Raw genomic sequence first — 110,334 nt, 5'->3', positions numbered from 1 at the left:
GTGATGAAGACCGACGTCGTCATTGTCGGCGCCGGTCCGGCCGGGTTGATGCTGGGGCACCTGCTGATGCAGGCCGGCATCGACGTGGTCCTCCTGGAGCGCAAATCGGCCGATTACGTGCTGTCGCGCATCAGGGCAGGGGTGCTGGAGCAGACGACCGTCGACGTGATGGACCAGCTTGGCCTCGGCGAGCGCATGCATGGCGAAGGCCTTGCCCATGACGGCTTCTACCTCGCCGACGGCGACCGGTTGATCCATATCGACCTGCAGGGCCTGACCGGGCATGGCGTCATGGTCTACGGCCAGACCGAGGTCACTCGCGACCTGATGGACGCAGCGGGAAGCCGCGGGCTGGAGATCGTCTACGAGGCGGAGGATGTGGCGCTTCACGATCTCGACAGCGAGCATCCCGCGGTCACCTATCGAGCCGGCGGCGAGACGCACCGGCTGGACGCCCGCTTCATCGCGGGCTGCGACGGCTTCCACGGCGTGTCTCGCCAGTCAGTGCCCGACGCGGCCGGCAAGACGTTCGAGCGCGTCTATCCGTTCGGCTGGCTGGGCATCCTGGCCGATGTGCCGCCCTGCAATGACGAGCTGATCTACGCCAATCACGAAAACGGGTTTGCGCTGGCGTCCATGCGCTCGCGCACCCGCAGCCGCTACTATATCCAGGTCGCTCTCGACGACCGGCCGGAGAACTGGCCCGAAGAGCGGCTGTGGGACGAGCTGGACCTGCGCCTCGGGCCGGAGGCCGCAGCACGCATCACGCGCGGCCCGGCGCTGGAGAAATCGATCGCGCCGCTGCGCTCCTTCGTCTTCGAACCCATGCGCTATGGAAGCCTGTTCCTGGCCGGCGACGCCGCGCACATCGTACCCCCGACCGGCGCGAAAGGACTCAACCTGGCCTCGTCCGATGTGGCCTATCTGTCGCGAGCGCTCATCGCCTGGTTCAAGCAGAATGACGCGGCCGGGGTGGAGGCCTATTCGAGCACCGCGCTGGCCCGGGTCTGGAAATCGGAACGCTTTTCCTGGACCCTGACCAATCTGATGCACCGCTTTCCCGACAGCGGGCCATTCGGGCGCAAGATGCAGCTGGCCGAACTGGACTACATCGCCTCGTCCAGAGCGGCCCAGACCACCATCGCCGAAAACTATATCGGCCTGCCCCTGTGATCAGTGGCGCACAAGCCGGCATCCCAACCTGAGCCTGCATCGCCGGAAGGCCTGCACACGCGCAGACTTCGCGGGCAAGCCATCGAGGCGCGCCAAAACGCGCCGCACTGAATAGCTTACTTCGGATAATGCGGCTTCAAGGTCCATCACAGCCTTCACGCTTCATCGCACCAGCCCGGCTGCGTTCGATCAATGCGTGAGAAGGGCGGGTGTTGATTCGATGGATTCTGCCGGGGATGAGGCCGGCGTGAGGGTTTGCCGTCCATAAACGCGCCGATCATTATCCGTCGATAACGAGGCCAGCTTTTTGTCGGGGTGCCAGCTAATCTAGCTGGAGCCTTCCGTGGGACGACGACCCATCCCGCTCCACGCCCCTGGATTACTTTCGTCTCTCACGCGCGTGCCTTAACGTACTGATTGGCGGAATTTCGACAGCGTTACGCGCACGCGCGCTAGAATGGCGGCGACCGAGGCCCCGCGAAGCCCTCCTTGACCATAAAGGGTTCGCCGCACCGAGCGTACTTGTGCGCGGGGAAGAGGGCTAGGCCAAACGCGGCGCGGAGCCTCCTACTCTTGCGGACAAACTATTTCGAAAATCGCGATTTCGAGGCGCACTATCATCTAGTGGATTCGGCCCGCTTCACAGCAACAGTCTTTAGCGCCGCTGCGAAGTGCTCAGCGTGTTCGCCGAAATGCGCGCGGCGATGACAATTAGGACAGAGCGCGACGGTATTATCAACCATGTCCGGTCCATCATCGGCTAGGCGGTGGATGTGATGAATTTCGAGGTAGGGCGAGCCATTGGGGCGGGTGAAAGGCGCCAAAGAAGCGCAACCTTCGCACCTGCCGTTCGCCTGGTGCAGCACCCAAGCCGCGACGCGCGCATCTCGAACAAAGGTCTCCGCTTGTCTAGTGGAGCGGATTGGCGCTTTCCGACCAAGTGGCGGCGGGCCGCTGGGCTGATCCAGAAGCGCGGCTTGAGCATGCGCCACGCGCACCGAGAACGTCTCGTCATCGTCGTGTAAGCCCAGCGCTTCGGCGAATGCCTGGGCAAGCGTAACGCGTGTGCCTGCTCCGACTTTTCCTAGAGGCTGATAGCCTGGGAGTTTCGGTAAGCCAAAGTCCTCTGTGACAATCGCCGCGATGTTCTGCATGCACCGTTCAAATGAACTTTGCGAACGCGCGGCTAGCGCTCCGGCTAGGGCCTCGCGCCGGTAAGCGGCCTTATTGACAGAATCCCCGCGCCGCCATGCCTCCCACCTGTTTGCGTAAATCTCAGCCGCAGCGACAAGCTCGGCTTCGCTCCAGCCGCCTTCGGCGTTTGCCTTGTAAGGCTCCTCGAATTTCAAAAGCTCGAACCCGAGTGCTGCGAGGGTTCGGCGAGCTGGCCGAGTATTAATATCTTTATTGGATTGGCCCGTAGCCAAGGCGAATATCGCTTTAGCCGGATACGGTTCGCCGCTCACCGGGTGTAATACTGTCCAATTAACTGACGTCCCGAAGCGCTCTGGGCGAACTCCACCGTCAAATTGCTCGAACGCGCGTAAAATATCAGCTCTGCGCAATTCGCTTTGCAATTCAAACCCCGTCGCTTGCCAACGCCTAGCCGCCATTAGTATAGCTGCAAGGAAATGCTGTAGTCGAGCACCCGGGTTGAAAACTCGATCGAACCGCTTCTAAGGAATCTTTTCGATGGGGCAGACCGAAATCCGCTCACATCACCTAATTGAATCATTGCGATTTTTTGGAAGAAAATGGCGGAGAGGATGGGATTCGAACCCACGATACCCTTTTGAGGTATACTCCCTTAGCAGGGGAGCGCCTTCGACCACTCGGCCACCTCTCCATCGCCGGGTTTAGCCGCCTTTGACGCGGACGATCAAGTATCGGCTGCGGTTTTTGTCGGTTCAGATACAGACATGCGCGCGCGGCTGGAACCGATGGGTCCGCGCCGGGTTCTCTCCAGCAGGTATTCCCGCTGAGAAAGAGCCGACCGATGAGCGATGACAACTATTCCGAACTCGACAAGGGCGGTGCGCCACGTCAGACCGTGAAAGATGGCTACGAGACGATGACGACCCAGCAGGGGACTCCCGTCTCCGACGACCAGAACCATTTGCGGGCCGGCGCGCGCGGGCCGATGCTGATGGAGGACTTCCACTTTCGCGAGAAGATCTTCCACTTCGACCACGAGCGCATCCCCGAGCGCGTCGTGCATGCGCGCGGCTACGGCGCGCACGGCTATTTCGAATGCACCGATACGCTGGAGGATATCACCAGCGCCGACCTGTTCCAGCGCAAGGGCGAGAAGACGCCGGTCTTCACCCGCTTCTCCACCGTGGCCGGCAACAAGGGCTCGCCCGACCTGGCGCGCGACGTGCGCGGCTTCGCGGTGAAATTCTACACCAAGGAAGGCAATTGGGATCTGGTCGGCAACAACATCCCGGTCTTCTTCATCCAGGACGCTCTCAAATTCCCCGACCTCATCCATTCGGCCAAGGCCGAGCCCGATCGCGGCTTTCCCCAGGCTCAGACCGCACACGATAATTTCTGGGATTTCGTGAGCCTGTCGCCGGAATCCATGCACATGATCATGTGGATCATGTCGGACCGGGCGATTCCGCGTTCCCTGCGTTTCATGGAAGGCTTCGGCGTGCACACCTTCCGCTTCGTGAATGCGGACGGGAAGGCGCACTTCGTGAAATTCCACTGGAAGCCCAAATCTGGCATGCAGTCGGTGGTGTGGAACGAGGCGCTGAAGATCAACGGCGCCGATCCCGATTTTCACCGCCGCGACATGTGGGACGCCATCCAGGCCGGCGATTATCCCGAATGGGAGCTGGGCGTTCAGGTCTTCGACGAGGCCTTCGCGGAGACGTTCGATTTCGACGTGCTCGATGCGACCAAGCTGATCCCCGAAGAGGATGTGCCAGTACGCATTGTCGGGCGCATGGTGCTCGACCGGGTGGTCGACAATTTCTTTGCCGAGACCGAGCAGGTCGCGTTCTGCACGCAGAACATCGTGCCGGGGATCGACTTCAGCGACGATCCGCTGCTGCAGGGGCGCAATTTCTCCTACCTCGACACACAGATCAAACGCCTCGGCGGGCCGAACTTCACCCATATTCCGATCAACGCCCCCAAATGCCCGATGCGCCATTTCCAGCAGGACGGGCACATGGCGATGACCAACCCGAAAGGGCGCGCCAATTACGAGCCCAATAGCTGGGGGACCGAAGAGGGCGGTCCGCGCGAGGATCCCGACAAGGGCTTCAAGAGCTATCCCCAAGAGGTTGCCGGCTCGAAGCTCCGGGCGCGCTCGGAGACGTTCTCCGACCATTACAGCCAGGCGCGCCAGTTCTATGTCAGTCAGACCGAGATCGAGCAGAAGCACATGGCCGATGCGCTGACCTTCGAGCTGAGCAAGTTGAAGACGGTGGCCATCAGGTCGCGCATGCTGGGCCATCTGCGCCATGTCGACGAGGGGCTGGCCGGCACGGTCGCCGACCGTCTCGCGCTGGAACTGCCCGACAAGCCCAAGCCGGCCTCCGAGCCGAAAACGGGGCTGAAGGCATCGGACGCGCTCTCGATCCTGAAAAGCGCGCGCAAGACGTTTGCGGGGCGCAAGCTCGGCATCCTGGCCACGCACGGGGTCTCGGCCGACCTGTTCAAGGCGTTGAAGAGCGAGATCGAGGATGCCGGCGGCATGGTCGAGCTGGTCGCCCCGGAAATCGGCGGGATCACGCTTGACAATGACGAGACCGTCCCGGCCGACCAGAAGATCGATGGCGGTCCCTCGGTGCTCTACGATGCGGTCGCCGTGCTGGCGTCGAAGGACGGCGTGAAGAAGCTCGTGAATGACGCGCCGTCGCGCGATTTCGTCTCCGACGCCTTCGCCCACTGCAAATACATCGCCTATTCGCCCGAAGCGAAGGCCCTGTTCGACAATGTCGGGCTGAGCGACGCGATGGACGAGGCCTGCATCAGGCTGGAGGCCCCCGGCGACGTGAAGGGCCTGGCCGATACGCTTGGCGCGCTGCGCTATTGGGACCGGGAGCGCAAGGTCGACCTTGATGGCTGACCGAAGGGAGGGGCTTCATGTTCTTTGACACCTGGTACGACCTGCTTCGCATCCTTGTGGTCGGGGTGTTGTCCTATGTCGGCCTGATCGCCGTGCTGCGCGCGACCGGCAAGCGGACGCTGTCGAAGATGAATGCGTTCGACTTCGTGATCACGATCGCGTTCGGGTCGGTGCTGGCCTCGGTGATGCTGGATTCTACGGTGAGCCTGAGCGAGGGCGTGCTCGCCTTCGCGCTGCTGTGCGTGCTGCAATTCCTGGTCGCCTACGCCTCGTCGCGCTCTCACACCTTCGAGAATGTCATCAAGGCCCAGCCCTCGATGCTGTTCTTCAGGGGGCGCTACCTGGACGACGCGCTGCACAAGGAGCGCGTCAGCCGGGAAGAGGTGATGGCCGCGGCGCGCGTCGGCGGTCTGGGCGACATGGATCAGGTGGATGCGGTGATCCTGGAAACTGACGGCACGTTCAGCGTGCTCGCCAACGCTCCCGGGTCGAACGAGGGTACGCTGACCGACGTCACCGGCCACCCCGGCGCCAAGGGCTAGGCAGCGATCGCACCGCGCCCGGCTTTCGGGTGGCGGCGGGCTCGTCTACATAACGCTCATGAGCACAGCCCTGACCGATCTTCTCGCCCGTATCGAAGACCCGCAGACCGGCACGCCGCTGGCCAGCAGTGAACGGCTTATGGGACAGGATTTGCGTGGCGGCATCGCCACGATCATCCTGGCCCCCGGCGGGCCGGATGCCGACGACCGCGCCCTGACGCGAACGCTGGAAAGCGCGCTGACCGGGCAAGGCGAAATCGAGCGCGTGCGCGTGATCTTCGAAGCGCCGAGGCAGTCGAAACCGGCGGCAAAGCCGGCCTCCAGCACCGCGCGGAAAGCGGCCGGCGCCAAGCCGCCCGCCCGCCTGATTATCGCGGTCGGGTCGGGCAAGGGCGGCGTCGGCAAGTCGACCGTGGCGGCCAACCTGGCCGCCGCCTGCGCGAAGACGGGGCTGAAGACCGGCTTCATGGATGCCGACATTTACGGGCCGTCGGGGCCGCGCCTGTTCGGCCTGACCGGAGCGCCGGGCCTGAAGAAGACCGATGTGGGCATCGAGCCGCTGGAGGCGCACGGCGTCAAGCTGGTGTCGATGGGGTTCCTGATCGGGGAGCGCGACCCGGTCGTGTGGCGCGGACCGATGGTGACCGGGGCGGTGCGCCAGTTCATGGACGACGTGAACTGGGGCGATCTCGACGTGCTGATCGTGGACCTGCCCCCCGGCACGGGCGACGTGCAGCTGGCGCTGGCGCAGGGCACGCCGCTGACCGGGGCAGTGATCGTGTCCACGCCGCAGGATCTCGCCCTGGACGACGCGAAGAAGGCCATGGCCCTGTTCGACAAGACGCAGATTCCCGTTCTGGGCATGGTGGAGAATATGAGTTTCTTCATCTGCCCGCACTGCGGCGAAGGCTCTGAGATTTTCGGGCGGGGCGGCGTGCGCGCCGAGGCCGAGCATCTGGGCGTGCCTTTCCTGGGCGAGATTCCGCTGCACCCGGCCCTGCGCGAGGCGAGCGATGCCGGCGAGCTGACGGCGCTGGGCGAGGGCCCGGTCGCGCAGGCCTTCGTGCGCGCGGCCCACCGCATGATCGAGGCGGCCGAGGATGCGCATCGGCCCGCCCCCAAAATCATTTTCGAATAAGCGATCTTCAGGAGATGGCGATGAATTCCGACACACTCGACGATCTGAGCCCGGCAGAAGTGGCCCGGGCGCTCGAGGCCAACGAGATACTGCTGGTCGATGTGCGCGAAGCCCACGAATACGGGACCGAGCGCATCCCCGGCGCGCTGCTGATGCCGCTCTCCACCTTCGATCCGCATGCGCTTCCCGTCGATTCGCCGCGCCGGGTCGTCCTCCATTGCGCGGCCGGGAAGCGCTCGGCCATGGCCGCGGAGATGGCCCAGCAGGCCGGTATCGCCGTGAACGCGCACATGGGCGAGGGGATGATGGGCTGGAAGCAGGCCGGCCTCGCCGTCCTGCAGATCCAGCCCTCGACCGGCCAGATGGTGCGGTCGAAATCCTAGGCGGCTACTGCCAGACCTCATCGAGGAAGGCACGCACGTCCGAGGCTGTCGCTTCGGGCCGCTCCTCCATCGCGACGTGGCCCGCATCGGGATAGGTGATCAGGCGTGCGTCGGGCATGGCCTCGACGAAGCGCGGACCGTGTGCGGGCGGCACCATCATATCCTGCTCGCCCCACAGGATGAGCGCCGGCGTCTCGATCTGCGCCAGGACCGGCTCGGGATCGGGCAGGGTGAAGACCTCCAGGCGCTGGACCATGGCTTCGCCATTACCCTCGCGCTTCATCAGATCGGTGATGCGCGATACGTCACGCTCGTCCAGCCGGGCAGGGTCCGCGTAGAGGGCGGCCGTCGCGGCGCGCACGCCGGCCTCCGGTGCGGTGCGCAGATAGAAGGCCACGCCCTGGGGCACCGGCACCGGGTCTGCCGTCACGCCATTGATCGAATAACCGCCGGGCGAGACGAGGACGAGCGCGCCGACGCGTTCGGGGTGACCGGCCGCATAGCGCCAGGCAACCAGGCCGCCGAGCGAATTGCCACCAAGAGCAAACGTCTCCGGCGCGATCTCGTCGAGCAGGGCGGAGACCTGTTCCACCGTGGCCTCGTTGGAATAGGCACCGTCCGCGGGCCGTCCGGTCAGACCGTGACCGGGCAGATCGAAGCGGATGACGCGGTAGGCGTCGTCAAGCTCGGCTGCCCAGGGATCGAAGGCCTCCAGGCTGTGCGAAAAGCCGTGGATGAGAATGAGCGCCGGAGCGTTTTCGGGCCCGCTTTCGCGCACGCGCCAGTCTAAGCCGGCCGCAGTGACATAGCGGTCCTCGCCAGTCAGATAAGTGTCGCGCAGCTCGCCGGTTTCGACCGGTCGCGAGAGCCAGAGCAAGACGGCCGCGGCCGCCACGACAAGCAGGATGAGTCCGCCCAGGATACGCAGGAGCATCAGTCGCATTCCTTCAAGAAAGTCGTGATCGCCTGAGCCGAAGCCGGCTCGGTCAGCATGGGCGCGTGGCCGATACGCTCGACGGTGACGAGACGCAGATCGGGGTGGCGCTGCTCCATCTTGCGGGCCGTATCCTCGGTCAGGAGATCACTCAGCGCACCGCGCACGAGCAGGACCGGAACCGGCTTGAGCGCATCGAAGAGCGGCCAGAGATCGGGCAGGCCGCCATCGCCGGAGTCGAAGGCCTGCGCGATGGCCATGTCGTAATCGTGCACGATGCGTCCGTCCTCACGCTCCTTGCAGGTGCGCCGCGCGAAGGCCAGCCAGAACGCATCGCCGGTCTCGTCGGGGAACGCGTCGCCGTTGACGGCGCGAACGCCGTCGGCAGCCTCCTGCCAGCTGGCGTAGGTGGGGGCGTGACCGACATATTGCTGGATCCGGCCGAGGCCTTCCGGGTCGATCTCAGGGCCGATATCGTTGATGACCGCGCCGCGCAGAAGGTCCGGCTGCATCGCCGCCAGCGTCATGGTCATCAGTCCGCCCATGGAGGTGCCAACCGAGACGACGCGGCGCCATCCAAGGTCTTTAAGAATGCCGGCGACGTCCTCGGCGTAGACCGGAACCTGGTAGTTGTCCGGGTTGGAATCGCGGTCCGAACGGCCGCGTCCGCGCACATCGACCGCCATCACGTCGCGGCCCAGCGCCGCGATCATCGGGGCCACGTCCTCGAAATCCTTCGAATTGCGCGTCAGCCCGTGCAGGCAGATCACCGGCGCCTTGCCGCCGGGCGTGCGCGCCTTGTAGAGGCGGTAATAGGTCTTCACGCCATCGCTGGCGGTGTGAAAATGCTCGGAGAATTGCGTCATGAAAGGCCTTTCTCAGGACGTCTGTTTGCGTTCGCTCTGCAGGCGTTCGAAGCCGGCGGCGATGAATTTGGGCAGGCGCGCGTGCACGCTGTCGATGTCGGTGGATTTGCACAGCCCGCCCGACAGGTTGTCGATGCGCCCGGTCTCGGCGAAGGTCAGCACCATGGCGCCGGACAGGAAGTGATAGCTCCAGTAGACGTCCTCGTCGGTCCAGTCCGGCTGGGTGCGCTTGATCGCCTCGAGGAAGCGCGTCGCGATGGGGTCGAAGTATTTCGTCATGATCTCCCCGCCCCATTCCGGCGAGTTGGTGATCTGCGCGACGAGCGCGAAATAGTTCTTCCAGCCCGGGCCGCCATTGGCCGAGCGCTCCAGCATGGGGTGGCTGAACGCAGCGATGATCTGTTCCACGCTCGGCCCCTCGGGGCCGGCACCGGATTCGCAGGCATCCAGCTCGGCCATGCGAATCTGGTTGAGCACCTCGGCGCGGCGTAGCAGGACCGCGTCGAACAGCTCACGCTTGCCGCCGAAATAATAGGTCACCAGGGCCGGGTCGGCATCTGCCTCCTTGGCGATGGCGCGGACCGTAATGCCGTGGAAGCCCTTGTTGGCAAAGAGCTTCTCGGCCGCATCCAGCAGGCGCTGCCGGGTGCGTTCTCCGCGCCGGTTCATTCGGCCGTCGGCCATGCTCGTCTGCCTCCCCGCAGTTTGCCGGACTTTGTTCTGACCGGTGCGACGTGTGTGTCGCCTCGGCTGCAGTCCTTCCTGATTTACGGTGAAAAGTCTAATTCGGCTTGACTTTTCATTCAACGTTGAAAGTAATCGGGTCAAAAGCCCCTAAGGGCAACATAGCGATTCCATGGGAGGGAATTCAGAATGTCGTTGAAATCCACGATTCTCGGCGCGAGTGCTCTGGTATCGAGCCTGGCGTTCATGTCGGTTGCAGCTCCGGCCGCTCTGGCTCAAGACGCGTCCGCCAATCTGCCGCAGGCCCGCGATACGATCACCGTGACCGCGCGCCGCCGTGAGGAGAGCATCCAGGATGCTCCGATCGCGGTGACTGCCGTCAGCGGCGACACGCTGGCCCAGATCGGCGCCATCGATCTGACCGACGTCCAGAAGCTGACACCGAACGCCACCATCGAAGTCGCCCGCGGCTCCAACTCCACGCTCATCGCCTTCATTCGCGGCGTGGGTCAGCAAGATCCGCTCTGGGGCTTCGAGCCGGGCGTCGGCCTCTATATCGACGATGTTTATGTCGCGCGTCCCCAAGGGGCGGTGCTCGACATCTTCGACATCGACCGTATCGAAGTGCTGCGCGGCCCGCAGGGCACGCTGTACGGCCGAAACACGATCGGCGGCGCGATCAAATACGTCACCGCGCGTCTCAGCGACGAGCCGGAATTCGAAGCTGGGGTGAGCGTGGGTTCGTACAACCAGCTCGACTACATGGCCAGCGGCTCGCTTCCGCTGAGCGACACGTTCGCGATCGGCGGCGCGGTGGCGCGCTATACGCGCGACGGTTTCGGTGAAAACGTCTACACCGGTGCCGATCAGTACAACAAGGACATCATCGCCGGGCGCATTTCTGCCGAATGGACGCCCACCGAGGATCTGTTCTTCCGTCTGTCGTATGACCGCACCGAAGACGATTCCAACGCCAAGCACGGCTATCGCCTGATCCCGGGCGTGACGAATGGCGAGCCGGTGCTCGACGACGTCTACGATACCCGCGGCGGCGCCGGTGACGTGAACAGCGTCGAGACCGAGGGCCTGTCACTGACCGCGGAATGGCAGGCCAATGACTGGCTGACGCTGAAGTCGATCACCGCCGGACGTGAGGATTACACCCAGACGCCGATCGATTTCGACGCGCTTCCGGTGAACGATTTTGACGTGCCGGCCTTCTACGAGAACGAGCAGTTCACGCAGGAATTCCAGGCCTTGTTCGACACCGGCCGCTGGTCGGGCGTCGCCGGCCTCTACTATCTAAACGGGGCCTATGAGGGCGCGTTCGACACGGTGCTCGGCAATCTCGGCGTCAACGCGCCGACCTATGGCGATGTGTCGAAAATCTCTCTCTCGGCCTATGCCGATGTCACCTACGACATCAACGACATGTGGTCGGTCTCCCTTGGCGGGCGTTATACCGAAGACACGACCCGGGCGACGGTGATCCGGCAGACCTATCTGGGCACGGCGACGACGCCCTTCCTCGGCGGCCCGGGCGGCCTGCTGCTGGCCACCGGCTCGAACTTCACCAGCGAGCGCACCGACGACCAGTTCTCGCCGCGCGTGAACGTAACTTACGAGCCCCTCGAAGACCTGTCGCTCTACGCGTCCTACTCGCAAGGCTTCAAGTCGGGCGGCTTCGACCCGCGCGGCAATGCCGGCCCGGCGGGCACGGTCCAATATGACGTGATCACCCGAGGCTTCGATCCGGAAATCGTGGACAGCTATGAAATCGGCGCCAAGGGTTCGCTGCTTGACGGCCGTCTCGTGTACCGCGCAGCAGCCTTCTACGCCGAATACACCGACCAGCAGATCACGGTTCAGACCTCCGAAGTCGACCCGGCCACCGGCCTGGACAGCTTCGTGTCCACCGTGCTGAACGCCGGTGAGTCCGAGTATATGGGCGTCGAACTGGAAGGCAGCGCCTTCCTGACCGACGCGTTGAGCCTCGACTACATGATCGGCTTCATCGATGCCGAGATCGTCGAGCTGGTCACCACACAGCCCGACCCGGTCACGGGCGACCCGGTCGATGTCGACATCTCCGATCAGTACGTGGTCCAGAACACGCCGGAATACACCTGGCGCCTGGCGGCGAACTACGACATGGCCGTTCCGGGCGGCTATGGCGATCTTCGTCTGACGGCCGGCGTGAGCTATCGCGACGACATCAACCTGTTCAACGTCCCCAATACCGGCGAGCCGGTCGCTCTGGCGGGCCTGCCGGGCACGCCGCTTCCGCCTCTGGACGCCGAGACCTCGTATACGCTGGTGGATGCCAGCGTGATCTGGGACTTTACCGAAAACTGGCGTTTCTCGCTGATTGGCCGCAACCTGACGGACGAAGAATACCGTGTCGCCGGGTACAATTTCGCCGGCTCCAATCAGCTGGGCGTCGACGGTGCCTATTCGGCCTTCTACGGCGATCCTCGTACCATCACCGCGAGTGTGCGCTTTACCTACTAGGCGCTCGCGCCGGGCAGACGCCGCTCACCTGCTGCAGGTGAGCGGCGTTTTTCTTTGCGCAGGCCGGTTTTCCCGGTCCATGGTGACGCCGACAAGACTGACAAGAATCTCTCGGGGAGGAAATTGATGGCGATTGAAAATCCGCCGCAAGTCGAAGCGCGCGCGCCGCGCCCGGCTTACCGCATGTATGTCATGGTCCTGCTTTTCCTGGTCTATGCCTTCAACTTTCTAGACCGGCAGATCATTTCCATTCTGGCCATACCGATTCAGGACGAGCTGGGCTTGTCCGACCGGCAGCTTGGCCTCCTGGGCGGAATTGCCTTCGCAGTCCTCTATTCAACGCTGGGCGTGCCGATTGCCTGGCTGGCCGACCGCACCAACCGGGTGTGGATCATTACCGGCGCCCTGACCATCTGGAGCGGCTTCACCGCCTTGTGCGGCTTCGCGCAGAATTTCGGCCAGCTCTTCCTCTCGCGTGTCGGCGTGGGTATCGGGGAGGCCGGCGGGGTGGCCCCGTCCTATTCGCTGATTGCCGACTACTTCCCGCCACAGAGCCGGGCGAGGGCACTCGCCTTCTACTCGCTCGGCATTCCGGTGGGATCGGCCTTCGGGGTGGTTGCCGGCGCCCAGATCGCGGGCGGCGCAGTCTCTGAAAATCTCGACTGGCGCGCGGCCTTCATCATCGTGGGCCTGATCGGCATCGTTCTGGCGCCGCTCTTCCGTCTGACCGTGCGTGAGCCCGCCCGCGGACAGCTCGACACCGTCAAGATGGACCTGGCGGCCAAGAAGCCGAGCTTTTTCCAGGTGCTCGGCAAGCTCTACACCAAGCCGACCTTCTGGCTTCTCACCTTCGGGGCCTCGTGCTCGTCGATGATGGGCTATGGCGTCTTCTTCTGGCTGCCAAGCTTCTTCGCGCGCAGCTTCCAGCTCGGGATCATCGAGACCGGCTGGCTGTTCGGCGGCGTCCTCTTCGTCGGCGGCAGCCTGGGGATCATCCTGGGCGGTGTCTTGGGCGATCTCCTGGGCAAGAAATCGCTGTCCGCCTACGCACGCGTGCCCGCGATCGCCTTCCTGATCACCTGCCCGCTCTACATCACGGGCGTGCTGGCGCCGAACCCGCTGATGTCGGTCATTCTCTTCCTGGTGCCGACCGCTCTGGGGCTGGCCTGGATCGGGCCGACGCTGTCGGCCTTCCAGCACCTGGTTCCGCCTTCGATGCGGACAACCGCCTCGTCGGTCTTCCTGTTGTTCAACAACCTGCTGGGGATCGGCGTCGGGATCTACGTGCTCGGAGAGCTGTCCACGCTGCTGACGCCGCACCTGGGCGACGAAGCGCTGCGTTGGTCGATCATCATCGGCTCGACGCTTTACCTGATCGCCGGGGGACTCTTCCTGATCGCATCCAAGACGATCCAGAAGGACTGGGAGGGCTAACGCCCCTCCCGGCCGCGAACAGAAAAAGGGCGCGCCAGCCGGCGCGCCCTTTCTTCGTTCTGTGATCTCTATCGGCGTTTACGCCGCTTGGGAGACCATGCTCAGCGCATCGGCAAAGGCCGCAGTTGCGCTTTCGGCAGCATCCTCGCCTGAGCCGGCGAAGACTTCGCCGCGCATAGCCAGGGCCGCATCGCCTTCAACGCCTTCCTTCTCGGAGAGCTCGGAGAGCAGCTCGAGTGCCTCACCGGTGACCAGGACCGGTTTGCCGCTTTTCAGGAAGTCATGAACCAGAAGGCGGATGTCCTGGCTGGCGAGCAGCGCCTTGGTGCTGCGCTCGCCGCCGGGAATGACCAGGCCTTCGAATTTCTCGCTGCTCACGTCGCCAGGGGGGGTGTCGACGACGAAGTTCATTTCTTCACGTGTTTCCGAACGGCCCGAAACCAGTGACTTGTTCGGGCTGGCAATCAATGTACGAAAACCGGCGCGCTCGGCCTCGTGGGCGGCGCGATTGAAGTCGGGAACGTCGAACCCGTCTGCCAGCAGAGCCAGCACGAAGCCGGCTTCGCCGACCTGGTTGAGATCGATGCGCTTCTGACGAAAGTTCCGGTTCGGTCCGGCCATATATCCTCCAGTGCGCCGTTTTGACGGGCGCGGTTAATTCAGTAAAATGGGCGATGCTTTCAAGGTAAGTAACGGTCAGACCGGGTCAAGCGTTCCACAGCTTTTTCCTAGAAATTTACCTCTATTGGACGGCTGCAGCCGACTGTGGATAACTTCACTTATACCATGAAAACATGTCAGCAGACGGTGCAACCGGCCATGGCCTGCCGCGTTGGACTTTCAGTTTATTCAACTGACGGACTTGCGAGGGACATAACAAATGTGCGGGATTGCCGGCGAAATCCGCTTCGACGGGGCGACACCCGATCTGGGTCGTCTACAGGCCATGGCCGATACGATGAACCGGCGCGGCCCCGACGGAGCCGGACTTTTTGCCCAACGCCAGACGGCGTTCGCGCACCGCCGCCTGAAAATCATCGATCTCAGCGATGCGGCCGAGCAGCCCATGGTGGACACCGATCTGGGCCTGTCGCTGGTCTTCAACGGCTGCATCTACAATCACCGCGAATTGCGCGCGGAGCTGGCTGGAGCGGGCTATCGCTTCTTCTCAAACGGCGACAGCGAAGTCCTGTTGAAGGCCTATCACCATTGGGGGGAGGATTTCGTCCACCACCTGAACGGCATGTTCGCCTTCGCCATTGCCGAGCGCGAGAGCGGGCGCTTGCTGCTGGGCCGGGACCGTCTGGGTATCAAGCCGCTCTATTTCAGCGAGGGCGAGGGGTTTTTCCGCTTTGCCTCCTCCCTGCAGGCGCTCGCGCGCTATGACGACATCGATAAATCGCTCGATGCGGAAGCGCTCGCCTTCTATTTCAGCTTCCACGCCGTGGTGCCCCCGCCGTGGACGATCCTGAAGGGGGTGCGCAAGCTGCCCCCCGCGACGCTGATGCGCATCGAGCCGGACGGTCAGCGCAGCACGCGCCAGTACTGGGACATTCATTTCGGGGCGAAGAAAGACGAACGCAATTATTCCTACGCCGACTGGAAGGACCTGATCCATGTCGAGCTGCGCCAGGCGGTCAAGCGCCGTCTGGTCGCCGATGTCGATGTCGGGGTCCTGCTCTCCGGCGGCCTGGACTCCTCGCTGATCGTCGGGCTGCTGCACGAGGCCGGTCAGAAAGGGCTGAACACGTTCTCAATCGGTTTCGAGAGCGTTGGCGAAGAAAAGGGCGACGAGTTCGAATACTCCGACATCGTGGCCAGGCACTTCGACACACACCACACCCAGATCCAGATCGACACGAGCCGCACGCTGACCGAGCTCGACAACGCGATCGCCCAGATGTCCGAGCCGATGACGAGCCATGACTGCATCGGCTTCTATCTTCTGTCGGAGGAGGTGTCGAAACGCGTCAAGGTGGTCCAGTCGGGCCAGGGCGCGGACGAGGTGTTTGCCGGCTATCACTGGTATCCGCCCATGCTGGACACCAACGATGCAGTGGGCGCCTACGCAAAGGCCTTCTTCGATCGCGACCGGGCCGAGATGGGCGATCTGCTCAAGGACCGCTGGATGACGCGCAAGGACCTGCCGCGCCAGTTCGTCGAGGCGCATTTCACAAAGGGCGGCGCGGAGCGGCCCATTGACCAGGCGCTGCGCCTGGATACCCAGGTCATGCTGGCGGACGACCCGGTCAAGCGCGTGGACAACATGACCATGGCGTGGGGCCTGGAGGCGCGCGTGCCCTTCCTCGATCACGAGCTGGTCGAGGCTGCTGCGCGCGTCCCGGCCGAGTACAAGACCGCTCAGGACGGCAAGGGCATTTTGAAAGATATCGGGCGCGAGGTGATCCCCAGCGAGGTGATCGACCGGCCCAAGGGCTATTTCCCGGTCCCGGCGCTGAAATACCTGCGCGGGCCGTATCTGGAGAAGGTCCGCGACGCGGTCAACTCAAAGAGCTTTCAGGACAAGGGGGTCGTCAATTCGGCCTATCTTGATAGGCTGCTGGACGATCCGGAAGCGCACATAACGCCTCTTCGCGGCTCGAAACTCTACCAGATCGGGCTGCTGGCGATGTGGCTCGAGACGCACGGCCTGTAGGAAGGGGTATCTCTTGACCGCCAGGAAACCGTCCGACCCGCCGCGCAAGGCGAAGGCCGTGCAGCACCGCCTCCAGCGCATGCGCGATCAGGGGCTGAAGGACCCGTTCACGAAGGGTGAGAAAACCTTCTCCGAACGCGTCAGCTCGGATGCGCTAATCGATTGCGGCTGGGGCAAGCTCATCTTCGGACAGACCTTCACCGATCCCAAGTCAGTGATCGACGCGCTGCGCGACGAATCCTCGGCAAAGCGCAATATCGGCTTCTATATCCGCGATCCGCACGTCGTCCTGTCCGTGGCCCCGCAAGAGGTCTTCCTCGACCCGTCCCACACCTATCGCCTGGACCTGGCCACCTATCGTGCCGGGAAAAGCCGGCCACGCGGGTATTTTATCCGGCGGCTATGCTCGGAAGCCGACGCGATCGCGGTCAACCGCATCTATGAGACGCACCAGATGGTGCCCGTCGATCCCGATTTCTTCTGGCACCAGCGCGACAGCCGGACGCTGAACTATCTTGTCGCGGAGGATGAGGAGACCGGAGAAATCATCGGCACCGTCACCGGCGTCGATCACGAGCGCGCGTTCGGTGATCCCGAACACGGATCGTCGCTATGGTGCCTCGCCGTCGACGCGCGGACCCAGCACCCAGGCGTCGGCGAGGCGCTTGTGCGCCGCCTGTCGGAAGTCTTCCAGGCGCGCGGCTGCGCCTTCATGGATCTGTCCGTCCTGCACGATAATACCGGGGCCATCGCGCTGTATGAGAAGATCGGCTTCAAACGCGTTCCCTTCTTCACGCTGAAGCGCAAGAATCCGATCAACGAGAAGCTGTTCATCGGCACGGCCCCCGAAGACTCGCTGAATATCTATGCGCGCATCATCGTCGACGAGGCGCGGCGCCGGGGAATCGGCGTCGAGATTCTCGATGTCGAAGGCGGGTATTTCCGCCTCAGCTTTGGCGGGCGGGCCGTCGTGTGCCGGGAGTCGCTGTGCGACCTGACTTCGGCGATCGCGATGAGCCGCTGCGACGACAAGGCCGCAACGCGCCGCCTGATGGAGCTCGCTCACGTTCCCGTTCCAGGCCAGATCAGCGCCAATGCGAGCGACGAGGAGCTCTCCGCTTTCCTGGAAGAGCACAATCAGGTGGTCGTCAAGCCCGTGCGCGGCGAGCAGGGCCGAGGCGTGGTGGTCGGCATCGATACGCTGGACGGCATACACGAGGCGATCAAGATGGCCCGGTCGGTCAGTCCGGAAGTCATCATCGAGGAATTCTGCCCCGGCGACGATCTGCGTGTCGTGGTTATCAATGACGAGGTGGTCGCCGCCGCGCTGCGCAAGCCGCCGGAAATCCGCGGCGACGGCAAACGCACGGTCCGCGATCTCATTGCCCGCCTGGCGCGCCGGCGTGAAGCCGCGACGCAAGGGGAGTCCACCATTCCGCTCGACGAGGTGACGGTCCGCATCGTGCGTGATGGCGGATTCGAACTCGACGATGTGCTGGAGGAGGGGCGAACGCTGCGCGTGCGCAAAACGGCGAACCTGCACACAGGCGGCGCGCTGCACGACGTCACCGATGTGCTCCATCCCGATATCGCGCGTAGCGCAGTCCGGGCCGCGCGGGCCATCGGCATTCCTGTGGTCGGGGTGGATTTCATGGTTGTCGCGCCGGACGGGCCGGACCACGTCTTCATCGAAGCCAATGAACGTCCGGGGCTCGCCAACCACGAACCCCAGCCTACCGCGGAGCGGTTTATCGACCTTCTCTTCCCGCTCTCCGCGGTCAAACACAAGCAGCCGGAGGCTGACGCGTGAGCCAGATCGACGACCGCTATCTTTCCGACATGCTCAAGCAGCTGTTGGAGACACCGAGCCCGACCGGGTATACCGACGAGATAACAAGGCTGTGCTGCCGGGAGCTCGAACGGCTCAATATCGGCTACGAGATCACGCGGCGCGGCGCGATCCGCGCCCTGATCCGCGGCGGCGAGCGCCAGCCCGGGCGGGCCATTATCGGTCACATCGACACGCTGGGCGCGCAGGTCAAAGGCCTGAAAAGCAATGGCCGGCTTGAAGTGCGCATGATCGGCCACTGGTCGGCGCGGTTTGCCGAGGGCGCCCGCGTGAAGATCTTCACCATCCATAACGACGCCTATCGCGGTACGATCCTGCCGCTCAAGGCGTCCGGTCACACGTTCGGCGACGAGATCGATACCCAGGAGGTGTCCTGGGAGAATCTCGAGATCCGCGTCGATGTCCGTGCCGAGGACGAGAAGGACCTCAAGGCTATCGGCTTTGATATCGGCGACATGGTCGCGGTCGAGCCGCAGCCGGAATTCTTCGACAACGGGTTCATCGTCAGCCGCCATCTCGACGACAAGGGCGGGGTTGCGGCGATGTTTGCCGCCATGAAGTCGATCCGCGAATCCGATGTGGCCCTGCCGGTCGACGCCTATTTCCTGCTGAGCATCACCGAGGAGATCGGGCAGGGCGCCAGCGGCATCCTGACCAAGGACGTGGCCTCGCTGGTGGCCATCGATAACGGTACGGTCGCGCCGGGACAGAATTCGAGCGAGTACGGGGTGACGATCGCCATGGGCGACCAAGTCGGCCCGTTTGACTACCATCTGACCCAGAAGCTGATCCGGGTTTGCGAAGAGAACGATATCGAGTTCCAGCGCGATCTGTTCCGCTATTACCGCTCGGATTCGGCAAGCGCGATCGAGTCCGGCGAGGACGTGCGCACGGCGCTCGTAACCTTCGGGATCGACAGCTCGCACGGCTATGAGCGCACGCATATCCACTCGCTCCACTCGGTCGCTCGTCTCATTCGCGCCTATGTGTGTTCGGAGATCGAAATCCCGCGTGACAAGGACGATCTCGGCGATCTGTCCGGCTTCACCGAACAGCCCATGAACCCGCATGAAGACGAGAAGTGGGAGGGCCAGGACGACGCGCCGGAACGGCCCGGCGACAAGAGCTGACCCCCAGATTGGACTCCGTGGAAACTGCGGCCTCGCGTATCTGCATCAAGCAGATCTGCACGCAGCTATTGTGTTAGCGCGCTAACACGCTATATCGAGCTCAGGATAAGCGGGGAGACGCGACATGACTCGGTCCGAGGACAAATCCGGCCTGCGCCGCACAGGGTCGAACGCAACCGATCTCGACGATCTGTGCCGCGCCCTGCTGGCGACGGGAACGCTGGAAGACATGCGCCGCTTCCTGCTCGACCTGACGACGCCGGGTGAGCTGTCCGCGCTGGCCGAACGTTGGCAGGTCGCGCTGCAGCTCGATGCCGGGGACAAATCCTATCGCGAAATCAGCGCCGAGACCGGGGTCAGCACGACGACGGTGACCCGCGTCGCCCGGTTTCTCGCGCAGGAACCGCATCAGGGATACCGCCTGGTGCTCGATCGATTGAAGGAGAGCGGCCAATGAGCCCCGACCGTCTGACCCTGGCCGTGCAGAAGAAGGGCCGGCTGTTCGAAGGCAGCGAAGACCTGCTCAAGCGTGCCGGGGTGAAGCTGGCCTATGCGCGTGATGCACTGCTGCGCCGGGCCGAGAACATGCCGCTGGACGTCATGTTCATCCGCGATGACGACATCCCGAACTTCGTGGCGAGCGGCGCGTGCGATTACGGCATTGTCGGGGAGAACGTGCTGTACGAGATGGCGAGCCGCCTGCCGCGCGTGGCCAGGCTGGAAACCGTGACGAAGCTGGGTTTCGCCAAGTGCAAGCTGAAGCTCGCGGCCCCGAATGAGGGGACGATCCAGCGGGTCGAGGACCTTGCCGGAAAGACGATCGCCACGACCTATCCCGGCCTGACGGACAAGTTTCTGAAAGAGCGCGGCATCGAGGCGGAGATCATCGAAATGGGCGGCTCGGTCGAGGTCGCGCCGCGCATGGGTATTGCCGACGCCATCTGCGACCTGGTCTCGACCGGCGCGACGCTGGAGGCCAACGGGCTGGTCGCGTTCGAGACCGTGCTGGAAAGCGAAGCCGTGCTGATCCGGGGTCCGCGGGCGGCTCAGAATGGCGCGGCCCAGACCGCGGAGCTGCTGATCGAGCGCTTCCAGGGCGTCATCGCCTCGCGCCAGACCAAGTATATCCTGCTCAATGCGCCCAAGGACCGGCTGGACGAGATCCGCGCCATCCTGCCCGGCTCGGACGCGCCGACCGTGGCGCAGATCGTCGGGCGCGACGATGTGGTCGCCGTGCATGCGGTGTGCACCGAGGCGGTGTTCTGGTCGACGCTGGAGCAGCTCAAGGGCGCGGGTGCGCGCTCCATTCTCGTGATGCCGATCGAAAAGATGATGGCCTGATCATGCTGGACCGCATTGTCTGGAACACCGCCAGCGAGGCGGAGCGCGCGCGCGCTCTGTCGCGTCCGAGCGACAGCGCCGAGGCGTTCGAAACCGCGCAGACCATCGTGGACGAGGTGCGCCGCGACGGCGAAACGGCGGTGCGTGCCTGGGCGGAGAAGCTCGACCGCTGGGCGCCGGCCTCCTTCCGCGTGCCGGCCAGCGAGCTTGAGGCTGCCGCCCAAGCCCTCTCTGAGGCCGATCGCGAGGCCATCCTGGCGGCGGCCGATGCGGTGCGCCGCTTTCACGCCGAGCAGGGCTACCGCGCCTATGAGGTGGAGACCTGGCCTGGTGGACGCGCGCAGCGCCGTGTAACACCGATCGATGTCGCCGGGCTCTACGTGCCTGCCGGCACTGCGCCGCTGGTCTCGACGCTCATCATGCTCGCCATTCCGGCCCAGCTTGCCGGCGTGCCGCGGATCGCGGTCATCGCACCGCCGCGCAAGGGTGAGGGCGTGGAGCCGACCGTGCTCGCGGCTGCCGCATTGCTGGGCGTGGACGAGGTCTACGCCATTGGCGGCGCGCATGGCGTCGCGGCACTGGGCTTCGGCGTGGCGGGTCTGCCGAAAGCAGACCGGATATTCGGACCCGGCAACGCCTATGTCGCCGCGGCCAAGGCGATCCTGGCCCAGACGGCGGGCGGAGCGGCTGCCGATCTGCCCGCCGGGCCGAGCGAGGTTCTGGTCATTGCCGACGACAACGCCGATCCCGATTTCGTCGCGTCCGACCTCTTAAGCCAGGCCGAGCATGACGTGCTGGCCCAGGTGGTACTGATCGCCTTCTCGGAAGCCTTCGTTGACCGTGTCGAGGCGGCGCTGGATCGCCAGCTGGCAGACCTGCCGCGCGCCGGGACGGCCCGCGCAGCGCTGGCCAACTCGCGCGTGCTTCTGGTTGCCGACGAGCAGGAAGCGGCCGACGCAGCCAATGCCTATGCCGCCGAACACCTGATCATCCAGACTCGCGATCCGCGCGCCCTTTCCGAGCGCGTGCGCCATGCAGGATCGGTCTTTCTCGGCCCCTGGACGCCGGAAGCGGCCGGGGACTATGCCGCCGGACCCAATCATGCCCTGCCGACCGCCGGAGCGGCGCGCGCCTATGGCGGCGTGACGGTGGAGATGTTCCAGAAGACCACGACGGTTCTTGAGCTGTCGCGCGAGGCCGCCTGCTCGATCGCGCCTGTGGTCGAGCGCCTGGCCGGGCTGGAGGGGCTGGATGCCCACCGTATCGCCATGAAGCTGCGCCGCGAGCGCGCGGAGGCCGAACAATGAGCGGATTTCTCGACCTGTCTGCCGGCCGTGCCCAGAAGGCGCGCCACGACGAAGCCAGGCTGCGCGAGCGGCTGGCGGCCATTCTCGACTGCCCGGCCGAACGCCTGGCCCTTACGATCAGCCCGGATGCGGCAAGGCGCGCGCTGGCCGGTGCCGGGCTGGACATTGACGAGGACCGGGCAGGCGAGGGCGCGCTGTCGCTCGATCGCCCTGCCGGGGACGCGACGACGCTGGTCCAGGTCGGGCCGGATGCGGCCCCGGTCACCGCGATTGTGTTTGCGAGCGCGGCTGACGCCGATGGACTTTCGATCAGCCTGCCGGGTCTGCCGCCTCTGCTGGTACAGGCCGGGCTGGATGCGCTGTCACCCGGTGCCCGCATGAAGGCCGTGGCCGATCGGGCCGAACGCGACCGCGTGCTGGCCACGCTGGCTGCGCGCCTGGGCGAGGAGGCCGGCGTCGCCGGCGCGTCCTGCGTGCCCGAAGGGTTGAGCCTCGACATCGCAGATCAGGCCGCGACGCGGTTGGGTCTGGGCCTCGAAGTGCGTGACGGCCGCGCGATTGCCCATGTCGAGGATGCGGCAGCGGCTCGCGCCCTGGCCCAGCATCTCGGCGTGCCGGCCTCCCTGCGGGCGGCCTCGGTGCGCCGGACGACCAAGGAAACCGATATTGCGCTTGCCATCGACCTCGACGGCGAGGGCGCCTCGGTCTCCACCGGGGTCCACTTCTTCGATCACATGCTTGAGCAGATCGCGCGCCATGCCGGTATCGGGCTGCAGGTGTCGTGCGAGGGCGATGTGGAGGTCGATGCCCACCACACGATCGAGGATGTGTGCCTGGCGTTGGGCGACGGATTGCGTCAGGCGCTGGGCGACAAGCGCGGCATTGGACGCTTCGGCTTCGCGCTGCCCATGGACGAGACGCGCGCCAGCGTGTGGATCGACCTGTCCGGGCGGCCCTATTTCCGCTTCGACGGCAGCATACCCGGCGAGCGCGTCGGCGATTTTCCCGTCGAGATGGCGCCGCATGCCTTTCGCTCGATCTCCGAGACGCTCAAGGCTTCGATCCATGTCGAGGTGGATGGCGAGAATGCCCACCACCTCATCGAATCTGCCTTCAAGGCATTCGGACGCGCCCTGCGTCAGGCGATCCGGATCGAGGACGATGCGCTGCCCTCGACCAAGGGGGTGTTGTGAGGATGACCACCGCCATCATCGACACCTCGACGGCCAACATCGCCTCGGTGCGCTTTGCGCTGGAACGGATGGACGCGCCCTACGTGCTCGCGGCGACACCCGAGGAGGCAGCGGGCTGTGCGCGCCTGATCCTGCCCGGCGTCGGCGCGGCGGGGCCCGCCATGGCACGGCTGAACGCGTCGGGCTGGAGCGCAGCTTTGCGCGAGGAGCGCCGGCCCGTGCTGGGCGTGTGCCTGGGCATGCAGCTCCTGTTCGAGCATTCCGACGAAAGCGATGTCGCGCTTCTCGGGCTGATCCCTGGACGGGTCGAACGGCTCGATCCGGGCGCGGACGGTCCCTGGCCTCACATGGGCTGGAACGCGCTCGATGAGCTGGCCGAAGACGAGCCGCTTCTGGCCGGAATTGCGCCCGGCGACCGGGTCTATTTCGTGCACGGATTCTATGTGGCGCCGGGCGAACATGCCCGCGCACAGACCCGTTACGGGTCTCCGGTCACCGCCATCGCGCGCAAGGACAATATCGCGGGATGCCAGTTTCACCCGGAGCGTTCCGCCAAGATTGGCGCCCGGATTCTCTCCAATTTCATAAAGGGATAGAGATGATACTTTATCCAGCAATCGACGTTCTCGACGGCCAGGTGGTGCGTCTGGAAAAAGGCGATTTCAACGCCGTGACCGAATACGGCGACGATCCTGTCGCGGTCGCTGAGGACTATCTGAAAGCCGGGGCGAGCTGGCTGCACATGGTCGACCTCTCCGGAGCGCGCGACGGCACCCGGCGCCAGGGCGATCTGGTCTCCAGGATCACCGCGACCGGCATCAAGGTGCAGACCGGCGGCGGCGTGCGCTCGCGCGCCGACGTCGAGGCCATCCTGGAGGCGGGAGCATCGCGAGCCGTCGTGGGAAGCCTCGCCGTGACCTCGCCGCAGACCGTGATCGGGTGGCTGAACGAGTTCGGGCCGGAGGCGATTACCGCCGCCTTCGACGTGCGCATTGTCAACGCCACGCCCTATCCCACCGCCAAGGGCTGGACCGAAGTGTCCGCGCGCACGCTCGGCGAATTGCTGGAAGACTATCGCCGGGCCGAGCTGAGCCACGCCCTGGTCACCGATGTGGGCCGCGACGGCATGTTGCAGGGCCCCAATACCGAGCTTTACCGCGATCTGGCGCTGGCCCGGCCGGACCTGCGCTGGCAGGCCTCGGGCGGTGTGTCCTCGCTGGACGATCTCACGGCGCTGAAAGAGGCGGGCGCCGATGGCGCGATCATCGGCAAGGCCCTGTTCGAGGGGCGGTTCACGCTGGAAGAAGCCTTGTCATGCTAGCGCGGCGCATCATTCCCTGCCTGGACGTGCGCGACGGGCGCGTGGTCAAGGGCGTGCGCTTTCGCGACCATGTCGACATGGGCGACATCGTGGAGCTGGCCACACGCTATGCCCGCGAGGGAGCGGACGAGCTGGTCTTCTACGACATCACCGCCAGCCCCCAGGAACGCGCAGTGGAGCCTGAATGGGTGAGCCGTGTGGCGCGCGCGATCGACATTCCGTTCGCTGTGGCGGGCGGGATCCGCAGCGTGGACGATGCCCGCGCGCGCCTGTTTGCCGGGGCGGACAAGATCTCGGTGAATACGCCGGCGCTTCGCGATCCCGACCTGATCGACCGGCTGGCGCGCGAGTTCGGCTCGCAATGCGTCGTCTCTGGCATCGACAGCCGCGTGATCGAGGGCGAATGGCGCATACACCAGAATACCGGCGATCCCGACAAGACCGAGATCAGCCATCGCCGCACGCTCGACTGGATCGGGGAGGTCACGGAGCGGGGCGCAGGCGAAGTTGTGCTCAACTGTATGGACCAGGACGGGGTGCGCGAGGGCTATGACGTGGACCAGCTCGCCGCGGCGCGCGCGATCTGCCCGGTTCCCCTGATCGCCTCGGGCGGGGCGGGCGCGATCGAGCATTTCGAAGCGGTCTTCAGGATCGCGAATGTCGACGGTGCGCTGGCCGCCAGCGTGTTTCACAAGCAGATCATCGAGATCGGCGCGCTCAAGGCCGCGCTGAAAGACCAGGGTGTGGAGGTCCGGCTATGAGCAGAATCGAGTTCGATGCCGGACAGGTGGACTTCGCCAAGTCCGGCGGACTGGTGCCCGCCATCGTGCAGAGCGTCCAGACCGGCGAGGTGCTGATGCTCGGCTACATGAACCGTGAGGCGCTGGACCACACGCTGAAGACCGGCAGTGTGACCTTCTTCTCCCGCTCCAAGGAGCGCCTCTGGACCAAGGGCGAGACCAGCGGCCATACGCTGGAGCTTGTCTCGATCGCGCTCGATTGCGACCGCGATACCGTGCTGGTTCAGGCGCGCGCCAACGGGCCGACCTGCCATACCGGAACCCGGTCCTGCTTCGGTGAGACGCCGGGCCCGGAGCTGGCTTTCTTCGGAGAGCTGGAAGCGGTGATCGCGCAGCGCGCCGATGCCAACCCTGACGACAGCTATACCGCGCGCCTTCTGGGCAAGGGCATGCTGAAGGTCGCGCAAAAGGTCGGGGAAGAGGGCGTGGAGACCGCGCTCGCGGCAACGAATGAGGACGATGACGCGTTGCTGGGCGAAGCCTCGGACCTGGTCTTCCACCTGCTCGTGCTGCTGCGCGCACGGGGGCTGACCCTGGCCGATGTGAGCCGCACGCTTCAGGGCCGCCATCGCGGCCAGACGTGAACGCGCATTGAAGCGGGGTCGCGCACCGGCTATCTCCAGCCCCAACGAGATTTAACCCGCAACGTGCGAGACCCGACATGTCCGAGAGCTTTTACGACCGTCTGAAAGAGACCCTGGAAGAGATCGAATCCGACGGGCTGTACAAGCGCGAACGGGTCATCACCTCCCAGCAGTTTTCCGAGATCGACGTCAAGGCGGACGGCGGTACCGACCACGTCATCAATCTGTGCGCCAACAATTATCTGGGCCTGGCAAACCGGCCCGAACTGATCGATGCGGCCAAGATCGCGCTCGACCGGCACGGCTTCGGCATGGCGTCGGTGCGCTTCATCTGCGGCACGCAGGACATTCACCGCGAGCTGGAAGCCCGGCTCGCACAATGGCTCGGCAAGGAGGACACTATCCTCTATGCCGCGGCCTTCGATGCGAATGGCGGGCTGTTCGAGCCCCTGCTGGGTCCCGATGACGCGATCGTCTCCGATGCGCTCAACCATGCCTCGATCATTGACGGCATCCGCCTGTGCAAGGCCAAGCGCTACCGGTACGCCAATTCGGACATGGACGATCTGGAGGCCCAGCTGAAGCAGGCGCGCGAGGACGGCGCGAGGACCATCCTGATCGCGACCGACGGCGTGTTCTCGATGGACGGCTATATCGCCAAGCTCGACCAGATTGCGGCGCTGGCAAAAAAGTATGACGCGCTGACCATGGTCGATGATTGCCACTCGCATGGCTTCATGGGCGAGAAGGGGCGCGGCACGCCGGACCATTGCGGTGTGCTGGACAAGATCGACATCATCACCGGCACGCTGGGCAAGGCTCTGGGCGGCGCGATGGGCGGCTTTACCTGCGCGCGTCAGGAGGTCATCGACATCCTGCGCCAGCGCTCGCGGCCCTATCTCTTCTCCAATTCGCTCGCGCCCTCCATCGTCGGGGCCAGCCTGACGGCGCTCGACCTGGTGGAGAACGGCGATTCCCTGCGCGCGCAGCTCTTCGACAATACCAAGCGCTTCCGCATGGGGATGACCGAGGCCGGCTTCGATCTTCTGCCCGGGGAGCACCCGATCGTGCCGGTCATGCTGGGCGATGCGGCGCTGAGCCAGAAGATGGCAAACGCCCTGATGGAGGAAGGCGTCTACGTGATCGGCTTCTTCTATCCGGTTGTGCCCAAGGGTCAGGCGCGTATCCGCACCCAGATGAGCGCGGCCCACACCTCCGAACAGATCGACCGCGCCGTTGCCGCCTTTACCAAGGTCGGCAAGTCGCTCGGGGTGATCTGATGAGCGCCGGGCGGCTGGCGCTGACCGAGCGGTTTGATTTTAACGGACATGCCGTCGCCTATGGCACGATCGGTCCGGCCGACGCGCTGCCGGTCTTCCTGCTGCACGGCACGCCGTTCAACAGTCAGGTCTGGCGGCGCATTGCTCCCTGGATCGCTCGTGACCGGCGCGTGATCTTTCACGATTTGCTGGGCTACGGAAAAAGCGACAAGCCGGACGCGGACGTGTCGCTCGGCGTTCAGAACGCGGTCTTTGCCCGGCTGCTCGAGCATCTCCAGGTCGAAAGCCCCGATGTGGTCGCCCATGATTTTGGCGGATGCACCGCGCTGCGCGCCCATCTGCTCGACGCGGTGGACTATAACAGCCTGACATTGATCGACCCGGTGGCCGTGCGGCCCTGGGGCTCGCCTTTCGTCCAGCATGTGCGCGAGCACCAGGCCGCCTTTGCCGGCATGCCGGCCTACATGCATGAGGCGGTGCTGCGCGCCTATTTGCAGACGGCGGCCCACCGGCCACTCGGCAAGGAAGCGATGGGCGACTATCTCGCACCCTGGACCGGGGAGGCCGGCCAGCGCGGCTTCTACCGCCAGATCACGCAGATGGACCAGAGATATACCGACGAGATCGAGGGGCGGTATTCCGAGATACGCTGTCCGCTGCAGATCCTGTGGGGTGAAAAGGACGAGTGGATCCCGATCGCGCACGGGCGCCGCTTCGCCAAAATGACGCCGGCAGGATCGCTCCTGCCGATTGCGCGCGCCGGCCACCTCGTACACGACGATGCCCCGGAGGCGATCGTCGCTGCCGTGCTGCCCTTCCTGGAGCGATACGCCCGCGAAGCCTAGCGCTCTCCTGACGCGTCCTTGCAGCGCCACGCCGCGGAACTTGTGACGGGCCTGACGCGTACATCCTGCTGGATATGTCTGAAGGAGACGCTCAATGATCCGCACGATCACGCTTTTGGCCTCGGCAAGCGCGCTTGCGCTCGCGGCCTGCAGTGACGACAGCTACGAGACCGACACCGATACCGACATGGATACGTCCGCCGAGATGAATTCGGCGATGGGTGACGAAGCCGACGGCGAGACCGATGGCGAGCTCGACGAGGGCATGCGCTACGAGAGCGGCGAGGACGCCGCCGATGACGATCTGGGTCAGAGCCCGCCGGTCAATTTCGCCCAGGATACCGCCTCCGTGCCGGCTGGCCTGACCGCCGCCGTCGTGGCAGGTCTGAGCGGCGACGTGGACGCCTATGTGCGCAATGTCGCGCTTGGCAACGAGTATGAGATCCAGGCCGGACGCATCGCCATGGAGCGCGGTAATTCCGAAGAGGTCCGCCAGCTCGGCGAGATGATCGCGACCGACCATGAGCAGCTCCAGACCGAGCTGCGCACAGCGGTCGAGGCGGCCGGTCTCGATTTTGACCTGCCGACCGAACTTGAAGGCCGCCGGCAAGGCATGATCGACAATCTGAACGCCGCGGCGGACATGGATTTCGATGCCGCCTTCCTGTCCCAGCAGGAATCTGCGCATGTCGAAGCGGTCGCGCTGCATGAAGGCTTTGAAGCCTCCGGCGATGTCGACGCGCTGACCGACTATGCTGGCTCTGCCGGGAACGTGGTCCAGGGCCATCTCGACGAGGTCACCGCGCATCTGGGCGCCGCCGTAGACGGCGACTAGGACTAGCGCACCTCTCGATCCAGAAGAGCCGCGGCGTTCTGCGCCGCGGCTTTTTTGTGGCTGTCCGGGTCTAGGAGCCGATCAGGAGGCGCGCGCGTTTGCCAAGGGCCGCGCGAAATCCGGCGCTCACGGCCAGGCAGACCCCGAGCGACGCGGCCAGCAGCCCGCCGAACACCAGCGCCACGCCGTATAACGGCACCGGCGTGCCGACCAGTCCTCGAAGCCCGGCGGCCAGCGTGTAGAGCGCGAACAGGTGCAGGAAGTAGATCGCGAACGCGTGATCGGCCAGCCGGGCCAGAAGCGGTGGGATGGTCTGCCACCGTGAGAGAATCGTGAGAAATACGCCGGCCAGCGCACCCTTCTGTAGATAGAAAAGCGTCTCGCGCACCGAGACCGGGCCGACCCGGTCATAGCCGGTCCAGATCAGGGCCAGAAGGGCGAGGCTGAGCAAGATCGCCGCCAGGGCAAGCCATCGCGCATGACCTTCGATCCAGAGTGACGCCGCGGCGTAATCGCGCCCGAGCGCCATGCCGCACGCATACGCCCCGAGGAAATAGATGACGTTGGCAACAGAGACGTCTGCGCCGGTCCGCGAGACAAGGAGCGGCGCCAGCACCAGCAGCCAGACCATCCAGCGTAGAGATTTGCGTTCCAGCAGAGCATGGACTGCCGGGGTCAGGGCGAACAGGCAGGCCAGCACCGGAATATACCAGAACGGGTCCATCGCCGTCCCCGCCAGAATATGCTGGCCGGCGGTCTGGACGAAGGCGAGGGGGCTGCCGGAGAACACGTCAAAATGCTGGGACCAGTGCCAGTGCAATGCCGTGAAGAGAGTGCTCATCACCACGTAGGGCAGGAGCACGTATTTCAGCTTGTTGGCAAAGAAGCGCTGCCAGCCGCGCGCGCTGAGGACAGCGGAGAACAACAGGCCGGAGATGAACGCGAAATAGAGCGTGGCGCTGTGAAACAAGACCTCGTTCAAGGCCGCAAGCAGGCGCAATCCGCCGCGATCCTGCGTGCCTCCGCCAAAATCGTAGATCGCGAGCGATCCGGCGTGAACGGCCACGATGTTTACGATCGCCACCCCGCGAAAGGCGTGCAGGGGCTCTATGAACCCGCCTTTCGATCCTGTCGGTGACATCGTGACCCTCATGCCGGCCCCCGTGCCGGAAGAGCAGTCAATACGCGCTACCGCCGGGGCGGGCAATCGCCCCCGCCAAGCTGCAGTCTCGGCGCGCGCCCCCTCCCGTGCCGCCCGGAAGCCGTTTATAAGCGCGCAGTCACTCTTAAGCCCTGCAAGGAAGTGCCGCCCATGAAAGCGCTGGTCAAAGCCAAAGCCGAAGAAGGTCTGTGGATGCAGGATGTCGACAAGCCCGAAATCGGGCCGGACGACGTTCTGATCCGCGTGGAAAAGACCGCCATCTGCGGCACCGACGTGCACATCTACAATTACGACGACTGGGCGAAGAAGAACGTACCGGTGCCGATGGTCGTCGGCCATGAGTTCGGCGGCATCGTTGAAACGGTCGGTGAGGACGTGACCCGGATCAAGCCGGGCATGCGCGTGTCCGGCGAGGGGCATGTGGTCGGCGAGAAGAGCCGGGCGGTACGCGCCGGGCGTTTCCATCTCGATCCCGACACCAAGGGCGTGGGCGTGAACATGCCGGGCGCCTTTGCCGAATACCTCAAGATCCCGTCCTTCAACGTGATCCCGCTGCCCGACGAGGTCTCGATGGACCAGGCGGCCTTCCTGGATCCGCTTGGCAATGCGGTGCATACCGCGACCGCCTTCGACCTGGTGGGCGAGGATGTGCTGATTACCGGCGCCGGGCCGATCGGGATCATGGCAACCGCCGTCGCGCGCCATTGCGGGGCGCGCCACATTGCGGTCACCGACATCAACCCGGACCGGCTGAATCTGTGTTCGCGCGTCGTGCCGACCGCGCGCGCCGTGGACACCACGAAGGAAGACCTGCGCGATGTCATGGCCGAATTCCGCATGACCGAAGGCTTCGACGTGGGGCTGGAAATGTCGGGCGCCGAACCGGCCTTCAAGCAGATGGTCGATCACATGGTGATGGGCGGCAAGATCGCGATGCTGGGCTTGCCCGGTCAGCCCTTCACGCTCGACATGGGCAGCCTGATCATGCGCGCCATCACCTTCAAGGGCATCTATGGACGCGAGATGTTCGAGACCTGGCACAAGATGCTGGCCATGCTCCAGTCCGGGCTCGATGTTTCCAAGCTGATCACCCATCGCCTTCCGGCGAAAGAGTTCCAGACCGGCTTCGACGCCATGCGTTCGGGCAAAGCGGGCAAGGTGATCCTCGACTGGCGCGGGGTCTAGGCGTTCCTCGCCGGGGAATTTCGTGAAAGGGATCGCAGATGAGTTTCGAAACGGCGCCGCTGGACTTTCGAACTCTGCCCGAAGCCGAGATGCGGCGGCGCGCCCACGACTTCTATGAGGAGATGCGCACGCGGCGTACCGTTCGGGACTTCTCAGACAAGCCGGTCCCGCGCGAGATCGTCGAACGCGCCATTTTGACCGCTGGCACCGCGCCGTCCGGTGCCAATCATCAGCCCTGGCATTTCACCGTCCTGGGCAGGGGTCCGCTTCGCCGGCGCCTGCGCGAGGCGGCCGAGGCGGAGGAGCGCGCCTTCTACGAGGAGAAGGCGAGCGAGGAATGGCTGGACGCGCTGGCCCCGCTTGGGACCGATGCGAACAAGCCTTTCCTGGAGACCGCGCCGTGGGTGATCGCGGTCTTTGCCCAGCGCCGCGGCGGGATCGAACCGGGCGAGCAGCGCAAGAATTACTATGTGAGCGAAAGCGTCGGCATTGCCTGCGGCCTGTTGCTGGCGAGCCTTCACCATGCCGGGCTCGCGACGCTGACCCATACGCCCAACCCGATGGGCTTCCTGTCGGAGATTTGCGGCCGGCCCGAGCACGAGAAGCCCTACATGCTCGTCGTGGCCGGCTATCCCGGCGACGGCGCGCGAGTGCCGGCTCATGCCTTGCGCAAGAAGCCGCTCGAACAGATCAGCGATTTTCGATAGGCGCGCTTTTGCTGCCGAAGATCACTTTGCGTGTGCATCGCTTTGACAGGTCACGGCAAAACGCGGTCATACTCGGCCGGTCCGTAAAATCGCGATCGGGGGGAGACAATGACCACGCACCAGGAACACACCACTGAAGGCACCGCCGCCGACACCGATGTGAATGCGGCCGAAGCGGAGAGCATCGGCGATTTCTTCAATCCGGGTGCACCTATCCCGAACGAACGCGCAGCGCGCGGACGTATCCGGCTGGCGGCCATTGCCTCACTGATCATTCCGCTGTCGGGCGGCAGCATGCTGGCTTCGGCTGTCCAGACGCTGCTGGGCGACCGGGCCGAGCAGGGCGCGGCCTTGCCCGACATTCTGCTGGCCGCGCTGCTCGCCTATGCCGTGGTGGTGGCCACGACAATGGGCATTGCGATGCTGTTCACGCAGCGCCTCACCGTCGTCCTGCTCTATGCCAGCGGCGCGATGATTTGGGTGGGAGCCCGGCTGACACTGACCTTCGAGGAGCTGTCGAGCGCCAATACGGTGATCAGCGGCCTGCTCTTCTTGGTCTTTGCCTTCGTGATCGCCCTCCTGATCGTCCACGCCGCACGCGGTGCCCTCTATCTCTATGAAAAGCGTGAGGCCGGGCAGCTCTGACCGCAGGGCTTTACGCCGTGCGCACGCGGCGTTCGCTCGCCGTGACCGACCAGATCAGCGCAACGACCCAGCCGATGAAGGTCCAGCCGAGCAACAGGTTCGTGAGAAAGATCGCGAATCCGTTGTGGTGGCCGCGCGCCAGCGCGATCACTGCCGGGAGGAAGTAGGCGAGGGCCATAACCAGAAGAATTTCCATATCGTCCAACCTTTCGTGTCTTGTTCTTGGTATCCGTCGTCTGTTTTCAGACCCTGGCGGTTGCTCCGCCTTATCGAATATCAATAAATCTAGGGCAGGTTTCCACCCGATGCAAGGGCAAGACGTACGAAAACGCCCCGGTCCTTCGAGCCGGGGCGTTGACGTGTCGATCGCCGGATATTGCGATCAGGCCTGTTCGGACTCCTGGGCATCCGGGAATTCGTAATCCTTGTAGATTTCGCGCAGGCGCGTCTTCAGGATCTTCCCGGTCGCGCCGAGCGGCATCTCGTCAATGAATTCTATGCCTTCGGGCAGCCACCATTTGGGGACGTGCTGGACCAGATAGTCGCGAATGGACTCCCGGGTCGGCTCGGTCCCCGGCTTGGGCTGGATGACCAGAAGCGGGCGTTCCTGCCATTTGGGGTGGGGCATGCCCACCGCCGCCGCCATCGCCACCTCGGGATGGCCCATCGCCGCGTTCTCGAGCTCGATCGAGCTGATCCACTCGCCACCGGACTTGATGACGTCCTTGGACCGGTCGGTAATCGTCATGTAGCCGTCCTGGTCGATCGTGCCGACATCGCCGGTCCGGAACCAGCCATCTTCGGTGAAGGCTTCCTGGCCGGCGCCGCGATAATAGCTATCGATGATCCAGGGACCGCGCACCTGCACGTGTCCCGACGCCTTGCCGTCGCGCGGCAGGATATTGCCGCCGTCGTCGACGATGCGCATCTCGACGCCATAGATCAGGCGGCCCTGTTTCAGTTTGATGGCGATCTTCTCGTCTTCGGTCAGGTCGTCATGCTTGGGCAGAAGCTTGCCGACCGTGCCCAGCGGGCTCATTTCGGTCATGCCCCAACCTTGCTGCATGTTGACGTCATACTCGTCCTGATAGGCGCGCAGCAGGGCCTCCGGCATGGCCGACCCGCCCATCAGCACGGTTTCCACGCTGTCGATGCGGGTGCCGCTCTCGCGCAGATACTGCAGGAGGCCGAGCCAAACGGTCGGCACGCCGAGCACGTGGGTGACTTCCTCGTCCGAGATCAGCTCCTGGATGCTCTTGCCGTCCATCTGGGCGCCCGGCATGACCAGCTTGGCGCCGGACATGGCAGCGGCGTAGGGCACGCCCCAGGCATTGACGTGGAACATGGGCACGACCGGCATGATCACGCCGTGAGAGCCGGCCCCGATCGTGTCGGTGGACAGGCTCATCATGGCGTGCAGCACGGTGGAGCGGTGCGAATAGAGCGCGCCCTTGGGTTCGCCCGTGGTGCCGGACGTGTAGCACAGGCCGGCGGCCGTGTTCTCGTCGAAGCTTGGCCATTCAAAGTCGGGCGAGGCGCGTTCGATCAGGGTCTCGTAGACATCGACCTTGGTCTTCATGTCCGGCTTGTGGGCCTCGTCGGTCATCGCGACCCAGTGCTTGACCGTCTTGCACGACTTGGCGATGGCTTCGACGATCGGCGCGAAGGTGACGTCGAAGAAGACGTGCTTTGCCTTGGCGTGGTCGAGCATCCAGGCGATCTGCTCCGGCGCGAGGCGCGGATTGACCGTGTGGACCACCGCGCCCATGCCGGAGACGCCGTAATAGAGTTCCAGATGGCGATGCGAGTTCCACGCAATCGTCGCCACCCGGTCGCCCGGCTTCGTCTTCAGGCTGGTCAGCGCATTGGCCAGGCGCTTGCTGCGCTCGTGGCACTGGCGCCAGCCATAGCGGTGAATCTCGCCGGTATCCGGAAGACGGCTGACAATCTCGCGCTCGCCGTGATTCTGCGCGGCATGAACGAGAATGCTCGAGATCATCAACTGACGATCCATCATCTGCCCGCGAAGCATGGGCATTCCTCCCCTAGCAATGTAAAAGCCGTCCCCCGTCTGACGAGGAGATCGGCCAGGTTGTGTGTGACTGGCGCTATCAAAAGCGTGCCGGACGTTTTTCGCAATGGCTTTGCCTGATAAAGTCTGCGCCGTTGTTGCGGCGCACCACTCAGAAGGACCGGGTGTTCATGAAGGACGGCTTGCCACTGCCCGGTTATGAGGATGTCGTCGCTGCAGCGCAGCGCCTGTCAGGTCAGGCGGTACGCACTCCGCTCGTGCACAGCCCCGCGCTGAGCGAACACCTCGGCGGTGACATATTCCTCAAGCCCGAAATCCTTCAGGTCACCGGCTCCTTCAAGTTTCGCGGTGCCTATAACGCCTTGTCGAAGCTGGACGCGGACCAGAAAGCGCGCGGCGTCGTGGCGTTTTCGTCCGGCAATCATGGCCAGGGCGTGGCCGAGGCCGCCCGGCGTCTCGGAATCCACGCGCGGATCGTGATGCCGGCCGATGCCCCGGCCGTGAAAGCGGAGGGGGTTCGCGCCCGCGGGGCCGAGGTCATCAGCTATGACCGCGAGCGCGAGGATCGCGAGGAGATCGCCGCGCGCCTGGCTTCAGAAAGCGGCGCAGCAATCATTCCTTCCTTCGACCATCCCGACATCATTGCCGGGCAGGGAACTTGCGGACTGGAGATCTTCCAGGACCTTGCGGCGGACGGGATTTCGGCCGATCAGCTGATCTGCTGTGTCGGCGGCGGGGGGCTGATCGGGGGGATCAACCTCGCGGCGGCTCATCACTCGCCGGACACACGCGTCTTCGGAGCGGAGCCGGAAGGGTTTGACGATCATGCCCGCTCGCTTGCGGCCGGGGAAAGGTTGTCGAATACCCGCAAGTCCGGCTCGATCCAGGACGCTCTCCTGTCCGGAGCGCCCGGGCGGCTGACCTTTGCGATCAATCGACGCCTCAGCGGTGTAGGCGTGGTGAGCGATGACGAGGCGCTCGATGCGGTCGCGTTCGGGCTGCGCGTCCTCAAGCTCGTGGTCGAGCCCGGCGGGGCCGCCGCGCTCGCCGCTGCGCTTTCGGGAAAGATCGACTGCCGCGGCAAGACCACGGTGATCGTGCTGACCGGCGGCAATATCGATCCGCAAACGCTTGCCGAGGCCGCGCTGCGGCCCGGCCGGCCCTAGTCGCCTTCGCCCTCGGGACGGTCGGCCCGGGCTTCCGCATCCGCGCGTTCCGCTTCGATCGCGTCCAAAGCCTGGATGAATTCCGGGGGCAGGGAGGGCAGATCGGCAACGCCGCCCGCGCCCACCATGTCCTGCTCGATCATCAGCGGGCTTGAGGAATCTGCACTCAGGCGCGCGCGGTAGACCTGAAGGTTCTCCAGCACGCGCTGAACATAGTTGCGGGTTTCCGAGTAGGGGATGTGTTCCACCCAGTCGACCGGGTCGATGGCCCCGGTGCGCGGGTCGCCGTATTCCTCCACCCAGCGGCGCACGCGGTGGCCCCCGGCATTGTAGGCGGCCAGCGCCAGGACCAGCGAGCCGTTATAGTCCTCGGTCACCTCGTTGAGGTGGGCCATGCCCAGCGTCAGATTATAATCCGGGTCGTCGGTCAGCCACTGGAAGTTATAGGGCTGCCCGATCTGGCGTGCCGTCTGGCGTGCGGTCGCCGGCATCATCTGCATCATGCCTCGGGCACCGGCCGAACTGACGGCGCGCGCGTCGAACTCGGTCTCCTGACGGATGACAGAATAGGTCAGCGCCGCTTCGGGCATGATCGGCGCCCCGTCGGGAATCTCGACCATCGGATAGGCGCGCCCGATGACGGTCATGCCCTGCTGCATGCGCCCGGACTTGGCCGCGCGCACCGCTTCGCGCAGACGGAAGAATTCCAGCGCGATGTCGGCCAGCATCGTGGTTTCCTCGGCTGTCTCCATCTCGTCGTCGAGATGGTAGATGAAGACGCGGAACAGATAATCCTCGTTCATTTCCGCCAGCAGACGCAGGGCCTGGATAAGCTCGCGGTCATTAAAGGCCTGGCGATCGCCGGCGCTGATTTCAGGGTCTGGCGGCAGGTTCAGCTCGGCCGCGTCGGGCCCCAGCGCCAGCAGGGCGAGCTGGCCGTAATAGGTCGTGGCGTGCTCGGTCGCCGCCACGAAACGCTCCTGCGCCAGTTCCAGCTGGCCTGCCGCTTCGGCTGCGCGGCCCTGCCAGTACTTGGCGCGGCCCAGAGAGACGGGGGTGGTGACGCCGGATTCAAGCCGGTTGAAATGCTCCAGCGCGTCTTCAGGCCGGTTGAGCTGGGTCAGCGCCAGCCAGCCGGCCAGGAATTCGGCGTCGGCAAAATCCACGCCCGAGCTCATCCCGTTCGCGGCTGCGAGCTGGTAGGCGGTCAGATGGTCGTTATCGCGCATCAGCTCCAGAATCTGGAGCTTGCGCTCGGTCCACATGGATTCCAGCGCGCCGGTGTTGTGGTAGCTGTCGGGAAGCTCCAGCAGCAGGGGCAGGTCGGTGTCGAGCCCGGCCTGCCGGCGCCAGCGGGCGCGCTCGTAGACCAGGCCGGGTGCGCTGGCGAGGCTGTCAGGAACGGCGTTTACAGCCGAGTCCACTCCGGCCGAGCGTGTCGCCAGACGGATGCGCGCCGTGGCAAGGCGGCGTTCTCCCTCGCTCAGGCGCGGCAGCAGGCGGCTCGCCGCCGTGCGCTGGCCGGCCCAGAGCAACATGTCGACCCGTTCGGCGTGATCGGCGGCGGAAAACAGGCCGGCATGCGCGTCCAGAACGTCATCCTGAGCCGAGAGGCGCATGGTCTTGGTACGCCAGGCGTCGACGATCTGCGCATGGCCCGCTTCGCGCTGGCCGGTTTCGAGTAGCGCTTCGCCATAGGCAACCTGGCCTTCGCCGGTCACCGGGGTGCGGTCCTCGAACCAGCGCACGATCAGGGCCGGGCTCATCCCGGACTCCTCGATCTTCCACTCCGCTTCGCGCTGGATCTGCCAGCGTCGCGGCCAGTTCTGCAGCTCGTCGAGCGCGAGATCGAGGTCGGAGAAGGGCGCGCGCGCATCGGAAACGGCGATGCGCCAGAGCAGCATCTTGCGCGCGACCGGGTTCTCGATCGTGCCGCGTACATCGCGCACGCCAGCCCATTCGTCATCGTCCGCGGCGGCCATTCCCGCGCGGAAACGGTCGAAATCGGCATCGTTGAGGATGACCGAGTAGTTCTCGACCGCAGGTTTGGGACGCGGTACCGGAGCCTGGGACCAGGCCGGAGCGGTCAGGGCGGTGGCGGCAAGCAGGCCGGCCAGGAGGGTAAGACGCGCGATCATATGAAAAAACCCAGTATTTGCGGGGCTAAGTGAGACAGCAGAGTCTCTTATACCCGGCACACTGTCTAGCGTGCGTGCACATGGTTGGCGTATGCGGGGCGGGTCATTATGTTCCGCGCCCAGTTCAAGAGTGAACCTTCAAGGGAAACTAGGGTGATGTTCCGCGGCTCATTTACTGCGTTGGTGACGCCTTTCCGCGATGGAGCCGTGGACTGGGCGGCCTATGAAGCGCTCATCGAGCGTCAGATCGAGGCAGGAACGCACGGCCTGGTGCCCGGCGGGACGACTGCCGAAACGCCGACTCTGAGCGAGGCGGAGCGCCGCGACGTGATCGAACGCACGGTGAAGATCGCAGGCGGGCGCATTCCGGTTATCGCCGGAACCGGCACGAATGCGACGGCATCCACCATCGAGTGGCAGCGCTTTGCCAAGAGCGTGGGCGTCGATGCGGGCCTCGTGGTCGCGCCCTATTACAACAAGCCGTCCCAGGCCGGTCTTCTGGCGCATTTCAACGCGGTTGCAGATGCCGTCGCGCTGCCGATCGTGATCTACAATATTCCCGGACGCTCGGTGGTCGACATCCTTCCAGAAACGATGGCCCGCATGGCAGAGCATCCCAACATCATCGGGGTGAAGGACGCCAGCGGCGACGTGGCGCGCGTCACCCGGCACCGCAATCTGATCGGTCCCGACTTCATCCAGCTGTCGGGCGAAGACGATACTGCGCTCGGCTATAATGCTCATGGTGGGCACGGCATCATCTCCGTGACGGCGAATGTGGCGCCCCGCCAGTGCGCCGAGTTCCAGACCGCCTGCCTTGAGGGTGACTGGGACCGCGCCCGCACGCTGAACGACAAGCTTCAAGCCTTGCATGAGGTGCTGTTCGCCGCGCCGAGCCCGGCACCGTCGAAATACGCGCTGTCATTGATGGGACTGTGCGCGCCTGAGGTGCGCCTGCCGCTGGTCGAATGCCCCGAACCGGTCAGACAGGGCGTTCGTCAGACGCTGGAAGAGCTGGAATTGCTATGAGCAAGCCCGCCGACAACAAGGACGGGCTGGTCGCGGTCAATCGCCGCGCGAGGTTCGACTACGAGATCGAGGACACATTCGAGGCCGGGCTGCAACTGACCGGCACCGAGGTCAAATCCTTGCGCCAGGGCAAGGCCAATATCGCCGAAGCCTATGTCAGCCCGGAAAAAGGCGGGGTCTACCTGATCAACGCCGACTTCCCGCCCTATGAAGGCGGCAACCGCTTCAATCACGAGCCGCGCCGGCCGCGGAAACTCCTTCTGCACAAGAAGGAGATCAACAAGCTGTCCGGTTCGGTCCAGCGCGAAGGACGCACCGTGGTCCCGCTCAAGCTCTATTTCAACGAGCGCGGCATCGCCAAGCTCCTGATCGGTCTCGCCAAGGGCAAGAAGGAGATCGACAAGCGCGAAACCAAGAAAGCCCGCGAATGGGGCCGTCAGAAGCAGCGCATCATGAAGACGTACGGGTAGGCGTGTTCGGCGCGGCTAACCGTCCAGATGGTCGCGCACGCTCCTGAACACGTCCTCGAACATTTGCGTCGTCAGCCGCCCGGTATTCGTGTTGTAGCGCGAGCAATGATAGCTGTTGACCAGCTTGAAGGCGCGCCCGTCCGGGCCTTCCACATCGTGCCAGGCGCCATGGGCGAACTTGGCGGCGGACGCCTTCATTCCCAGCGCACGCAGCGTGTTGGTGTGTGCGATTCCTCCGAGTGACACGATCACTTCCAGCTTGGGCAATGCGGCGATCCGGCTCGTCAGATAAGGGCGGCAGTTATTGCATTCCGATCCCACCGGCTTGTTCTCCGGCGGCACGCACCGCACCGCATTGGTGATCATCGCGTCGACCAGGCGCAGATCGTCCTGGCCATCCTTGTCGAAATGACCGCGCGAGAATCCGAACTTGTCTAGCGTGGGGTAGAGCAGGTCGCCCGCCCAGTCGCCGGTGAACGGGCGCGCGGTCCGGTTCGCGCCCGTGCGCCCGGGTGCCAGTCCGACGATGAGCAGACGCGCATTCTCTGACCCGAAGGAGGGCACCGGCGCATTGTGCCAGTCCGGCTCGCGCCGCTCGTTTTCCTCGCGATAGGCGACAAGGCGCGGGCAGAGGGGACAGTCGAGCGGCGCTTCGGGCGGGACCTTGCCTGCAGGCACGCCGCTAGTCCTCGCTGTCATTATCGTCGCGCTGACGCCGTTCGCGTCCGACGAGCTTGCCGAGGTCGGCCAGCTCGATGAAGGAATCGGCCTGCCGGCGCAGATCGTCGCTGGTCATGGGCGGGGTCGATTTCAGTGTCGAGACCACCGAGACGCGCACACCTTTGCGCTGTGCCGCCTCTACGACCTTGCGAAAATCGCCATCGCCAGAGAAGAGGAGGATGTGGTCGAGATACGGGGCGGCTTCCATGATGTCGACGGCAATCTCGACGTCCATGTCGCCCTTGATCCGGCGGCGGCCGGTATCGTCGGAATACTCCTTGGCCGCCTTGGTCACGACCTTGAAGCCGTTATAGTCCAGCCAGTCGATCAGCGGGCGGATCGGCGTGTAGTCGTCGTTCTCCAGCAGCGCGGTGTAATAGTTCGCGCGCAGGAGACGTCCGCGCTTTTTGAATTCCTCAAGCAGCTTGCGGTAATCGATGTCGAAATCGAGCGCCTTGGCGGCAGAGTACAGGTTCGCGCCGTCGATAAAGAGCCCGAGCCGTTCGTTTGGATAAAATGTCATGTCTAATGCCTCGTGAGATATCGCTTAACCAATGAATCGACACCAATGTATCTATATAGCGCTGGGTTCAAACCAAGCGCACATGGGAAAAACGCCCGCGCGCACACTTTGTTTCGCGCTTGGCGAGCTTGTCCGCCGGGGCGTGCAGATCGAGGCCGCGTCGCGTCCCTGGCGCACGCCGGCCTGGCCCGATCCGTCCGATCCGCCGTTTTCCAATGCCTGCGCCCGCGTGGCGACGGGGCTGGGGCCCGGTGCGCTGCTGGACGTGCTTCACGAGGTCGAGGATGTCTTCGGACGCGCGCGCGGGCAGCGCAACGCGCCGCGCACGCTGGACCTCGACCTGATCGACTATCGGGGCGAGGTGAGCGGGCAGGGCGGCGACGGGCTGATCCTGCCGCATCCGCGGGCTGCGGCGCGGTCTTTCGTGCTGCTTCCGCTGCGCGAGATCGCCCCGGACTGGCGCGATCCGGTCTCCGGTCTCGACATTGACAGGCTGGTGGCGCGCCTCGGCGCGAAGGACCGGGCCGGGGCGCGTCCGGACGGACCGCCCCTGGCGCCTCTCGCGGTGCAGCACGGCGCTTGATGCGGCCTCCACAAGCAGGTATCTACAAGGTTTGAATTGACATCGCCCTCAGGAGCGCACTCCCCCCATGGCTCGCGTCACCGTCGAAGATTGCATCGAGAAGATCCCGAATCGCTTCCGCCTGGTCCTTCTGTCGGCTCACCGTGCGCGCAATATTGCCGCCGGCGCCGATATTCGCGTTGACCGCGACAATGACAAGAATCCGGTCGTGGCGCTTCGCGAGATTGCCGACGAGCGTCTCGATCTCGACAGCCTCGGCGAGAGCCTGGTCAACGGGCTGCAGCGCGTCATCCCGCAGGATGATGACGAGGCCCCGTCTCACGCCCGCTCGCAGCCGGCCGAAGAGACGGCCGAGCCCAAGGCGCTCCCCGCTCCGGCCGAAATGGACGAGGCGGCGATGCTCAAGGCTCTGCAAAGCGACCGTGACGGGCCGAACGACGGCCGGATGTAGGCTATGACGGCGCTGGCCAGCCCAGCCGCGCTTGCCTCAGCCGACGCCATCCCCAGCGCCGACGATCTGATCGCGCGTGTCCTGTCCTATCACAAGGGCGCGCCGGTCGATCTTCTGCGCGAGGCCTACGAGTTTTCGCGCGACAAGCACGCGGGCCAGACCCGCTATTCCGGCGATCCGTATTACGGGCACACGGTGGCCGTGGCGATGCTGCTCGCCGATCTGCGCCTGGATGCCGCAACCATCATGTGCGGCCTGCTTCACGACACCGTGGAAGACACGGACGCGACGCTGAGCGAGGTGTCCGAGCGGTTCGGCGCCGACGTGGCCGAGCTGGTCGACGGCGTGACCAAGCTCGGGCAGATGGAGCTGACCTCCAAGCGCACCAAGCAGGCGGAGAATCTCCAGAAACTCGTCGTGGCAATCACGCGCGACGTTCGCGTGTTGCTGGTCAAGCTGTGCGACCGGCTGCACAACATGCGCACGCTCCACCACATTCCCCGGCCGGACAAGCGCGAGCGGATCGCGCGCGAGACGCTGGACATCTACGCGCCGCTCGCCCGCCGGGTCGGGGTCAACCGGGTCTGTGTCGAACTGGAAGACCTGGCCTTCCGCAATATCAACGCGAACGCCTATGAATCCATCGTGCGCCGGCTCAACGAGCTGCGCGCGACGCGGTCCGAAGCTGTGGCGTCGGTCTCCATGGCGCTCTCAGAGCGCCTTCAGGAATCCGGCATAGACGGGCGCGTCTTCGGCCGCGAGAAGCGGCCCTATTCGATCTGGCGCAAGCTGGAACGCAAGCATGTCAGCTTTGACGAGATCGCGGACATCTACGCCTTCCGCATCATCGTGTCCGAGCCGGACGATTGCTACCGCGCCCTGGGCGTGGTCCATCAGAGCTATCGCTGCGTGCACGACCGCTTCCGCGACTACATCTCCACGCCGAAGCCGAACAATTACCGCTCCCTGCACACCACGATCATCGGCCCACGCAATACGCGCGTGGAACTCCAGATCCGCACCGAGGAGATGGAGGCGATCGCCGAGACCGGGGTTGCCGCGCACTGGCGCTACAAGTCTGGGCGTTATGCCTACGATCCCAAATCGGCTGAGGCGGCCGGTGGCGATCCGCTCGCGCGCCTGCGCCCCTTTGTAGAAATCCTGGAGCAGGGCGGGGATCCGGACGAATTCCTCGAGCATGCCAAGCTCGAAATGTTCGTGGACCAGGTCTACTCCTTCACCCCGAAGGGCGATCTGATCGCGCTGCCCTCGGGGGCGACGCCGCTGGACTTCGCGTTCGCGGTCCACACCGAGCTCGGCTACACGGCGGTCGCCGCCAAGATCAACGGGCGCAAGCGTCCGCTGCGCACGCGCCTGACCAATGGCGACGTGGTCGAGATCGTCAAGGGCGGGGTGCGCCAGCCGCCTGCCGGCTGGGAAGACCTGGTCATCACAGGCCGCGCGCGTGCGGCAATCCGCAAGCTCATCCGCTCCTCCGAGGAAGAAGAGTTCAGCCGGATCGGCCGCGTCATCGCGGAGCACGCCTTCATGCGCGAAGGCAAGGAATTCAGCGAGAAGAAGCTGGAGGACGCGATCAAGCGGCTCGAGCGCGACAATGCCGAGGCGCTCTATATCGATCTTGGCCGCGGACGCCTGACATCTGGCGATCTGCTCGAGGCGGTCTATCCCGGCCACCGCGATCTGCGCCGGGCCCAGCCAGGCGACCGCGAGGTGATCGAGGACGAGAAGGCCGCGCTCTACATTTCCGGGCGTGGGCTGACGCCGGGCGTCTCGGTCCACTTTGCCGGGTGTTGCTCGCCGATCCCGGGCGACCGCATCGTTGGGGTCGTGCTGCCGGGCAAGGGCCTGGAAGTGCATGTCATCGACTGCGAAGTGCTTGCCAGCCACGAGGAAGATGACGAGGCGGCCGGTTCCGGCTGGGTCGATCTGCGCTGGACGCCCGAGGCCAGTTCCGAAGCGGTCTCGATCGGCCGGCTCACTGCCACCGTCAGCAACGAACCGGGCGCGCTGGCCGAAATCGCCGGCGCCGTCGGGGAGGCGCGTGGCAATATCGTCAATATCCGCACCTGGTCGCGCTCGCGCGACTTCTTCGACATGGTCTTCGACGTCGAGGTGTTTGATGCGCGCCACCTGTCGAATATCCTGGCCGCACTGAAGACGTGCGAACGCGTGATCACGGTCGAGCGCGCACGCTCGCCCCAGACCGGTAACGAAGAACCGCAGGAGTAAGCATGACCAGCGACGAGGTCCTGGACGAATTCCGTGAAGCGGGCGCTTTGCTGGAAGGTCACTTCATTCTGTCTTCGGGCCTGCGCAGCCCCATCTTCCTGCAGAAAGCGCTCGTCTTCCGCGACGCCGCGCGCACCGAGCGTCTGTGCAAGGCACTTGCCGCGAAGATCGGCGCGGAGGTGACCGAGGAGCTGACGGCCATCGTCTCACCGGCGATGGGCGGCATCATTCCCGGCTACGAGACCTCTCGCCACCTCAAACTGCCCTTCCTGTTCGTGGAGCGCGAAGAGGGCGAGTTCCGCCTGCGCCGCGGCTTCGAACTCAACCGGGGCGACCGGGTTCTGATCATCGAGGACATCGTGACAACCGGCCTCTCCTCGCGCGAATGCATCGCCGCGGTAGAGAAGACCGGCGCGAAGGTTGTTGCCGAGGGCTGTCTGGTCGACCGGTCGGGGGGACGCGCCGATGTCGGCGTTCCGTTGACGGCGCTGGCCAGCGTGACCTTCCCGGCCTACCCGGCTGACGATCTGCCGCCCGAACTCGAACGCATCCCGGCCGTGAAGCCGGGCAGCCGGGGCTTGCAGGCATGACGCTGCGGCTCGGCGTCAATATCGACCATGTGGCCACGATCCGGAATGCGCGCGGCGGCGCGCATCCCGACCCGGTGCGCGCGGCCCTGCAGGCGCAGAAAGCGGGCGCGGACGGTATCACGGCGCATCTGCGCGAGGACCGGCGCCATATCGGCGACCAGGACATCGAACGCCTGATCGAAGCGATCGAGGTGCCGCTCAATTTCGAGATGGCTGCCACGCAGGAAATGCTTGCGATCGCGCTCAGGCACCGCCCGCATGCCGCCTGCATCGTGCCGGAAAAACGCGAGGAACGGACCACGGAGGGCGGGCTCGATGTCGCAGCCCATCACGGCCAGCTACGCCCCTTCATCGAACAGCTGACCGAGGCCGGCTGCCGGGTCTCGCTGTTCATCGAGCCGGATCCGGTCCAGATCGCGGTGGCTCACGCGCTCGGCGCCGCGGTGGTCGAGCTGCATACAGGCAAATATGTCGAGCTGTGCTTTGCCGGGCGCACGCAAGACGCGGAACGGGAGCTGGACCGTCTACGCCAGGCGGCTGCGGACGGGCATAAGCGCGGACTGGAGATCCATGCCGGGCACGGCCTGACCTTCGATACTGTCAAACCGGTTGCGGCCATCCCGCAAATCGTGGAGCTGAATATCGGCCATTTCCTGATTGGAGAGGCGATATTCTCCGGGCTGGATACCGCCATCCGGCGCATGCGCGCCCTGATGGACGAAGCGCGTAGCGAGGCCGCAGCGTGATCGTCGGCATCGGCACCGATATTATCGACATCAGGCGGATCGAGCGCTCCATCGACCGGTTTGGCGACCGCTTCATCAACCGGGTCTTTTCCCAGGTCGAACGCGCCAAGGCCGAAAGCCGCATGCGCTTCGCCGACACGCTGGCCAAGCGCTTCGCCGCGAAGGAGGCCTGCGCGAAGGCGCTCGGCACCGGAATCTACCGCGGTGTGATCTGGCGCGACCTTTCGGTGGTCAACGAGCGCGGCGGCAAGCCGACCATGCAGCTCTCCGGAGCCGCGCTCGACCGGCTCAATGCGCTGATCCCGGACGGTCACGTGCCTAATGTCCAGCTGACCCTGACCGACGATCACCCCTGGGCCCAGGCCTTCGTGACGATCGAGGCGGTACCCGCGCGTGGCTAGGCGCTCCACCTACGCGGCCAACAGTGTCGCGCCCGCGGTCGCGACCGTCCCGGCGGCCGCGCCAGTGCAGGGCCGGGCGGCGCTGCGCATCATGCGGGCCTTCGCGATTGCCTTCCTGATCGCGATGGCGGTGCGCACCTTCGCCTACCAGCCCTTTTACATCCCGACAGGGTCGATGACGCCCAATCTTCTGGCGGGCGATTACGTCATCGTATCCAAGTTCGCCTACGGCTATTCGCGCGCCTCGCTCCCGCTTGCCGGACCGCTTCGGGGCGAACGGGTGTTCGAGCGCCAGCCGGAGCATGGCGACGTCCTGGTCTTTCGCGCGCCGCACGAGCCGCGCCAGGCGTATGTGAAACGTGTCATCGGCCTGCCGGGTGACCAGATTGCGATGCATGGCGGCGCGGTTTATCTCAACGGCAGCGCGCTCGGCCAGGTCGCGCTCGGCGCGGACGCCCTGACGGGTCTTGAATCGCTGCGTGAGGAAATGGCCGACGGGCAGGGCTATACGGTTCTGGATCGCGGCGCGAGCGAGCTCGATCATGTGGCCGCGTTCGAGGTGCCTGCGGGCCATTACTTCGTGCTGGGCGACAATCGCGACGAATCCCGCGACAGCCGGGTGCCGCGGCCCTTCGGTCCCGGCCTGGTCCCTGCCGCGCACATCGTGGGACGGGCCGATTACGTTCTGCTATCGGTGCGGCCGGACTTCAATCTGATCAAGCCGTGGACCTGGACGCGGATACGCCAGGCCCGCACGGCCACGCGCGTGGGAGCACATTAGACGTTGAGTGACCGGGTCAAGCAGTTTCAGGATCATATCGGCTACCATTTCCGTGACGACGCGCTTCTCGAACGCGCGCTGACCCATGCCAGCTATGGTGATGGCCGGCGGCGCGCCACGTCCAACGAGCGCCTCGAATTCCTCGGCGACCGTGTGCTGGGCCTGATGGCGGCCGAACGCCTGTTTGGCGCCTTCGAGGGGCTGGACGAGGGCGGTCTGGCCCATCGCCTCAACGCCATCGTCAACAAGGAGGCGTGCGCGCGCGCCGCCCGGCGCGCCGGGCTCGGGGATGCCTTGCAGATGAGCCCGGCCGAGGAGCGGCTCGGCGGCCGCGAAAAGACCTCGATCCTGGGCGATGCTTGCGAGGCGATCATCGGCGCGCTCTACCTCGATGGCGGCCTGGAGGCCTCCGGCACCTTCTTCGAGACCTACTGGGCCGAAGACCTGACCGAGATGATCCACAGACCCAAGGATCCCAAGAGCCGCCTGCAGGAATGGGCAGCGGCAAACGACAAGTCCGCGCCGGTTTACAAGACGGTCTCGCGCTCGGGTCCCGACCACCGCCCCGTCTTCACCGTGGAAGTCAGCGTGGGCGGCGCCGGAGCTGCGCAGGCCGAAGGCGCCTCGAAACAAGATGCTCAGCGCGCCGCAGCGCGCGCACTCCTCAGAAAAGAGAATGCAGATGACCGATAACCCGACCCGCGCCGGCTTTGCCGCCATCATCGGGGCTCCCAATGCCGGCAAGTCGACCCTGGTCAACCAGCTGGTCGGGCGAAAGGTGTCCATCGTCACCCACAAGGTGCAGACCACGCGCTTTCAGGTGCGCGGCGTCGCCATCGTGGCGCGCACCCAGATCGTGCTGGTCGACACGCCGGGCGTGTTCGCGCCGCGCCGCCGGCTCGATAGGGCCATGGTGGCGGCCGCCTGGGCCGGCGCGGACGACGCGGACGTCATCGTCCATGTCGTCGACGCCCCCGCCCAGTCGCTGGTCTTCGCCGGCAAGGCCAAGGGCCAGGATGCGCGCTCCGGCCAGGATGTCGACCGTGTGATCGAAGGCCTGCGCAATGCGGACCGCAAGGCTGTCCTGGCGCTGAACAAGATTGACGGCATGAAGCGTGAAGAGCTATTCGTGATCACTCAAACGCTATTTGAATCAGGTGTCTATGACGAGGTCTTCATGATCTCCGCACTCAAGGGTGACGGCACGCAGGCGCTCGGCGAGCATCTGGCCAAATCCATGCCGGAAGGGCCGTGGCTCTATCCCGAGGACCAGATCGCGGACCTGCCAGAACGCCTGCTCGCCGCCGAGGTGACGCGCGAGAAGCTCTTCCTGCGCGTCCATGACGAGCTGCCCTATAATGCGATGGTGGAGACAGAGACGTGGGAAGAGCATCGCGACGGCTCGGTCAAGATCGATCAGGCCATCATCCTGGATGCCGAACGCCACAAACCCATCGTGGTCGGAAAGGGCGGGGCGGTCATCAAGGAGATCGGCCAGAAGGCGCGTGAGGAGCTGCAGGACCAGCTTGGCCGCAAGGTCCATCTCTTCCTGCGTGTTATCGTCAAACCGGGCTGGCAGGAACAGCGCGGCCGCTACACCTCCATCGGCCTGGATTTCGAGGCTTAGGAGTTCTTGGCTGGCGCCTGCCCTCCGATGCTTCGAGGCTCGCTTTGCTCGCGCCTCAGCATGAGGGAAGTGGGCGGAGGTGAGGTTTGTTGAAACACAGCAAGCTGATGTCGTCCCGTCCCTCATCCTGAGGTGGCCGCGTAGCGGCCCTCGAAGGATCGGATGACGAGCACCACCCATCGCCCGCATCATGGTAGACACCGCTCATGGAATGGACCGAATCCGGACGCATAATTTCCGTGCGCGGGCATGGGGAAACCTCCGCAATCGTGGAGATCCTGACCCGCGATCATGGCCGGCATGCCGGGCTGGTGCGCGGCGGGCGCTCGCGCTCCATGCGCCCCGTGCTGCAGCCGGGTAACCGCGTGCAGGCCCACTGGCGTGCGCGCCTCGACGAGCATCTGGGCAATTTCCAGATCGAGGCGGAAGACCTCTCGGCCGGTGCCCTGATGGAAGACCCGCTTGCCCTGTCTGGTCTCAATGCCGCCTGCGCGGTCGCGGTTGCCGGTCTGCCCGAACGCGAGGCGCACCCGGCCGTGGCCGACGGGTTTGAGGTGCTTGTATCCTCGCTCGACGAATCCGGTGTGTGGCCGGCGATCTACGTGCAGTGGGAGGCGGGCCTGCTGGCCGATCTCGGCTACGGGCTTGATCTTCGCAAATGCGCCGCGACCGGTCACACTGACGATCTCGTCTACGTCAGTCCGCGTACGGGGCGCGCCGTGAGTTCCGGCGCCGGCGAACCCTACAAGGACAAGCTGCTGGCCCTTCCAGGCTTCATGACCGGGCAGGGTGCGCTTCGCTCCGGTGACGTCCAGGCGGGCCTGATCCTGACCGGCTATTTCCTCGAACGCCGCGTCCTCTGGCCCTCCGACCGGGTCCTGCCCGAGGCCCGCCTGCGCATGATCGACCGTCTGGCGGCGGCGGGGATGGTGTGAGGGTGGTTTCCCGGTTTTCACCGGGAAGCGGAATTTCGGTTCTCCCCGTGCCGCCAGTCACCTGCATACTGCGCGCGCTCTTTCTCAACGCTGCACGTCACCTGTCCCCATGAGCGTCGTGATAGTCGTGGTAGTAGGAGGCGGTGTCGTGACCCGACTCTCACTGCACCCGTTTCTGAGCGTCGCTCAAGCCAAGCCGGTCTCGCCTTCCTATACTGACCCCACACGCGAATCAGAGGGCCGGGCATGGGCGAGCACTTTACCGAAGAAGGCGGACGCATCTTTGACGAGAGTTTCGAGCAGGCGCTGTCCTCTCGCTATCTCGCCTACGCCTTGTCCACCATCACCCAGCGGGCGCTTCCCGATGCGCGCGACGGGCTGAAACCGGTTCACCGCCGCCTGATGCATGCCATGCGTCTGCTCAAGCTGGATCCCGATTCCGGTTTCAAGAAATGCGCGCGGGTGGTCGGCGACGTCATCGGTAAGTACCACCCGCACGGCGATCAGTCGGTCTATGACGCGCTCGTGCGTCTCGCCCAGGATTTCGCCGCGCGCTATCCCCTGGTGGAGGGCCAGGGCAATTTCGGCAATATCGACGGCGATGGCGCGGCGGCGATGCGTTATACCGAAGCGCGCCTGACCGAAGCCGCGCGCCTCCTCTTGCAGGACATCGACGCCGGGACGGTCGATTTCCGCGACACGTATGACGGCGAGGACGAGGAACCGCTTGTCCTGCCGGGTGCCTTCCCCAACCTGCTGGCCAATGGGGCGGCGGGAATTGCAGTCGGCATGGCGACCAATATCCCGCCCCACAACGCCGCCGAGCTGTGCGATGCCGCGCGTCACCTGATCAAGACGCCCAATGCGCGCACCGAAACCCTGCTGAACTATATCCAGGGGCCCGACTTTCCCACCGGCGGCGTTTGCGTCGAGGACAAGGCCTCAATGCTGGAGGCCTACGAAACCGGGCGGGGCGGTTTTCGTGTCCGCGCCCGGTGGACGACGGAGGATCTGGGCCGGGGAACCTGGCAGATCGTCATCACCGAAATTCCCTACCAGGTCCAGAAATCGCGCCTAGTCGAGCGGATCGCCTCGCTCATGGACGCCAAGAAGCTCCCGCTCGTTGGCGATGTCATGGACGAGTCCGCGGAGGATATCCGCCTCGTCATCGAGCCGAAAAGCCGCACCGTCGATCCCGAACTGCTGATGGAATCGCTGTTCCGGGTCACCGATCTGGAAGTGCGTTTCGCGATGAACATGAACGTGCTCGACCCCAAGGGCGCGCCGCGCGTCATGGGCCTCATCGAGGTGCTCCAGATCTGGCTCGACCACCGGCGCGAAGTCGTGGTTCGCCGTGCGCGCACGCGGCTTGGCAAGGTGGAAGACCGGCTCGAAGTGCTGGGCGGCTACATCGTCGCCTTCCTCAATCTGGACCGGGTCATCGAGATCATCCGCGAAAGCGACGAGCCCAAGCCCGCCCTGATGGCCGAGTTCTCGCTGAACGAGCGCCAGGCCGAGGCCATCCTCAACATGCGCCTGCGCTCGCTGCGCAAGCTGGAGGAAATGGAAATTCGCTCCGAGCAGGAGAAGCTCGAGGGCGAACGCGCCGAGCTGAATGCGCTGCTCGATAGCGAGGAGACGCAATGGGCCAAGGTCGATAGCGAGATCGCGCAGGTCAAGAAGACGTTCGGCCAGAACACCGAGATCGGCCGGCGCCGCACCAGCTTTGCCGATGCGCCCGATGCCGACATTGCCAGCGCCGTGGAAGAAGCCCTCATCTCGCGCGAGCCGGTGACGGTGGTGCTTTCCACCATGGGCTGGATCCGCGCCCTGAAAGGGCACCAAGACGATCTGTCGGGCCTGAAGCACAAGGAAGGCGACGAGACTCTGTTCGCGGTCAAGGCTGAAACCACCGACAAGCTGATCCTGGTCGAGACCAATGGCCGCTTCTACACGCTGGATGTATCCAAGCTGCCGGGCGGACGTGGCTTTGGCGAGCCATTGCGCCTGACCATCGAGATGGACGAGGACGCGTCGCCGATTGCGCTGTTCAAGCACGATCCCGCGCGCACGCTTCTGGTCGCTTCAAGCTCCGGGCACGGCTTCCAGATCAAGGAAGAGGCCGTGACCGCGTCGAAGCGGGGCGGCAAGCAGATCCTGAACGTGCTCGAGGGCGCCGAAGCGATGAGCGTCATCGAGGCAGACGGCGACCGCGTCGCCGTTCTCGGCACCAACGGCAAGCTTCTGGTCTTCGCCCTGTCCGAGATTCCGGAGATGGCGCGTGGCAAGGGCGTGCGCCTGTTCGGCGGCAAGGGCGGCGATATCGCTGACATCACCGTGTTCAAGGGTGAAGACGGCCTGTTCCGGGTCGACTCCGCCGGCCGCCGTCACGAGGTCGAGGGATGGCATCTGTTCGAAGCCAAGCGCGCCCAGGCGGGGCGGATGGCACCGAAGGGGTTCGGCAAGGCGAAACGATTTGATGCCAGCGCGTCCAAGGCAGTGGCGAACCGGAACGGGGCCGACTAAGCTCGGCCCGCAACCCTTTGAAGGATTCGTTTGATGGGCATCGGAATGACAATCCTGATTATCGTGATCGTGGCCGCGGTCATCGTGACCCTGGTTTACAACCGGCTCGTCGCGCTTCGTCAGACGACGCGTCAGGCCTGGGGCGATATCGATGTCCAGCTGAAACAGCGCCACGATCTGGTGCCCAACCTGGTCGAGACGGTGAAGGGCTATGCCACGCACGAAAAGGACACGCTGGAAAACGTCGTGAAAGCCCGTCAGCAGGCCGTCGATGCCGGCAGCCTGAAAGATCAGGCCCAGGCCGAGAACATGCTGTCCGGCGCGCTTCGCCAGCTCTTTGCCCTCTCGGAAAGCTATCCCGACCTGAAGGCGAACCAGAACTTCCTGTCGCTCCAGACCGAGCTCGCCGAGCTGGAAAACAAGATCGCGGCCGCACGGCGCTTCTTCAACAATGCCGTCGCCGAATACAACACCGCGATCGAGCAATTCCCCGCCGTGCTGCTTGCCGGTCCGTTTGGCTTCAAGACCGAGGAGTTCTTCGAGGTCGCGACGACCGAGCGTGCGCGTGTGGAAGCTGCGCCGAACGTCAGCTTCTAGTCCGGTCGCCGCCGGGCAGGTCCGGGTGACCCAAGGATCGCGACACCATGATAAAAGCGGTCGGCCTGCGGACCTATATCTGGAACAACAATCTAAAATCGATTCTGCTTCTGGCAGGCTTTCCGCTCCTGCTCTGCCTTTTGCTTTACGCCGGGATCCTGATCTTCGGTGCGGTCGCGGGGGGCAGCGGGCCTGCCTATAAAGGGCAGGCGGTTGGCCTGGCCTTCGGCGAGGCCGCCCGGCAGCTGCCGGTGGTGCTCCCCTTTGCGCTGATCGGGGCCGGGCTCTGGTTCATCGTCGCCTGGTTTGGCCATCAGGCGATGATCGATTCGATGACCGGGGCCCGCAAGGTCTCGCGTAGCGAGGAGGCAGAGCTCTACAACCTGCTTGAAAACCTTTGCATCTCGCGTGGGATCACGATGCCGGACCTTCGCGTCATCGAGACGGGCGCGCGCAACGCCTATGCAAGCGGACTGAAGCAGGGCCAGTATTCGATTACAGTGACGCGCGGCCTGATGGAAACGCTCGAGCGTGACGAGATCGAGGCGGTGCTGGCCCACGAGCTCAGCCACATCCGGCACAATGATGTGCGGCTTCTGGTCATCTCGGTGATCTTCGCCGGCATCATTTCGGTGGTCGCGGAGATCATGGCGCGCGGACTGTTGCACGGTTCGCTGAACCGTGTCGGAGGAGCGCGCCGCGGCAAGGGAGGCAACGCGATCGTCATCGTGCTCATCGGCGTTGCCATCGTGGCGGTCGCCTACGCACTGGCGGTCGTGATCCGGTTTGCCCTGTCGCGGCGGAGAGAATTCATGGCGGATGCCGGGGCGGTCGAGCTGACCAAGAATCCCGACGCGATGATCCGCGCGCTCCAGAAAATTTCCGCCGACCCGAAGATCGAGAAGGCGCCGCGCGAAGTACGCGAAATGTTCCTGTACGATCATGAAACCGGATTCGCCGGCCTGTTCGCCACCCATCCGCCGATCGACAAACGTATCGCCGCTCTGGTCGAGTATGGCGGGGGACGGGCCGGGGAAGCCCCGGTCTAGGGAGTCCGCCGGTCGGTATCGTCGACGCGCCCGCCGATCGCGCGATCGTCCTCTGTCTCGGCACTCGAGACCAACGGGGGCTCGCCCCGATCCTCGTTCAGAAGCGGCGCGTAGGACTGGGCGTAGATGTACCAGACCGAGATGAAGAGTGCGGCGATCACCGGGCCGATGATCAGACCGACCGGCCCGAATAGCGTCAGACCCCCGACGGTCGAAATCAGGATCAGGAGGTCAGGCATTTTCGTGTCCTGGCCGACCAGGATCGGGCGCAGGACATTGTCGATCACCCCGACAAAGAGGGAGCCGTAGAGCGCCAGACCGATCGACGCGGCGATCTGGCCGTCAAACCAGAGAAAGAGCGCGGCCGGACCCCAGACCAGGGGCGGGCCGACCAGCGGCACAATGGATAGCACGCCCGCCACGCCGCCCCAGAAGGCGGCGCCGGGAATGCCGCATATCGCCAGGGCGATCCCGGTGAGCACCCCTTGCACGACCGCAATCACGAACGTGCCCTTGACCGTCGCGCGGATGGTCGAGAGCGCGCGCTCGGCCAGCAATTCGCGATCCTTCGGTGCCATCGGGATCAGGTTGATCGTATTGGCGGCCATGGTTCTGCCCGACATCAAGAAGAGGTAGAGCGCGAAGATCAGCACGATGACATGCAGGAAAAGCGCGAAGACATTGCCCGTCGCGCTTCGCAGCGCGCTGACGATCATGGTCCCGGCCCGCGACGCCAGATCACCGAGCTGGCTCGTCAGCTCGCCCTGATAGGTTATTATGACGTCCTGAAACGGCATCCATCCGGGCAGCGCGCCCACACCGTCCTGGCGCCAGGCCGCAACCTGGTCCTGGAGCCAGGGCGTGATGGCCTGGGTGACCTCCACTGCCTGGCGCGCAATCAGGAACAGCATCGCACTGACCGGCAGCAGGATCACGACTGCGGTGAGCACCATCACAAGGCTGGCCGCGATGCGGGCCCGGCCGCCCAGAAGGCGGGCGAGGTTCTGCTGCACGGGCATAAGCAGCAGCGCCAGCACGGCCGCCAGGAACAGCACCGAAAGAAAATCCCGGATCATCCACAGGAAGACTGCGGAGATACCCAGCGCCAGAACGACGATGAAGGCGCGCTGCAGGATCAACCGGTCGCCGGCATCGCGCGTTTCGTCGGATTTGTCAGTCATAGAGCAATCCAGGCAGGGCTGTCGCAAGCCAGGGCATGAGAATGATGACGACGATCGCGGCGAGCTGGATGAACACGAACGGCATCGCTCCCCTGTAAATCGCCCCAGTGGTGACTTGTTCCGGCGCGACCCCGCGCAGGTAGAAGAGCGCAAACCCGAACGGGGGTGTCAGGAAGCTGGTCTGCAGGTTCATCGCCATCAGAACGCCGAGCCAGACCGGATCGACGCCCATCATCAGCAGGACGGGCGCCACAATGGGCACCACGACGAAGGTGATCTCGATGAAGTCCAGGAAGAAGCCGAGCAGGAACATCACGATCATCACGGCTGCCAAGGCGCCGAAGACACCGCCGGGCATGGAGGTGAGCAGATGCTCTACGCTCTCGTCACCGCCCAGTTCACGGAAGACCAGGGAAAACAGGGATGCCCCGATCAGGATGACGAACACCATGGACGAGATCCGCGCGGTCGCCGTCATCACCTCGTCCAGCACGCCGGTTCGCTTCAACCGCCAGAGCGCGAGAAGCGTGGCCAGCGCTGCGAGCGCACAGACGGCATAGGCCGCGCCCAGGGCAAGGCCCGCATCGGCCGTTTTGAGATCGATCACCCCGGTGGAGAAGATCAGCAGGAGCAGGCCTGCGCCTCCCAATGCGATGATGGAGCGCCCGTAGCCCGGGTTGGTCGCGGCGCCGGCATTTCTGAATCCGGCCAGCAAGGTCGCCCCCAGCGCGCCGACGGCGGCCGCTTCGGTGGGTGTGGCCAGACCGGACAGGATCGACCCGAGCACGGCCACGATCAGAAGCAGAGGTGGAATGAGCGCGCTCAACAGCGCGCGCCAGCTCAGCTTCAATTCACCGCGGGCAATGGCCGGCGACCCTTCCGGCTTCAGGTGTGCCATCACCAGCTGGTATCCGACATAGACCAGCACCAGCAGGACGCCGGGTATCAGCGCGCCGGCAAACAAATCCCCGACCGAAACGACGTCGGGGGAGAATATGCCCTGTGCGCGCTGCGCTTCGGCATACGCGCTCGAAAGCTGATCGCCGAGCAGCACCAGAACGATGGACGGGGGGATAATCTGCCCGAGCGTGCCGGCGGCAGCGATCGAGCCGGATGCCAGCGCGGGATCGTACCCGCGCCTCAGCATGGTCGGCAGGGAGAGAAGCCCCATTGTCACCACGGTCGCGCCGACAATCCCGGTTGATGCCGCCAGCAGGGCGCCGACCACGACGACGGAGATGCCGAGCCCGCCGCGCATCGTGCCGAACAGGGCACCCATCGCCTCCAGCAACTCCTCCGCCACACGCGATTTTTCCAGCATCACGCCCATGAAGACGAAGAGCGGGACGGCCACCAGAATGGCTTTGTCCATCTCCATGATGTTGCCGTAGATGCGCTGCGGGAAGGCGCGCAGATGGATGGGATCGAACACGTCTAGCGCTACGCCGAGGATCGCGAAGGCAATCCCCACGCCGGCCAGGGTGAAGGCCACCGGGTAGCCGCGCAGCAGCGCCGCAAAGGCGAGGGCGAACATCGCGAAGGGCAGGATCTCGTAGAACACCGCCATGACCTACAGCTCCCGCCGGGCCGGCTCGCCGGGCACGGGCGCCTCGCGTCCGCACAGTGTCAGGACGGCGCGGGCCGTCATGGCAAAGCCCTGCAGGATGAGCAGGACGGCAAATAGCGGAATCGCGGTCTTCAGTGCGAAGACCAGGGGCAGACCGTCGCTTTCGCGCGAGCTTTCAAGAACGCGCCATGCCCCGCCAACATAGCTGCGCGAGGTCGTCAGGATCAGCACGCACATCGGCACCAGGGCCAGATAATAGCCGAAGAGATCGGTCCAGGCTTTGCCCTGGTCGGACAACTTGGAATAGATCACGTCGACCCGCACATGGCCGCCGTGTAGCAGCGTCGCCCCTGCGCTCAGCAGGAAGAGGAGGCTGTGCAGATAGATGACGCTTTCCTGCAGCTTCGTGGATGAATTGCCGAACACATAGCGCTGGATCACCACCACGACGGTGACGATGACCAGGGCCAGCGCGAACCAGCGCACCGCGTCGCTCAGCGTTTCGCTGATCGCATCGAGCATTTGCGTGGTCCTGGTCAGGACTCGCTCGGCCAGAGGCGGCAGGCCGGATACGCGGCCCCAGATCAGCAGGATGAGCGGCAGGGCCAGAAGCGGGCTGAGAACCAGCCCGAGCAGGACCAGAAAATCGCCGGCCCACGCGGCGACAGCTGACAGATTGGCCGCGATCCAGGCCTGAACCGCGCCGCCCGTCGCGCCGTCGGCCGCGATCAGCGCCAGGCTTGCCGCAACGATGAGAACCAGCAGGACGTCTCCGGATCTCATGGCGCTAGCGACCGAGAATGCGGTCACGCTGACGATAATAGGGAGCTTCGGACACGTTCGCCCAGTCACGCACCAGTCTGCGCGACTGCAGGTAGCTGTCATAGACCCGGCGGGAGATGGCATCCGCATTCGCGCTGTCGGCGACGACTTGCTCGCAGATGCGCCCGACCTCAAGCCAGATATCGTCCGAGAAGGAGCGCAGCTGCACCCCATGGTCCTCGGTCAGCGTGCGAAGGGCGAGACCGTTCTGGTGATTGAATTCGGCCAGGCTCTGATTGTTTGCGGCATGACATGCGCCGCGCACGATCGCCTGGTGGTCGCTCGCCAGCGATTCCCAGACGCCGAGATTGATCCCGAGCGCCAGGGCCGAGCCCGGCTCGTGGAATCCGGGACCGTAATAATAGGGAGCTTCACGGTAGAAGCCGAAGGCCAGGTCGTTCCAGGGCCCGACCCATTCGGTGGCGTCGATCGCTCCGGACTGCAGCGACTGGTAGATTTCGCCACCGGACAGCGCGACGGCCGCGCCTCCGAGTTCGCGGATGACATTGCCGCCGAGTCCGGGAATACGCATGCGCAGCCCGCGAAAATCCTCGAGCGTATTGATTTCGCGTTTGAACCACCCGCCCATCTGGTGGCCGGTATTGCCCGCCTGGAAAGGCTGGATGTTGAACGGGTTGGAAAGCTCGTTCCAAAGCTCCTGTCCGCCGCCGTATTCCACCCACGCCATGATCTCGTAGGGCGTCATGCCCATCGGCACCGCGCAGTAGAAGTTGAAGGCCGGAGACCGGCCCTGCCAGTAATAATCGGCGGCGTGATACATGTCCGCGACGCCGTTGGAGACCGCGTCGAAGACTTCGAATGCGCCGACAATCTCGCCCGCACCGTACACCTCGACCTCGAGCGAGCCGCCCGACATCTGGGTGATCAGCTCGGCGGTGCGTACCGCGGCGGTCCCGAGACCGGGAAACCCGGGCGGCCAGGTGGTGACCATGCGTAACCGGCGGGTTCGCCCGCGATTGACCGCCGGTGCGGCCACGCGTTCAGACGTTCCGTCCGAGCCCTGTGAACATGCCGATGCTGCCCCGACCGCCGCAATCCCCGCCGCGCTGATGAACGTCCGCCGATCCATGGATCGTCTCCCCCGTATGACGTGTGGCGCCTTCTTGCGGGCGCCGGCCGTTATTTCGGCCATCGACACGTTTGGTTGTACAGAATGGCCCGGCCGATAACCGGATCGTCTGATTACGTTTTGACCTGACGCTCGGCGTCGGTCAAACGTCTCCATCCGGCCGGCTCGAGAATTTCGAGCGGCTGGAAGGCGGCCTTGTAATGCATTTTGGGACTGCCGGGCACCCAGTAGCCTAGATAGATATGATCCAGGCCGGCCTCGCGCGCGCGCTCGATATGATCGAGAATCATGAAGCTGCCGAGACTGTACCGGACCAGATCGGGATCGAAGAAGCTGTAGACCATCGAGAAGCCGTCGCTCAGCTCGTCGATCAGGGCCGCGGCCATCAGGAACCCGTCCGCGTCGCGGTACTCGGCAATGCTGGTCGACTGGGCACCGTCCTCGACCATGCTGGCAAACTCGAAGAAATCCATGCCGGCCATGTCGCCATCGCCATGACGCGCGTCCAGATAGCGCGACAGGAGCGCGTAGAGTTCGGGCGTCGCCTGAGCGGGGGCCGAGCTGCGAATCAGGCCCCGATTCCGCTTCACGATCCGGCGCTGGCTCCGGCTCAGCTTGACCTCGGAGACCGGAATGCGCGCCGATTTGCAGGCGGCACATCGTTCGCAGGCAGGACGATAAAGGATCGATTGGCTGCGCCGGAAACCCACATGGGTCAGCGCATCATTCAGCGCCGCCCCGTCGGACGTCTCCATCTTGGTAAAGACCTTCCGCTCCATTTCGCCTGGCAGGTAGGGGCAGGGCGCCGGCGCCGTCAGGAAGAAAGGCAGCTGATTGGTTTTGAAGGGATGGGTCACACACCAGCTCCAAAAGCGGCTTTGAGCAGGATGTCAGAGTTTGGCCGGCGCATCAAAATCTCAATCCGGAATTTAGCCAGATAAACACGGTGAAGGCAGCCCAAATGAGCAAAGAGAGGGGAAGGCCCGCTTTCACGAAGTCGGTGAACTTGTATTTGCCCGGTCCCATTACCAGAAGGTTTGTCTGATAGCCGATCGGCGTGGCGAAACAGGTGTTGGCTGCAAAAAGCACCGTCAATGCGAACAGGATGGGATCGCCCCCGGTCTGTTCGGCCGCATTGAGCGCGATCGGAGTGAACAGGATCGCCGTGGCATTGTTGGACAGGACGTTGGTCAGCGCGGCCACCAGGAAGAAAAGCGCCGACAGCAGCGCGATGGTTCCAAACGGCTGGAAAAGCGCGACCACGCCATAGGCCAGCACTTCCGCGCCGCCTGTGGCTTCCAGGCTGGTGCCCAGCGCGAATGCCGAGCCGATCAGCAGATAGACCTTCATGTCGAAGGCGCGCGCGGCCTGGCGTGTGTTCAGCGATCCGGTGGCTATCATCGCGACGGCGCCGAGTACCGAGGAAACGACGATCGGCAGGAGCCCCGTCGCCGCAGTCAGGACCACCCCGCCGAAAATTACACGCGCCGCCATGGCGCGGCGCGGGTCGGGCAGGTCGCTCGTCGCCCATTCGATCAGCAGCAGGTCGCGGTCCGCGCGCAACTTGCGCATCGCGTCTCCGGTTCCGAACATCAACAACACGTCGCCCGCTTCAAGGCGTATTTCGCCCATGCGGGCGCGGAACATGCGCGAGCGGCGCTGAATGCCCAGCACGACCGCACCCACCGAATGGCGAAAGCCGATCTGCCGGATGGTGCGCCCGATCAGGCGTGAGCCGGGCGACACGATGGCCTCGGTGATCGCCAGCCGCTCGCCAGGCGCCGGGGCTTCTCCCGGTCCGGCTGCACGCAGCATGCCTTTAAGGAAATCGGCCCGGCTCGACAGAAGCTCGGTCAGCTTCTTGCGGGTCGCCGCCACGATGACCAGGTCGCCGTGTTTCAGCTCGACCGTGTCGAACGGGGGGAGCAGCGCATTTTCTCCGCGCTGAATCATGCGTACCGTGACATCGGGAAGGTCCGGGAACATGCCGGCCACCGGCTTCTGGCCCAGCAGGGGGTGGCCGGAGCCCACTTCGATCTGCGCGATATACTGTTTGCCCGCCGAGGTGCCGGTGATTTCCGATTCCATGTCGGCGCGCTTGGGCGTGAGATGAGGCAGGATGAAAGTGATGTAGAGCAGCCCCACTCCCGCCAGTATCAGGCCCGGGCCCGTAGGCGTGAAAAAGCCGAGCTGGAGGCCAGATGTGTCCAGCAGCGATTCCGCGACGAGCAGGTTCGTGGAGGATCCGATCAGCGTCGTCATGCCTGCCAGGATGCAGACATAGCTCAGCGGCATCATGTAGATGGAGGGCGAGTTCTTCTCCCGCGCCGCGATGGCGCCGAGGATCGGGATGAACATCACCACGACAGGCGTATTGTTGATGAAGGCCGAAACCGCGAACACGAAGAGGAATAGCGCCAGGATCGTGATCTTCGGGCGCACGTCGTACATCGCGAGCATGGCCCGGGTCGGCGCCTCCAGCGCGCCGGTCTGGAAGATGCCCTGTCCGATGATCAGAAGCGCCAGGATCGTGATCAATGCCGGATTGGCGAAGCCGGCGAGCAAGGTGCCCGCGTCCGGTCCGTCGGCAACCTGGAAAAAGAGCAGGCAGGCTGCGACGACGACTGCAGACACCACCTCGATAGAGAATTTGTCCCAGCAATAGAAGACGATCGCGACGCAAACGCCGGCCATGATGGCCCACATCCGCCAGTCGCCCACTGCCGAGAGCTGATCCATACGGTAATACGCCTGCCGCACCCGAATCCGGGCCAAGCCGGTATGCTAGCCGGGCAGTCCGTGTTTGGAAAAGCGCTTCTTCAGGTGTGTGGACAAACGCGCGCGCCTAGATGCGATTGCCCGGGGGAACCACCGGCGCTTCGCGAAGCAGGATGATCGACAGGCGCCGGTTGCCCGCCAGATAGGGATCGTCGGGAAAGAGCGGTTCGGAGCTGGCCTTGCCGGAGACTTCCGCAATGCGGTGCTCGGCGATTCCCGCGTCGTTCAGGATTTCCAGGGCCGCGTTGGCGCGCGAGGCGGAAAGCTGCCAGTTGGACAATGAGTTGGCACCCGCCGGTGAAGCGTCGGTGTGGCCGGAGATGGAGAGGCGGTTGGGCAGGCGCTCGGCAACCTCGGCGACCGCGCGCAGCAGCACGACGGCGCGCTCGTTGGGCTCTACGGCACCGGGCTGGAACATCGAGCGGCCTTCTTCATCGATCAGCTGGATACGAAGGCCTTCGGGGGTCTCGTCCACTATGATGTGCCGCGACAGCTCGGCGAGCTCGGGCATGTCCTGAAGCGCCTGGCGGAGCGACATCTCGGCGCTCTCGAACTCGGCTGCCTCGCGGCGGGCGAGGGCATTGGCGAGCGCATCCTGTGAGACGTCCGGCTGATCGTCGGCATCGGAGGAGGATTCGGTGGATTGTTGTTGGCGTACATTCTCGTTGCGCACCGATTCCGGGGCGAGACGCTCGACCACGGACGCAGAGCCCGGTCCACGTACACCTTCGTCTCCGAATTCGGTCCCGGCCAGCACGCCGCCGGAACCCGAATTGGTCGGGCTGACGCTGGCGGGGGCGAAATAGTCGGCGATGCCGCGCTTCTGCTCAGGGTCTGCGGTCGCGATCAGCCACATCAGGAGGAAGAAGGCCATCATGGCTGTCACGAAGTCGGCATAGGCGACCTTCCAGGCCCCGCCATGGTGACCTTCATGGCCACCCTTCTTGACTTTCTTGATGATGATCGGTTGATCCGACGCCATTGCCATCCACCCTCTATTCAGGCAGCCAGTTAACATCGTCAGGGTTAAGGGGCGGTTTCAGCGGACAAACTTCGCCAGGGAGACGGATTTGAAACGTGCACGGGCCTACCGGGACGCACTCTCGCGCTTTCCGACCGGGGTGACCCTTGTCACCACGATGGACGGGCAGCGGGCCTGTGCCATGACGGTCAATTCATTTTCGTCGGTCTCGCTCGAGCCTGCCCTGATCCTGTGGTCGATCGCACGCGACAGTGCGCGCTACGAGCTGTTCCGCAATACGCCGGCCTTCGGCATCAACGTGCTGGCCAGCGATCAGGAGATGCTGTCCACCCTGTGCGCGCGCGAAGACAGTCTCGAGCTGACCGGGGCGAAGTGGACGCAGCGCGAGAGCGGTGCCCTCTTCGTGGAGGGCGCAATCGCGCGGTTCGACTGCCGCACGACAGCCATTCACGAGGCGGGCGATCACGATATCATCGTGGCCGAGGTGCTCGACTTCGACACGCCGCGCGACGTGTCCCCGCTCGTCTTCAACCGTTCCAGCTATTTCCAGATCTGACCGGAGCATCGCGTCATGGCTAAACTTGCTTTTCTCGGCCTCGGGGTCATGGGCTATCCGATGGCCGGACACCTTGTTTCTGCGGGTCACCAGGTCTCGGTCTGGAACCGCACTGCGACCAAGGCGCAGGCCTGGGCGAAGGATCACGCGGGCAGGGCGGCGCAATCCCCCGAAGACGCGGTAGAGGACTGCGACGTGGTCCTCATGTGTCTGGGCGACGATCCTGACGTGCGCGCCATCGCCGAACCGGTTCTGGACGCGATGAAGCCCGGCGCCGTGCTGGTCGACCACACCACGGCCTCCGCCGAGCTCGCCCGGCAGCTGGCCGAACGCGCTGAGGAAGCCGGTCTCGGCTTCGTGGATGCGCCGGTTTCCGGCGGCCAGGCGGGCGCCGAGAACGGGCAGCTCTCCATCATGTGCGGCGGGCGCGAGTCGGACTTCGACAAGGTCCGCCCGGTCATGGACGCCTACGCGAAAGCGATCACGCTGGCCGGGCCTGCTGGTTCGGGCCAGCTGGTCAAGATGGTCAATCAAATTTGCATCGCCGGCGTCGTGCAGGGTCTCTCAGAGGGCCTTCATTTCGCCAAGCAGGCCGGGCTCGAACCGGAAACCGTCATCAATGCCATCTCCAAGGGCGCCGCGCAGTCCTGGCAGATGGAAAATCGCTGGCAGACCATGGTCGAGGGCGAGTTTGGCTTCGGCTTTGCGGTCAACTGGATGCGTAAAGATCTTCGGATCGCGCTCGACGAGGCGCGCCGTAATGGATCGCGTCTGCCGGTCGCCGCTCTGGTCGATCAGTTCTACGGCGAGGTCCAGGCGATGGGCGGGGAGCGCTGGGACACGTCCAGCCTGATTGCCCGCCTTGAGAACGCCGACCGCGCGAAGGATTAGCGCGTGCGCCTGATCGAACTCTCCCTTCCCGACGGCGATCGCGTCCAGCAGGTCCTCAAGGCCACGCTCAAGACCGAGCCGCTCGACTATCGTCTGACCGAGCCGGACGATCGCGGCCGGCGTCTGCTGCGCCTGCTCTTCAAGACGGGGGACGGGCAGAAGGCGATCGACGCGATCTCGGCCATTCTCGACGAGGAGGCAGACTGGCAGCTCGTGGTGATCCCGATCGAGGCAAGCCTGCCCAAAATCCCCGAAGACACCGATGCCCGCCAGGAGCGGCGCACGCTCGCCCTGCGCGAGGAATTGTTCGAGGACATCAGCCGGGGCGCGAAATTCAACAGCGACTTCATCCTGCTCACGGCGCTTTCCACCATCGTGGCCGTCTTTGGAATGGCGGCGGACAATGTGGCCGTCGTCATCGGCGCCATGGTGATCGCCCCGCTCCTGGGCCCGATCCTGGCATTTTCCTTCGCGTCTGCGCTCGGCGATCTGGCCCTGATGGGCAAGTCAGCGCGCACGGCGATTGCGGGGCTCTCCATCGGGCTTGCCCTGTCCTTCGCGATCGGATTTGCCTTGCCGCTCGATCTCTCTGCTGACGAATTGACCAGCCGCACGGTGGTCGGGCTGGACTCGCCCACGCTGGCACTCGCGGCCGGCGCGGCGGCCGCGCTCTCCATCGCCGCGGGCCTGCCCTCTGCGCTTGTCGGCGTCATGGTCGCCGTCGCGCTCCTGCCCCCCGCAGCAGCGGCGGGGCTTTATGCCGGCGCAGGCTACTGGCAGCTGGCCGCGCGCGCCTTGCTGCTGCTCTTCATCAACGTGGTCAGCGTCAATCTGGCCGCCCTGCTGGTGTATTTCCTCAAGGGCGTGCGTCCGCGAACCTGGCTGGAGCGGCGCGCGGCAAAGCGCTCGGTCTACGTCAACGGGGCGGTGTGGGCCGTACTGATCATCGCGCTGACACTAATCGCACTCCATTTCGCGTCCCAGCCGGCCATCGGCCTGCCATGAGCGTCGCGCTCGTCTTCTCCCTGCTGGACTATGCCGGCGTTTTCTTCTTCGCCTTCTCCGGGGGGATGATCGCCGCGCGCAAGAGCCTCGACCCGTTCGGGGCGGTGATCGTCGGCGCCGCCGCCGGCATGGGCGGGGGCACGCTGCGCGACATCCTGCTCGGCGCGCTGCCGGTCTACTGGGTCAATGCGCCGGAATACCTGGCCATCGCCGCGGCCGGCGCCATTGTCGGCTATTACGGATCGGCCCTGCTGACCAGCGGGACCGGCGCGCGGCGGGCCGCGCTGGCCTGGGCCGACGCGGTCGGGCTGTCGGTCTTCTGCGTGCTGGGCGCCCAGGCCGGGCTGCTGGCCGGGGCGCACTGGTCGATTGCCATCCTGACCGGCGTGATGACGGCTGCGTTTGGCGGCTTGCTGCGCGATGTGCTGGTGAATGACGTGCCGCTCGTCCTGCGCGAGGAGATCTACGCGCTGGCGGGCCTTGCCGGGGCGGCGGCCTACGTCTTCGGCCACATGTTTGCCTTGCCGGGCGGTCCACTGGCCATCGCGGCGGCGTTCCTGGCCTTTGCCATCCGCGCCGCCGCGATGCGTTTCAACTGGACGCTGCCCTCCATCGGCAAGCTCGACTGAGCGCCTAAAGCCGGGCCAGCGCCGCCCTCAGGTCCCCGACGAGGTCGGCTTCCGCCTCGATTCCGCAGGACAGGCGCACCAGATCGTCCGGAGTCGGGCTGTCCGGACCCTCGATGGGCTGGCGGTGCTCGATCAGGCTTTCCACGCCGCCGATCGAGGTGGCCTGGATGAAGACCTGCGTGGTGGCGGCGAGCTTTTTGGCCGCCGCCGCTCCGCCGCTCAGTCGGATGGACAGCAGCCCGCCAAACCCGCCCGTCATCTGACGCGCCGCGATGGCGTGACCTGCATGGCTCTCCAGCCCGGGATAGAGCACATGGCTGACCGCGGGATGGCCTTCCAGCGCCCGGGCGATCGCCATGGCATTGGCGCTCTGGCGCTCGAACCGGACGAACAAGGTACGCAGTCCCCGGATCAGCAGCCAGCTCTCGAATGCGCCCGGCGTCGCGCCGTTCAGCGAGGCGTTTTCGCTCAGTCGCTGCCAGCGCGCGTCTTCCTCGCGGGTGGAGACCACACCGGCCAGCACATCGGAATGGCCGTTGAGGTATTTCGTCGCCGAATGCATCACCAGGTCAGCGCCCAGATCGAGCGCGCGTGTGGTGCAGGGCGGGGCGCACGTGCCATCGACGGCCAGCAGCGCGCCAGCCTCGTGCGCCACGCTCGCGCAGTCGGCGATATCCAGCACCGACCAGACGGGATTGGCCGGCGTCTCGATCCAGACCAGCTCGGTCACTCCCGGCTCGACCGCCTCTTTCAGCGTTTCGGGGGCTTCAGGGTCGAACAGGGTGAGACGGATACGCCCGCGCTCGGCCAGGCGTTGCAAGAGCTGGCGCGTGCCGTGATACATGCGCGACTGGGCCACGACATGGGCGCCGGGCGCAACCGTCTCGAAGACGGCAGAGGCTGCACCGAGGCCGGAGGCGAACAACCGGCTCGCCGCCGCGCCTTCGAGCGCCGAGACGATGTCCTCGGCATGCTGGGAGCCCGGGCCCTGAGGACGGCGATACTGGTGCTGTCCGATCAGTGCGCTGTCGGGCCCGCGCGCAAAGGTCGTGGACGGGTGAATTGGCGCAATGACCGCCCCGGTCTCGGGATCGATCCGGTGCAGGGCTTGCGCGGCCAGCGTTTCGGGGCGTTTATCCATGAAGCGCACGCGCCGCCCGCGGGGCGAAATAGGTCAGGATGCCGTCGGCGCCCGCGCGCTTGAACGCGGCCAGGCTTTCCATCATCACGCGCTCGCCGTCGATCCAGCCTTGCGCGGCGGCCGCCTGGATCATCGCGTATTCACCGGACACCTGAAAAACGTAGGTGGGCATGGCGAACTCGGCCTTCACCCGGGCCACGATGTCGAGATAGGGCAGGCCCGGCTTCACCATGACCATGTCCGCGCCTTCCTCGATATCCATGGCGACCTCGCGCAGGGCCTCGTCGCTGTTTCCCGGGTCCATCTGGTAGGTCTTCTTGTCGCCGGTCAGCGCCTTGGCCGAGCCGATCGCATCGCGATAGGGGCCATAGAAGGCGGAGGCATACTTGGCCGCATAGGACATGATCATCGTGTCCTGCTGGCCGGCGCTGTCGAGCGACGCGCGAATGGCTCCGATCCGCCCGTCCATCATGTCGGAGGGGGCGATCACGTCGCAGCCTGCCTCCGCCTGGACGATGGCCTGGGCGATCAGCTTTTCCACGGTTTCGTCGTTCAGAATGCGCCCGTCCTTCAGGACGCCGTCATGGCCGTGCGTGGTGAAGGGATCCAGCGCCACGTCGCAGATCAGCCCGACCTCGGGCGCAGCATCCTTCATCGCGCGCACGGCCCGGGCGACCAGCCCGTCGCGGTTCAGCGCCTCGGTGCCCGCCTCATCCTTGTGGGCCGGGTCGATATGAGGAAAAATCGCGATGGCCGGAATACCCAGATCGCGGGCCTCGCGCGCAGCCTTGGCTGCCGCCTTGACCGACAGGCGCTCCACGCCGGGCATGGACGCGACCGGCTCTGTCGGGTCGGCGCTGTCGGACACCACCACCGTCCAGATCAGGTCGTCCGGCGTCAGACGGGTCTCGCGCACCAGGCGGCGCGACCAGTCGTAAGCGCGCAGGCGACGCAGCCGGGTATTGGGAAACTGGGGCATTTTAGTCTATCTCGCTTGTCAAATCTGTTGGAGGCCGGTCCCGGTCTCGCCGGTTCGCCGCGTTCCGCTACTCTTTAAGGAGAATCCGAGTGCATTTCGAGCTTAGCGAAGAGCAAGCCCTCATCCAGGACGCCGCCCGCAAGTTTGCCGATGACCGGCTTAAACCCAATGCGGCAAAATGGGACGAGGAAAAGATCTTCCCGGTCGACGTGCTGAAGGAAGCCGCAGAGATGGGCTTTGCCGGCATCTACACGCGCGACGATGTCGGCGGATCGGGCATGTCGCGTCTCGATGCCGCGATCATCTTTGAACAGCTCTCGCGTGGCTGTGTCTCCACGGCGGCCTTCATCTCCATCCACAACATGGTCAGCTGGATGATCGATACGTGGGGAAATGACGAGCAGCGCCAGAAATGGCTGCCCAAACTCACCTCCATGGACATGATCGGCTCCTATTGCCTGACCGAGCCGGGCGCCGGGTCTGATGCGGGCAGCCTGCGCACCAAGGCTGTGCGCGATGGCGATGATTACGTCCTCAACGGCTCGAAGGCCTTCATTTCCGGCGCCGGGACCAGCGATCTCTACGTCGTCATGTGCCGCACCGGCGAGGCGGGACCGAAGGGGATTTCCACCCTGGTGGTGGAAAAGGACACGCCGGGCCTCTCCTTCGGCGCCAACGAGCGCAAGATGGGCTGGAATTCCCAGCCGACGGCCGTGGTCACCTTCGAGGATTGCCGCGTGCCGGCCGCCAATCGCCTCGATGAGGAAGGCAAGGGCTTCTCCATCGCCATGAACGGGCTGAACGGGGGCCGCATCAATATCGGCGCCTGCTCACTCGGCGGCGCATCGGAGGCCTATGATCTGGCGCGCGAATACGTGCAGGGGCGCGAGCAGTTCGGCAAGCCGATCGAGGCGTTCCAGGCGACCCAGTTCAAGCTCGCTGACATGGCCACCGATCTCGATGCCGCGCGCCTCATGCTCTACCGCGCCGCCGATTCGCTGGACCGCAAGGATCCTGGGGCGCCGAAACATTGCGCCATGGCCAAGCGTTTCGCCACTGACGCAGGCTCGAAAGTGGCCAATGACGCGCTCCAGCTGCACGGCGGTTACGGCTATCTGAAGGACTACCCGATCGAGCGCATCGTGCGCGATCTCCGCGTCCACCAGATTCTTGAGGGCACGAACGAAATCATGCGCGTCATCATCGCCAAAAGCCTGTAGCGCAGGGCCGCGTATCGAGTTTTTCGATGGGTGGACCAGAATGGATCGATTTGCCTATGCAGGGCGTGCCCGCTATCGATGCCGGACGCCGAGAAAGGACCAGTCATGACCGATGACGTGATCATCCGCCGGACGGGCGATGTCGGCCGCATCAGCCTCAATCGTCCCAAGGCGCTCAACGCGCTGAACCAGTCCATGGTCGACGCCATGATCGAGGCATTGACGGCCTGGAGGGACGATGACTCCATCAAGGCCGTCGTGGTCGACGGTGAGGGCGAGAGGGGCTTCTGCGCTGGCGGTGACATCAAGATGCTGGCCGAGAGCGGCAAGGCGGGCGATGATCGGGCCTGGCGCTTCTGGCGCGATGAGTACCGGCTCAACACGCTGATTTTCGAATATCCCAAGCCCTATGTCGCGCTGATCGACGGCATCACGATGGGCGGCGGCGTCGGTGTATCGGTTCACGGCTCGCACCGGGTTGCCGGTGACCGGACGATGATTGCCATGCCTGAAACCGGGATCGGCTTTCACCCCGATGTCGGCGGGGCCTATTTCCTGCCGCGCCTGGCCGGCTGTCTCGGTGAATGGATGGGCCTGACCGGGGCGCGCCTGAAGACGGCGGATGCCATCGCGGCCGGCGTCGCGACACACTACGTGCCGAGCGAGCGCAATGGCGAGCTGATCTATGCGCTGGAGACCGAACGCCTCGACGATGACGGCGAGCGGATCGAGGAATTGCTCGACGGGTTCGACGGCAAGGTTGGCGACAGCGATCTGGCCCTGGAACGCGGACTGATCGACGCGGCGTTCTGTGAACCGTCCATCGAAGCCATTCTCGCCGCGCTCGATGCCGCCGGAGATAACTGGTCGACGAGACAGGCGGAGCTGTTGCGTGCCAAGTCGCCGACTTCGCTCGCCGTCACGCTGGAGGCGATCCGGACCGGACGCGATCTGGAGTTCCGCGATGTGATGGCGCAGGATCTGCGCGTTTCCATGCGCTTTCTGCGTCCCGGGTCGGACTTCTATGAAGGCGTGCGCGCTGTCGTGGTCGACAAGGACAATGCCCCGTCCTGGGGTCCGGTCCCGGCAGACCGTGCCGTTTTCTTCGCGCCGCTCGATGACGATCACGAGATGAGCTTCATTTAAGGGGAGGCCACATGGCCCGTATTGGATTTATCGGACTGGGAAACATGGGTTCGGGCATGGCGGCCAACATGGTCAAGGCCGGCCACGAGGTCTTTGCGTTCGATCTGAACAGCGACGCGGTCAAGGCGCTCGAAGCCAAGGGCGCGAAGGCGGCCCAAAGCCTGGCCGACGCAGTACGCGGTGCCGAGGCGATCGTCACCATGCTGCCCGCCGGTCAGCATGTGCGCAGCGTCTATGAAGGCGATGACGGCATCCTGCAGCTGGCCGAACACGATGCCATCCTGATGGATTGCTCCACGATCGATGTGGAGTCTGCGCGTGCCGTCGCTGGCGAGGCCGACAAGAAGCAGATGGCGTTTGTCGACGCGCCGGTCTCCGGCGGGGTTGCCGCGGCCGAAGGCGGGACGCTGACCTTCATGGTCGGGGGCAGCCAGGCCAGCTTCGACAAGGCCAAGCCTTTCCTGGATACCATGGGCAAGGCGGTGATTCGTGCCGGCGATGCCGGGGCGGGCCAGGCGGCCAAGATCTGCAACAACATGCTGCTCGCGATCACCATGATCGGCACCTGCGAGGCCATGAACCTGGCGCAGAAGCTGGGGCTCGACCCCCAGAACTTCTTCAATATCGCGTCCCAGGCCTCCGGCCAGAGCTGGTCGCTGACGAGCTATTGCCCGGTGCCCGGTCCTGTGCCGGCTGCGCCCTCCAATCGCGATTACAAGCCGGGCTTCGCGGCTCCGATGATGCTGAAGGACCTGCGCCTGGCCATGCAGGCGGCCGAACGTGTGGACGCCTCGACGCCTCTGGGTCAGCGCGCGGAGAATCTGTATTCGGTCTTTAACGAGTCTGGCGGAAACCAGTTGGACTTCTCTGGAATCATCAAGATGCTCCAGGGTGAAATCGGGCAGGTGCCGGAGTGAATTTGCGAAGCGTTTTCAAAGTGTAGCCGCGACATTCGGTCTCCTCTGGAGCAGATGACGCAAGCTTTGGTTCGTGGCACTGTCTTGAAAACGGAGTAAGGCGCCATCCGATGGTGGTGAAACGGCAATGAATTATAACGAAGCCTTCAAGACGGCCGTAGCCCGGGTCCGGGCCGAAGGACGCTACCGCGTCTTTGCCGACCTGCTGCGCACGCGGGGCAGTTTCCCGCGCGCCCGCTATCGCGTCTCCACCGGCGAGATGCGCGACGTGACGGTGTGGTGCTCGAACGATTATCTCGCCATGGGCCAGAGCCCGTGCGTGGTCGGCGCGATGAAGCAGGCGCTCGACGATGTCGGCGCAGGCGCGGGCGGGACTCGCAACATTTCCGGCACGACGCACTACCATGTCGAACTCGAGCGCTCGCTGGCCGAGCTGCACGAGAAGGAATCCGCGCTCCTCTTCACCTCCGGTTATATCGCCAACCAGGCGACGCTGGCGACGCTGGGCAAGATTCTGCCCGGCCTCATCATCTACTCCGACGCGCTGAACCACGCCTCGATGATCGAAGGGGTGCGCCAGGCCAATTGCGAGAAGCATGTCTGGCGCCACAACGACGTCGAGCATCTCGAAGAGCTCCTCAAGGCCGCGCCGCTCGACGCGCCGAAGGTCATCGCGCTTGAGTCCGTCTACTCGATGGACGGCGATATCGGTCCGTTGCGCGAAGTCTGCGACCTGGCCGACAAGTATAACGCCATGACCTATCTCGACGAGGTCCACGCGGTCGGCCTCTACGGCCTGCGCGGCGCCGGCGTGGCCGAGCGCGAAGGTCTGCTCGACCGCTTCGACATCATCGAGGGCACGCTCGGCAAGGCGTTCGGCGTGATGGGCGGCTATATCGCGGCCGACGCGGTCATCTGCGACGCGATCCGCTCCTGGGCGCCCGGCTTCATCTTCACCACCTCGCTGGCGCCGGCGATTGCCGCAGGCGCGCGTGCCAGCGTCGAATTCCTCAAATCGGCCAACCATTTGCGCGAGGCCCACCAGGAACGCGCGGCTGCGCTGAAGGCGCGTCTGACAGCCGAGGGCTTCCCGCTGATCGAGTCGGTGACCCACATCGTCCCGATCCATGTCGGCGATCCGGTCCTGTGCAAGCGCCTGACCGATGCGCTTCTGGACGAGCACGGCATCTACGTGCAGCCGATCAACTATCCGACCGTGCCCAAGGGGACCGAGCGCATGCGGCTGACCCCGACGCCGCTGCATACCGACGAGATGTTCGACGAACTCGTCTCCGCGTTGAAGGCCGTCTACGCCAAGCATGCGCGTATCCGGGTTGCGGGATGAGCCAGGGCCGCGATCCGTCTGCGGGCCGCGAGATCATCTTCGAATTCCAGACCGTGGGCGAAATCGTTCGCGTCGCCGCCATCGATGTCGACACGGGCGAGGAGGTCGTGATCCAGGGCCCGGGCTCGACGCCGAAGGCAGAGCTCAAGCGCATCGCTTCCCGGAAGCTGGCGCGGCGTCTGGAACGGCTGTCGGGCTCTTCGGGCGATGAAACGAAAACGCCCCGGCGCGGCGGCCGGGGCGTCATCGTCTGAAAAAGTCGCGGGCGTTTTACTTGCCGCGCTTCTTTGCCGCGCCCCGGCCGAGGCCGATATCCTTGGCAAATTGCGAGCGGCGGCGCGAGTAGGCGGGCGCAACCATCGGGTAGTCGGCCGGCAGGCCCCATTTGCGGCGGTATTCTTCCGGCGACATGTCGTATTGCGAGCGCAGGTAGCGCTTGAGCATCTTCAGCTTCTTGCCGTCTTCCAGGCAGACAATGTAGTCGTCCTGGACCGATTTCGAGACCGGTACGGCCGGCTTCTGCTTGGTCTCGACTTTTTCTTCCTCTTTTTCGGACAGCGACCGCATCGTCCCGTAGATCGATTTGATCAGTTCCGGCACGTTCTCCGACGGAATAGAATTGTGCGTCAAGAACGACGCGACAATATCCGTGGTCATGCGAAGGATTTCTTCCTGATCGACGGAGTTAGCAAGGTCTTCGGTCATAAGTTATCCTGTCTGACGAGGCGTGTTCGCGCTCAAATGCGCACCAATTGCGGTCCTATATTGCGTTTGCGCGCGCTCTACAAGTCGCCTTCGGGAACAATTTCAGTCCAACCGGCTCATCCGCTCTTGCCTAGTTAAGTACACTTAACGACCATCTTTGGTGTCTTTGATGCGACGCACACACCTTCGCGGTGTTGTCGCGAACGGGCAGGGGACGTATGTCTGTGCATACGCACAAGCCTAGGGAGCGCGCCATGCCTGACGATCAGTCGAGGACTCACATCCAATCCTTCTTCTCCGAGAGCCTGGCGTCACGCGATCCCGAGCTGGCTTCGGCCATTTCTCGCGAGCTGCACCGCCAGCAGACCCAGATCGAGTTGATCGCCTCGGAGAACATTGTTTCGCGCGCTGTCCTTGAAGCTCAGGGCTCGCCGCTGACCAACAAGTATGCCGAGGGCTATCCGGGCAAGCGCTATTACGGCGGCTGCGAGTTCGTCGACATTGCCGAGGATCTCGCCCGCGACCGCGCCAAACAGCTCTTCGGCGCCGCCTACGCCAATGTGCAGCCCAATTCGGGCAGCCAGGCCAATCAGGCCGTCTTTCTGGCCCTGCTCAAGCCGGGAGACAGGATTCTCGGGCTCGATCTGTCGGCCGGCGGGCACCTGACCCATGGCGCGCGTCCCAACTTGTCCGGCAAGTGGTTTGACGCGCACCACTATGGCGTGCGCGAGGACAACGCGCTGATCGATTACGATGCGCTGCGTGAGCAGGCCAAGGAGCTCAAGCCGCAGATGATCATCGCCGGCGGCTCGGCCTATCCGCGCGAGATCGATTTCGAAGCCTTCCGTTCCATCGCCGACGAGGTGGGCGCCTATCTGCTGGTGGATATGGCCCACTTTGCCGGCCTGGTCGCGGGCGGCGCCTATCCCAACCCGGTGCCGCATGCCGATATCGTCACGACGACCACGCACAAGACGCTGCGCGGTCCGCGCGGCGGCATGGTCCTGTCGCGCGACGAGGACATCGGCAAAAAGATCAACTCGGCCGTTTTCCCCGGCCTGCAGGGCGGTCCGCTCATGCACGTCATCGCGGGCAAGGCGGTGGCCTTCGGCGAGGCGCTGCGGCCCGAGTTCAAGACCTACGCCAAGGCGGTGATCGAGAACGCCCAGGCCATGGCCGCCGCTCTGGTAGATGCCGGTTACGACATCGTGTCCGGCGGTACCGACAGCCACGTCGCCCTGGTCGATCTGCGCCCCAAATCGCTGACCGGCGACATTTCGGAGAAGGCGCTCGAGCGCGCGCACATTACCTGCAACAAGAATGGCGTCCCGTTCGATCCCGAAAAGCCCTTCGTCACGTCCGGCCTGCGCGTCGGCTCGCCCGCCGGGACCACCCGCGGCTTCGGCAAGGAGGAGTTTACGCGCATCGGCGAGATGATGGCCGAAGTCCTCGACTCGCTGGCCGAGAATCGCGATGGCGACGACGCGACCGAGGCGCGGGTTCGCGACGAGGTGGTCGCCCTGTGCGAACGCTTCCCGATCTACGCCGAGCTTGGCTAGAGGATTGAACGCGCGTGCGCTGTCCCTTCTGTAGCCATCCCGATACCCAGGTAAAGGACTCCCGTCCCGCCGAGGACGGCCAGGCAATCCGCCGGCGGCGTCAGTGCCCGTCCTGCGCGGCGCGCTTTACCACGTTCGAACGCGTCCAGTTGCGCGACCTCCACGTCATCAAGACCGATGGCAAGCGTGCGCCGTTCGATCGCGACAAGCTGGTGCGATCCATCCTGCTGGCGGCCCAGAAGCGCTCCATCGACCGTGAGAAGCTCGAGCAGATGGTCTCCGGGATCGTCCGCCGTCTTGAAAGCGGCGGAGATCCGGACATTCCCTCCAAGGTGATCGGCGAACTGGTGATGGAGGCGCTCAAGCATCTCGATACCGTTGCCTATGTCCGCTACGCCTCGGTCTACAAGGATTTCCGCGAGGTCGCCGACTTCTCCGACTTCATCAAGGGCGAGAAGCTGACCCGGTCCGGGAAGATCGTGGCCACACCGGACGAAGACGAATGAGCACCGGCTCTGAAGAGGCCGGCGCAGGGCCGGTCGAAATCGTCCTGAAGCTGGCGACGTCGCTCGATGGTGCGATCGCCCTCGCCAATGGCGACAGCCAGTGGATTACCGGAGAAGAGAGCCGGCGCGCCGTCCATCGCATGCGCGCCGAGACCCAGCTCATCCTGACGGGTGCCGGGACGGTTCGTGCCGACGATCCGCGCCTGACGGCGCGCGATGTCGACGCGTTCAACGGTCCGCAACCTGATTGCGCGATCCTGAGTTCGAGCGGGGATCTCGCCTCCGACGCCCGGCTTCTGGAGGAAAGACGGCGCGTCATGCTGTTCTCCGCCGAGTCGCCGGCCTCGGTGCCCGAAGGTGTCCAGTCGATCACGGTGGAGGGCGATGTGAATGCGCGCCCGCGCTTCGAACAGGTCATCGAGAGCCTGCGCGAGCGCGGCTACACGCGCATTCTCATCGAGGCCGGTGCCAGGGTCGCGACCTCCGCACTCGCCTCCGGCCTTGTGACCCGTATCGAATGGTTTCGCGCGCCGATCGTGCTGGGCGGAGATGCCAAACCGGTTTTCGCAGACCTTCGCCTTGAGAGACTGGACGCCGCACCCAGATTTATCCGCATCGATGTGCGTCCCTGCGGGGCGGACACTCACGAGACCTACCGGCGGGAGACGGCCTGATGTTCACCGGGATTGTAACCGCGAGCGGACGCATCGCGCGTCTGTCCGGAGACTCCGTGCGCCGCTTCGAGATCGAAGCGCCCTACGATCCGGCGAGTATCGCGCTCGGGGCCTCCATTGCCCATGCGGGCGTCTGTCTGACCGTGGTCGATGTCATTGGTCTGGACGAGGGGTGCCGGTACGCGGTCGAAGTCTCGCCGGAAACGCTGGCGCGGACCACGCTGGGCGACTGGCGCGAAGGCGACAGCGTCAATCTGGAACGCGCTCTGAAAGTGGGCGATGAACTCGGCGGTCACATCGTTCAGGGACACGTGGACGGGACGGGCCGGGTGGTCTCGGCCGAGCGAAGCGATGGCTGGCTCACCCTGCGCGTGGAAGCCCCCGGCGCGCTGGCGCCCTTTATTGCGGAAAAGGGGTCCATCGCCGTGGACGGCGTCTCCCTCACCGTGAATGCGGTCGCGGGAAATGTCTTCGACCTGATGATTATTCCCCATACCGCACAGATCACCTCGATCGGGACGCTGCAGCCAGGTCAGCGCGTGAACCTTGAGGTGGATATCATGGCGCGCTACGCCGCGCGTCTGGCCGAGACTACGGCTCAAGCCTGAAAGCGAAATTCTGTGACACACATCCACACCCCGCCGCTCGCGCCGATCGAGGACATCATCGAGGATGCCCGCAACGGGCGGATGTTCATCCTGGTCGATGCCGAGGATCGGGAAAATGAGGGCGATCTGATCATTCCGGCGCAGTTCGCCACGCCGGAAGCAGTCAACTTCATGGCCAAGTACGGGCGCGGATTGATCTGCCTGTCGATGACGCAGGCCCGGTCGCGTGCGCTCGGCCTTCAGCTGATGACCGGGCATAACCGCTCGCGTCAGACCACCGCCTTCACCGTGTCGATCGAGGCGCGCGAGGGCGTGTCGACCGGCATCTCCGCGCACGACCGCGCCCGCACGATCAATGTCGCGATCGACCCGACCAAGGGCGAGGAAGACATCGTTTCGCCCGGTCACGTCTTTCCGCTGATGGCGCGCGATGGCGGGGTTCTGGTTCGCGCCGGCCACACCGAGGCGGCCGTGGATGTCGCGCGTCTCGCGGGCATGAACCCGTCTGGCGTGATCTGCGAGATCATGAACGATGACGGGACGATGGCGCGTCTGCCGGACCTGATAGAGTTTGCCCGGACCCATGATCTCAAGATCGGGACCATTGCCGACCTGATTGCCTACCGTCGCAAGAATGACCGCTTTGTCGAACGCCAGGTCGATGGCGAGGTCACGACCAAGTGGGGCGGGCCGTTCAAGCTCTCCGTCTTCCGCTCCCTGGTGGACAATGTCGAGCACGTGGCGCTGACGCGCGGTGATTTCACCGCTGACTGGCCGGTGCTGGTGCGCATGCACAAGGTCAGCTTTACCGACGATATTCTGGGCACTGCCGGTTCGCGAGAAGGTCTGGTGGAGCAAGGCATCAAGGCGATTTCCGCTCATGACGGACCGGCGGCGATGGTGTTCATCCGCGAGACCAATCCGTCGGCCATTACCGAGCGCTTCGGGGCGACGCCCGTCGATCCGCCCCACGCCCAGGAAGCGCGCCGTCTGCGCGAATACGGGGTGGGCGCGCAGATCCTCCTCGATCTGGGAGTGAGGCGCATGATCCTGCTGTCCACTGCGCCGCAGAAGATCGTCGGGCTTGAAGGTTACGGCCTGGAAGTTATTGAACAGCGCGAGATTGAAGGACATGACGATGACTGACACCAAAGTCCTCCTCGTAGCCGCGCCGTTCTACGAGGAAATCACCGAAGAACTGCTCAGGGGTGCGCGCGCGGAACTGGATGCGCGCGGCGTGGCGCACGAGACGTTCGAGGTCCCCGGCGCGTTCGAGATTCCCGGCGTCATTGCCCAGGCCGAGGCGGCACGGGCCGGGTTTGACGGCTATATCGCGCTCGGCTGCGTCATTCGTGGCGAGACAAGCCATTATGACTATGTCTGCGGGGAATCGGCCCGCGGACTGATGGACCTCTCCCTGAAGGGGGTCGCGATCGGCTACGGCATTCTGACGGTCGAGAACATCAAGCAGGCGCGTGTCCGCTCCATGGTGGACGAAAAGAACAAGGGCAAGGATGCCGCCGATGCCTGCCTGACCATGATCGAGGCCCGCAGCCGGTTCGGTGGCGCGCGATGAGCGAAGAGGCGTCCGACAAGCGCGCCCGTCTGCGCCGTTCTGCCCGTCTGGCCGCCGTGCAGGCGCTCTACCAGATGGAACTGGCAGGCGCCGGGGCGAGCGAAGTCACCCGCGAATTTCTCTCGCACCGTTTCGGCCACGATGACGAGCCGGGCGATTACCTCGCAGCTGATGAAGCCTTTTTCGAGGATTTGCTGAGCGGTGTGGTGAAGGCTCAGGACCGCGTAGACGAGACGATCCGGTCAACCTTGAAGACGGGCTGGAAGCTGTCGCGGCTGGACTCCACTCTGCGCGCCATTCTCCGCGCGGGCGGCTACGAGCTTCTCGAGCGCAGCGATGTGCCGGTCGGCGTCGTCATCAACGAATATGTCGACATCGCCCATGCCTTCTATGAGGGTAGCGAGCCTGGCTTCATCAATGCCTCGCTGGAAAGCTTTGCCCGCCGCGTCAGGCCGGAGGCCTTTAACTAGAGCACTTTCAGCGAAAGTGGCTTCCGGTTTCGCGGTTCGAAAATGCGGCAAGACAAGAGCCCAGGGCGAAGCCTTCTCGGACGAAAGAGCGGTTTCATGGCGCGATACGGCGAATTCGATCTGATCGCCTCCCTGCTTGCCCCGCTCGCCTCCGGTCATCCGGGGGCGTACGGCCTGCGCGATGACGCCGCCACGATCGCGCCGGACGACGGCCACGAGTTCGTCGTCACCGCCGATACTCTGGTCGAAGGGCGACATTTCTCCGAAGGCGACGATGCGGGGGGCATCGCCCGCAAGGCCCTGCGCGCCAACCTTTCCGATCTCGCCGCCATGGGGGCGAGGGCGCGATTCTACCTTTCCAGCCTGGTCTGGCCCGACAAGACCGAAGCCGAGTTTCAGCGCCGCTTCGTGTCGGGCTGGGCGGCCGATCAGGAACGCTATGGCGTGACCCTGATCGGCGGCGATATTACCGCCTCCCCGGGCCCGTTCGTGATCCAGATCACCGCCATTGGCGACGTGCCGCTCGGCCGGGCGGTTCGCCGGGGTGGAGCGCGGCCCGGCGACCTTCTGGCCGTGACCGGCACGATCGGCGATGCCGGTCTCGGCCTGGCCTGCCGGACGGGTAAGCTCGATCTCGAGGACAGGCACAGCCAGGCGCTGATAGAGCGTCATTTGCGTCCCGAACCGCGTCTCGGCATCGCCGAAGCCCTGCGCCGGTACGCAAATGCGGCCGTCGATATTTCCGACGGTCTGATCGCGGATGCGGGCCATATCGCGTCGGCCAGCGATTGTTCGCTCACCATCGATCTCGAAGACATGCCGGTCTCGGCCGGTGCGCAGGCCTGGCTGGATCGTCAGCAGGACGAAGCGGCCGGGCGGGTGGCGCTCGCCACCTCCGGCGACGACTATGAACTGGCCTGCGCTGTCCCGCCCGATCACGTCGGCGGGTTCGCCGATGCGTGCCGGCACGCCGGACTTGGCCTGACAGTGCTGGGCCGATTCGACGCCGGCGAGGGGGTCACCGTGCGCCATCGCGGGAAGACGCGGGAAATTTCGCGCGCAGGCTTTACCCATTTTTGAGGCTCCTCGTTTAGAAGGGCCCGCATGATCACTCGCGCACTCCTTTCCGCCTCGGTCCTGCTTGTCGCATCCGCCATGCCCGCCTTCGCCGGCGGGGGCGGAGGAGGAGGCGGTGGTAGTAGTAGTGGTAGTAGTAGCCACGGCGCAGCCCCCGCGGCGGAAGCCTCGATGCGCACCAATGTCCACGTCTCCAGCCTCGCGTTACCCAACGACCTGGAATCGCATGCAGAAACCGCCGCAGACGCGATGGCGCCGCCGGAAGGGCCCTATGTGGACCTTCCCGCCATGAACGTCCCGGTCGTGCGCTCCGGCCGCCTGATGGGCTATTCCTTCGTCGTCGTACGGGTGCATCTGGATTCCTCAGCCGATGAATGGCGCGTGCGCGACCGGACTCATCTGCTGATGGACGCCGCCATCCGCGCCATGCACCAGACCCCCTTCGTGTATGTCGGGCATGAAGTGTATGACGCCGCCTCGGCGCAAGCCGAAATCGCGCAGCGAATCGAGTCGATCCTGAGCGATGCCGAAGTCTCGCAGGTCGAGCTGATCGGCGGCGACGTCCGGTTGTTGCGTAGCTAAGCCCCTAATATTTCAGTATTTCGTCAGTTTGCGACGTCTATTGCACGCGCAGACTGTGTTGAGGCATAGTCCGTCTACCTATCGGGTAGGGAGCGGACCGAAAATACGATTCCAGACAAGCGGCCGTCCCTTCAAATAATCAAAACCCATACATTGGGGGGAATAAGCAATGAGTATTGAACTCTGGCTGTGGCTTACCGTGGCAGCGGGCCTGATCGCGCTCGTCTACGGCGCCGTGACCGTCCGGTCCATCCTGTCGGCCGATGCCGGCAGCGAGCGGATGAAGGAAATCGCTCAGGCCATCCAGGAAGGCGCGAACGCCTATCTGAAGCGCCAGTACACCACGATCGCCATTGTCGGCGTCGTCATCTTCGTCATCGTCTTCTTCCTGCTCGGTCTGTGGGCGGCGATCGGCTTCGCGGTCGGGGCGATCCTGTCGGGCATGGCGGGCTTCATAGGCATGCTGGTCTCGGTCCGTGCGAACGTGCGGACCACCGCCGCTTCGCAGCAAAGCCTGGCCAAGGGCCTGTCCATGGCCTTCCGCTCCGGTGCGGTGACCGGCATGCTCGTTGTCGGCCTCGCGCTTCTCGGCGTCTCGGTCTACTTCATGATCCTGACCATGGGACTCGGCTATGCGCCGGGCGACCGGGCGGTGATCGACGCGCTCGTGGCGCTGGGCTTCGGCGCCTCGCTGATTTCCGTCTTCGCCCGTCTCGGCGGTGGCATCTTCACCAAAGGTGCGGATGTCGGCGGCGACATGGTCGGCAAGGTCGAAGCGGGTATTCCCGAAGACGATCCGCGCAACGCGGCGACCATCGCGGACAATGTGGGCGACAATGTCGGCGACTGCGCCGGCATGGCCGCCGACCTGTTCGAGACCTATGCGGTTACTGTTGTGGCCACGATGGTGCTGGCCTCGATCTTCTTCGCCGGCGGCTCGCAGGTCGACGGCATGGTCCTGCCGCTCGCCATCGGCGCGGTGTGTATCGTCACCTCCATCATCGGCACTTTCTTTGTCCGTCTGGGCAAGAAGGCTAACATCATGGGCGCGCTCTATAAGGGCTTCATCGCCACCGCGCTCCTGTCCATCCCGGCCGTCGCCGGCGTCATCTGGACGCTGGTCCCGGAAGGACTTCAGCGTGAGGGCGGGACCGACATCCCGGCCATGAGCCTCTTCCTGTGCGGCATTGCCGGCCTCCTGGTGACCGGCTTCATCGTCTGGATCACCGAATACTATACCGGCGTCGAGCACCGCCCCGTGCGGTCCGTGGCGCGCGCTTCGGAATCCGGGCACGGCACGAACGTGATCCAGGGCCTCGCCGTCTCGCTGGAATCCACAGCGCTGCCCGCCATCGTGATCATCGCGGGCATCATCGTGACCTTCAATCTGGCGGGCCTGTTCGGCATTGCCATTGCGACCACAACGATGCTGGCGCTGGCCGGCATGGTCATCGCGCTCGATGCTTTCGGCCCGGTCACGGACAATGCCGGCGGCATTGCCGAAATGGCCGAGCTGGACGGCTCGGTGCGTGAGACCACCGACGCGCTCGACGCTGTGGGCAACACGACCAAGGCCGTGACCAAGGGCTATGCGATCGGCTCGGCGGGTCTCGGCGCCCTGGTACTGTTTGCCGCCTACACCGAAGACATCCGCTTCTTCTCCGACCGGGCCGAAGCCGGCAGCTTCTTTGACGGCATCGTCGTCGATTTCGCCCTGTCCAACCCCTATGTCGTGGTCGGGCTATTGTTCGGCGGGCTTCTGCCCTTCCTGTTTGCCGGCATGTCGATGATGGCTGTGGGCCGCGCGGCCCAGGCGGTTGTCGAGGAAGTGCGCCGCCAGTTCCGGGAAATCCCCGGCATCATGGAGCGCACGGCACGTCCCGATTACGGGCGGGCGGTCGACATTCTCACCACGGCGGCGATCCGCGAGATGATCGTGCCCTCGCTCTTGCCGGTTCTGTCGCCCATCGTGCTCTTCTTCGTGATCCTCGCGATTGCGGGCAAGGCGGCGGCGCTCGCCGCGGTCGGGGCCATGCTGCTCGGCGTCATCGTGACCGGCCTCTTCGTGGCGATCTCCATGACCTCCGGCGGGGGTGCCTGGGACAATGCGAAGAAATACATCGAGGACGGCCATCACGGCGGCAAGGGCAGCGAAGCCCACAAGGCCGCGGTGACGGGCGATACCGTCGGCGATCCCTACAAGGATACCGCCGGCCCTGCCGTCAACCCGATGATCAAGATCACCAATATCGTGGCCTTGCTTCTGCTCGCAGTGCTTGCCGGTCACTAGCCCGATCTGATCGTTGAAAACGAGAAAGCCCCGGTCGCAGGACCGGGGCTTTTTCTTTCGTCCGTTCTATGGCTGGCCGCCTAGCTTCCATCCGGGCGCGGGCCGCCCGCGCCGCCGGGCAGGTTCTGCTCGCCGCCGAAGGTTTCGCCCGGCAGGCGTCCGACATTGCCCAGCAATTGCTCCAGCACGGTCAGCTCGCGTCCGCGCGTGGGCGTTTCGCGATCGATGAAGGCGACGACGCGGCCGTCCTCCACGCCGTATTCCTCGATCTCGGCCAGCGTGCCGTTATCGTCGAAGCGCAGCGTCAGGACGCGGCGGTCGCGCGTTTCGGGCCTCAGATAGGCGAGGTATTCGCGCGTCGCGCTGATGTAATACCAGGTGTTGTCCTCGAACGCGCCGCGTGTGGACGGATTGCCCAGGGTATCCAGCACTGTGGCCTCGGTATCCTCGCCGACGGTAAACTCGGGCACCTCGCCATCGGAATAGCGATAGCCGTGCGTGCGCAGGGTCGGATTGCAGGCGGCGGCCAGAAGGGCGCCGGTCAGAACGGCGGAAACGGCCAGAGAGCGTCGCAGTGACATGGGGCTTGCGCCCTCCTTGAGCAGATCTGTCGCGCTGGCTCAGCGGCAGCGCAACATTGACGTACCGGGCGATGATCTTAGCTTCAAGTCCTGTGTGAAGGGAGCCATCAACAACATGTTCGCACGGCTGTTCAAAAAAGACCCGATGAAAGCGGTCGGAGCGCGCCTTTACGATGACGTGGTGGCCGCCGCGCGCCGTCCTGTTCTGTACTCGGCTGCCGGGGCGCCGGACACGGTCGATGGCCGCTTCGACATGATCGTCCTGCACGCCGTGCTGGTGATGCGGCGCCTGCGCGCGGGCGGGGAGGCGGGCTCCGCGGCCTCGCAAGCGTTGTTCGACCGCATGTTCGACGATCTCGATGCGGCCTTGCGCGAAATGGGCACGGGCGATCTGAAAGTCGGCAAGAAGATCCGCGAGATGGGCGAGGCGTTCTACGGCCGGGCGAAAGCCTATGACGACGCGCTCGATACCGGCAACGCAGCCGGGCTCGGCACGATCATCCAGCGCAACCTGTTTGACGAGGACGGCCATGAGCGCGCTGCCGCCGCCGGCCGTACGCTTGCGCGCTACATGCTGGACAGCGAGACGCTTCTGGCCGATCAGGACCCTGCCTTGTTGATCGACGGCCGGTCGCGGCCCCGATTCGCCTCGCCGCAATAGGCCTCTATCGCGTTCTGCCTGCCATTACCCCTGTCCGGCCCGGCTTGCATTGAGCAGGTCATGGGGTAAGTTTCGCGCGTTTTGACCCGCCCCCGGCGGGTCGTTGGACCGGATTTGATTCATGCCTTCACCCTTGGTCCTGTCTGTCGATGCCATGGGGGGCGACCACGCCCCTGAGAGCATCGTCGATGGCGCCGCTCATTTCCTCAAGGGACGCCAGCGCCCTGTGCGGCTGATCCTGCATGGCGACGAGGCGCGCATCCGTCCGCTGCTCGCGCGCCACACGGCACTCGCCGAGGTCTGCGAGATTCGCCACACCGACCAGACCGTCTCGATGGATGCCAAGCCGTCCGAGGCGGTCCGGCGTGCGCGCGGCTCCTCGATGTGGAATGCGGTTCACGCCATCAAGGACGGGGAGGCGCATGTCGCCATCTCCGCCGGCAATACCGGCGCGCTGATGGCGATCTCCAAGGTCATCCTGCGCATGAAATCAGGCGTGCACCGCCCGGCCATCGCCGCCAGCTGGCCGGTGCCTCAGGGATTTTGCACGGTTCTGGATGTGGGCGCGAACGTGGATTGCGCGCCCGAACAGCTGGTCGAGTTCGCGGTTCTGGGCGAATCCTTCCATCGCGCCGTCCACCGTGTGAGCCGCCCCAGCGTCGGCCTGCTGAACGTGGGCCAGGAAGAGCTGAAGGGCGATCAGGTCGTGCGCGATGCCGATACCCTCCTGCGCGAAGCCGGGCTCGACATGGATTATCGCGGCTTCATCGAGGGCAATGATATCTCGGCTGGCACCACCGATGTCGTCGTGACCGACGGCTTCACTGGCAATGTTGCGCTGAAGACGGCCGAAGGCACCGCCCGCCTGGTGGGCGGCTGGGTGCGCGAAGCGCTGACCAGCTCGCCTCTGGCCAAGCTTGGCGCCGCGCTGCTCAGCATGGGCGCGCTCAAGCAATTGCGGGCGCGCATGGACCCGAACAACGTCAATGGCGGCGTTTTCCTCGGCCTGAACGGTGTGGTGGTCAAAAGTCATGGCGGAACGGACGGTCCGGGCTTTGCCACGGCGCTGCGCATCGCCCTTGAGATGGCCGACAGTCACTTCCTGACCGAGATCGAACAGAATCTGGCGCGTCTGGAAGCCGTCCAGGCCGCAGCCCCGCAGTCCGGATCCGAAGAGGAGCACGCGTGACCCGCACGATTTCCCGCATCGCCGGCGTTGGCGCCTATCTCCCGGAACGGGTCATGACCAATGCGGACATGTGCGAGATTGTGGAAACCAGTGATGAGTGGATCCGCGAGCGCACCGGCATTCACGAGCGCCGCATTGCCGCCGAGGGCGAACTGACCAGCGATCTGGGCACGCACGCCGCGCGGGCGGCGCTCGAACACGCGGGGATCAGCGCCGGCGCCGTCGATCTGATCGTCGTGGCCACGGCGACACCGGACCTGACCTTTCCCGCGACTGCAACCATCATCCAGGAAAAGCTGGGGGTGGAGCAGGGGGCGGCCTTCGACGTTCACGCCGTGTGTTCCGGCTTTATCTATGCGCTGGCCACCGCCGACAATTTCATCAAGGCCGGGCAGGCGCGCTGCGCCCTGGTGATCGGGGCCGAGACCTTCTCGCGCATCCTGGACTGGGAGGACCGCGCGACCTGCGTGCTGTTCGGTGACGGGGCGGGAGCAGTTGTTCTGACTGCGGGCGAGGAGGCCGAAGATGAAGGCCTGATTGCCACGCATCTGCGCTCGGACGGGCGCTTCCGCGACCTTCTTTATGTGGATGGCGGGCCGTCCGCGACGCAAACGGTCGGGCATCTGCGCATGCAGGGCAATCAGGTCTTCAAGCACGCCGTGACCAAGATTGCCGGTTCCATCACCGAGCTGGCTGCACTTTCGGGGCGCGAGATCGCGGACATCGACTGGTTCATTCCGCACCAGGCCAATGAACGCATCCTGCTCGGCGTGGCCAAGCGGCTGAACATTCCCGTCGAGAAAGTGGTCTCCACAGTCGCCAGACACGGGAATACGTCAGCGGCATCGATTCCGCTGGCCTTCGAGGCTGCGATTGCCGATGGCCGGGTCAAGCGCGGCGACCTGGTCTTGATGGAAGCGCTCGGCGGAGGCTTCACCTGGGGCGCGGCGTTAGCACGTTATTGAGGCTCCAGCGTGGTTAACGTTGACCGTATCTATCGAGACAACGTAGGCTCGGGGTGGTATTTTAATTGAGGGTGTTTCGATGACTGGCAAGACACTGACCCGTGCCGATCTGGCCGAAGCCGTTTACCGGGAAGTCGGGCTGTCGCGACAGGACTCCGCCACCCTGGTCGAGTCGGTGCTGGACTTGATGGCGGACACGCTCGCCGGCGGTGAAACGGTCAAGCTCTCCTCCTTCGGGTCTTTCGCCCTGCGCGAGAAGAATGGCCGGATGGGCCGTAATCCGAAGACGGGCGAGGAAGTGCCGATCGACCCGCGCCGCGTGCTGGTGTTCAAGCCGTCCCAGGTCCTCAAGGATCGCATCGACGAGGCCTTGGCGAAATAAGAATGGCTTCCGAGAAGTCGCCCGACGCCTACCGCACGATTTCCGAGGCCGCCGAAGAGGCGGACCTGCCGGCGCACGTCCTGCGGTTCTGGGAGTCGAAATTCACCCAGCTCAAACCGCTCAAGCGCAATGGCGGGCGGCGGCTCTACCGTCCCCAGGACATTCAGCTTCTGAAGGGCTTGCGCCAGCTCCTCTACGAAGAGGGTTTCACCATCAAGGGGGCGCAGAAATACTTACGCGACCACGGGGTGGCCGTCGTGGCCGAGCTTGGAAAAGGCGGCGGCTCGCCCTTTTCCGACGCGCCTGGTGTTTCCGAGACACCAGACGCTGCGGCCGATGCCGAGAGCGCCCGGCCAGAGGCCGGCACCAATGATGAGAGCGCAACCCCGGTGGGCGCAACGGCACCGCTAGACGCGGCCGGCCGCGCCAGGCTGGAACACGTGCTCGAGCGGTTGATCGGCGCGCGCGACTCGCTGCGCCAGGCGATGGAGAGCTGAGCTCTGCGGGGCCGGCTGCCTTTCTAATCGGCCCTTTGGCGGTCACTGTCAGTCGGCTCACAATCGCGGTTGCCGCCCGCGGCCCGCGCGCCTATAACGCCGCTTCCTTCGCCTTACCCCCCTGGCGAAGTGGGCATCAGTCGGAACGTGGCGCAGCCCGGTTAGCGCACCGGTCTGGGGGACCGGGGGTCGCGGGTTCGAATCCCGCCGTTCCGACCATTCCTCCCTTTTTCGTTGATGTGTTTCGCGCGCAGCCCTAGCGGTGCTGGGTCCGAAGTCGGCTGGCGCCGTGGCCGGCATCGCCAGCCGCACGCCTCATTGAAGTCCCACGCGACCTTCCAGGCCGGACAGCAACGCGTCCGGATCGAATGCCCTGCCGCCCAGAAAGACGAGGCGCGGCCGCGTGATCGCGCCTGGATCGGAGATCAGGTCGCCATCCAGCAGCACCAGATCGGCGAACTTTCCAGCCTCCACCGAACCCAGCTCATCCTGGCGCCCGATGATGTGTGCGCCGTTCAGGGTCATGACCTGGATGGCCTCTTCCGGCGCGAAACCGGCTTCCAGAAACAGCGCGTAATTGCGCTGATTTCCGAAGCCGGGAAGGTTGTGACGGCCCGGATCCACCCCGGCTGCCAAAAGCCCGCCGGCTTCATGAAAGGCACGCTCGAAGCGCATCGCGTTGTCAAATGCCGCACTGGGCTCGCTCGTGCTGGCGACGTCTCGTAGCGCCACCTGGCGCGCCTCGTAGGTCTCGCGAAACGCCGGGGCCAGATAGCGCACGACCCGCTCCTCGCCCTGATAGCGATGGGCGAACCGGCTCTCGACGATCGTCAAGGTGGAGACAAGCGCCGTGCCGTTCCCGATCATGGCGCCATAGACCGCGCGCGCGGCGTCGCCGTCCGGGTCGACATGCTCCATATTGCCCACAGAGCCTCCGATGCATTCTCCCTCTGGTTTGCCGGTCAGGAAATCGGATGCGGAGACCAGCCCGTGCTCGATCGTGTCGATCCCCATGTCTGCCGCCTCTGCAAAGGTGAGAGAGCACAAATGTCCCGCCACACGCAGGCCCTGCGCATGCGCCTCGTCGATCACGGCACGCGCGATATCCGGTTCCACCCGGCGGTAAAGCTTGATCCAGTCCACGCCGGTTTCGGCCCAGCGCCGTACGAAGGCCCGCGCCTCCTCCTCGCTGGCAGGCTGGACCATCACCGGCGCATCGCCCGGCCCGCTGACATAGGGTGAGGATGTGGACACGCGCGGCGCCGCTGCACGGCCGGTCTCGGCCGCTTCGGCCATGGCCAGATCGGCAATCGGGGAGGCCGCGCCCACCGTCCGGATCGTGGTCACCCCGCCCGCCAGATAAAGCCGGCTCGCCGCGCGCTGCAGCAGCGGGGCACCTGGCATGTGGGTGTGATCGTGCGCCCCGATCAGCCCGGGGATCAGCGTAGCGCCAGCGCCGTCGATACGGCGCACGCTGGCCGGCGCGTCTATCGTGCCGTCCGGAGCGGCCCCGGCGATGCGTCCGTTTTCGATCAGCACGCTCATGCCGCGCCGGACCGGACCGTCTGTGCCGTCGATCAATGCCGTCCGTTCGATCAGGACCGGACCGGTTTCAAAAGCAAGAAAAGGGGCCACCGGATCCAGCCCGTCTGGCGGCTCCTGCGCGCTTGCACTGCTCATCGCTGCCCAGACGAGGGCGGCAAGCCCGGTGAGAAGAGTTTGCATCATGACGATCGCCTGAAACCGGGCATCCCGAACCGATCACACGTTACGGGCTGTTTGCCCGACGGGCGAGGGGCGGGAAAGTTTCATTTGAATACCTACAAACATTGAACGTGTTTATCATTTACGTTTAAACAATCTTTTGGGTCCCCAATGGGGTCGATTGAATAAATAATTCCCTAAATAAACAGGGGACTAGCGGTAATCATATGACGTCCTTGGCCAATCTGAAGGCGTTTCGCGAGGCTCTGGCCGGCGCGGATGATGTCAGCGCGAGCCAGTTCAAATTCTTGAACCTGGACGAATTGGCCGAGCGCTATGGCGAACGCTGGCCCAAGGTCAAAGCCCGCATCTTCGAGACCTGTGAAACTTTCATCAAAAAGCGCATCGGCCCGCGTGACCTGATGCTGCGCGCCGGCAACGGCTTTCTCGTCCTGCCATCGCCCGATCGCGGCGAGAGCGCGCCTGCTCTGGCCGAACGCATTGAGCGCGAACTGAAAGTCTTCTTTCTGGGCACCGATTATCTCAAGGAACTCGCACTGGAGACCGGCACGATGCCGATGTCGATCTCCGGCCTGATCGATGCCGCAGATTCCACGGCGCTCGATACCGCTGCCAAAGAGTACGAGAAGGCGGGTCCGCAAACAGTCGCGTCCCGGCCAGGTGTCCCTGCCTTCGATTTGTTCTATCAGCCGGTCTGGGCGTCGGCGAGCGGACATATCGCCTTGCGTTGCGCGATGCCACTGTTGGATTTACGCCGCCAGCCCGATCGCGTCTTCCACCGGGTACTGCCCGGTACGCATAGGCCGGAAGACCTGCTTAAGTTCGACATCGCGGTCCTTGCACGCGTGTCGGCTCATGCGGCCGACTGTCTCGATCGCGGACGAAGCTGCCTTCTCGCGGTACCGGTTTCTTTTGAAACACTGACAGTGGCGCGCTTGCGTGTGATTTATGCGGCAAGACTGGCTGAGTTGCCCGATCGCCTCAAACAAGTCCTCGCCTTGCGCATCCTGAACGCTCCGGCAGACGCGCCGTCTACGCGCTATGCGGAAGTCACCCGTCTTGCCAGCCTGTTTTTCCGGCGGGTCTTCTTTGATATTGATTTTCGTCAGGCCCGGTGCGACCGGTTCTTCGAGGGCCGCCTGGATGGTTTCGTGATCTCTGCGCCGCGCGATTGCGAAGCCCTGCAACGCGACATGAATGCGCTTATCCGCTTTCAGAGCGGAGCCGCGCACCTTCGGGCCGCCATCGCAATGGACGATTGCACCAGCCTTCCCGTGGTGGAGGAGAGTATCAAGCTCGGCGTGAACCTGTTTCAGGGGAGCATCTTTCCCAAACCGGCCCGGTTTCCCCAGCCTCCTGAAAAATACGATCCCTTCGCGTCTCGCCCTCATGCGGCCGAGCAGCATTAGCCCTGGAACGTACCATGTCGTTGAAATGCATCCTCTATGTTAGCCAGAGCCTGATCAGGGCCGACCGCGACGACTTCCGTGCGGCCATTTCGAAAATTATGATGGAAAGCGAGCGCAATAACCGCGCCGACGACATCACCGGCGTACTCGCCTATGACCGTGGCCGCTTCCTTCAGTACATCGAGGGCCCACCCGGACCGATGGGGGCGCTCGTGGACCGGCTTCTTGGCGACCCGCGTCATACCAACATGACAATCCGCATCGATGAGCCGGTCGAAACCCGGCTGTTCCCCAAATGGTCGATGGCCCTGCTCAATATCACTTTGCCGCCTCTGCCGGGATACAGCGTCGAGGACCTGGAAAACCAACCGGTCGACCAGCTGCTGGCCCGCCTTCAGCGCGCGGCCGATGAGGAGAGTATCCTGTCCGTCGCGCCCCGGTCCCAGGACGATGAGTAAGCACGGGCCGCAAGCTTAACCTTGGCGGTACCATTTTCTGCTCTACTCGCGTGGATGAAACGATTGAGGCAGGGGCGAATGATGATGGACGGCAGCACGGTGTTCCAGACTCCCGCGGATGAGGACGGGCGGATTTATGCCCTCGATCTCGCGCCGGACTGCCGCTATGCGGCACTTCTGGGCGAAACCCGGTTCAGTGCCAGCATGCGCAATGCGGATCGCATCATCCAGCGTCTGGATGGCGGCGATTACCGCCATTTCCTGATCGATTACCGGCTCGCGCTCCCGATGCTCAATCCCGATGAGTACGCGCAATTCTTCCAGAAGCTCGAGCCGTCTATCGGCCGGCTGGAGTCGCTGGTCTATATTTACGGAGACCTGACCCTGATGCGGGCCGCGCATGCCTCGCGCCAGGCTCAGAAGCTGGGTGTGAACGCCCTCGCAATCGGAGACTGGGCGCAGGTCTGCGCGCAAATCGGCCGCGTTCTCCCGGACCCGATTTTGAACCTGCCCCGCGAGTAGACCGAAGACGCCCGCATCCGCTCGAACCTTTAGCCTTAAACCCCTTCGCGGCTCGCAGGCGGTGCCTCTGCGCCCAGGTGCCGTCTGGCATCGCGTGTGATTTGTCCTGCTGCCAGCATGAGCAGGACTGTGCTCGCGGCGAAAATCCACAGGCCGGGCAGGCTCGCGGCGCTGGAAAACCCGTCCGAGGACCACAAGACGATCATCGCGGCCACGATCAGGACTTCGCTGAGCGACCATTTGCCCAGGATGTCGACCAGGCGCAGCGCCCTGCGGCCGAATGCCCGCGACGACAGGTGAAGCCAGGTCAGGAGGCAGGCCTTCGCGACCGGTATCGCCACGCAGAACACACCCAGAATCAGGGCGAGGGCAAATTCCTCGGTCGCCCACAGGACCTGAATCGTTTCGAGCACCGAATAGGTCGCCCTGAGCACCACGAGGCGCGCAGTCTCCATCAGCGGCAGGGTGAGCCCGAGCGGCAGGAGCATGATCCCGAGAAACAGGAAGGCGCGTCCCAGTGCGCCGCCAGCGCCATGCAGATCGGGTGAGGGGGAGGCCAGGGAGCGGGTCATGGACCGATTATGCCCGAGCCCCGCTGCCCTGTCTTCTCCCATCAAGGCTTTCTCTAGTAACCCGAGAGGCGCGCGACCTGTCCGGCGCCCCAGCTATCGTCGCCCAGAAACTCGCCCGCCGCCTGGGCGCGCTTGTAGTAGAGGCCGATATCGTACTCGTCGGTCATGCCGACGCCGCCATACATCTGGATGCCTTCCGAGCCGGCCAGGCGCGAGACCTCGGTGGCTTTCGCCTTCGCCGCGGCGCACCAGAGCGGCGCCTGGGACGGGGTTTCGTCCAGCGCGCGCAGCGCCTTCATGACCAGCGTGCGCGCCAGCTCCATCTCCGAATACAGATGGGCGGCCCGGTGCTGGAGGCCCTGGAAGGAGCCGATCGGCTGGCCGAACTGCTCGCGTTCCTTGATGTAGTCGACGGTCAGGTCGAAGGCCTCTTCGGCGACGCCCAGGCTTTCGGCCGCCAGGCAGGCGCGTCCGGCATCCAGCACATGGCGATAGGCGGTCTCGCTGTCCTCTGCGCCGTTCAGCAGCGCGTCGCCGTCCAGCTTCACGTCGTCGAAGCGGATATCGGCCGGCACGTGGCTGTCCAGCGTGCGGCGCGCGGTGCGCTCGACCCCGGCCGCATCGGCGTCGACCAGGAACAGGTTGATGCGCCCGTCCTCGGTGCGCGCCGCGACGATGAAGGCATCCGCGCCCATGGCGCAGGACACGAAGCGCTTTTCGCCGCTCAGACGGAAGCCGTTGCCGTCCTTGATCGCCTTGGTGTCGATCCTTTCCGGGTTGTGGCGGGCCTTCTCGTCGACGGCGAACGCGATCACGGCCTCGCCGGACGCGATCTTGGGCAGCCAGGCCGATTTCTGCGCATCCGAACCGGCCAGGCGCAGGGCGCTCGCCGACAGCACGGCCGTGGGCAGGAACGGCGAGGCGCACAGCGTCCGGCCCATCTCCTGCAGCAGCAGTCCGGCGGCGGTGTATCCCAGATCCACCCCGCCATGGTCTTCCTCGACCAGAACGCCGCACCAGCCCATCTCGGCCATGGACGACCAGACCGAGGCCGAATAGCCCACCGGGTCCTTGTCATCGCGCAGCTTGCGCAGCGCCGACACCGGCGAGGTCTGTTTCAGGAACGACTTCGCACTGTCGCGAAGCATCTGCTCTTCGTCGTTAAGAATGAAGGTCATCGAGTAATTCCTTAAAGTATCAGATTAGCCGCCGGGAAGCTCGAGCACGCGCTTGGCCACGATGTTGAGCTGGATCTCGCTCGTCCCCCCCTCGATGGAGTTGGCCCGGGCCCGCAGCCAGTTGCGCGCCGGATCGCCATCGCTCTCCGCGTCGCCTTCCCACAACAACCCGTCCGACCCGAGCGCGCTCATGTTCAGCTCGTGCCGGCGCTTGTTGAGTTCGGTGCCGAGATATTTCAGCGCGGAGGCGCGCGCGCCGACGCCCTCGCCATGGTCGGCTTCTTCCTTCACACGGCGCATGGTCGCCTCGAAGGCCAGGCCATCGATGGTCAGCTTGGCCACTTCGCCCCGCAGGATCGGATCGGCCAGCTTGCCGTCCTCGTCCATCTCGCCGGAGGCTTTCGCCGCCGTGATGGGGTTGAGCCCGCCGAACGCGCCTTCGGACACGATGCTCGCGCGCTCATGGCTCAGCAGGTATTTGGCGATGGTCCAGCCCTGGCCGGCATCGCCGACCCGGTTCTTCACCAGGGCCTTGGCATCGTCGAAGAAGGTCTCGCAGAAGGGCGACTTGCCGGAGATCAGCTTGATCGGCTTGGTCGAGACGCCGTCCTGAGCCATGTCGATCAGCAGGAAGGAGATGCCTTCGTGCTTGGGCGCATCCGGCTCGGTGCGCACCAGGGCAAAGATCCAGTCGGACTTGTCCGCATAGCTGGTCCAGACCTTCTGGCCGTTCACCGTGTAGTGATCGCCGTCCAGCACGCCCTTGGTGCGCAGCGAGGCGAGGTCGGAGCCCGCGCCGGGTTCGGAATATCCCTGGCACCAGCGGATTTCGCCGCGCGCGATCGGGGGCAGGTGTTCCAGCTTCTGCTCGTGCGTGCCGAATTTCAGCAGGGCCGGGCCGAGCATCCAGATGCCGAAGCTGTCCAGCGGGCTGCGCGCGCCGATGCGCTTCATCTCTTCCTTCAGCACGAAGGCTTCGTCCTTGGACAGGCCGCCGCCGCCATACTCGGTGGGCCAGGCGGGAACGGTCCAGCCCTTGGAGACCATACGCTCCAGCCAGAGCCGCTGGTCCTCGCTCTTGAACTTCCAGTCGCGCCCGCCCCAGCAGATATCGCCTTCGCCGGAGATCGGCGTGCGCATGCTGTCGGGACAATTGGCTTCGAGCCACGCGCGGGTTTCGGCGCGAAATTCTTCCAGGGACATGTGGTCTCCTCCCATTGACGTTTACGTCAAGGGTAGGCCGCGTTCAGGCCGCTTGCCAGCCCCCCGGAATGAAAATGTCGTCGGCAGGTGGCGCGGCGAAAGCGCGCGTCCGTCTTGCCCTCGCCGGGCAGGCAGGTATTTAGCGCGCTGACGAGCACATCTGAGGAAACCCATGAGCGTCCTGACCCAACCGGCCGATGCGCGTCTGCCGCGCGCCTTCACCGCCCCCGGCACCAGCCGGGCGATGTTCTGGTGGCTGGTCATCGTGGCGTTGTTCGTGTGCGCCATGATCGTGGTGGGCGGCGCGACGCGGCTCACCGATTCCGGGCTTTCCATCACCGAATGGCGCCCGGTGACCGGCGCCGTTCCGCCGCTGAGCGAAGCGGGCTGGGAGGCGGAGCTGGAAAAATACCGCCAGATTCCCGAATACCAGGAACAGAACCGGGGCATGAGCCTGGACGAGTTCAAGTTCATCTACTGGTGGGAATGGGGCCATCGCCAGCTCGGGCGTACGCTGGGCCTGGTCTTCGCCGTGCCCTTCTTCATCTTCCTGGTCCGGGGCATTGCCCCGCGCCGTCTGCGCCCGCGCCTGTGGATTCTGTTCGCTCTCGGCGGGCTTCAGGGTGCCATCGGGTGGTGGATGGTGTCGTCCGGTCTCGCAGACCGGCTCGATGTCAGCCAGTACCGGCTGGCCACGCACCTCTCCATGGCCTTCCTCATTCTCGGCCTCACCCTGTGGACCGCGCTCGACCTGCGTTATGGGGCGCAAGTCCTCACACGGCGATCCGGCCTGTTCGCGCTCGCTGGACTGTTCTGGGCCGGGGTCCTGGTACAGATCGCCCTCGGTGCCTTCGTCGCCGGGCTGGATGCCGGGCGGATCTACACCAGCTGGCCGCTCTTCGAGGGCCGGCTCATCCCCGATGGCTATCTCGGTGGCATGCCGTTCTGGCAGGCCATCTTCGAAAGCCGACCGGCGGTCCAGCTCCAGCATCGCTGGTTTGCCTATGTCCTGACCGTGGCGGGCCTTCTTCTGGCCTGGCGCTATCGCCGCCAGGGAACGGGCGCCGTCTCCCGCCTGGCCCTGCTGGTGCCGGCTGTCCTGATCGTCCAGGTGCTCCTGGGCATCGCGACGCTGGTTCACGCGGCGCCGCTCTCGCTTTCGCTGCTGCACCAGGCCGGGGCCATCGCGCTCTTCGGCGTGTCCGGCTACGCGGCCTGGCTCCTGTCTCGCAGCGAGGCGGACGGCGAAGCCGCCCGGGCCGCCCCGTCAGGCGCCTAGCGCACCAATGCTTATTCTGGAGCGACGACGATCCGCGTGATGACGTCTCGCCCGATAAGCTTCAGGCGGCCGTCCTCGCGGTCGTAAACGGCCAGCAGACCGCCGGAGAAGGGCGAGCCGCCGAAATTGGCGTCGGTCAGATCGATCGCGCCCGGCTGCAGGATGGCCGGTGCGTTCAGTCCTTCCTCGAACTCGATCAGCGTGATCGGTTCCATCGAATTGGCGTCGAACACGCCCAGCTGTCCGTCCTGGCCCAGCGGTGCGATCGCGACGGCCCGGCCGAGCAGTTCGCCATAGGCGACATCGGCCAGGGAGTAGCCCTCTATATCGGCCACGACCTGTCCGTCCCGGTCCAGACGTGCGGCTCCGCCGGTCGGCCCGGTAACGATCAGCTCGGTTCCGGCGCTGGCGCAGGCCCGGGCAGGGAAGGGCAGGTCGAATTGCGATTGCAGGGTCAGTTGCAGATTGTCCTGCCCGGTGTCCTCGACCCGCCAGATCTGGGCGGTTTCGTCATCGTTGAGCAGCGCGATATCGACAAAGCCGATGCCCGAGCCGGCGTGACAGATAGCCGTGGCGTTGTCCTCGAGGCCTTCGCCGGTGAGGCCAACCTCGATGAAGGTCGTTTCCTCGGCGATGAAGGCCTGGGCGCGCACAGCGCCGTCGCTGTCGATCCCGAAGAGCAGCGGAATGGTCAGACCGCGCAGGGCAAAGTCGGGCGCGGCGGTGATGCTGCGCAGGCGCGGACCGGCCTCGCCACCGACCACTTCGCCATCCAGGTTGAAGACCTCGTAACCGCCATCGCTCAGCGAGGCGGCGATCAGGCCCTGCCAGGGCGCATCGGAGTCGGGCAGGAAGATGAGGTCGTCGACGGGCCGGCTGGGATCGAAGGCGACGGTGACGATGGCGCTGTCCACACGCGTCGTGTCGACCTGCGCGCTCTCGCCCGGCGCCGCGGTGTCGCTCTCGGGGGCGTCGCCGCACGCGGTGAGCGTCAGGCCAAGTCCAGCGACCGCCGCGGCCATGGGCCACGCACGGCGAAGGTGCGTCCCGGTGCTTGCTGCACGTTGAAGAAGAGTGTCGTTCCGTCCGGTGAAAAGCATGGTCCGGTTATCTCGCTGTATTCGCCGTCTGAATCGCTGTGTGCGTTGCGGCCAATCGTGTAAATCTGCCCCTGAGGCGTCACCCCGCGGATGAACTGGTCTGCGTCGCCGTCTTCAACGACGATGAGATCGCCCCAGGGCGCGATGGTGATGTTGTCGCATTTCTCCAGCCGGCGCGCATCCGTGGTTTCCACAAACAGCTCCAGCACCCCGCTTTCGCTGCGTTCCTGAGCGTAGCCTTCAAACCGGCTCGGCCGGTAACGCCAGATCTGCCCGATCCGGGCAGGCCCGCCATCGGTACAGCAGAAATAGAGCTCCCGGTCGCCAAACCACATCCCTTCGCCGCGGGTGAAGCGCGCCGCGCCGGCCGCGATGGCACGCGCGGCCAGATCGTCTTGCGGGTTGTCGATATCCTCCAGGTCGATCCATCGCACATCAAGCTGGCGCCCGGCCGGGACCGGGGAGGGGCTCTCCTCCCAGTTTCTCAGATCGGCTCCCGGGCGGCCCTCGATGGCCAGGGCCTGAAGCCGGCCGCCACGCCACAGCTCGCCGGGATAATCTGGAATGAAGCGGTAGAAGAGCGCCGGCTCGTCGTCCTCGGTCTGGTAGACGATGCCGGTGACGGGATCGACCGCGGCGGCCTCATGACGAAACCGGCCGAGGCCGCGCAGGGGTTGCGGCTCGACGAGCCCGTTGGCGCCCGCGGGCACCTCGAACGCATAGCCGTGATCAACGCCGGCATCCTCTCCCCGGCGTACCAGCGTCTCTTCGCAGCTGATCCAGCTATTCCAGGGCGTCGGCCCGCCGGCGCAATTGTTTGCCGTGCCCGCCAGCGACAGGAATTGCGCCTCGATGCGCAGGCTTTCAGGGTCCAGGACCAGGGTGGTCGTCCCGCCCGGATAGGGCAGGCCGTCGCCGGCCCGGTCATAGATGCGCGTTTCGTCGATCCGGCTCATGCGCTCGGCGCGCGTGCCGAACGCCGACTTCTCCGGCTCGTCCGGCATCAGCTCGTGATTGCGCACGAGCCTTATCTTCCCCGAAGCGTCGGTGAATGCCGCCATGCCGTCCGGGTCGCCCGGCACAATCAGCCCGTCGCTCATCCGGTCGCCGGTTTCAGACAGGATCTGGTAGTCGAAGCCCCGCGGCAGATCGATCAGGCCTCGCCGGTCGCGCTGCAGCGGACCGTATCCGGCCACCTGGTTGAGATAGCCATCCACCCCGCGCGGCGCGCAAGCAGCCAGGCTCGCCAGGCCGGTGAAGGCCGTGCTGGTGGCGGCAGCGCGGTGCAGGAAGCTTCGGCGGGAAAGGGTCATGACATCGGTCGTGTGGCAGCGGGTAGGTCTCTATCTAGCGGGGTTTAGGGCCTGTGAGTACCGGATGGGCCGCAATTTGACGGTAACCTGTTACCATGCTTTCAAATGACTGTTTTTGCTTATTTTCTGGAACGGTGAGTTGACCCGATGCCACACCTCGCGTAGACAGCGCGCCTGATCGCGGCGGAGGTGGGCTCCGGCGCGCAAATGCTTTCGAGTAAAGGCTTGAGCGATGAAGACTTTCTCCGCAAAGCCCGCAGAGGTCGAACACAAGTGGATTGTGATCGATGCTGAGGACGCTGTCGTGGGCCGCCTGGCGGCTTTCGTGGCGACCCGCCTGCGCGGCAAGCACCGCCCCGACTTCACCCCGCATTGCGATACCGGGGACCATGTTATCGTGATCAACGCCGACAAGGTGAAGTTCACGGGCAAGAAGTTCGAGGACAAACGCTATTACCGCCACACCGGTCACCCGGGCGGCATCAAGGAAACCAGCCCCCGCAAGATCCTGGAAGGCCGGTTCCCGCAGCGCGTCGTCGAAAAGGCGGTCGAGCGCATGATGCCCAAGGATAGCCCCCTGGCGCGTTCGCAGATGTCCAAGTTGCGTGTCTATGCCGGTGACGAACACCCGCATGTGGCCCAGCAGCCCGAGACGATCGACTTCAAGTCCCTCAACACCAAAAACGCGCGGAGCTGATCATGGCTGAACAAGCTCGCTCTCTCGAAGACCTGAAATCCGCGCTCAAACAAGCGGACGCGCCGGTCGTCGCAGATGCTGAAGAGGCCGTTCAGGCCGAACCCAAGATCGACGAGTTCGGTCGCGCCTATGCCACCGGCAAGCGCAAGAACGCGATCGCCCGCGTCTGGATCAAGCCGGGCAACGGCAAGATCACCGTGAATGGCCGCGAGCAGGAGAAATTCTTCGCTCGTCCGGTTCTGCGCATGCTGCTGCAACAACCGTTCGAAGCGGCCGATCGCACCGACCAGTACGATGTCGTCGCGACGGTGACCGGCGGCGGCCTGTCCGGCCAGGCCGGTGCGGTGCGTCACGGCATTTCCAAGGCGCTCACCTATTACGAGCCGGGCCTGCGCGCCGTGCTGAAAGCCGGTGGCTTCATGACCCGCGACTCCCGTGTCGTGGAACGTAAGAAATACGGCCGCAAGAAAGCCCGTAAGAGCTTCCAGTTCTCGAAGCGCTAGGACGGCACTTGCAGTTTTGGTCTGCCAGGCGGGCGGCTCCAGTGGAGCCGCCCGTTTTGTTTGGCGAATGAGCGGTCGTCCCGATACCGGACCGGGAGGGAGGGATTGCCGTCACGCAGGCATTGCGGCCAGGATGGGCGAGACCTTGCGCAGGATCGCTCATGAGACACGATGCCCGGTTCTGGAACCGCAAAGCCCGCAACTACGCGGAGTCGCCCATCGCCGATCAGGCGGCCTATGAGCGAAAGCTCGCACTCACGCGCCGCTATCTGACCCGGGAGACCCGGGTGCTGGAGTTCGGCTGCGGGACCGGATCCATTGCGCTCGAGCATGCGCCTTATGTGGGTTCGGTTCTGGCCACCGACGTCTCCGAAGCGATGATCGGGATCGCTCGCCGCAAGGCGGAAACCGCTGACGTCTCGAACGTTGAGTTCGCCGTTGCTGACCTCGACACCTTCCAGCCCCCAGCGAAGCGCTTCGGTGTCGTCATGGCCCATTCGCTGCTGCATCTTCTCGGCGACCGCGAAGCCGCCCTGTCGAAAATCGGCCAATGCCTGGCGCCTGGGGGCTATCTGGTCTCGACCACGGCGTGTCTTGGCGACCGGATGGGATGGATTCGCGCGATCCTTCCAATCGGCCGGCTGCTCGGCCTGCTACCGCGCGTCGCAGTCTTTTCAGAAGCCGATCACCTCAAGAAATTGGAGGAGGCCGGTTTCCGGGTCGAGCAATGCTGGCGCAAGGACGGGGCGATCGCGGTCTTCGTCATCGCGCGAAAGGAAGACCGCGCCTAGCCGCGAACCTTCACATACTCGCCCGGCGCGTCGCACACGGGCGGGTAGGCCTCGCTGCCCGGGTCGCGGGCCGCCACCGTCTCGTCGCTCAGACGATAGAGCCAGTCGCGCCAGTGCGGCCACCAGGAGCCCTCGGTCTCGGTCGCGCCGGACTTCCACGCCTCGAAATCGCCGGGAAGGTCGGTCCGGCTCCAATACTGGTATTTGTTCGCGTCGGGATGATTGATAACGCCGGCGATATGCCCCGATCCGGCCAGCATGAACTCGGTCGGTCCTCCGAACAGTTTTGCGCCGCGATAGACCGAGGCGGCCGGCGCGATATGGTCGCGGATGCTGGCCTGCATGAAGACTGGGACGGTCACCTCAGATAGGTCGAGCTGACGGGAATCGAGCGTCATTTTGCATTGAGATAGCAGATTATGGCGGTAAAACGCATTGAGATAGCTCAGATGTAGACGCTTGGGCATGCGCGTCTGGTCGGCATTCCAGTACAACAGGTCGAAGGCTTGGGGCTGCTTGCCGAGCAGGTAGTTGTTGACCACGAAAGACCAGATCAAGTCATTGGCGCGCAAGGCATTAAACGTATCCGCCATGATCTGGCCGTCGAGCACGCCGCCCTGGGATTCCATGATCCGCTCGATTTCGCCGACCCAGCCGTCCTCCATGAACACCATCAGCTCGCCGGGGTCCTCGAAATCCAGCTGGGCGGCAAAAAATGTCGCCGAAGCAATACGTTGATCGTCTTCGTCCTTGGCAAGGTAGGCGAGGGCGGCCCCCAGCATCGTGCCCCCGATGCAGTAACCCACGACGTCGGCCTGAGCCTCTCCCGTTACCTCAAGTGTTACGTCCAGCGCTTTGAAAAGCCCGGACTTCATGTAATCCTCCATCCCGGCTTCAGCCAGCTCCGGACCCGGGTTGACCCAGCTCATCAGGAAGAGGCTGAAGCCCTGGTCGAGCAGCCAGGCGATCATCGAGTTCTGCGCCCGCATATCGAGAATGTAGAATTTGTTGATCCAGGGCGGGGCGATGAGAATCGGGCGCCGGCGGACATTCTGCGTGCGTGGCGTGTACTGGATCAGCTCGAATAACTCGTTGCGGAATATGACCTTTCCCGGCGTTGTCGCCAGGTTCTCGCCGATCTTGAATCCCTCCATATCGGTCTGGGACAGCGCCAGCCGGCCTTTGCCGCGCTCCAGGTCGCGGGCGAGATTCATCAGGCCGCGGCTCAGATTTTCGCCTTGGGTTTCATAGGTTTCCTTGAGAACCTGGGGGTTCGTCAGGGCGAAATTGGTGGGCGCCATCGCATCCATGAATTGCTGGGTGAGAAAGGCGGCCCGGCGCTTGGCGCGATCTTCCACGCCCCTTACCCCTTCGACCAGGCTCATCATGAAACGCTGATTGAGCAGGTAAGACTGTTTGATTGCATCGAAAACCGGGTGGCTGGACCATTCCTCGCCGCGCCAGCGCTTGTCGCCCGGAGCCGGCTCGATCACAGGCTCGGCGGGCGCCTTCATCAACTTCGACACCGTACCCGACCACAGATCCAGATAGCCCTGATGAAGGTCGCTCTGGGCCTTCATGATCAGGTCCTGATCGGCCACGACCTGTTCGAAAACCCGCGACATATCCGGACTTTTCGAGAGTGTCTCCAGCGAAAGGCCCGGGCCGGGCCGGTCGGGACTCGCCATCATTTCAGCGAGCAGGGTCTGGCTCTTCATCGCCGTGTCCATCAGGTTGCGGGACAGGGCATCGAGATGCTTGATCTCGGCCTCGTTCAACGCGCCCAATTGCGTCAGATCGGAGAAGGAGCGCACCTTGGGCGACTGCTCGGCCAGGCTCGGATCGGCCTCCGGCGAAGGGGTCGCAGCCGCCTGCGGCTTTGCAGACGAGTCCTTCGATTCGGAGTCCGAAACGGGCTTCGGGCGAGGCGGGCCAGAAGACTTGCTGTCGGCCATGGCAAGTGCCTTCTTCACGAGAGGTGACAGACGAAGACTTCAGCGTATAGAAAGCCATCTGCGCGTCCAATCACGGGAGACCGCTCTTGATCAGTTTTCACCGCCTGGTGCAGGCCTGCTGCGCGACGATTGCGCTCGCCTCGGCCGGGTGTGCGGGTATGGGGGAGGCTGCCGACGAGGCGGCCTGGCTGGACGCCAGCCTGGAGGAAGGGCGCCGGATCGCGCCGCCCGCGACCGTTCCACGCTATCAACTTGACCCGGAAGATCGCATCGAAGTTGCAGCGACAACCCGGCGTCTGCTTGTCCTCGCTGCGCAGGTACGAGCCCGCGCAGAGGCCATTGCCGACGAGCCGGTCGATACCGGTGCCTACGTGCGTCAGGCGCGCGAGCGAAACGCGCCGCCGCCTGCGCCTGGCTCGTGATCACGCCACCCAAATCAGGTTAGAGAATACAGGCCGCTCACACCGGCATCGCCCCACTCTGGAAGGAATTTAGTCATGTCCGACGGCCGCGCGCTCGATCGTCTCGCTTTCGAAGCCCTCAATGCGGCTGAAATGGCCGCCATTGCTGCCGAACGTCTCGCCGGGCGCGGCGACAAGATCGCCGCCGATCAGGCTGCGGTGGATGCGATGCGCAAGGGCTTGAACGCCATGGCCATGCGCGGGCGCATCGTGATCGGCGAGGGCGAACGCGATGAAGCGCCGATGCTTTATATCGGCGAGGAAGTCGGAACCGGGGAGGGACCGGAAATCGACATTGCGCTCGATCCGCTCGAAGGCACGGACCTGACGGCAAGGGGACTGCCCGAATCGCTGGCGGTCCTGGCGATCGCGCCGCGTGGAGGACTGTTGCATGCGCCGGACACTTACATGGACAAGATTGCGATTGGTCCGGGCTACCCTAAGGGCGTGATCGATCTGGATGCTTCCCCATCCGAGAACGTGCAGGCTCTGGCCAAGGCCAAGGGTGTCGATGTTCGCGATATCACCGTCTGTGTTCTCGAGCGCGAACGTCACCAGCACATCGTGGACGACATCCGCCGGGTCGGCGCGCGTATCGAATTCATCCCCGATGGTGACGTGGCCGGTGTTATCTCTGTCGCGGACCCCGATGGCGGTCCGGACATCTATATCGGCCGGGGTGGCGCGCCTGAAGGCGTGCTGGCCGCTGCAGCCCTGCGCTGCCTGGGCGGTCAGATGCAAGGCCGTCTGCATTTTCGCAATGACGAAGAGCGTGAGCGCGCCAGCCGGGTCGGTATCACCGACCTGGAACGCAAATACGCAGAGCACGAACTGGCCTCGAAGGATTGCGTCTTTATCGCCACCGGCGTCACCGAAGGCCTGATGCTGGCCGGCGTGCGCCGCGGGGAAGGGTATGTGTCAACCGAGAGCCTGGTTCTGTCCTCGGTCAGCGGAGCGCGCCGGATCGTGGAGACCCGGCGTCCGGCATAATGGCCACGCCGCCACTCTCCAGCTCAAACGCCCTGTTCGGCGTCGAGCGCTCGCTTTCCGGCAAGCGCTGGCAGCTTAGCGAGGCCGATGATCGGCTCATCGGCGACATAGCCCGTGCGGCAGGATGCGACGATACGCTGGCCCGCCTCATGGCATCGCGAGGGATCGACGCCGCCGGGGCGGCAGCTTTCCTCAATCCGCGGCTGCGCGACTGCTTCCCCGATCCCTCGCTCTTCATCGACATGGACAAGGCCGCGGGTCTTATCTGGGATGCGGTGCAAGCTCGCCGGCAGATCGCACTGTTTGCCGATTACGACGTGGACGGGGCTAGCTCTGCGGCGCAGCTGATCGAGTGGCTGCGCGCCGTCGGTCAGGAACCGCTAGTCTACATCCCCGATCGTATCGAGGAGGGCTACGGGCCCAGCACGGCCGCGTTCGAAACTTTGAAATCGCAGGGCGCCGAACTGGTGATCACGCTCGATTGCGGTGCCGCCTCCATCGAGCCGCTCAAAGCGGCGCAGGCCCTGAACCTGCCGGTGATCGTCGTCGACCATCACATGATGAAGGAGGAGGTTCCGCCCTCCGTGGCCCTGGTCAATCCCAATCAGGCCGGTGATCGCTCACACTGCGGGCATATGGCGGCAGCGGGTGTCACCTTCATCCTGCTGGCCGCTCTCAACCGTGAAGGTCGGCGACGCGCGGCATTTGAGAACATGCAGGAGCCGGACGTCCTTGCGCTGGCAGATCTGGCAGCCCTCGGCACGATTTGCGATGTCGTTCCGTTGACCGGGATCAATCGTGCGATCGTGGCTCAGGGTCTCAAGGTGATGAGCGCGTGGACCCGGCCCGGCCTTGCAGCGCTGGCCGAGATTGCGGGGGCGGAGGGTCCGGCGACGCCATACCAGGCCGGGTTCCTCATCGGACCCCGGATCAATGCGGGCGGGCGGGTCGGCAAATCCGATCTGGGGGTGCGTCTGCTGAGTGCGCACGACAGGACCGAAGCGCGGTCGATTGCGGCCGAGCTCGATGCCCTCAACGCCGAGCGGCGGGCCATTGAAGCTGAGGTTCTTGGCGCAGCTATGGCCGAAATCGAAGCCAGCCCGCCCGACGATATGACTCCGGTTCTCATTGCGGCCGGGATGAACTGGCATGCCGGCGTCATAGGCATCGCGGCAGGCCGCCTCAAAGAGCGCTTCAACCGGCCCGCCATCGTCATCGGGCTTACGGAAGACGGTCTGGGCAAGGGATCAGGACGCTCGGTGCCCGGCGTCAATCTGGGCGCTGCCATCTCGCGGGCGCAAAGTGAAGGTCTGCTGATCGCCGGCGGCGGCCATCCCATGGCGGCCGGTTTGACCATAGCCGCCGAACGCGTGGACGCGTTTCGCACCTTCATGGCCGAGGTGCTGGGGGCAGAGTGGCAGCAGGCAGACGAGGCGCGCACGGCGCGTTTCGACGCGGTCATGAGTGCCCGCGCTGTCAGCTTTGAATTCTGCGAAGCATTGAACAAGGCCGCGCCTTATGGCGCCGGCCATCCCGAGCCGCGCTTTGCGTTTGCAGACCTGCGCTGCACCTATGCCGAACGCGTGGGTCAGGACCATGTCCGGTTTGCGTTCGAGGATGCCAGCGGATCCCGCTTGGGCGGCATCGCGTTCCGCCGGGCGGACGATCCGATTGGGCAGGCTCTGCTCTCAGGCGGAGAAGGGCCTTGGCACGTGGCAGGACGGCTCAAGGCTTCCGATAACCGCTTCGGCCGGAGGGCAGAACTGCATCTGGAGGACCTCGCTCCGGCGCGCTGACAATGATGCAGCTTTTTCTTCACCCGCCGCTTGCATCAAAAAAAACCAGCGGATATACCCCCGTTCTCGCGAGCCAGTGGGCCCTTCGTCTATCGGTTAGGACGCCAGGTTTTCAACCTGGAAAGAGGGGTTCGATTCCCCTAGGGCCTACCACTCGCGCGCATTTCCCTTAGAAAATCAATCGCGCAAGCTCGCCTCACGGTAGTGTCGGTGCTGAACGTGACTTTGGCCTGCCTCCAGGCTGAGGCCGCCGCGATTCAGTAATCTGGACGTGGGCCCGCGCGGTCACGCCTCCGCCCAAACGAAAACGGGCTCCTGAAAAGGAGCCCGCTCTCGAACCTGCAGCCTACTGGGTTAGAACCCGATCAGCCCTGCGTCTTCACCCGTTCGAGCGCCTGGCGAATGAGGTCGTGGGCGCGGTCGATACCGTGCCAGCCTTCGACTTTCACCCATTTGCGGGGCTCGAGATCCTTGTAGTGCTCGAAGAAGTGCGTGATCCGCGCGAGCTGGGCCTCATGCACATCGGTGTAGTTCTTGATGTTGGAATAGAAGGGCGTCAGCTTCTCGTGCGGCGCGGCGAGAATCTTCTCGTCCTGGCCGCTTTCGTCCTCCATCAGAAGAACGCCGATCGGACGCGCGCGCACGACGCAGCCCGGTATCAGCTCCGTCTGGCCCAGCACCATCACATCGATGGGATCGCCGTCATCAGAAAGCGTGTGAGGCATGAAGCCGTAATTGCACGGATAGCGCATCGGCGTGTGCAGGAAACGGTCGACGAAGACGGTGCCCGATTCCTTGTCCATCTCGTACTTGACCGGCTGGCCGCCAACCGGGACTTCGACGATGACGTTGATGTCTTCAGGCGGGTTCACACCGGCCGCGATCTTGGACAGACGCATGAATGGCTCCGTTTGAGTTGACGCGAGCGGAACAAACTCTGTCAGCACTTCGGATTCAAGCCTTTTGTGCGATGCACCAGACGCGTTGCGCAGTCATTGGCCTCTGTCTGGACATCGAGATTGCGCCTCGCATCGCGCGCGGCTAGCTTCTCGCGCATGATACGCTCAATTCTTCTTGCCCTCGCCCTGACCGCCGCGCCGCTGACCGGTGCGTTTGCATTTCAGGATACTGTGTCTGGCGCGCCGGCCGCTCGCGATACCGTCATCGTCTATGGCGGACCTGATCCCGTCATCATCGAAACCGGGGAAGGCGAGGTGACCCTGACCGCAGAAATAGCGGACACGCCGGCACGCCGGGAACGCGGCCTGATGTGGCGCGAGCAGCTCGCCGACGATGCCGGCATGCTGTTCGATTTCGAGGTCGAGCAACCGGTCGCCATCTGGATGCAGAACACGCTGATCCCGCTGGATATTATTTACATCCGGGAAGACGGAACGATCGCCAAGATCATCGCACACGCGCAGGCCATGTCCCGCCGGCAGCTGCCTTCGGGCGAGCCGGTTCTGGGCGTGCTCGAGATCGGCGCTGGCCGTGCCATGGAGCTTGGTATCGAGCCGGGCGATCTTGTGCGTCACGCCATGTTCGGCACTGCCGCTTCCGCAATCGATCAGCAGGACCCGTCGTCCGAAGAGGTTGGCGATGACAGCCCAACCGATGCAGAGGCGCAGCCGGAAGAGGGGTGAGGTGCTTGCGCACAGCACGCATCCTGCCTAAACCGGGCCGGGTAAATCGGGGCGTAGCGCAGCCTGGTAGCGCATCTGCTTTGGGAGCAGAGGGTCGCGTGTTCGAATCACGCCGCCCCGACCAGCCTCTAAGGGCCTTGAACGGGCCCAATGACCGCTGAAGGACGAAACGAGAGATGTTCGCCAAGATCTATCGCCCGGCTAAGAACGCCATGCAATCAGGACGGGCAAACAGCCAGCACTGGGTTCTTGAATTTGAACCGGCGCAGGCCAAACGCCCCGATCCTCTGATGGGATGGTCAGGCGGTTCGGACACGCGACGTCAGGTTCATCTAAATTTTGAAACCAAGGAAGACGCGGTCTCCTACGCCAAGCGCTACGGGATTCCGTTCCAGGTTCGCGATGCGCGTGAAACCCCTCGCAAGATCAAGTCCTACGCTGGCAATTTCTCGTTCGAGCGTAAAGTGCCCTGGTCTCACTAAGGCGTGGGCCTTGGCCTCCGTAGCTCAACCGGATAGAGCGCTCGCCTTCTAAGCGAATGGTTGCAGGTTCGAGTCCTGCCGGAGGCGCCATCTCGCTGTTCAGCGCGATGCAGATGCCAACTACACCCGTTAATACAGCTATTCAGTAGAACTGACAGCGTCGAAATCTAGCTCCTGATCTGACGAGAATGGAGAAGAGACCGATGGCACCGCAAAATGGCGAGACCCAGTTCTCGAAATCGCCGACCGCTGCACAGGTCCGCAAGGGCAAGCACGCCCGGCGTCCCGGCGAACCTGTAGACGACAACGAACCGGCAGCCTCCCCCCTGGGTACGGACGACGAAGCCGCCGGGCGTTCGGCAGAAGCGCGGCGTCTGGAATCTGCGATGCGGTCCGATCCTGACCCCGAGGGCAAGGCCAGAACCTTCATGGAATCGGGCTGGATGCCGGTTGTCGGACTACTTGGTTTTGCCGCCTTCCTCGCATTGCTGATTGCCGCCTTGCTGATCAGCTAGGCATCAAGCGCCTGCTCGATATCCGCCCACAAATCATCAACTGCCTCCAGACCGGTCGAGAAACGGACGAGTGCGCCCTCCGCCTGCCAGGGCACCGCGGTGCGGACCAGTTGGCGGTCACAGGGCAGGACGAGACTTTCAAATCCGCCCCAAGAAAACCCGATGCCGAAGAGATGAAGTGAGTCCGCGATCGCTTCGCCTTCGCGCGGACCGATACCATCGAGAATGACACTGAAGCACCCGGCGCAGCCGCTGAACTGGCGCTTGTAAAGCTCGTGGTCGGGATGGCTTTCCAGAGCCGGGTGAAGCACACGCGCGATTTTGGGATGGTCTTCCAGTCTGCGGGCCAGCTCCAGCCCGTTCGCGCCGGAGCGCTCCAGCCTCAGAGTCAGCGTCCTCAACCCGCGCAACACCAGGAAACAATCGTCCGGTGAGACGTGAAGGCCGTTCAGCCGGGCGCAAGCCTCGACCTGCTTAGCCGCTCCGCCGCGCGCCGCTACACTGCCCATCAGCAAATCGGAATGGCCGCCGGCGTACTTGGTGAGCGACTGCGCCGCATAGTCGACGCCGAGGTCGAGCGGGTTCATCAAAACGCCCGCACTCCAGGTGTCGTCGATCACCGTTGCGATCGACCGTTCCCGGGCGATCGAGGTGATTGCGGCAATGTCCTGCACCTCGAATGTGAGTGAGCCCGGCGACTCAAGCAGGATCAGTACGGTTCGGTCGGTGACCAACGCCTCGATGTCTGCGCCTGCACGCGGATCATAGTAGATCGGCGTGACGCCAAGCCGGGGAAGCTCCGCATCGCAGAAAGCGCGTACCGGCTTGTAGACGCTATCCGGCACGAGCGCCTCGCCCGGAGCTATGACGGCGGCGCGGATGGCCAGCACCACCGAGGCGAGGCCGGACGGCGCCAATGCCACGTGATCTGCCTGATAGAGCTCGGCGAGCACCTGGCCGAGTTGTCCGGCCGGTTCCATGCCGCCGCGGCCGTAGGTCTTCCTGCCGTCACTTGGCGCGTATAACTCGGCCGTGCTTTCGGCCAGTATCGTGGAGGCACGCGCGATCGCGGCATTGACGAGGCCGGATTGAGCGGCAGCTCGACCGGTGTGAATGAGGCGGGTCTCGCGTTTCATATCGACGTAGCGCTCCTTGTTGTCTAAGACAGATTGGCATCCCGAATTCGCGCTGACGCCGGACAGGACCTTTCCGTGTCGCCATACTCAATCATCGACTTGTTTCGCTTGCGCACTCTGGCGCGGGGTGCCGCGGCATTCGCGCTCGGCTTTACCGTATCGCAGGCCGAGCTTGAAGAGCGAAACACCACGCTCGCGCAGATTCGAGAGCGCGGCGAGTTGCGCTGCGGTGTGGATACAGGGCTGGCTGGCTTCGCACTGGAAAATGAGAACGGGCGCTGGGTCGGGTTCGAAGCCGATCTCTGCAGAGCCTACGCCGCGGCGTTTCTGGGCAATCAGAATCGGGTTGAGTTTGTACCTCTGACCACGAGCGGGCGCTTCGCGGCGCTGCTGGACGGCGAGGTGGACCTGCTGGTTCGCAATACCAGCTGGACGTTCGCTCGAGATGCCGGCCAGGCCCTGACCTTTGCAGGAATTTACTATTATGACGGGCAGGGTTTCCTGGTCCCGTCCGATCTTGGCGTCTCCAGCGTGCGAGAGCTTGACGGGGCGCGGATTTGCGTCCAACGCGATACGACCACGGCGCTCAATCTGGGCGACTACGCCCAGACCTACGGTGTCACTTTCAGCCTGGTGGAGGTGGAGACATCCGAAGAGGGTATACAGGCCTATTCGGAAGGGCGTTGCGATGCGTTTACCAACGACATCTCCACGCTGGCAGGGACGCGCGTCACGCTTGACGACCCCGATGCCCACATTCTTCTGCCCGAGGTGATCTCGAAGGAGCCGCTCGGCCCGGTCGTGCGCAGCGACGACCCCCGGTTTGCCGAAGCCGTGCGGTGGACGCTCGTCGCCCTTATCGCGGCGGAAGAATACGGAATTACCGCCGAGACGGCCGACACCATGCTCACGGAAAGCACGAACCCGGAAATTCGCAGACTCCTGGGCGGCGAGGGTGCAATTGGTGATCGGCTCATGCTCGACGATGGCTTTGCCTATCGCGCGATCACAGCCAACGGCAATTACGGCGAGCTTTTCTCGCGTCATCTCGGCCGCGAAAGCGAGCTGGGCCTGCGTCGCGGGCTCAACGCCCAGTGGACGCAAGGCGGCCTGCTCTACGCCCCCCCTTTCCGGTAGGCGACCTCAGCCTTACTGGCCCAGCCAGGGCGGGGTGGGCAGGCCCTTCTCGCGCAAGAATTCCGGATTGAAGAGTTTCGATTGATAGCGGGCGCCGTGATCGCAGAGTACGGTGACGATCGTCTTCCCCGGGCCGAGCTTGCGTGCCAGCCGGATCGCACCCGCGATATTGATACCGGCGGACCCGCCGAGGCACAGGCCTTCCTCCTGAACCAGATCGAACAGGATGTGCAAAGCCTCCTCATCGGGGATGCGGAAAGGTTCATCGATCTCTAGGCCTTCAAGATTTCCGGTAATCCGGCCCTGTCCGATCCCCTCGGTGATCGAGTTGCCTTCGGCCTTCAGCTCGCCGTGCGCATAATATCCGTAGAGGGCCGCGCCGCCCGGGTCGGCCAGGCCGATCTTGATATTCTTCTTGCGCTCTCGTAACGCCGTGGCGACCCCGGCGAGGGTGCCCCCAGACCCGACAGCACAGATGAAGCCGTCCACCTTGCCGCCCAGCTGGTCGTAAATCTCGGGACCGGTTGTCTCGTAATGGGCCTTGCGGTTCGCGGTATTGTCGAACTGATTGGCCCAGATGGCGCCGTTGGGCTCGGACGCGTTGAGTTCTTCGGCAAGCGTGCCCGAATAGCGCGCGTAGTGATTGGGGTTGGAATAGGGAACCGCGTCGACTTCGATCAATTCCGCACCGAGCAGACGGATCGCGTCGCGCTTTTCGCGTGACTGGGTTCGCGGAAAGACGATGACCGTGCGGTAGCCGAGCGCACTGCCCACCATGGCCAGCCCGATGCCGGTATTGCCCGCCGTGCCTTCAACGATGGTGCCGCCGGGCTTGAGATCGCCGCGTGCTTCGGCGTCCCGAATAATTCCCAGCGCGGCACGATCCTTCACCGATCCTCCCGGGTTAAGAAACTCGGCCTTGCCCAGTATCTCGCATCCGGTCATCTCCGAAGCTTTCTTCAGCCTGATCAGCGGAGTGTTGCCGATCAGGTCTACGACGGACGGGGCAGGCGCGGTCAGGTTCATGTGGATTTCCCTTCGATGGACGTTTCAGAAGCTAGGCGTTCAGCCTTGACGCTGCAATCAGGCAGTCTGTGGTGCAGCCGCCGGTGATCCGGCCCGCATCGATGCACGTACCAGTGACCAAGCTTCGCGTAATGAGGATGCAGCGGTTTCATGACTGTTATTGACGACGGTGTCTTGCTGGATCACGCCTCGGGAGCTGCGCCTGCAGCAATCAGCGTGCTTGCACTCGCCCAAGCCGAGTTGAAGCCCGAGACCGCCGCCAGAATCCGCCTCGCTGAAGCCGCGATGGCTGTCTTTTTCGAGGAAGACGCGGGCGCTGTCTTCGATCCGGTCGTCCAGACCGGTGTGATGGCGCGGCTCGAAGCTCCAGAGCCTTCCGTGGGCGAAGAGAGCTCGGACAGCAGCAATGTGCCGAGGATTCTCGTTGACCGCCTGGCCGACGAGGGCAAGGCGTTCGCCTGGAAGCGGCGCGCAGGCGGCCGTGCCGAAATCCGCCTTCAGTCACTCAGTGAACCGGGGATCGATGCCTTCCTCTTGCGCCTGGACCCGGGCCGCTCAATCCCCCAGCACGGTCATGACGACGATGAATACACGCTGGTGATATCCGGCAGCTTTCAGGACGAGAACGGCGTTTATGAGCGCGGAGACGTGTGTACGGCCGGCGCCGGACGA

General features: G+C 64.6%; 112 protein-coding genes and 5 tRNA genes (2 of these 117 running past the window's edge). 84 read left to right on the top strand and 33 right to left on the bottom strand.

The features are described from left to right. A protein-coding gene (locus tag E5162_RS05075; protein WP_135943842.1) for a Gfo/Idh/MocA family oxidoreductase crosses the window boundary here: on the top strand, window positions 1-4 show its 3' portion. 938 nt of this gene lie to the left of the window's left edge; only the last 4 of its 942 coding nucleotides appear in the window; its start codon lies off the left edge, out of view; it ends in the stop codon at window positions 2-4. Further along, complete coding sequence (gene pobA, locus E5162_RS05070; protein WP_135943841.1) at window positions 4-1,173, top strand: 4-hydroxybenzoate 3-monooxygenase; 1,170 nt, start codon at window positions 4-6, stop codon at window positions 1,171-1,173. Before E5162_RS05075 ends, pobA begins: the two co-directional genes overlap by 1 nt. Window positions 1,174-1,790: 617 nt before the next feature. Here pobA and E5162_RS05065 read toward each other — a convergent pair. Further along, entirely contained in the window at window positions 1,791-2,750 is a 960-nt protein-coding gene (locus E5162_RS05065; protein ID WP_158291198.1) for an HNH endonuclease, read from the bottom strand. Window positions 2,751-2,928: 178 nt separating this feature from the next. After that, window positions 2,929-3,019, bottom strand: a tRNA-Ser gene (locus E5162_RS05060). Window positions 3,020-3,169: 150 nt separating this feature from the next. On the opposite strand from E5162_RS05060, the gene E5162_RS05055 reads away from it, so the two are divergent. Genes E5162_RS05055 through E5162_RS05040 form a run of 4 tightly spaced genes read left to right on the top strand, consistent with a single transcriptional unit; the run spans window position 3,170 to window position 7,317 of the window. Continuing rightward, window positions 3,170-5,254, top strand: a complete 2,085-nt coding sequence (locus E5162_RS05055) for a catalase (protein WP_135943839.1) — start codon at window positions 3,170-3,172, stop codon at window positions 5,252-5,254. A 17-nt stretch (window positions 5,255-5,271) separates the two neighbouring features. Next, window positions 5,272-5,796 (top strand): DUF421 domain-containing protein, encoded by a 525-nt coding sequence (locus E5162_RS05050; RefSeq protein ID WP_135943838.1) that lies wholly within the window; start codon window positions 5,272-5,274, stop codon window positions 5,794-5,796. Window positions 5,797-5,854: 58 nt separating this feature from the next. Further along, window positions 5,855-6,934 carry an Mrp/NBP35 family ATP-binding protein gene (locus E5162_RS05045; protein WP_135943837.1) on the top strand — a complete coding sequence of 360 codons (1,080 nt, stop codon included), beginning with the start codon at window positions 5,855-5,857 and terminating at the stop codon, window positions 6,932-6,934. Window positions 6,935-6,954: 20 nt separating this feature from the next. Beyond that, window positions 6,955-7,317 (top strand): rhodanese-like domain-containing protein, encoded by a 363-nt coding sequence (locus E5162_RS05040; RefSeq protein ID WP_135943836.1) that lies wholly within the window; start codon window positions 6,955-6,957, stop codon window positions 7,315-7,317. Window positions 7,318-7,321: 4 nt separating this feature from the next. On the opposite strand, the gene E5162_RS05035 is transcribed toward E5162_RS05040, so the two are convergent. From E5162_RS05035 to E5162_RS05025, 3 genes are read right to left on the bottom strand one after another with little or no spacing between them, the layout of a single operon-like run. Beyond that, complete coding sequence (locus tag E5162_RS05035; RefSeq protein WP_135943835.1) at window positions 7,322-8,251, bottom strand: alpha/beta fold hydrolase; 930 nt, start codon at window positions 8,249-8,251, stop codon at window positions 7,322-7,324. After that, a complete protein-coding gene (locus E5162_RS05030; RefSeq protein ID WP_135943834.1) occupies window positions 8,251-9,117 on the bottom strand; it encodes an alpha/beta fold hydrolase in 867 nt (288 codons plus the stop codon). Before E5162_RS05030 ends, E5162_RS05035 begins: the two co-directional genes overlap by 1 nt. Window positions 9,118-9,129: 12 nt before the next feature. Beyond that, window positions 9,130-9,801: a TetR/AcrR family transcriptional regulator gene (locus E5162_RS05025; RefSeq protein ID WP_135943833.1), complete on the bottom strand. Its 672-nt coding sequence runs from the start codon at window positions 9,799-9,801 to the stop codon at window positions 9,130-9,132. Between the two features lie 189 nt (window positions 9,802-9,990). Here E5162_RS05025 and E5162_RS05020 point away from each other — a divergent pair, with 189 nt between their 5' ends. Next, entirely contained in the window at window positions 9,991-12,312 is a 2,322-nt protein-coding gene (locus E5162_RS05020) for a TonB-dependent receptor (RefSeq protein WP_135943832.1), read from the top strand. Window positions 12,313-12,438: 126 nt separating this feature from the next. Further along, window positions 12,439-13,746 (top strand): spinster family MFS transporter, encoded by a 1,308-nt coding sequence (locus tag E5162_RS05015; RefSeq protein ID WP_135943831.1) that lies wholly within the window; start codon window positions 12,439-12,441, stop codon window positions 13,744-13,746. A 78-nt stretch (window positions 13,747-13,824) separates the two neighbouring features. Here the strand turns inward: E5162_RS05015 and E5162_RS05010 are convergent, their stop codons facing one another. Next, complete coding sequence (locus tag E5162_RS05010) at window positions 13,825-14,367, bottom strand: DJ-1/PfpI family protein (RefSeq protein ID WP_135943830.1); 543 nt, start codon at window positions 14,365-14,367, stop codon at window positions 13,825-13,827. A 259-nt stretch (window positions 14,368-14,626) separates the two neighbouring features. Here E5162_RS05010 and E5162_RS05005 point away from each other — a divergent pair, with 259 nt between their 5' ends. From E5162_RS05005 to E5162_RS04940, 14 genes are all read left to right on the top strand, one after another. Continuing rightward, complete coding sequence (locus E5162_RS05005) at window positions 14,627-16,402, top strand: N-acetylglutaminylglutamine amidotransferase (protein ID WP_135943829.1); 1,776 nt, start codon at window positions 14,627-14,629, stop codon at window positions 16,400-16,402. A gap of 79 nt (window positions 16,403-16,481) precedes the next feature. Next, window positions 16,482-18,212: an N-acetylglutaminylglutamine synthetase gene (gene ngg / locus E5162_RS05000; protein ID WP_135944142.1), complete on the top strand. Its 1,731-nt coding sequence runs from the start codon at window positions 16,482-16,484 to the stop codon at window positions 18,210-18,212. Continuing rightward, on the top strand, window positions 18,209-19,381 hold the full coding sequence (locus E5162_RS04995; RefSeq protein ID WP_135943828.1) for an osmoprotectant NAGGN system M42 family peptidase: 1,173 nt from the start codon (window positions 18,209-18,211) through the stop codon (window positions 19,379-19,381). Before ngg ends, E5162_RS04995 begins: the two co-directional genes overlap by 4 nt. A 124-nt stretch (window positions 19,382-19,505) precedes the next feature. Beyond that, window positions 19,506-19,838, top strand: a complete 333-nt coding sequence (locus tag E5162_RS04990; protein WP_135943827.1) for a YerC/YecD family TrpR-related protein — start codon at window positions 19,506-19,508, stop codon at window positions 19,836-19,838. Then, window positions 19,835-20,722, top strand: coding sequence for an ATP phosphoribosyltransferase (hisG, locus tag E5162_RS04985; protein ID WP_135943826.1), 888 nt, complete (start codon window positions 19,835-19,837; stop codon window positions 20,720-20,722). The genes E5162_RS04990 and hisG overlap by 4 nt, the downstream gene beginning before the upstream one ends. Before the next feature lie 2 nt (window positions 20,723-20,724). Further along, complete coding sequence (hisD, locus tag E5162_RS04980) at window positions 20,725-22,029, top strand: histidinol dehydrogenase (RefSeq protein WP_135943825.1); 1,305 nt, start codon at window positions 20,725-20,727, stop codon at window positions 22,027-22,029. Continuing rightward, window positions 22,026-23,222 (top strand): imidazoleglycerol-phosphate dehydratase HisB, encoded by a 1,197-nt coding sequence (gene hisB / locus E5162_RS15120; RefSeq protein WP_277872161.1) that lies wholly within the window; start codon window positions 22,026-22,028, stop codon window positions 23,220-23,222. Before hisD ends, hisB begins: the two co-directional genes overlap by 4 nt. Before the next feature lie 2 nt (window positions 23,223-23,224). Then, window positions 23,225-23,818, top strand: a complete 594-nt coding sequence (hisH, locus tag E5162_RS04970; RefSeq protein ID WP_135943824.1) for an imidazole glycerol phosphate synthase subunit HisH — start codon at window positions 23,225-23,227, stop codon at window positions 23,816-23,818. Window positions 23,819-23,820: 2 nt separating this feature from the next. After that, complete coding sequence (locus E5162_RS04965; RefSeq protein ID WP_135943823.1) at window positions 23,821-24,543, top strand: 1-(5-phosphoribosyl)-5-[(5-phosphoribosylamino)methylideneamino]imidazole-4-carboxamide isomerase; 723 nt, start codon at window positions 23,821-23,823, stop codon at window positions 24,541-24,543. Then, window positions 24,537-25,304: an imidazole glycerol phosphate synthase subunit HisF gene (gene hisF, locus E5162_RS04960; RefSeq protein ID WP_135943822.1), complete on the top strand. Its 768-nt coding sequence runs from the start codon at window positions 24,537-24,539 to the stop codon at window positions 25,302-25,304. Before E5162_RS04965 ends, hisF begins: the two co-directional genes overlap by 7 nt. Next, the gene (gene hisIE, locus E5162_RS04955) at window positions 25,301-25,927 is read left to right on the top strand and encodes a bifunctional phosphoribosyl-AMP cyclohydrolase/phosphoribosyl-ATP diphosphatase HisIE (RefSeq protein ID WP_135943821.1); all 627 of its coding nucleotides are present in this window, start codon (window positions 25,301-25,303) and stop codon (window positions 25,925-25,927) included. Before hisF ends, hisIE begins: the two co-directional genes overlap by 4 nt. A 77-nt stretch (window positions 25,928-26,004) precedes the next feature. Next, window positions 26,005-27,207 (top strand): glycine C-acetyltransferase, encoded by a 1,203-nt coding sequence (locus E5162_RS04950; protein WP_135943820.1) that lies wholly within the window; start codon window positions 26,005-26,007, stop codon window positions 27,205-27,207. Further along, window positions 27,207-28,052, top strand: coding sequence for an alpha/beta fold hydrolase (locus E5162_RS04945; RefSeq protein ID WP_135943819.1), 846 nt, complete (start codon window positions 27,207-27,209; stop codon window positions 28,050-28,052). The genes E5162_RS04950 and E5162_RS04945 overlap by 1 nt, the downstream gene beginning before the upstream one ends. A gap of 94 nt (window positions 28,053-28,146) precedes the next feature. Further along, window positions 28,147-28,887: a DUF4142 domain-containing protein gene (locus tag E5162_RS04940; RefSeq protein ID WP_135943818.1), complete on the top strand. Its 741-nt coding sequence runs from the start codon at window positions 28,147-28,149 to the stop codon at window positions 28,885-28,887. A 70-nt stretch (window positions 28,888-28,957) separates the two neighbouring features. On the opposite strand, the gene E5162_RS04935 is transcribed toward E5162_RS04940, so the two are convergent. Then, a complete protein-coding gene (locus tag E5162_RS04935) occupies window positions 28,958-30,028 on the bottom strand; it encodes an acyltransferase family protein (RefSeq protein ID WP_158291197.1) in 1,071 nt (356 codons plus the stop codon). A gap of 171 nt (window positions 30,029-30,199) precedes the next feature. Between E5162_RS04935 and tdh the strand changes: the two genes are divergently transcribed. The 3 genes from tdh to E5162_RS04920 all read left to right on the top strand — a co-directional run bounded on the left by tdh (window position 30,200) and on the right by E5162_RS04920 (window position 32,586). Beyond that, window positions 30,200-31,234 carry an L-threonine 3-dehydrogenase gene (tdh, locus tag E5162_RS04930; protein WP_135943816.1) on the top strand — a complete coding sequence of 345 codons (1,035 nt, stop codon included), beginning with the start codon at window positions 30,200-30,202 and terminating at the stop codon, window positions 31,232-31,234. A 38-nt stretch (window positions 31,235-31,272) separates the two neighbouring features. Continuing rightward, window positions 31,273-31,941, top strand: a complete 669-nt coding sequence (locus tag E5162_RS04925) for a nitroreductase family protein (RefSeq protein WP_233342149.1) — start codon at window positions 31,273-31,275, stop codon at window positions 31,939-31,941. A gap of 108 nt (window positions 31,942-32,049) precedes the next feature. Then, window positions 32,050-32,586 carry a hypothetical protein gene (locus tag E5162_RS04920; protein ID WP_135943815.1) on the top strand — a complete coding sequence of 179 codons (537 nt, stop codon included), beginning with the start codon at window positions 32,050-32,052 and terminating at the stop codon, window positions 32,584-32,586. A gap of 10 nt (window positions 32,587-32,596) precedes the next feature. Here the strand turns inward: E5162_RS04920 and E5162_RS04915 are convergent, their stop codons facing one another. Then, window positions 32,597-32,782: a superinfection immunity protein gene (locus E5162_RS04915; RefSeq protein WP_135943814.1), complete on the bottom strand. Its 186-nt coding sequence runs from the start codon at window positions 32,780-32,782 to the stop codon at window positions 32,597-32,599. 186 nt (window positions 32,783-32,968) lie between these two features. Beyond that, on the bottom strand, window positions 32,969-34,624 hold the full coding sequence (locus E5162_RS04910) for a long-chain-fatty-acid--CoA ligase (RefSeq protein ID WP_135943813.1): 1,656 nt from the start codon (window positions 34,622-34,624) through the stop codon (window positions 32,969-32,971). A 164-nt stretch (window positions 34,625-34,788) separates the two neighbouring features. On the opposite strand from E5162_RS04910, the gene E5162_RS04905 reads away from it, so the two are divergent. After that, window positions 34,789-35,784 carry a threonine ammonia-lyase gene (locus E5162_RS04905; RefSeq protein WP_135943812.1) on the top strand — a complete coding sequence of 332 codons (996 nt, stop codon included), beginning with the start codon at window positions 34,789-34,791 and terminating at the stop codon, window positions 35,782-35,784. On the opposite strand, the gene E5162_RS04900 is transcribed toward E5162_RS04905, so the two are convergent. Further along, complete coding sequence (locus E5162_RS04900; RefSeq protein WP_135943811.1) at window positions 35,781-37,922, bottom strand: lytic transglycosylase domain-containing protein; 2,142 nt, start codon at window positions 37,920-37,922, stop codon at window positions 35,781-35,783. The two genes, E5162_RS04905 and E5162_RS04900, sit on opposite strands and share 4 nt — an antisense overlap. A gap of 156 nt (window positions 37,923-38,078) precedes the next feature. Here E5162_RS04900 and dapA point away from each other — a divergent pair, with 156 nt between their 5' ends. Next, on the top strand, window positions 38,079-38,951 hold the full coding sequence (gene dapA, locus E5162_RS04895) for a 4-hydroxy-tetrahydrodipicolinate synthase (protein ID WP_135943810.1): 873 nt from the start codon (window positions 38,079-38,081) through the stop codon (window positions 38,949-38,951). Continuing rightward, a complete protein-coding gene (smpB, locus tag E5162_RS04890; RefSeq protein WP_135943809.1) occupies window positions 38,948-39,421 on the top strand; it encodes an SsrA-binding protein SmpB in 474 nt (157 codons plus the stop codon). Before dapA ends, smpB begins: the two co-directional genes overlap by 4 nt. 15 nt (window positions 39,422-39,436) lie before the next feature. Here smpB and E5162_RS04885 read toward each other — a convergent pair whose 3' ends face one another. Together E5162_RS04885 and E5162_RS04880 are read right to left on the bottom strand one after the other, a co-directional pair. Beyond that, window positions 39,437-40,120, bottom strand: coding sequence for a uracil-DNA glycosylase (locus E5162_RS04885; protein ID WP_135943808.1), 684 nt, complete (start codon window positions 40,118-40,120; stop codon window positions 39,437-39,439). Further along, window positions 40,104-40,664 carry a LabA-like NYN domain-containing protein gene (locus tag E5162_RS04880; RefSeq protein WP_135943807.1) on the bottom strand — a complete coding sequence of 187 codons (561 nt, stop codon included), beginning with the start codon at window positions 40,662-40,664 and terminating at the stop codon, window positions 40,104-40,106. Before E5162_RS04880 ends, E5162_RS04885 begins: the two co-directional genes overlap by 17 nt. Window positions 40,665-40,695: 31 nt before the next feature. On the opposite strand from E5162_RS04880, the gene folK reads away from it, so the two are divergent. The 13 genes from folK (at window position 40,696) to E5162_RS04815 (ending at window position 53,200) form a co-directional block, all read left to right on the top strand. Continuing rightward, entirely contained in the window at window positions 40,696-41,247 is a 552-nt protein-coding gene (gene folK, locus E5162_RS04875) for a 2-amino-4-hydroxy-6-hydroxymethyldihydropteridine diphosphokinase (RefSeq protein WP_135943806.1), read from the top strand. 67 nt (window positions 41,248-41,314) lie between these two features. After that, window positions 41,315-41,698 carry a DNA-directed RNA polymerase subunit omega gene (gene rpoZ / locus E5162_RS04870; RefSeq protein ID WP_135943805.1) on the top strand — a complete coding sequence of 128 codons (384 nt, stop codon included), beginning with the start codon at window positions 41,315-41,317 and terminating at the stop codon, window positions 41,696-41,698. 3 nt (window positions 41,699-41,701) lie between these two features. Beyond that, window positions 41,702-43,948 carry a RelA/SpoT family protein gene (locus E5162_RS04865; RefSeq protein WP_135943804.1) on the top strand — a complete coding sequence of 749 codons (2,247 nt, stop codon included), beginning with the start codon at window positions 41,702-41,704 and terminating at the stop codon, window positions 43,946-43,948. Window positions 43,949-43,950: 2 nt separating this feature from the next. Then, a complete protein-coding gene (gene pyrE / locus E5162_RS04860) occupies window positions 43,951-44,538 on the top strand; it encodes an orotate phosphoribosyltransferase (protein WP_135943803.1) in 588 nt (195 codons plus the stop codon). After that, window positions 44,535-45,284, top strand: coding sequence for a pyridoxine 5'-phosphate synthase (locus E5162_RS04855; RefSeq protein ID WP_135943802.1), 750 nt, complete (start codon window positions 44,535-44,537; stop codon window positions 45,282-45,284). Before pyrE ends, E5162_RS04855 begins: the two co-directional genes overlap by 4 nt. Next, window positions 45,281-45,685, top strand: coding sequence for a holo-ACP synthase (gene acpS, locus E5162_RS04850; protein ID WP_135943801.1), 405 nt, complete (start codon window positions 45,281-45,283; stop codon window positions 45,683-45,685). Before E5162_RS04855 ends, acpS begins: the two co-directional genes overlap by 4 nt. After that, a complete protein-coding gene (lepB, locus tag E5162_RS04845; RefSeq protein WP_135943800.1) occupies window positions 45,678-46,466 on the top strand; it encodes a signal peptidase I in 789 nt (262 codons plus the stop codon). Before acpS ends, lepB begins: the two co-directional genes overlap by 8 nt. Before the next feature lie 3 nt (window positions 46,467-46,469). Then, entirely contained in the window at window positions 46,470-47,159 is a 690-nt protein-coding gene (gene rnc / locus E5162_RS04840; RefSeq protein WP_135943799.1) for a ribonuclease III, read from the top strand. After that, complete coding sequence (era, locus tag E5162_RS04835) at window positions 47,143-48,093, top strand: GTPase Era (protein ID WP_135943798.1); 951 nt, start codon at window positions 47,143-47,145, stop codon at window positions 48,091-48,093. The genes rnc and era overlap by 17 nt, the downstream gene beginning before the upstream one ends. Window positions 48,094-48,299: 206 nt before the next feature. After that, on the top strand, window positions 48,300-49,028 hold the full coding sequence (gene recO / locus E5162_RS04830) for a DNA repair protein RecO (RefSeq protein ID WP_135943797.1): 729 nt from the start codon (window positions 48,300-48,302) through the stop codon (window positions 49,026-49,028). A 246-nt stretch (window positions 49,029-49,274) separates the two neighbouring features. Continuing rightward, on the top strand, window positions 49,275-51,554 hold the full coding sequence (gene parC, locus E5162_RS04825) for a DNA topoisomerase IV subunit A (RefSeq protein ID WP_135943796.1): 2,280 nt from the start codon (window positions 49,275-49,277) through the stop codon (window positions 51,552-51,554). A gap of 33 nt (window positions 51,555-51,587) precedes the next feature. After that, entirely contained in the window at window positions 51,588-52,151 is a 564-nt protein-coding gene (locus E5162_RS04820; RefSeq protein ID WP_371872210.1) for a LemA family protein, read from the top strand. A gap of 47 nt (window positions 52,152-52,198) precedes the next feature. Next, window positions 52,199-53,200, top strand: coding sequence for a M48 family metallopeptidase (locus tag E5162_RS04815; protein ID WP_135943794.1), 1,002 nt, complete (start codon window positions 52,199-52,201; stop codon window positions 53,198-53,200). Here E5162_RS04815 and E5162_RS04810 read toward each other — a convergent pair. The 7 genes from E5162_RS04810 to E5162_RS04780 all read right to left on the bottom strand — a co-directional run bounded on the left by E5162_RS04810 (window position 53,197) and on the right by E5162_RS04780 (window position 61,626). Continuing rightward, a complete protein-coding gene (locus E5162_RS04810; RefSeq protein ID WP_135943793.1) occupies window positions 53,197-54,381 on the bottom strand; it encodes an AI-2E family transporter in 1,185 nt (394 codons plus the stop codon). The two genes, E5162_RS04815 and E5162_RS04810, sit on opposite strands and share 4 nt — an antisense overlap. After that, complete coding sequence (locus E5162_RS04805) at window positions 54,374-55,948, bottom strand: TRAP transporter large permease (protein WP_135943792.1); 1,575 nt, start codon at window positions 55,946-55,948, stop codon at window positions 54,374-54,376. The genes E5162_RS04810 and E5162_RS04805 overlap by 8 nt, the downstream gene beginning before the upstream one ends. A gap of 3 nt (window positions 55,949-55,951) precedes the next feature. After that, window positions 55,952-56,731 carry a TRAP transporter small permease subunit gene (locus E5162_RS04800; RefSeq protein WP_135943791.1) on the bottom strand — a complete coding sequence of 260 codons (780 nt, stop codon included), beginning with the start codon at window positions 56,729-56,731 and terminating at the stop codon, window positions 55,952-55,954. Between the two features lie 4 nt (window positions 56,732-56,735). Further along, on the bottom strand, window positions 56,736-57,860 hold the full coding sequence (locus tag E5162_RS04795; RefSeq protein WP_135943790.1) for a TRAP transporter substrate-binding protein: 1,125 nt from the start codon (window positions 57,858-57,860) through the stop codon (window positions 56,736-56,738). 113 nt (window positions 57,861-57,973) lie between these two features. Next, the gene (locus E5162_RS04790; RefSeq protein ID WP_135943789.1) at window positions 57,974-58,717 is read right to left on the bottom strand and encodes an arginyltransferase; all 744 of its coding nucleotides are present in this window, start codon (window positions 58,715-58,717) and stop codon (window positions 57,974-57,976) included. A gap of 52 nt (window positions 58,718-58,769) precedes the next feature. Next, on the bottom strand, window positions 58,770-60,599 hold the full coding sequence (locus E5162_RS04785; protein WP_135943788.1) for an SLC13 family permease: 1,830 nt from the start codon (window positions 60,597-60,599) through the stop codon (window positions 58,770-58,772). Window positions 60,600-60,705: 106 nt separating this feature from the next. Next, window positions 60,706-61,626 carry a flagellar motor protein MotB gene (locus E5162_RS04780; RefSeq protein WP_135943787.1) on the bottom strand — a complete coding sequence of 307 codons (921 nt, stop codon included), beginning with the start codon at window positions 61,624-61,626 and terminating at the stop codon, window positions 60,706-60,708. Between the two features lie 82 nt (window positions 61,627-61,708). Here E5162_RS04780 and E5162_RS04775 point away from each other — a divergent pair, with 82 nt between their 5' ends. Genes E5162_RS04775 through E5162_RS04760 form a run of 4 tightly spaced genes read left to right on the top strand, consistent with a single transcriptional unit; the run spans window position 61,709 to window position 64,701 of the window. Then, complete coding sequence (locus E5162_RS04775; RefSeq protein ID WP_233342147.1) at window positions 61,709-62,176, top strand: flavin reductase family protein; 468 nt, start codon at window positions 61,709-61,711, stop codon at window positions 62,174-62,176. Between the two features lie 15 nt (window positions 62,177-62,191). Continuing rightward, window positions 62,192-63,067, top strand: a complete 876-nt coding sequence (locus E5162_RS04770; RefSeq protein ID WP_135943786.1) for an NAD(P)-dependent oxidoreductase — start codon at window positions 62,192-62,194, stop codon at window positions 63,065-63,067. 3 nt (window positions 63,068-63,070) lie between these two features. After that, the gene (locus E5162_RS04765; RefSeq protein ID WP_135943785.1) at window positions 63,071-64,072 is read left to right on the top strand and encodes a TIGR00341 family protein; all 1,002 of its coding nucleotides are present in this window, start codon (window positions 63,071-63,073) and stop codon (window positions 64,070-64,072) included. After that, a complete protein-coding gene (locus E5162_RS04760) occupies window positions 64,069-64,701 on the top strand; it encodes a trimeric intracellular cation channel family protein (protein ID WP_135943784.1) in 633 nt (210 codons plus the stop codon). The genes E5162_RS04765 and E5162_RS04760 overlap by 4 nt, the downstream gene beginning before the upstream one ends. A 4-nt stretch (window positions 64,702-64,705) precedes the next feature. Here the strand turns inward: E5162_RS04760 and E5162_RS04755 are convergent, their stop codons facing one another. Continuing rightward, entirely contained in the window at window positions 64,706-65,842 is a 1,137-nt protein-coding gene (locus E5162_RS04755; protein WP_135943783.1) for a trans-sulfuration enzyme family protein, read from the bottom strand. Then, window positions 65,835-66,821: a porphobilinogen synthase gene (gene hemB / locus E5162_RS04750; protein ID WP_135943782.1), complete on the bottom strand. Its 987-nt coding sequence runs from the start codon at window positions 66,819-66,821 to the stop codon at window positions 65,835-65,837. The genes E5162_RS04755 and hemB overlap by 8 nt, the downstream gene beginning before the upstream one ends. A gap of 89 nt (window positions 66,822-66,910) precedes the next feature. On the opposite strand from hemB, the gene E5162_RS04745 reads away from it, so the two are divergent. The 5 genes from E5162_RS04745 to E5162_RS04725 all read left to right on the top strand — a co-directional run bounded on the left by E5162_RS04745 (window position 66,911) and on the right by E5162_RS04725 (window position 71,703). Further along, entirely contained in the window at window positions 66,911-68,041 is a 1,131-nt protein-coding gene (locus tag E5162_RS04745; protein WP_135943781.1) for an isobutyryl-CoA dehydrogenase, read from the top strand. A 105-nt stretch (window positions 68,042-68,146) separates the two neighbouring features. After that, window positions 68,147-69,187 (top strand): enoyl-CoA hydratase/isomerase family protein, encoded by a 1,041-nt coding sequence (locus E5162_RS04740; RefSeq protein ID WP_135943780.1) that lies wholly within the window; start codon window positions 68,147-68,149, stop codon window positions 69,185-69,187. 11 nt (window positions 69,188-69,198) lie between these two features. Next, a complete protein-coding gene (mmsB, locus tag E5162_RS04735) occupies window positions 69,199-70,104 on the top strand; it encodes a 3-hydroxyisobutyrate dehydrogenase (protein ID WP_135943779.1) in 906 nt (301 codons plus the stop codon). A 127-nt stretch (window positions 70,105-70,231) separates the two neighbouring features. Next, window positions 70,232-71,449 (top strand): 5-aminolevulinate synthase, encoded by a 1,218-nt coding sequence (gene hemA / locus E5162_RS04730; protein WP_135943778.1) that lies wholly within the window; start codon window positions 70,232-70,234, stop codon window positions 71,447-71,449. Continuing rightward, window positions 71,446-71,703: a DUF6898 family protein gene (locus E5162_RS04725; RefSeq protein WP_188634447.1), complete on the top strand. Its 258-nt coding sequence runs from the start codon at window positions 71,446-71,448 to the stop codon at window positions 71,701-71,703. Before hemA ends, E5162_RS04725 begins: the two co-directional genes overlap by 4 nt. 16 nt (window positions 71,704-71,719) lie before the next feature. Here the strand turns inward: E5162_RS04725 and E5162_RS04720 are convergent, their stop codons facing one another. After that, window positions 71,720-72,154 carry a Ros/MucR family transcriptional regulator gene (locus tag E5162_RS04720; RefSeq protein ID WP_135943777.1) on the bottom strand — a complete coding sequence of 145 codons (435 nt, stop codon included), beginning with the start codon at window positions 72,152-72,154 and terminating at the stop codon, window positions 71,720-71,722. A 254-nt stretch (window positions 72,155-72,408) separates the two neighbouring features. Between E5162_RS04720 and glyA the strand changes: the two genes are divergently transcribed. The 10 genes from glyA (at window position 72,409) to E5162_RS04670 (ending at window position 81,496) form a co-directional block, all read left to right on the top strand. Next, window positions 72,409-73,713, top strand: coding sequence for a serine hydroxymethyltransferase (gene glyA, locus E5162_RS04715; RefSeq protein WP_135943776.1), 1,305 nt, complete (start codon window positions 72,409-72,411; stop codon window positions 73,711-73,713). 14 nt (window positions 73,714-73,727) lie between these two features. Next, window positions 73,728-74,219, top strand: a complete 492-nt coding sequence (nrdR, locus tag E5162_RS04710; protein WP_135943775.1) for a transcriptional regulator NrdR — start codon at window positions 73,728-73,730, stop codon at window positions 74,217-74,219. Then, window positions 74,216-74,893 carry a RibD family protein gene (locus E5162_RS04705; RefSeq protein ID WP_135943774.1) on the top strand — a complete coding sequence of 226 codons (678 nt, stop codon included), beginning with the start codon at window positions 74,216-74,218 and terminating at the stop codon, window positions 74,891-74,893. The genes nrdR and E5162_RS04705 overlap by 4 nt, the downstream gene beginning before the upstream one ends. Next, window positions 74,893-75,501, top strand: coding sequence for a riboflavin synthase (locus E5162_RS04700; RefSeq protein ID WP_135943773.1), 609 nt, complete (start codon window positions 74,893-74,895; stop codon window positions 75,499-75,501). Before E5162_RS04705 ends, E5162_RS04700 begins: the two co-directional genes overlap by 1 nt. Window positions 75,502-75,513: 12 nt before the next feature. Beyond that, on the top strand, window positions 75,514-76,647 hold the full coding sequence (gene ribB, locus E5162_RS04695; protein ID WP_206751033.1) for a 3,4-dihydroxy-2-butanone-4-phosphate synthase: 1,134 nt from the start codon (window positions 75,514-75,516) through the stop codon (window positions 76,645-76,647). Beyond that, window positions 76,640-77,077 carry a 6,7-dimethyl-8-ribityllumazine synthase gene (ribH, locus tag E5162_RS04690; protein WP_135943772.1) on the top strand — a complete coding sequence of 146 codons (438 nt, stop codon included), beginning with the start codon at window positions 76,640-76,642 and terminating at the stop codon, window positions 77,075-77,077. Before ribB ends, ribH begins: the two co-directional genes overlap by 8 nt. Then, on the top strand, window positions 77,074-77,547 hold the full coding sequence (gene nusB, locus E5162_RS04685; RefSeq protein ID WP_135943771.1) for a transcription antitermination factor NusB: 474 nt from the start codon (window positions 77,074-77,076) through the stop codon (window positions 77,545-77,547). The genes ribH and nusB overlap by 4 nt, the downstream gene beginning before the upstream one ends. A gap of 96 nt (window positions 77,548-77,643) precedes the next feature. Beyond that, window positions 77,644-78,627 (top strand): thiamine-phosphate kinase, encoded by a 984-nt coding sequence (gene thiL, locus E5162_RS04680; protein WP_158291196.1) that lies wholly within the window; start codon window positions 77,644-77,646, stop codon window positions 78,625-78,627. 24 nt (window positions 78,628-78,651) lie between these two features. Continuing rightward, the gene (locus E5162_RS04675; protein ID WP_135943769.1) at window positions 78,652-79,206 is read left to right on the top strand and encodes a hypothetical protein; all 555 of its coding nucleotides are present in this window, start codon (window positions 78,652-78,654) and stop codon (window positions 79,204-79,206) included. Between the two features lie 169 nt (window positions 79,207-79,375). Continuing rightward, a complete protein-coding gene (locus tag E5162_RS04670; protein WP_135943768.1) occupies window positions 79,376-81,496 on the top strand; it encodes a sodium-translocating pyrophosphatase in 2,121 nt (706 codons plus the stop codon). An 80-nt stretch (window positions 81,497-81,576) separates the two neighbouring features. On the opposite strand, the gene E5162_RS04665 is transcribed toward E5162_RS04670, so the two are convergent. Next, entirely contained in the window at window positions 81,577-82,077 is a 501-nt protein-coding gene (locus E5162_RS04665; RefSeq protein WP_135943767.1) for an outer membrane protein assembly factor BamE, read from the bottom strand. A gap of 115 nt (window positions 82,078-82,192) precedes the next feature. Here E5162_RS04665 and E5162_RS04660 point away from each other — a divergent pair, with 115 nt between their 5' ends. The 6 genes from E5162_RS04660 to E5162_RS04635 all read left to right on the top strand — a co-directional run bounded on the left by E5162_RS04660 (window position 82,193) and on the right by E5162_RS04635 (window position 85,990). Continuing rightward, entirely contained in the window at window positions 82,193-82,738 is a 546-nt protein-coding gene (locus E5162_RS04660; protein ID WP_135943766.1) for a ubiquinol-cytochrome C chaperone family protein, read from the top strand. Window positions 82,739-82,859: 121 nt separating this feature from the next. After that, window positions 82,860-83,927, top strand: a complete 1,068-nt coding sequence (plsX, locus tag E5162_RS04655) for a phosphate acyltransferase PlsX (protein WP_135943765.1) — start codon at window positions 82,860-82,862, stop codon at window positions 83,925-83,927. Beyond that, the gene (locus E5162_RS04650; protein WP_135943764.1) at window positions 83,924-84,892 is read left to right on the top strand and encodes a beta-ketoacyl-ACP synthase III; all 969 of its coding nucleotides are present in this window, start codon (window positions 83,924-83,926) and stop codon (window positions 84,890-84,892) included. Before plsX ends, E5162_RS04650 begins: the two co-directional genes overlap by 4 nt. 79 nt (window positions 84,893-84,971) lie before the next feature. Continuing rightward, complete coding sequence (locus tag E5162_RS04645) at window positions 84,972-85,274, top strand: integration host factor subunit alpha (RefSeq protein WP_135943763.1); 303 nt, start codon at window positions 84,972-84,974, stop codon at window positions 85,272-85,274. 2 nt (window positions 85,275-85,276) lie between these two features. Next, window positions 85,277-85,771, top strand: coding sequence for a MerR family transcriptional regulator (locus E5162_RS04640; protein ID WP_135943762.1), 495 nt, complete (start codon window positions 85,277-85,279; stop codon window positions 85,769-85,771). 141 nt (window positions 85,772-85,912) lie between these two features. After that, a tRNA-Pro gene (locus E5162_RS04635) sits at window positions 85,913-85,990 on the top strand. Between the two features lie 96 nt (window positions 85,991-86,086). Here the strand turns inward: E5162_RS04635 and E5162_RS04630 are convergent. Beyond that, a complete protein-coding gene (locus E5162_RS04630; RefSeq protein WP_135943761.1) occupies window positions 86,087-87,499 on the bottom strand; it encodes an amidohydrolase family protein in 1,413 nt (470 codons plus the stop codon). A 203-nt stretch (window positions 87,500-87,702) separates the two neighbouring features. On the opposite strand from E5162_RS04630, the gene E5162_RS04625 reads away from it, so the two are divergent. From E5162_RS04625 to E5162_RS04615, 3 genes are all read left to right on the top strand, one after another. Next, window positions 87,703-88,905, top strand: coding sequence for a hypothetical protein (locus E5162_RS04625; RefSeq protein ID WP_135943760.1), 1,203 nt, complete (start codon window positions 87,703-87,705; stop codon window positions 88,903-88,905). A 14-nt stretch (window positions 88,906-88,919) separates the two neighbouring features. After that, a complete protein-coding gene (locus tag E5162_RS04620; RefSeq protein WP_135943759.1) occupies window positions 88,920-89,363 on the top strand; it encodes a BLUF domain-containing protein in 444 nt (147 codons plus the stop codon). Window positions 89,364-89,441: 78 nt separating this feature from the next. Continuing rightward, complete coding sequence (locus E5162_RS04615; protein WP_158291195.1) at window positions 89,442-89,885, top strand: hypothetical protein; 444 nt, start codon at window positions 89,442-89,444, stop codon at window positions 89,883-89,885. Window positions 89,886-89,920: 35 nt separating this feature from the next. Here the strand turns inward: E5162_RS04615 and E5162_RS04610 are convergent, their stop codons facing one another. Genes E5162_RS04610 through E5162_RS04600 form a run of 3 tightly spaced genes read right to left on the bottom strand, consistent with a single transcriptional unit; the run spans window position 89,921 to window position 92,838 of the window. Beyond that, window positions 89,921-90,457: a paraquat-inducible protein A gene (locus E5162_RS04610; RefSeq protein WP_158291194.1), complete on the bottom strand. Its 537-nt coding sequence runs from the start codon at window positions 90,455-90,457 to the stop codon at window positions 89,921-89,923. Between the two features lie 53 nt (window positions 90,458-90,510). After that, window positions 90,511-91,635 carry an acyl-CoA dehydrogenase family protein gene (locus E5162_RS04605; RefSeq protein WP_135943756.1) on the bottom strand — a complete coding sequence of 375 codons (1,125 nt, stop codon included), beginning with the start codon at window positions 91,633-91,635 and terminating at the stop codon, window positions 90,511-90,513. 24 nt (window positions 91,636-91,659) lie between these two features. Beyond that, complete coding sequence (locus tag E5162_RS04600) at window positions 91,660-92,838, bottom strand: acyl-CoA dehydrogenase family protein (protein ID WP_135943755.1); 1,179 nt, start codon at window positions 92,836-92,838, stop codon at window positions 91,660-91,662. A gap of 172 nt (window positions 92,839-93,010) precedes the next feature. Between E5162_RS04600 and E5162_RS04595 the strand changes: the two genes are divergently transcribed. After that, entirely contained in the window at window positions 93,011-94,117 is a 1,107-nt protein-coding gene (locus E5162_RS04595; RefSeq protein WP_135943754.1) for a COX15/CtaA family protein, read from the top strand. Between the two features lie 11 nt (window positions 94,118-94,128). Here E5162_RS04595 and E5162_RS04590 read toward each other — a convergent pair whose 3' ends face one another. Continuing rightward, complete coding sequence (locus tag E5162_RS04590) at window positions 94,129-95,139, bottom strand: hypothetical protein (protein ID WP_135943753.1); 1,011 nt, start codon at window positions 95,137-95,139, stop codon at window positions 94,129-94,131. Then, on the bottom strand, window positions 95,109-96,530 hold the full coding sequence (locus E5162_RS04585) for an alkaline phosphatase PhoX (protein ID WP_135943752.1): 1,422 nt from the start codon (window positions 96,528-96,530) through the stop codon (window positions 95,109-95,111). The genes E5162_RS04590 and E5162_RS04585 overlap by 31 nt, the downstream gene beginning before the upstream one ends. A 232-nt stretch (window positions 96,531-96,762) precedes the next feature. On the opposite strand from E5162_RS04585, the gene rplM reads away from it, so the two are divergent. From rplM to E5162_RS04570, 3 genes are all read left to right on the top strand, one after another. Continuing rightward, window positions 96,763-97,227 (top strand): 50S ribosomal protein L13, encoded by a 465-nt coding sequence (rplM, locus tag E5162_RS04580; RefSeq protein WP_135943751.1) that lies wholly within the window; start codon window positions 96,763-96,765, stop codon window positions 97,225-97,227. A gap of 2 nt (window positions 97,228-97,229) precedes the next feature. Further along, entirely contained in the window at window positions 97,230-97,730 is a 501-nt protein-coding gene (rpsI, locus tag E5162_RS04575; protein WP_135943750.1) for a 30S ribosomal protein S9, read from the top strand. A 161-nt stretch (window positions 97,731-97,891) separates the two neighbouring features. After that, window positions 97,892-98,521 carry a class I SAM-dependent methyltransferase gene (locus E5162_RS04570; protein ID WP_135943749.1) on the top strand — a complete coding sequence of 210 codons (630 nt, stop codon included), beginning with the start codon at window positions 97,892-97,894 and terminating at the stop codon, window positions 98,519-98,521. On the opposite strand, the gene phaC is transcribed toward E5162_RS04570, so the two are convergent. Next, on the bottom strand, window positions 98,518-100,476 hold the full coding sequence (gene phaC / locus E5162_RS04565; RefSeq protein ID WP_135943748.1) for a class I poly(R)-hydroxyalkanoic acid synthase: 1,959 nt from the start codon (window positions 100,474-100,476) through the stop codon (window positions 98,518-98,520). The two genes, E5162_RS04570 and phaC, sit on opposite strands and share 4 nt — an antisense overlap. A gap of 86 nt (window positions 100,477-100,562) precedes the next feature. Between phaC and E5162_RS04560 the strand changes: the two genes are divergently transcribed. The 4 genes from E5162_RS04560 (at window position 100,563) to E5162_RS04545 (ending at window position 103,876) form a co-directional block, all read left to right on the top strand. Then, window positions 100,563-100,898 (top strand): hypothetical protein, encoded by a 336-nt coding sequence (locus E5162_RS04560; RefSeq protein ID WP_135943747.1) that lies wholly within the window; start codon window positions 100,563-100,565, stop codon window positions 100,896-100,898. A 75-nt stretch (window positions 100,899-100,973) separates the two neighbouring features. Beyond that, the gene (glpX, locus tag E5162_RS04555) at window positions 100,974-101,927 is read left to right on the top strand and encodes a class II fructose-bisphosphatase (RefSeq protein WP_135943746.1); all 954 of its coding nucleotides are present in this window, start codon (window positions 100,974-100,976) and stop codon (window positions 101,925-101,927) included. Then, the gene (gene recJ, locus E5162_RS04550; RefSeq protein WP_135943745.1) at window positions 101,927-103,723 is read left to right on the top strand and encodes a single-stranded-DNA-specific exonuclease RecJ; all 1,797 of its coding nucleotides are present in this window, start codon (window positions 101,927-101,929) and stop codon (window positions 103,721-103,723) included. Before glpX ends, recJ begins: the two co-directional genes overlap by 1 nt. Window positions 103,724-103,801: 78 nt before the next feature. Continuing rightward, window positions 103,802-103,876 (top strand) — tRNA-Glu (locus E5162_RS04545). A gap of 212 nt (window positions 103,877-104,088) precedes the next feature. Here E5162_RS04545 and ppa read toward each other — a convergent pair. Beyond that, window positions 104,089-104,622 carry an inorganic diphosphatase gene (ppa, locus tag E5162_RS04540; protein WP_135943744.1) on the bottom strand — a complete coding sequence of 178 codons (534 nt, stop codon included), beginning with the start codon at window positions 104,620-104,622 and terminating at the stop codon, window positions 104,089-104,091. Window positions 104,623-104,778: 156 nt separating this feature from the next. Between ppa and E5162_RS04535 the strand changes: the two genes are divergently transcribed. The 5 genes from E5162_RS04535 (at window position 104,779) to E5162_RS04515 (ending at window position 106,363) form a co-directional block, all read left to right on the top strand. Beyond that, entirely contained in the window at window positions 104,779-105,366 is a 588-nt protein-coding gene (locus E5162_RS04535; RefSeq protein ID WP_135943743.1) for a DUF192 domain-containing protein, read from the top strand. A gap of 47 nt (window positions 105,367-105,413) precedes the next feature. Then, window positions 105,414-105,490 (top strand) — tRNA-Pro (locus tag E5162_RS04530). 52 nt (window positions 105,491-105,542) lie between these two features. Beyond that, entirely contained in the window at window positions 105,543-105,848 is a 306-nt protein-coding gene (locus E5162_RS04525) for an ETC complex I subunit (RefSeq protein WP_135943742.1), read from the top strand. A 13-nt stretch (window positions 105,849-105,861) separates the two neighbouring features. Beyond that, a tRNA-Arg gene (locus E5162_RS04520) sits at window positions 105,862-105,938 on the top strand. A 113-nt stretch (window positions 105,939-106,051) separates the two neighbouring features. After that, the gene (locus tag E5162_RS04515) at window positions 106,052-106,363 is read left to right on the top strand and encodes a hypothetical protein (RefSeq protein ID WP_135943741.1); all 312 of its coding nucleotides are present in this window, start codon (window positions 106,052-106,054) and stop codon (window positions 106,361-106,363) included. Here the strand turns inward: E5162_RS04515 and metC are convergent. Then, complete coding sequence (metC, locus tag E5162_RS04510; protein WP_135943740.1) at window positions 106,360-107,499, bottom strand: cystathionine beta-lyase; 1,140 nt, start codon at window positions 107,497-107,499, stop codon at window positions 106,360-106,362. The genes E5162_RS04515 and metC overlap by 4 nt on opposite strands. 75 nt (window positions 107,500-107,574) lie before the next feature. Between metC and E5162_RS04505 the strand changes: the two genes are divergently transcribed. Then, on the top strand, window positions 107,575-108,636 hold the full coding sequence (locus tag E5162_RS04505) for an amino acid ABC transporter substrate-binding protein (RefSeq protein WP_135943739.1): 1,062 nt from the start codon (window positions 107,575-107,577) through the stop codon (window positions 108,634-108,636). Window positions 108,637-108,648: 12 nt separating this feature from the next. Here the strand turns inward: E5162_RS04505 and E5162_RS04500 are convergent, their stop codons facing one another. Next, the gene (locus tag E5162_RS04500) at window positions 108,649-109,662 is read right to left on the bottom strand and encodes a cysteine synthase A (RefSeq protein WP_135943738.1); all 1,014 of its coding nucleotides are present in this window, start codon (window positions 109,660-109,662) and stop codon (window positions 108,649-108,651) included. 150 nt (window positions 109,663-109,812) lie between these two features. Here E5162_RS04500 and E5162_RS04495 point away from each other — a divergent pair, with 150 nt between their 5' ends. Next, on the top strand, window positions 109,813-110,334 hold the 5' portion of the coding sequence (locus E5162_RS04495; RefSeq protein ID WP_135943737.1) for a cupin domain-containing protein. Its footprint extends 123 nt past the window's final position; only the first 522 of its 645 coding nucleotides appear in the window; it begins with the start codon at window positions 109,813-109,815; its stop codon lies off the right edge, out of view.

The sequence above is a fragment of the Marinicauda pacifica genome, assembly GCF_004793635.1.
Taxonomy (GTDB): Bacteria; Pseudomonadota; Alphaproteobacteria; order Caulobacterales; family Maricaulaceae; genus Marinicauda; species Marinicauda pacifica.
The sequence above is the reverse complement of the archived record's forward strand: the minus strand, read 5'-3'. Positions and strand labels throughout refer to the sequence as shown.

What these genes read in the sequence shown, in the direction of transcription:
- pobA (WP_135943841.1), top strand. Translation starts at nt 4, where the DNA reads ATGAAGACCGACGTCGTCATTGTCGGCGCCGGTCCGGCCGGGTTGATG.
- E5162_RS05055 (WP_135943839.1), top strand. Translation starts at nt 3,170, where the DNA reads ATGAGCGATGACAACTATTCCGAACTCGACAAGGGCGGTGCGCCACGT.
- E5162_RS05050 (WP_135943838.1), top strand. Translation starts at nt 5,272, where the DNA reads ATGTTCTTTGACACCTGGTACGACCTGCTTCGCATCCTTGTGGTCGGG.
- E5162_RS05045 (WP_135943837.1), top strand. Translation starts at nt 5,855, where the DNA reads ATGAGCACAGCCCTGACCGATCTTCTCGCCCGTATCGAAGACCCGCAG.
- E5162_RS05040 (WP_135943836.1), top strand. Translation starts at nt 6,955, where the DNA reads ATGAATTCCGACACACTCGACGATCTGAGCCCGGCAGAAGTGGCCCGG.
- E5162_RS05035 (WP_135943835.1), bottom strand. Translation starts at nt 8,251, where the DNA reads ATGCTCCTGCGTATCCTGGGCGGACTCATCCTGCTTGTCGTGGCGGCC.
- E5162_RS05030 (WP_135943834.1), bottom strand. Translation starts at nt 9,117, where the DNA reads ATGACGCAATTCTCCGAGCATTTTCACACCGCCAGCGATGGCGTGAAG.
- E5162_RS05025 (WP_135943833.1), bottom strand. Translation starts at nt 9,801, where the DNA reads ATGGCCGACGGCCGAATGAACCGGCGCGGAGAACGCACCCGGCAGCGC.
- E5162_RS05020 (WP_135943832.1), top strand. Translation starts at nt 9,991, where the DNA reads ATGTCGTTGAAATCCACGATTCTCGGCGCGAGTGCTCTGGTATCGAGC.
- E5162_RS05015 (WP_135943831.1), top strand. Translation starts at nt 12,439, where the DNA reads ATGGCGATTGAAAATCCGCCGCAAGTCGAAGCGCGCGCGCCGCGCCCG.
- E5162_RS05010 (WP_135943830.1), bottom strand. Translation starts at nt 14,367, where the DNA reads ATGGCCGGACCGAACCGGAACTTTCGTCAGAAGCGCATCGATCTCAAC.
- E5162_RS05005 (WP_135943829.1), top strand. Translation starts at nt 14,627, where the DNA reads ATGTGCGGGATTGCCGGCGAAATCCGCTTCGACGGGGCGACACCCGAT.
- ngg (WP_135944142.1), top strand. Translation starts at nt 16,482, where the DNA reads ATGCGCGATCAGGGGCTGAAGGACCCGTTCACGAAGGGTGAGAAAACC.
- E5162_RS04990 (WP_135943827.1), top strand. Translation starts at nt 19,506, where the DNA reads ATGACTCGGTCCGAGGACAAATCCGGCCTGCGCCGCACAGGGTCGAAC.
- hisG (WP_135943826.1), top strand. Translation starts at nt 19,835, where the DNA reads ATGAGCCCCGACCGTCTGACCCTGGCCGTGCAGAAGAAGGGCCGGCTG.
- hisD (WP_135943825.1), top strand. Translation starts at nt 20,725, where the DNA reads ATGCTGGACCGCATTGTCTGGAACACCGCCAGCGAGGCGGAGCGCGCG.
- hisB (WP_277872161.1), top strand. Translation starts at nt 22,026, where the DNA reads ATGAGCGGATTTCTCGACCTGTCTGCCGGCCGTGCCCAGAAGGCGCGC.
- hisH (WP_135943824.1), top strand. Translation starts at nt 23,225, where the DNA reads ATGACCACCGCCATCATCGACACCTCGACGGCCAACATCGCCTCGGTG.
- E5162_RS04965 (WP_135943823.1), top strand. Translation starts at nt 23,821, where the DNA reads ATGATACTTTATCCAGCAATCGACGTTCTCGACGGCCAGGTGGTGCGT.
- hisF (WP_135943822.1), top strand. Translation starts at nt 24,537, where the DNA reads ATGCTAGCGCGGCGCATCATTCCCTGCCTGGACGTGCGCGACGGGCGC.
- hisIE (WP_135943821.1), top strand. Translation starts at nt 25,301, where the DNA reads ATGAGCAGAATCGAGTTCGATGCCGGACAGGTGGACTTCGCCAAGTCC.
- E5162_RS04950 (WP_135943820.1), top strand. Translation starts at nt 26,005, where the DNA reads ATGTCCGAGAGCTTTTACGACCGTCTGAAAGAGACCCTGGAAGAGATC.
- E5162_RS04945 (WP_135943819.1), top strand. Translation starts at nt 27,207, where the DNA reads ATGAGCGCCGGGCGGCTGGCGCTGACCGAGCGGTTTGATTTTAACGGA.
- E5162_RS04940 (WP_135943818.1), top strand. Translation starts at nt 28,147, where the DNA reads ATGATCCGCACGATCACGCTTTTGGCCTCGGCAAGCGCGCTTGCGCTC.
- E5162_RS04935 (WP_158291197.1), bottom strand. Translation starts at nt 30,028, where the DNA reads ATGTCACCGACAGGATCGAAAGGCGGGTTCATAGAGCCCCTGCACGCC.
- tdh (WP_135943816.1), top strand. Translation starts at nt 30,200, where the DNA reads ATGAAAGCGCTGGTCAAAGCCAAAGCCGAAGAAGGTCTGTGGATGCAG.
- E5162_RS04925 (WP_233342149.1), top strand. Translation starts at nt 31,273, where the DNA reads ATGAGTTTCGAAACGGCGCCGCTGGACTTTCGAACTCTGCCCGAAGCC.
- E5162_RS04920 (WP_135943815.1), top strand. Translation starts at nt 32,050, where the DNA reads ATGACCACGCACCAGGAACACACCACTGAAGGCACCGCCGCCGACACC.
- E5162_RS04915 (WP_135943814.1), bottom strand. Translation starts at nt 32,782, where the DNA reads ATGGAAATTCTTCTGGTTATGGCCCTCGCCTACTTCCTCCCGGCAGTG.
- E5162_RS04910 (WP_135943813.1), bottom strand. Translation starts at nt 34,624, where the DNA reads ATGCCCATGCTTCGCGGGCAGATGATGGATCGTCAGTTGATGATCTCG.
- E5162_RS04905 (WP_135943812.1), top strand. Translation starts at nt 34,789, where the DNA reads ATGAAGGACGGCTTGCCACTGCCCGGTTATGAGGATGTCGTCGCTGCA.
- E5162_RS04900 (WP_135943811.1), bottom strand. Translation starts at nt 37,922, where the DNA reads ATGATCGCGCGTCTTACCCTCCTGGCCGGCCTGCTTGCCGCCACCGCC.
- dapA (WP_135943810.1), top strand. Translation starts at nt 38,079, where the DNA reads ATGTTCCGCGGCTCATTTACTGCGTTGGTGACGCCTTTCCGCGATGGA.
- smpB (WP_135943809.1), top strand. Translation starts at nt 38,948, where the DNA reads ATGAGCAAGCCCGCCGACAACAAGGACGGGCTGGTCGCGGTCAATCGC.
- E5162_RS04885 (WP_135943808.1), bottom strand. Translation starts at nt 40,120, where the DNA reads ATGACAGCGAGGACTAGCGGCGTGCCTGCAGGCAAGGTCCCGCCCGAA.
- E5162_RS04880 (WP_135943807.1), bottom strand. Translation starts at nt 40,664, where the DNA reads ATGACATTTTATCCAAACGAACGGCTCGGGCTCTTTATCGACGGCGCG.
- folK (WP_135943806.1), top strand. Translation starts at nt 40,696, where the DNA reads ATGAATCGACACCAATGTATCTATATAGCGCTGGGTTCAAACCAAGCG.
- rpoZ (WP_135943805.1), top strand. Translation starts at nt 41,315, where the DNA reads ATGGCTCGCGTCACCGTCGAAGATTGCATCGAGAAGATCCCGAATCGC.
- E5162_RS04865 (WP_135943804.1), top strand. Translation starts at nt 41,702, where the DNA reads ATGACGGCGCTGGCCAGCCCAGCCGCGCTTGCCTCAGCCGACGCCATC.
- pyrE (WP_135943803.1), top strand. Translation starts at nt 43,951, where the DNA reads ATGACCAGCGACGAGGTCCTGGACGAATTCCGTGAAGCGGGCGCTTTG.
- E5162_RS04855 (WP_135943802.1), top strand. Translation starts at nt 44,535, where the DNA reads ATGACGCTGCGGCTCGGCGTCAATATCGACCATGTGGCCACGATCCGG.
- era (WP_135943798.1), top strand. Translation starts at nt 47,143, where the DNA reads ATGCAGATGACCGATAACCCGACCCGCGCCGGCTTTGCCGCCATCATC.
- recO (WP_135943797.1), top strand. Translation starts at nt 48,300, where the DNA reads ATGGAATGGACCGAATCCGGACGCATAATTTCCGTGCGCGGGCATGGG.
- parC (WP_135943796.1), top strand. Translation starts at nt 49,275, where the DNA reads ATGGGCGAGCACTTTACCGAAGAAGGCGGACGCATCTTTGACGAGAGT.
- E5162_RS04820 (WP_371872210.1), top strand. Translation starts at nt 51,588, where the DNA reads ATGGGCATCGGAATGACAATCCTGATTATCGTGATCGTGGCCGCGGTC.
- E5162_RS04815 (WP_135943794.1), top strand. Translation starts at nt 52,199, where the DNA reads ATGATAAAAGCGGTCGGCCTGCGGACCTATATCTGGAACAACAATCTA.
- E5162_RS04810 (WP_135943793.1), bottom strand. Translation starts at nt 54,381, where the DNA reads ATGACTGACAAATCCGACGAAACGCGCGATGCCGGCGACCGGTTGATC.
- E5162_RS04805 (WP_135943792.1), bottom strand. Translation starts at nt 55,948, where the DNA reads ATGGCGGTGTTCTACGAGATCCTGCCCTTCGCGATGTTCGCCCTCGCC.
- E5162_RS04800 (WP_135943791.1), bottom strand. Translation starts at nt 56,731, where the DNA reads ATGAGATCCGGAGACGTCCTGCTGGTTCTCATCGTTGCGGCAAGCCTG.
- E5162_RS04795 (WP_135943790.1), bottom strand. Translation starts at nt 57,860, where the DNA reads ATGGATCGGCGGACGTTCATCAGCGCGGCGGGGATTGCGGCGGTCGGG.
- E5162_RS04785 (WP_135943788.1), bottom strand. Translation starts at nt 60,599, where the DNA reads ATGGATCAGCTCTCGGCAGTGGGCGACTGGCGGATGTGGGCCATCATG.
- E5162_RS04780 (WP_135943787.1), bottom strand. Translation starts at nt 61,626, where the DNA reads ATGGCAATGGCGTCGGATCAACCGATCATCATCAAGAAAGTCAAGAAG.
- E5162_RS04770 (WP_135943786.1), top strand. Translation starts at nt 62,192, where the DNA reads ATGGCTAAACTTGCTTTTCTCGGCCTCGGGGTCATGGGCTATCCGATG.
- E5162_RS04760 (WP_135943784.1), top strand. Translation starts at nt 64,069, where the DNA reads ATGAGCGTCGCGCTCGTCTTCTCCCTGCTGGACTATGCCGGCGTTTTC.
- E5162_RS04755 (WP_135943783.1), bottom strand. Translation starts at nt 65,842, where the DNA reads ATGGATAAACGCCCCGAAACGCTGGCCGCGCAAGCCCTGCACCGGATC.
- hemB (WP_135943782.1), bottom strand. Translation starts at nt 66,821, where the DNA reads ATGCCCCAGTTTCCCAATACCCGGCTGCGTCGCCTGCGCGCTTACGAC.
- E5162_RS04740 (WP_135943780.1), top strand. Translation starts at nt 68,147, where the DNA reads ATGACCGATGACGTGATCATCCGCCGGACGGGCGATGTCGGCCGCATC.
- mmsB (WP_135943779.1), top strand. Translation starts at nt 69,199, where the DNA reads ATGGCCCGTATTGGATTTATCGGACTGGGAAACATGGGTTCGGGCATG.
- hemA (WP_135943778.1), top strand. Translation starts at nt 70,232, where the DNA reads ATGAATTATAACGAAGCCTTCAAGACGGCCGTAGCCCGGGTCCGGGCC.
- E5162_RS04725 (WP_188634447.1), top strand. Translation starts at nt 71,446, where the DNA reads ATGAGCCAGGGCCGCGATCCGTCTGCGGGCCGCGAGATCATCTTCGAA.
- E5162_RS04720 (WP_135943777.1), bottom strand. Translation starts at nt 72,154, where the DNA reads ATGACCGAAGACCTTGCTAACTCCGTCGATCAGGAAGAAATCCTTCGC.
- glyA (WP_135943776.1), top strand. Translation starts at nt 72,409, where the DNA reads ATGCCTGACGATCAGTCGAGGACTCACATCCAATCCTTCTTCTCCGAG.
- E5162_RS04705 (WP_135943774.1), top strand. Translation starts at nt 74,216, where the DNA reads ATGAGCACCGGCTCTGAAGAGGCCGGCGCAGGGCCGGTCGAAATCGTC.
- E5162_RS04700 (WP_135943773.1), top strand. Translation starts at nt 74,893, where the DNA reads ATGTTCACCGGGATTGTAACCGCGAGCGGACGCATCGCGCGTCTGTCC.
- ribH (WP_135943772.1), top strand. Translation starts at nt 76,640, where the DNA reads ATGACTGACACCAAAGTCCTCCTCGTAGCCGCGCCGTTCTACGAGGAA.
- nusB (WP_135943771.1), top strand. Translation starts at nt 77,074, where the DNA reads ATGAGCGAAGAGGCGTCCGACAAGCGCGCCCGTCTGCGCCGTTCTGCC.
- thiL (WP_158291196.1), top strand. Translation starts at nt 77,644, where the DNA reads ATGGCGCGATACGGCGAATTCGATCTGATCGCCTCCCTGCTTGCCCCG.
- E5162_RS04675 (WP_135943769.1), top strand. Translation starts at nt 78,652, where the DNA reads ATGATCACTCGCGCACTCCTTTCCGCCTCGGTCCTGCTTGTCGCATCC.
- E5162_RS04670 (WP_135943768.1), top strand. Translation starts at nt 79,376, where the DNA reads ATGAGTATTGAACTCTGGCTGTGGCTTACCGTGGCAGCGGGCCTGATC.
- E5162_RS04665 (WP_135943767.1), bottom strand. Translation starts at nt 82,077, where the DNA reads ATGTCACTGCGACGCTCTCTGGCCGTTTCCGCCGTTCTGACCGGCGCC.
- E5162_RS04660 (WP_135943766.1), top strand. Translation starts at nt 82,193, where the DNA reads ATGTTCGCACGGCTGTTCAAAAAAGACCCGATGAAAGCGGTCGGAGCG.
- plsX (WP_135943765.1), top strand. Translation starts at nt 82,860, where the DNA reads ATGCCTTCACCCTTGGTCCTGTCTGTCGATGCCATGGGGGGCGACCAC.
- E5162_RS04645 (WP_135943763.1), top strand. Translation starts at nt 84,972, where the DNA reads ATGACTGGCAAGACACTGACCCGTGCCGATCTGGCCGAAGCCGTTTAC.
- E5162_RS04640 (WP_135943762.1), top strand. Translation starts at nt 85,277, where the DNA reads ATGGCTTCCGAGAAGTCGCCCGACGCCTACCGCACGATTTCCGAGGCC.
- E5162_RS04630 (WP_135943761.1), bottom strand. Translation starts at nt 87,499, where the DNA reads ATGATGCAAACTCTTCTCACCGGGCTTGCCGCCCTCGTCTGGGCAGCG.
- E5162_RS04625 (WP_135943760.1), top strand. Translation starts at nt 87,703, where the DNA reads ATGACGTCCTTGGCCAATCTGAAGGCGTTTCGCGAGGCTCTGGCCGGC.
- E5162_RS04620 (WP_135943759.1), top strand. Translation starts at nt 88,920, where the DNA reads ATGTCGTTGAAATGCATCCTCTATGTTAGCCAGAGCCTGATCAGGGCC.
- E5162_RS04615 (WP_158291195.1), top strand. Translation starts at nt 89,442, where the DNA reads ATGATGATGGACGGCAGCACGGTGTTCCAGACTCCCGCGGATGAGGAC.
- E5162_RS04610 (WP_158291194.1), bottom strand. Translation starts at nt 90,457, where the DNA reads ATGACCCGCTCCCTGGCCTCCCCCTCACCCGATCTGCATGGCGCTGGC.
- E5162_RS04605 (WP_135943756.1), bottom strand. Translation starts at nt 91,635, where the DNA reads ATGACCTTCATTCTTAACGACGAAGAGCAGATGCTTCGCGACAGTGCG.
- E5162_RS04600 (WP_135943755.1), bottom strand. Translation starts at nt 92,838, where the DNA reads ATGTCCCTGGAAGAATTTCGCGCCGAAACCCGCGCGTGGCTCGAAGCC.
- E5162_RS04595 (WP_135943754.1), top strand. Translation starts at nt 93,011, where the DNA reads ATGAGCGTCCTGACCCAACCGGCCGATGCGCGTCTGCCGCGCGCCTTC.
- E5162_RS04590 (WP_135943753.1), bottom strand. Translation starts at nt 95,139, where the DNA reads ATGGCCGCGGCGGTCGCTGGACTTGGCCTGACGCTCACCGCGTGCGGC.
- E5162_RS04585 (WP_135943752.1), bottom strand. Translation starts at nt 96,530, where the DNA reads ATGACCCTTTCCCGCCGAAGCTTCCTGCACCGCGCTGCCGCCACCAGC.
- rplM (WP_135943751.1), top strand. Translation starts at nt 96,763, where the DNA reads ATGAAGACTTTCTCCGCAAAGCCCGCAGAGGTCGAACACAAGTGGATT.
- rpsI (WP_135943750.1), top strand. Translation starts at nt 97,230, where the DNA reads ATGGCTGAACAAGCTCGCTCTCTCGAAGACCTGAAATCCGCGCTCAAA.
- E5162_RS04570 (WP_135943749.1), top strand. Translation starts at nt 97,892, where the DNA reads ATGAGACACGATGCCCGGTTCTGGAACCGCAAAGCCCGCAACTACGCG.
- phaC (WP_135943748.1), bottom strand. Translation starts at nt 100,476, where the DNA reads ATGGCCGACAGCAAGTCTTCTGGCCCGCCTCGCCCGAAGCCCGTTTCG.
- glpX (WP_135943746.1), top strand. Translation starts at nt 100,974, where the DNA reads ATGTCCGACGGCCGCGCGCTCGATCGTCTCGCTTTCGAAGCCCTCAAT.
- recJ (WP_135943745.1), top strand. Translation starts at nt 101,927, where the DNA reads ATGGCCACGCCGCCACTCTCCAGCTCAAACGCCCTGTTCGGCGTCGAG.
- ppa (WP_135943744.1), bottom strand. Translation starts at nt 104,622, where the DNA reads ATGCGTCTGTCCAAGATCGCGGCCGGTGTGAACCCGCCTGAAGACATC.
- E5162_RS04535 (WP_135943743.1), top strand. Translation starts at nt 104,779, where the DNA reads ATGATACGCTCAATTCTTCTTGCCCTCGCCCTGACCGCCGCGCCGCTG.
- E5162_RS04525 (WP_135943742.1), top strand. Translation starts at nt 105,543, where the DNA reads ATGTTCGCCAAGATCTATCGCCCGGCTAAGAACGCCATGCAATCAGGA.
- E5162_RS04515 (WP_135943741.1), top strand. Translation starts at nt 106,052, where the DNA reads ATGGCACCGCAAAATGGCGAGACCCAGTTCTCGAAATCGCCGACCGCT.
- metC (WP_135943740.1), bottom strand. Translation starts at nt 107,499, where the DNA reads ATGAAACGCGAGACCCGCCTCATTCACACCGGTCGAGCTGCCGCTCAA.
- E5162_RS04500 (WP_135943738.1), bottom strand. Translation starts at nt 109,662, where the DNA reads ATGAACCTGACCGCGCCTGCCCCGTCCGTCGTAGACCTGATCGGCAAC.